The organism is Roseobacter sp. SK209-2-6 (assembly GCF_000169455.1).
GTDB lineage: Bacteria > Pseudomonadota > Alphaproteobacteria > Rhodobacterales > Rhodobacteraceae > Pseudophaeobacter.
This window is the reverse complement of sequence record NZ_AAYC01000008.1, coordinates 115,344-212,344: the sequence shown is the minus strand read 5'-3', so window position 1 is coordinate 212,344 and position 97,001 is coordinate 115,344. Positions and strand designations below refer to the sequence as shown.

The window sequence follows — 97,001 nt, the reverse complement described above, 5'->3', positions numbered from 1 at the left end:
CTCTCATGACTGGCGCGAATACCCTCGAAGCTATTTCGGGCAAAACGGCAGGCTAGATACAGTAGACAAATAGAGGTGGGTTAGGTTCCCGATTGTGATCGGTTCTAGTCAGGTCGGCGAACCAAATGGCGAACCTATTAGTTTCGCTGTCTTAGCTGTCACTTGAAAAAGCGCCGGGTAGGGCGCTTTCTTCTTTGTCACTTTTTCGGCTTGCCCTGCCAAATTCCAGTGCACCGATTTGACCTTAGCCTGGCATTGCGGAGAAAGAGCGGGCTTCTGCAGGATTGTCGCGAGGTGGGCGGCCAATTACATCCTTCAACTCTTCCAGCTCGATGAAGTTGTCAGCCTGACGGCGCAATTCATCAGAAATCATCGGAGGTTGACTGCGGATTGTCGACACAACAGAGACCCGAACGCCCTGGCGCTGCAAGCTGGCAATCAGAGGACGGAAATCTCCATCGCCTGAAAATAGGACGATGTGATCAACGCGCGGTGCAAGCTCCATTGCATCAACGGTCAGTTCAATGTCCATATTCCCTTTGACTTTTCGACGCCCCATGCTGTCAGTGTATTCCTTGGCGGGCTTGGTGACCATGGTGAAGCCATTATAATGCAGCCAGTCAACTAGGGGGCGGATAGGGGAGTACTCATCGTTCTCCAGAAGTGCTGTGTAATAGAAGGCTCGAAGAAGCTTCCCGCGGCGCATGAATTCTTGCCGTAAAAGCTTATAATCGATGTCGAACCCTAGCGATTTGGCCGCCGCATAGAGATTCGACCCATCTATGAACAGCGCAAGCCGTTCGTCTTTGTAAAACATTTAAATTGTCCTTCCGGTAAATCCGGTTTCGCCAATTGTTTCCGTGAGTGTGAGTGTGGATGCAGCGAAACAGGGTGGACTTATTCTAAGTACTTTGCCACCTGCTTCAAGTGTAGCTTTATCGTTAAATGGGGTCAAAAGTGACCAAAAACTGCAAAAATGTGATCATCGCGCTTGGCGGCAATCTGCCTTTGGGCGAAACGCCGTCAAAGGATATACTTGAGGCTGCATTCCTCGAACTCACTCTCCTATTCGGAGAGAGTAGCCAGAAATCTCGGCTTTTTCAAACCCCTTGTTTCCCCGCGGGAACAGGTCCGGACTATATAAACGCCGTATTTACATGTTTTTCAGAGCTTTCGCCCGAAGAAATTTTGCAGCATCTGCATGTTATCGAAGCAAAATTCTCACGTTCGCGCGAGCAGCGTTGGGGAATGCGTACCCTGGACCTGGATCTTGTTGCGGTAGATGATCAGGTTGAACCCGATCTGCCGACCTACCAGCAGTGGCTGGATTTGCCCCTGCAGGAGCAGAAAGTTCAAGCGCCCAAGCAACTGATTCTTCCGCACCCGCGGTTGCAGGAAAGAGCATTTGTTTTGGTCCCGTTGTGCGATGTTCAACCCAATTGGATGCACCCCGTTTTGGGGAAAAGGGCGGCTGAGCTTTGCGCAGAGTTGCCAAAAGACGAAATAGCTGCGGTAACACCGTTGAAATGACCTGTTTTGCGCTGTTTCAGCGCTTGTCAATATCGAGATTAGGGCGTAAAACTCGCCTTTCCGGACCCACTTTGATTTTGGAGAGTCGCCTATGGCCCGCGTGACGGTTGAAGACTGCGTAGACAAGGTACCCAACCGCTTTGAGCTGGTGATGCTGGCTGCACATCGCGCCCGAGAGATTTCGGCGGGTGCCGAGCTGACGGTTGAGCGTGACAATGACAAGAACCCTGTGGTGTCCCTTCGCGAGATTGCCGACGAAACGCAAAGCGCGGATGAGCTGCGCGAACGTCTCATCGAGAGCAATCAAACCCAGATTGAGGTGGATGAGCCCGAAGAAGATTCGATGGCCCTGCTGATGGGTGCGGAAAACGACAAGCCTGTCGAAGACGATATGTCTGAAGAAAAACTGCTGCGTGCTCTGATGGAGGCCCAGGGGCAAGGCTGATTTAGGCTGTGCCACGATCTGAGGCTGCGGACCGGATATGATTTCACCAGAAGACCTGATTGCTCTGGTCCGCAACTACAATCCGAAGTGCAACGCGGAACGCATCGCTGATGCCTATGCCTACGGCGAAGAAATGCACGAGGGGCAGTTCCGCCATTCTGGTGAGCCCTATTTTACGCATCCTGTTGCAGTTGCCGCAATACTGACCGAACAGCGCTTGGATGATGCAACGATCATCACTGCGCTGTTGCATGACACCATCGAAGACACCAAAGCATCTTATGAGGAGGTCGCGAGTCGCTTCGGTGATGAGGTGGCTGGCCTGGTGGACGGCGTCACTAAGCTGACTAACCTGCAACTTTCCAGCCGGGAAACCAAACAGGCAGAGAATTTCCGCAAGCTGTTCATGGCGATGTCCAAGGACCTGCGGGTGATTCTGGTGAAGCTGGCCGATCGTCTGCACAATATGCGCACCATCAAGGCGATGCGTCCCGAAAAGCAGGCGCAGAAGGCACGCGAAACCATGGATATCTATGCGCCGCTTGCGGGTCGCATGGGGATGCAGTGGATGCGCGAAGAGCTGGAAGATCTGGCCTTCAAGGTTCTGAATGCCGAGGGGCGCCAATCCATTATCCGCCGCTTTGTGACCCTGCAGCGCGAGACGGGGGATGTCATCCACCGGATCACGGGCGATATGCGAGCCGAGTTGGTGAAAGCCGGGATCGAAGCAGAGGTATTTGGCCGTGCCAAAAAACCCTATTCGATCTGGCGGAAAATGCAGGAGAAGGACCAGGGCTTCTCTCGCCTCTCTGACATTTACGGCTTTCGGGTCATTACAGCCTCCGAGGCAGACTGTTATGGAGCGCTCGGCGCGATCCACCAGCGTTGGCGGGCTGTTCCTGGCCGCTTCAAGGATTACATCAGTCAGCCAAAATCCAATGGTTATCGTTCGATCCATACCACCGTTTCTGGCCGTGATGGCAAGCGGGTGGAGGTACAGATCCGAACCCGGCAGATGCATGATGTTGCAGAAACCGGGGTTGCTGCGCATTGGTCCTATCGGGACGGTGTTCGGTCCGAAAACCCCTTTGCTGTGGATCCCGCCAAGTGGATCGCATCGCTGACAGAGCAATTTGACGCCGAAGATGATCACGATGAGTTTCTCGAAGCGGTTAAGCTTGAGATGTATTCGGACCAAGTCTTCTGCTTCACCCCCAAAGGCGAAGTGATCAAACTGCCCAAGGGTGCCACACCAATCGATTTCGCCTATGCGATCCATACCCGTATTGGCCATGCCTGTGTCGGGGCCAAGGTGGACGGCATCCGGGTCCCGCTTTGGACACGTATTCGCAATGGGCAATCGGTTGAGGTGATCACCGCAGAGGGTCAGACACCACAGGTCAGTTGGTTGGAAATCGCTACAACGGGTAAAGCACGCACCGCGATTCGCCGGGCGCTGCGTCAGGCTGATCGGGCGCGATTTGTGAAGCTGGGCCATGAGCTGGCGCGCTCCGCCTTTGAACATGTAGACCGCAAGGCAACTGATAAGGCACTGGAAACAGCGGCGCGTGGGTTGCGCCTCAGCTCGGTCGAAGAGCTTCTGGCGCGTCTCGGCTCTGCCGAGATTACCGCACATGATGTGGTGCAGGCTGTTTATCCAGAGCTGAGCTCGGACGAGGGAGACGCAGTATCACCTCGGCGTGCGGTGATTGGACTTGAGGCTGGGCAAGGATTTGAGCGCGCACCCTGCTGCCAGCCCCTGCCAGGTGAGCGGATCATTGGAATCACTTACCGGGGCCGTGGCGTGGTTGTGCATGCGGCGGATTGTGACCGGTTGAGTGAATTCGACGAACAGCCAGAGCGTTGGGTGGATGTGCATTGGCACAGCGGTACTCACCAGGCTGCCTATGGCACGACCCTGGAACTGACGATCGGCAATGATGCAGGGGTCCTGGGACGTATTTGCACATTGATTGGCGAGAAAAAGGCCAATATCTCAGACCTCGAATTTGTTGATCGGAAACCAGACTTTTACCGCCTCGTGATAAATGTTGAGCTTAGGGATGTGGAGCAGCTGCATTCCTTGATGCTTACATTAGAAGCCGAGAGCCATGTCGCCGAAGTAGCGCGTTTCCGGGAAAAGCCGGAAACCCGTTCCATCTTGGGGTAATTGCGCGGTTGGAACTGATAAGGACGCAGGACTTTGGTATTCAGGCGCCGGGATAGACGCCCAATCTTGCGCGCAGTCGCGGATTTCTTCTGGCCTCGTGGAGGCTGGGGGCGAGCTTTCCTGTATGTCAAACATCGCGTTCGCCGCTTGCCAGATTCGCCTGAGAGGATCGCCCGCGGGATTTGGGCCGGGGTTTTCACCACTTTCACGCCCTTTTACGCCTTCCATTTCATTGTCGCGGCACTGATCGCACGCATCATGAATGGGAATATTCTCGCCGCCCTCAGTGGGACCTTTTTTGGCAATCCGCTGACCTATGTGCCTATTGGCGTTGCCTCTTTGCAGACAGGTCATTGGCTGCTTGGGACTGAATATCAGGAAGTGGATAAATCCCTGGTTGGCAAGTTCTTTGATGCAGGCAAGGACCTGAAAGACAATCTTTTTGCGCTGTTCATGGATCAGCCAGCGGATTGGCAGGGACTTTACCTCTTTTATGACGAGGTCTTCTTTCCCTATATGGTGGGCGGCGTCATTCCCGGCGCGATCACGGCGACGGTCTGCTATGTGCTGAGCTTGCCAGTTATCCGGGCCTATCAGCAGCACCGCCGCACCCGTATCAAGGCCAAGTTTGAAGCTATTAAAAGGCGCGCGGAACTGGAGGCTGCCGGTGGCGAGACCCTAGAGACCAAACCCAAGCCCAAGGGAAAGCTGCCGCTTGGGCGGATTCGCCGCGCGAAATAGCGTTTGCGGGGTTGTCCTTGCGCGCTTTGCTACTAGTCTCTGCCCTAGATAAATTCCAATTCAGGACATGACACATGGCTCAGAACGCTTTGCGCTTGGGGGTTAACATAGATCACGTTGCGACGGTGCGTAATGCGCGGGGTGGTGACAACCCGGATCCCGTTCGTGCGGCGATTCTAGCGCAGAATGCAGGGGCGGATGGGATTACTGCCCATCTGCGCGAAGACCGCCGCCATATTATCGACAGCGACATTGATGGTTTGATGCAGGCTCTGCGTATCCCGCTGAATTTCGAAATGGCGGCAACCGAAGAGATGCAGAGTATTGCCTTGCGTCACAAGCCCCATGCGGTTTGCCTGGTGCCCGAAAAACGCGAAGAACGTACCACCGAAGGTGGGTTGGATGTGGCAGCCAATGACAACGCCTTGGCGGATTACATCTCCCCCCTACGCGATTCAGGTAGTCGAGTGTCCATGTTCATTGCTGCGGATAAGGCCCAGGTGGAAGCAAGCCATCGCATTGGTGCACCAGTGATTGAGCTTCATGCAGGGGCCTATGCCGATGCCTGGGCAGAAGGACGCTGGGAAGAGCGGGATCTTGAGTTGGCCAAGATCACCGAAATGGCGGCATTTGCCCATGATCTAGGTCTGGAAGTCCATGTCGGTCACGGCCTCACCTATGAGAGCGTTGGTCCCATTGCCGCCCTGCCACAAGTGAGAGAGTTGAATATCGGTCACTTCCTGATGGGCGAAGCCATGTTTGTTGGACTACCCGCAGCCCTGGCCGAGATGCGCCGCTGCATGGAACAGGCCCGCGCATGATTGGGCCGGAATGGGCAGCGCTCTGGGTGGCTTGGGTACTGGCTGGCGGCAGCCCTGGGCCAGCCACGCTGTCAATTGCGGGAACTTCGATGAACACCGGACGACGCGCGGGGGTGATTTTTGCACTGGGCATTCTGTTTGGATCTGCCTGTTGGGGATTGGCGGCGGCGGCTGGCCTAAGTGCTGTCATGCTGGCCAATGCCTGGATCTTTGAGATCTTGCGCTATTGCGGCGCGGGTTACCTGCTGTTTCTGGCGGCAAAATCCCTGCGTTCTGCACTGAAACCAGACGCGCCTCTTGCGCAGCGCGCTTATGGCGGTAGCGCTAGGCAGATCTTCAGCAAAGGCGCGCTGATCCACCTCACCAACCCCAAGGCAATCCTGTCCTGGGCTTCAATCTATTCTTTGGTTTTGCCCGCAGGATCGTCTCCTGCAGAGGTTTTTGGGTTGTTTGCCTTTTTGTACTCCGGCTCAATTGTGATTTTCATTGGCTATGCCTTCCTGTTTTCCACTCCAGGTGTGGTTGCGGGATATATGCGGATGAAGCGCGGTTTCGAATTGGTCTTTGCCGGGTTCTTTGGCTTTGCCAGCCTGAAAATCTTTACAGCCAAGCTCGAAGGCTAAGAGGATGATCCTGGGTATCGGAACCGATCTGGCCAATATTGACCGCATCCAAGGTACTTTGGATCGCTTTGGGGATCGGTTTCGAAATCGGGTCTTTACAGAGACAGAGCAGCGCAAAGCCGAACGCAGGCTTGATGTGGCGGGCACATACGCCAAGCGCTGGGCCGCTAAAGAAGCCTGTTCCAAGGCGCTTGGTACTGGGTTGCGCATGGGGATCGCCTGGAAAGACATGGCGGTCAGCAATCTTCGCACTGGTCAGCCTGTCATGCATGTAACCGGTTGGGCTGCCGACCGGCTTGCCAAGATGACGCCAAAGGGCCATCAGGCGATCATTCATGTGACCCTGACCGATGATCATCCCTGGGCACAGGCATTCGTGGTTATCGAAGCGCGCCCTATCGCCAGTGATGAGGCTGAAATCCCTGCAGAAGCTTGACTCACGGCAGTTGCGCCCTCATGTAGCGCCGGACCCTTTTTTCTTTTTATCCCGGAGAGCCTGATGACGGCCAAAATCTCAGCCGGACAATCGATCCTCGAAACGGTGAAGACTGTTGTTTATGCCCTGCTCATTGCGGGTGTTTTCCGTACCCTCTTTTTCCAACCCTTCTGGATCCCTTCGGGTTCCATGAAGGAAACTCTGCTGATTGGCGATTTCCTCTTTGTGAATAAGATGGCCTATGGCTATTCCTATGCGTCCTGCCCCAGCCTGCGCATTGCGAGCGTTGGGATTGATGTCGACGCCAAGGATATCTGCGGATTCTTGGATGGTGAAAACACCAGAATTCTAGGATCCGAACCCGAGCGCGGCGATGTCGTGGTGTTCCGTCACCCGGTTCAGGGAGCCGATTTCATCAAACGTGTCGTTGGTTTGCCAGGTGACAAGTTGCAGATGAAAGACGGTCTGCTCTTTATCAACGAAGAACCCGTCGGACGCGAAGATGCTGGCAATTTTGAAGAACTGATGGCGCGTCAGGGGCCGCAGGGCAGTCACCCGCGTTGTGAAAATGCGCCAGTCGGGCAGGGTGGATCCTGCCTGAAAAGCCGCCAGATCGAAACACTGCCCGGTGGCAGCAAACATGTCGTTCTGAACATCACCAATCAGGGTGTTGACCATACTGGCGTCTATCAGGTTCCGGCTGGTCACTACTTCTTTATGGGGGACAACCGCGACAACTCCAACGATAGCCGGATGCCGCAAACCGCTGGTGGCGTTGGCTTCGTGCCTTATGAGAACCTCATTGGGCGCGCGGATCGCATCATCTTTTCCTCTGCAGGCCGTTCGATGCTGTTCTTCTGGACCTGGCGCAGCGACCGTTACTTCAAGGCAGTCGAGTGAAACTTTCAAAAGATATGCGCGCATTCGAAGAGCGCATAGGTTATCGTTTTAAACGCGTTGACCTGCTTGTGCGTGCGTTGACCCATCCATCGGTTTCTTCACCGAACCGGAAAGACAATCAACGGCTGGAGTTCTTGGGGGACCGGGTTCTTGGTCTTGTTATGGCAACAGCCATGCTGGAGAGCGACAAGGAGGCCAGCGAAGGTCAGCTTGCGCCCCGCTTTAATGCGCTGGTGCGCAAAGAAACCTGTGCGGATGTAGCTCGCGAGATCGACCTTGGCGCTGTCCTGAAACTGGGCCGTTCTGAAATGATGTCAGGGGGGCGCCGAAAGCTGGCGCTGCTTGGGGATGGCATGGAGGCGGTGATTGCCGCGGTTTACAAAGATGCGGGCTTTGAAGTCGCCCAGGATATGATCCTGCGGCTGTGGGGGCAGCGAATTTTTCAGGTTGAAGAAGACGCGCGCGATCCCAAGACAGCCCTGCAGGAATATGTGCAAGCGCGCCGCCAACCTCCGCCTGCCTATGTGCAGGTTTCCCGGCAAGGCCCGGATCACGAACCAATCTTTACCATCGCAGTTCGATTGCAGGATGGAACTGAAGAACAGGCCAGCGCCGGCTCCAAACGCCTGGCAGAGCAGGCCGCAGCCAAAGCGCTACTGGCGCGACTGGAGCAAAAGACATGAGTACACGTGCCGGATTTGTTGCCCTGATCGGTGAACCCAACGCGGGCAAATCGACGCTTTTGAATCGTATGGTCGGGGCCAAAGTCTCGATCGTCACCCACAAGGTGCAAACCACCCGCGCGCGGGTTCGTGGTGTTGCCATGGAGGGTGACAGTCAGATCGTCTTTGTTGACACGCCGGGCCTGTTTCAGCCTCGCCGTCGCCTGGACCGCGCCATGGTTGCTGCCGCTTGGGGCGGCGCTGCGGATGCGGATATCATCCTCCTGCTGGTAGAGGCACATCGGGGCATCACCGAGGGTGTTGAGCGTATCCTCGAAGGTCTTGCGGATATCGGTGAGGGGCGCAGGGTGGCGCTGGCGATCAATAAGATCGACCGGGTGCAATCCGAGGTTCTCTTGGGCCTCACAAAGGACCTGAACGAAAAATTCGATTTTGCCGAAACCTTCCTGATCTCTGCCGAACGAGGCCATGGGGTCGAGGATCTGCGCGGCTGGATCGCAAGTGAACTTCCCGAGGGGCCCTGGCTCTATCCAGAAGATCAGATCGCCGATCTGCCGATGCGGATGATTGCCGCCGAGATGACCCGCGAAAAACTCACTCTGCGACTGCATCAGGAACTGCCCTACCAGATGACCGTGGAGACGGAGAAATGGGAAGAGCGCAAGGATGGTTCAGCCCGGATTGATCAGGTGATCTATGTGGTGCGCGATGGCCACAAGGGCATCGTACTGGGCAAGCGCGGCGAGACCATCAAAGCGGTTTCTCAGGCTGCGCGGGAAGAGCTGACCGAGTTTCTAGGCCGCAAGGTGCATCTGTTCTTGCAAGTGAAGGTCCGTCCGAATTGGCTGGAAGAGGCCGAGCGCTATTCGGAAATGGGTCTGGATTTCAAAGACGGCAATTGATCCGTCCTTTCCTCTTGCCAGATGTTCTTCATCTTTCCAGAAATATCCCCGCCGGAGGCCCCCTCCGCCTGCCAAGCCCTCCGCCCTGTCGGCCGAGGTCCCCACAGAGGCCAAGATGACCAGACTAACTGCGCGTTTTTGGGTTGATGCCTATCTCTCTCGCCTGCGGTTCCAGGAAATCCCGGCCTTTGTCACCGCCCATGGCGATGACACTGCAGGTGCTGTTCTGGTCAAACTCAACACACTCGACGGCGCGGCTCAGGCTTTCCACCGGTCCTATGATCTGATGACTGGTGCGCGCCAATGGGTGGAGCTGATCAGCGGTGCGGAGACGGATGTGGATGCCGCAATTCGCAAGCAACAGGAATTTGATCCCGACCTCTGGGTGATCGAGGTCGAAGATCGTCAAGGACGTCACCTGCTGGATGAACCAGGGTTGGAATAGTTCCTAACCAGAGGGTTTCTGCGCTTTGCGACAAGAGGGCTTGAGCTTCCGGTGATCATGGGCTCTGTTTGGGCCAGCGCAGACAGGAGTTGGGTCCAGTGGAATGGCGGGATCATGGCATTTTGCTTTCGGCGCGTCGTCACGGCGAAAGCTCCGCTATCATTGATGTCTTCACCGAGGAGCACGGCAGGCACGCGGGTGTTGTCCGTGGAGGAGCGAGCCGTAGGCTTGCCCCCATCCTGCAACCCGGTGCGCAATTGGATTTGCTGTGGCGCGCACGTCTGGAGGAGCATCTGGGAAGCTATCAGGCAGAGCCCCTGCGCAGCCGAGCGGTGGCCGCGATGTCGGGCCGTCTTGCTCTTTCCGGGTTGAATGCTGTCACGGCTCTTTTGGGGTTTTGCCTGCCGGAACGGGAGCCACATCCAGCGCTTTATGCGTCCAGCGAACGACTGCTGGATTTACTGGAGCAGGAGGAGCTTTGGCCGCTTGCCTACCTGCGCTGGGAGATGGAGCTCTTGGAGGAAATGGGGTTTGGATTGGACTTGCTGGCCTGCGCAGTCTCTGGTCGTAATGAAGAGCTGGCCTATGTTTCCCCCCGAACTGGCCGCGCAGTCTCTCGGCAGGAAGCTGGACCCTGGGTTGCGCGGTTGCTACCTCTGCCACCGGTTATGCTGGGTAAGGGTGAGGCACCTGATCATGAGATTGCCGAGGGTTTGAAAACCACAGGGTACTTTTTGGAGACGAGACTGGCGCCAGCTCTAGGAAACCGACCCCTTCCTGAAGCGCGTGGGCGGTTTCTGGATGCCTTCAGTCGCCGACTGTGAAGAGCATCTCCCCGCCGTTTTCATTCCTCAGGATCAGTACGGATCCGGAAACCTCAGCCTCACGCATCTCCGCCAAGGAGGTCAGAAATTGCATCTCTTGTTTCATTTCTGGGCAGGCCCGGCGCGTCGTGGCAATCTGTTCTACTTGAAACCAAGGGTAGGGGGCGCTCTGCTTGCCATGAAAGCTGTTGCAAGGAGCCTGACCAGCGATCTGTCCTTTGGCTGGAAATGTGAGTATCCCTTTGGCCGGGAAATCTACGCTATTTATCTGCTGAAGGGTCCAGACCCGGTCTGCGGCGCCATAGCCGGTCAAGGTTTCATCGCGCCAGCAAGCGGTTAGGGTGCTCGCCAGGCAGGTACTCAGGACTATTGGGCGGAACATAGGAATGCGGATTCTCATTTGGCCAGTCAATAGGATTTCAAAAGTTTGAATAGCCTCTTCGCGTGGATTCCGCTTCATGATGACCCTTAAGTGAAAACAACCCGGCAGAGTGCCGAACTGTTTCGCATTGAGTTTTGGGATAGACCTCAGGCCAAGAGGCGGCGCGCAATGACTTGGGCCTGGATTTCAGCGGCCCCCTCAAAGATGTTGAGGATCCGGGCATCGCAGAGCACGCGGGAGATCTTGTACTCCATGGCAAAACCGTTGCCACCATGGATCTGCAGCCCGTTGTCGGCCGCGGCCCAGGCAACGCGTGCGCCCAGCAGTTTCGCCATGCCAGCCTCCAGGTCGCAGCGATGCCCGTTGTCCTTTTCCCAGGCCGAGAAATAGGTCAGTTGGCGGGCGACCATGATCTCCACCGCCATCATCGCCAGTTTACCGGAGACGCGGGGAAAGTTGATCAGGCTTTTGCCAAATTGCTTGCGGTCCTGCGCGTATTGCATGCCAATATCCAGAGCGGATTGTGCCACGCCGATGGCGCGGGCTGCGGTCTGGATACGAGCAGACTCAAAGGTCTCCATAAGCTGTTTGAAGCCTTTGTTCTCTTCTCCACCCAGGAGGTTCTCTCCTTTTACGTGGAAGCCATCAAAGCCCAGCTCATATTCCTTCATGCCACGATAGCCGAGAACCTCGATTTCACCACCCGTCATACCTTCGGTGGGGAAGGGCTGCTCATCGGTTCCCGGTGCCTTTTCGGCCAGGAACATCGATAGGCCCCTGTGGTCGGTGGTTTCGGGATCGGTGCGCGCCAGCAGGGTCATCACATGGGTGCGTGCGGCATGGGTGATCCAGGTCTTGTTGCCGGTGATTTTATAGTCGCCGTTTTCATCCTTGACTGCACGGGTGCGTAAAGACCCCAGGTCAGAGCCGGTATTCGGTTCAGTGAAAACCGCTGTAGGCAGGATCTCTGCACTGGCGATCTTTGGCAGCCAATTGGCCTTTTGCTCTTCTGTGCCACCGCAGAGGATCAGTTCAGCGGCGATTTCAGAGCGGGTGCCAAGGGAGCCGACGCCGATATAGCCGCGCGACAGCTCTTCGGAGACAACCACCATCGAGGCTTTGGAGAGGCCAAAGCCGCCGTATTCCTCGGGGATGGTCAGGCCAAAGACGCCCATCTCGGCCAGCTCTTCAATTACCTCCATCGGGATGAGTTCATCCTTCAGGTGCCAGTCATGCGCATGGGGTTCGACCTTTTCTGCGGCATAGCGGCGGAACTGGTCGCGGATCATCTCCAGCTCTTCCTCAAGGCCGGAGGCGCCAAACATGGTCGAGCCGCTCTGCTCCTGCATCAGTTCGACCAAACGGGTGCGGGCAGACTGGGTATTGCCGCCTTGGGTCAGGGTCATAACCGCAGGGGCCATCAATTCGCGCATGTCACCCTGTGAAAGCCCCAGGTCCTGCAGTCGCAGAATTTCCCCCTGGTTCATCTGGATGCCGCCATAGACCTGCCAAAGGTACTCACCAAAGGCGATCTGGTGGATCAGCTGCTCAAGTTCGCCAAAACCACCGCTTTCATTCAGACGATCGGCCCAGACCTGCATTTGCCGCAGGCTGTAAACATATGTCGCCAACCAAGAGAGCCCATGTGCGGCGGTCTGGTTCTCTTCAATCAGCTGGCCGGAAACGCGGCCCTCCTGCGAAACCATGTCGCGCACTGATTGGCGCGCCTTTTCCAGAATGGCCTCCAGCGGAGGCAGAGCCGCTGCGGTGAGTGTCAGCAGTTCGGGGAGCACAATCTGTTTCATCTGCAGGTCCTGTCCGTCATGGGCCATGAATCACGTCCTTCTTCCATCGCTTGGTGGTAAATCACTTTGCAGGTGCAGCGCAACAAAAATACGCCGCAATGCGGCAATTTGATAAAATATTGCGTGACAAAATTCTGCATGCTCTCTGTTTCTTCTGTGATAGAGCAGAAGTATGGAGCACTTTACTTCGCTGATTTCACCCGGGATTTCATCCTTTGACCTGTATCTTGCCTTTGCTGTCGCCCTGCTTGCAGGGACAGTGAAAGGCGTTGTTGGCTTTGCACTTCCGATGATCCTGGTTTCAGGTCTTAGCTTGTTTCTGGCACCAGAGCTCGCTTTGGCTGGGTTGATACTGCCCACCCTAGTTACCAATTGGATGCAAGCTCTGCGTCAAGGGTTGGGCGCTGCCTTTGCCTCGCTCAAGCGGTTCAAGGTTTTTCTTCTGACCGGTCTTGTTTTTCTGTTGCTCTCGGCGCAGCTGGTTCGGATTTTGTCGCAACAGGTGATGTTCCTGATGATTGGCGGGCCTGTGGTTCTATTTGTGCTGCTGCAACTGCTGGGCATACCCCTCCGGATTGCAAAGCCCACGCGTCTTGTCGAAATGGCGATTGGCGGGTTTGCAGGTTTCATCGGTGGGGTCTCCGGGGTTTGGGGGCCGCCAACCGTGGCCTATTTGACCGCGTTAGAAACCGAAAAGAGCGAGCAGGTCCGGGTCCAGGGGGTGATCTATGGGATGGGGGCGATTGCCCTGCTTTTTGCGCATATCGGCTCAGGCGTGGTACGTGCGGAAACCCTGCCCTTTTCGATCGTTCTGATTGCACCAGCGGTCTGTGGCATGTGGATAGGGGGGCGTCTCCATGATCGTGTGGATCAGAAGATGTTCCGTCGCGCCACATTGATTGTGCTGCTGTTGGCGGGCGCGAACCTATTACGCAGAGGCTTTTTCGTGTAACACCCTTCTTCAGGGGTTCTCGGAGAAGGCAGGTCTATGAGGCAGTGGAACGCGGAACAGCTGGCACTTGGCTCCATCTTGGTAGCATTGCTGGTGTTGGCGCTGAAACTTGCCGCCTGGTGGATGACAGACTCTGTCGCGCTGCTCTCGGATGCTTTGGAGACCCTGGTGAATGTGACTGGCGCGTTGCTGGCTTGGATGGCGGTGCATATCGCCAAACGCCCACCTGATACAGGGCATCCTTTTGGTCACTACAAGGCAGAGTATTTCTCGGCGGTGGCAGAAGGCATCATGATCATCATTGCAGCCCTGTTGATCGTGCAGCAATCGGTGCAGGCGTTGACCTCGCTTGGATCAACCGAAGACTGGAACCGCTTGGGGCTGGTGATCAACGCCTTGGCGATGTGTCTGAACCTGTTCTGGGCGCGACTTTTGATCTCGCGAGGCTCTGTGCTCAGCTCACCCGCCATTGCGGCGAGCGGCAGACATCTGATGAGCGATGTCTGGACTTCGGCAGGTGTCTTGATTGGGCTGGGACTGGCTCTGCTCACCGGGTGGGTGATCCTGGATCCGATCATTGCATTTTTTGTTGCGATCCACATCCTGCGTGAAGGCTTTGAAGTGGTGATTTCTTCGGTCAATGGCTTGATGGATTCTGCCGCACCAGAGGAAGAGCGCATCAGGATCGAAGAGATCCTGCATCAAAGCGCTGGCGGTGCTCTGCAGATGCATGGGTTGAAAACCCGCCGGGCTGGACCCGCACTTTTTGTAGAGTTCCACATGGTCGTGGACGGCCAAATGACTGTGCTGGCCTCGCATGAGATTTGCGACAGAATAGAAGACGCCGTCAAAGCCGAATTTCCGGACGCCCAGGTCATCATTCACGTTGAGCCCGAGAGCAAAATGGAACCAGCAGGAATAGCTCCGGCTTAATCCGAGGAAGCGATTGCATTCCGCCAGCGCTCCCGGCTAATGCAAGAAAAACGGGCACCGGCAGCAAAGGACAGGCACAATGGCGATGGAATGGGAACAACTGCTGAACCCGGGGCGCCTGTGCCGTCCTGACTATCCTGAGGCTCCGGGCCGCCCGGCGCATCTGCAGGACTATGACCGGATCCTGTTTTCCGAACCCTTTCGCAGGCTGGCGCAAAAGACCCAGGTGCATCCGCTATATGAGCATGACCATGTACACCACCGGATGATCCATAGTCTGGAGACTGCGAGTGTAGGCCGCTCTCTGGGGGTGTTGGCTGGCCAGAAGATGATGGAGCAGGGGCTTGTTGATGCCTCTCAGCGAGATGTGATCGCGGGCGTGGTCTCCTCTGCCTGTCTGCTGCATGATATTGGAAACCCGCCCTTTGGGCACTCCGGTGAGGATAGCATCGGCGCCTGGTTTGCTATACAGTTCCGCCTTGGGACCGGAGTTTCTGCAAATGTTCCTACTGATTTACAGGCTGAATTCGAAGAGTTTGAGGGCAATGCCCAGGGTTTCCGTATTGCCGCACAACTCGAGATGGGGCGGCGCGAAGGGGGGATGCGGCTATCCTATGCGACCCTGGGCGCCTTTATGAAATACCCCTGTACCGCTGAGGCCCGCCGACTTTCCCACGGAGGGTATGTTGGCCTGAAGAAATTCGGCGTGTTCCAGAGTGAAGCTGCGCTGTTTGAGGAATGCGCTGAAGCGCTGGGCCTTCGATCAGAGGGAACTGACGCAGCCCGGACCTGGCGCCGCCATCCATTGGCCTTTCTTGTCGAAGCTGCGGATGATCTTTGCTACCGTATTCTGGACCTGGAAGATGCGGCAACTGTGGGTGATCTGTCGACGCAGCAGGTGCTGACCTATCTGGAGGAGATTGGCGGCAAGCCGAACAGGGCGGATGACCCGATGATGTCTACACGGGAGATCATCGCCATGCGCCGCGCTGTTGCGATCAACAATTCCATTGAAAGCGCGGTCGAAGCCTTCATGACCAACTATGATGCCATCATGGCCGGGGAGTTCAGCGATGGTTTGATGGAGGTCTCCTCCAAAGCCGGGGCATTTGCGGGTATGAAAGAGATTTCAAACGAGCGGATCTTTACCGCCCGCCGCAAGACCGAACTGGAGATCGCGGGCCGCCGTGTGCTGCATGATGTGCTGGATCATTTCCATGGTCTTTATCAGGATTTGCAAGATTGTGGCTGGGATGCAGAGCATCTTCTGTCGCGTGATAGCTATTGGGCCAAACTGGTGCGCGCGGTGGATCTCGATCTGCGTGGAGTGAGTGACCCTTATAGCGCCATGCACAGCCTTGGTGATTTTGTCTCGGGGATGACGGATCGCTATGCTTTAAAGGTGAGAGACATGGTTGTGGGGCGGATCTAATCCAAAAGGTCAGTATTTGTACAATATCGCCCCGGTCGAGGTCGTGCCCTGACAAATTGAAGCGCAAAAAAAGAGCCCCAGCTTTGCTAGGGCTCTCTCTTTTTTGAAAAGGCCTGGGCAATTTTAGCCGATTGCAGAGGCTTTCACATCGTCGTCAATGTAGGGCAGGTACTGCTCAAAGTTGTCCGAGAACATCTGAACCAGTTTGGCGGCCTGTTTGTCATAGGCGGCCTGGTCGTCCCAGGTGCGGCGCGGGTCCAACAAAACTTCTGCAACACCAGGCACGGTGACGGGAACGTCAAAGCCGAAGTTGCTGTCCTTGCGGAACTCGGCCTCGGCCAGGGAGCCGTCTAGGGCTGCCGTCAGCAGTGCACGGGTTGCACGGATCGGCATACGCGAGCCAACGCCATAGGCGCCACCGGTCCAGCCGGTGTTGACCAGCCAGCAAGTTGCACCATGCTGGGCAATCTTGTCACGCAGCAGGTTGCCATAGACCTCTGGGCGACGCGGCATGAAGGGCGCGCCAAAGCAGGTTGAAAAGGTGGGCTCCGGCTCGGTCACGCCGCGCTCTGTTCCGGCCACCTTGGAAGTGAAGCCCGAGAGGAAGTGGTACATTGCCTGGGCAGGTGTCAGACGTGCGATGGGAGGCAGTACACCAAAGGCATCACAAGTCAGCATGATGATGTTCTTGGGGTGGCCGCCGATGGCAGTCTCGGAGGCATTGCCGATATAGTGCAGCGGATAGGCGCAGCGCATATTTGCGGTCAGGCTGTCGTCCTTGAAGTCCAGCTCTTTGGTGTCCTCGTCGAACACCATGTTTTCGATCACGGTACCGAATTTGGAGGTGGTGGCGTAGATCTCTGGTTCTGCTTCGGCGTTCAGGTTGATCGTCTTGGCATAACAGCCGCCTTCAAAGTTGAAGGTGCCGGTGTCGGCCCAGCCGTGCTCATCATCGCCGATCAAAACGCGGTCAGGATCAGCAGAGAGCGTGGTCTTGCCGGTGCCGGAGAGGCCAAAGAAGACTGCGGTGTCGACCGGGTTGCCCTTGGCGTGGTTGGCCGAGCAGTGCATTGGCATGATGCCTTTTTCAGGCAGGAGGTAGTTCAGCAGGGTGAAGACAGACTTCTTGTTCTCGCCCGCATATTCGGTGCCACCAATCAGGATCATCTTGCGATCGAAATTCATCGCGATGACAGTTTCCGAGCGGCAATCGTGACGCTTGGGGTCGGCCTGGAAGCTGGGGCAGTTGATAACGGTGAAATCCGCAACAAAATCATCCAGGTCTTCGCGGTCAGGGCGACGCAGCATGGTGCGGATGAAAAGGCCGTGCCAAGCCAGCTCTGTCACCACGCGAACGTTGATCGAGTGTTTCGGGTCGGCGCCACCAACCAGATCCTGTACCTGGTAGTCGCCACCTTTCATGTGCTCCAGCATGTCGACATAGAGATTGTCGAAACCTTCCGGCGTCATGGCGGCGTTGTTTTCCCACCAGATGGTGTCTTTTACACTGTCGGATTTGACGACGTGCTTGTCTTTGGGAGAGCGGCCAGTGAACTTGCCGGTGGTGACAAGAAAGGCGCCGCCATTGCCCAGGGTGCCTTCGTTGCGCTTTAAGGCCGCCTCAATCAGAGCAGGTTCCATGAGGTTGTATTGGACATTTCCAAGTCCCTCGATACCTTGGTCTTCGAGGCGGAAATTTGGATTTACCCGTCCAGTTGCCATGTGTTCTCTCTCCTGTGGCGGCAAAAGCCGCTTCAATAGTAGATGTGCGCCCGAATATTGCGGGAGCTGAAACGTGCCGGTAGCGACACCGGTTGCCGGGGTCTTAGCATGACGCTTCTATGACTGAACAGGACGGTTTGGCGCAGTTAGCGCCATCAAGGCGGAGTTTAGCGCAACCATGTTTTGTGAGCGCTGCTCAAACGCGTTTCTTCAGGCGATAATAAGACATTTTTGCCCTAATTGTGTCGAAAGAGCGCCGTGATTCGCCAATGGGGATTGATTCGCTAGCCCATAAGAGCGATTAAGGTTCGTAAAAACAGGCTATAACAGAGCAGATTTAGGGGCAAATCCAATGTCGAAGATTGCTTTGGTGGATGATGACCGCAATATTTTGACCTCAGTGGCGATGACACTCGAGGCCGAAGGATTTGAGGTCGAAACCTACAATGATGGGCAGGCCGCACTGGATGCCTTTAACAAGAAACTGCCGGATATGGCTGTGCTGGACATTAAGATGCCCCGCATGGACGGCATGGATCTTTTGCAGCGGCTGCGTCAAAAGACGCAGATGCCAGTGATTTTCCTCACCTCCAAGGATGACGAAATCGATGAGGTGCTGGGGCTGCGCATGGGGGCTGACGATTACGTCAAGAAACCCTTCTCACAGCGCTTGCTGGTGGAGCGGATCCGGGCCCTGCTGAGGCGCCAGGAAGCAATCAGCAACGATGAGGAAGGCGGGACCGCCACTGCGGAAACCAAGGTCATGGAACGGGGCCAACTTCGGATGGATCCACTGCGCCACGCGGTTAGCTGGAAGGGTAAAGATGTTTCCCTGACGGTCACTGAGTTTCTGTTGTTGCAGGCTTTGGCGCAGCGCCCGGGTTTTGTCAAAAGCCGAGATCAGCTGATGGATGTGGCCTATGATGATCAGGTCTATGTTGATGACCGCACTATCGACAGCCATATTAAACGGCTGCGCAAGAAAATGCGTACCGCTGATTCGGATTTTGCGGCGATCGAAACGCTTTATGGTATCGGTTACCGATACAATGAAGAATAAGCTCTGCACCCTGGTTAAGGGAGGGCCGCACAGATGCGCGATACGGGTCTGAAGCACAATTCAAGCGATGGTGATGTGGTTCTGGGAGATGATTGGGTCGCCCCGGACAAAACCGTTGGATCCGAAATGCAAGCCAAGCGCGCGCGCCGTGGCTTGCTATCGCTCAAGGGCTCGCCGCTGACGCGCAAGATTATCACGTTCAACCTGATCGCGCTGATCATCTTGGTCGCGGGGATCCTGTATCTCAATTCCACACGCCAGAGCCTGGTAAAGCAGCGCGCGGGCGCTCTGGTCGCCGAAGTTGCTTTGATCGCGGATGTCTTTGAGGCGGTATTGCCTTCGGCAGGGGCGGTTAACCTCTCCACCAATGATGGCATTGATACAGCGGCTACACTGCAGGGATTGACCCTGCGCGGCGGTGTTGAAGCTTTTGTTTTTGATCCTTCGGGTCATCTTGTGGCCCAGGTCACCGGTGTTAACCGCTCGGATCAGTTGAACGCATTGAACACCGGCAAAGAGCAACCCACGCTGATTTCGGATGGGTTGTCTGCACTTTGGTCAAAAGTTGGTGGCCTGTTCCAAGCGCAGGATGCTGATGTGGGGACCATCAAGCCGGTTGAGGAGCAGCTGCGCGAAATCACCCAGCGTTTCATCAATGGCACCGCTGGCATCGATGTCATTGTGGACACGAGCGGCGGCACCGTTATTTCAGCTGTAGCGCCTATTCTGAATGATGGCCGACCCATCGGGGCGGTCGCTTTGACCTCGCCTGCGGGGGAGATTGACACCCTGGTGCGCGGGGAGCGGGAACAGGTTCTGCAGATGTTTGTGGTAGCTTTGCTGGTTTCGGTGGGGCTCAGCCTGGTGCTTGCCTCGACCATCGCAAACCCGCTGGCTGATTTGGCCGAAGCTGCAGAGTTGGGCCGGGACAGAGATGCACGAAAGGCCCAGCAACCTGGGCGTATTCGCATTCCTGATCTCTCTGCACGACCGGATGAGATCGGCCGCCTTAGTCGTGCCCTGCGCGGGATGGTCAAAGCACTATACAGCCGTATCGACAGCAACGAGCAGTTCGCTGCGGATGTGGCCCATGAAATCAAAAACCCACTGGCAAGCCTGCAATCCGCGGTGGGAACTCTGCGTATGGTCAAACGAGATGATCAGCGTGAGAAGCTCATGGATGTGATTGAGCACGACGTGCGTCGCCTCGATCGTTTGGTGAGCGATATTTCGAATGCCTCGCGTTTGGATGCGGAACTGGTCAAAGAGGAAGAGGAAGAGTTCAACCTCATTCAGATGCTGAGTAACCTGAACCAGTATCTCGGAGAGGATGCCCGTGCGAAGGAAATTGACTATATCACCGACCTGCCGCAGCGGTCGGTCATGATCCATGGTCTCGAAGCACGTCTTGCTCAGGTCTTTGTCAACTTGATCACCAATGCCATTTCCTTTTGCGAAGAAGGAGATGCAATCAGAGTTTGGGCACGCCGCCGGGAAAACAGGGTTCTCGTGGTTGTCGAAGATACTGGCCCCGGGATTCCCGAGCAGGCGCTGTCAAAGATCTTCAAGCGATTCTATTCGCAGCGACCTGTTGAGCATTTCGGCAATAATTCCGGCCTGGGTCTGGCGATTTCCCAGCAAATCGTAGAGGCGCACGGAGGGGTCATCTGGGCGGAAAACATTCGACCAACTGAGGCGGATGTGACGTCAGAGCCTCTTGGCGCGCGCTTTGTGGTGGGGTTACCGGTCTGATCTGACATGCCTGCAGCTCCCGCCTCTCGCAATATTCTGCACGCAACCTGCGTGGCCTGTGAGGCGCGCGGGCTGCTCATCCTTGGTGCCTCTGGTAGCGGGAAGTCATCTCTGGCATTGCAGCTTTTGGCCTATGGGGCGGAACTGGTCGCGGATGATCGTGTAGAACTCTGGCGCGAGGGGCCATCGGTGATTGCTGCAGCCCCCGCTGCGATCAAAGGGCTGATCGAGGCGCGTGGATTGGGGCTTTTGAATGCGGTTGCAAGCGGTCCGATCGAAGTCGCAATTGTGGTGGATCTGGACCAACTTGAAAGTGATCGGCTCCCTGCACAGATTGAGATAGACTTAATGGGGCTTCAGCTTCCTTTGTTCAAGCGAGTCGATGCCCCTCATTTTGCACCAGCCCTGTTGCAGCTATTGAAAAACGGAGCCTTGGATCCAGATGCCAAATCATAGTGGCAAAGCCCCCCCTATCGTTCTGGTGACCGGGCCTTCCGGGGCGGGGCGCACAACCGCCATCAATGTGCTGGAAGACCTTGGCTTTGAGGCAATCGACAACCTGCCGCTACGGCTTTTGTCTGGACTAGTGGAAGCTGCCGGCAGCCAGCGCCCGATGGCACTTGGGTTAGACAGCCGCAATAGAGATTTCTCCCCTGATGCACTGCTTGAGGTGATCGAGATGCTCGCCTCGAGAGAGGAAATGGAACTTACGGTTTTATACCTTGAGGCGAGACGAGATGTATTGCTGCGTCGCTACTCGGAAACCCGTCGTCGGCACCCGATGGCGCCCGCAGAAACCCCTGAGGTTGGCGTAGCGCGCGAGCTGCGCCTGATGGAACCGATCAGGGAACAGGCGAGTCTCCTCCTCGATACCTCCGAGATGAATGTTCACCAGCTGAAAGCCGAAATCGAGCACCTCTTTGCGCCAACGGGGCGGAGCCTGGCCATTTCCGTACAGAGTTTTTCCTACAAACGCGGCGTACCGCGCACCGTTGACCTGATCTTTGATTGCCGCTTTTTGAACAACCCCTACTGGCAAGAGGATCTGCGGCAGCTTGACGGTCGGTCAGAGGCGGTTCAGGAGCATGTAAAAGGGGATGCCCGCTATGACGGGTTCTTTGAGAGGGTCCTGGATCTGACCAGGTTTCTTCTTCCGGCCTATAGAGATGAAGGCAAGGCTCACCTCTCGGTTGCATTTGGCTGTACCGGTGGTCAGCACCGTTCGGTAACGCTTGCGGAATCCCTTGCAAAAGCCCTTGCGGAAGAGGGGCAGCAGGTGTCAATTAGGCACCGCGAGCTGCAAAGCTAGCGAAGAGATTGAGAGGCGACAGGGTTGATTGGGATCGTAATCGTTGCGCATGGTGGGCTGGCAAAGGAATACCTGGCTGCGGTGGAGCATGTCGTGGGTCCACAGCCGAACCTCTCGGCCATTGCGATTGCACCCGAAGATGACCGCGAAAACAAGCGCTGCGAAATCTGCGAAGCCGCAGACCAGGTCGATAGTGGTGATGGGGTTGTGGTCGTCACGGATCTTTTTGGAGGATCTCCCTCCAACCTCAGTCTACGTGCCTGTGCCCCTGCCAATAGGCGAATCCTATATGGTGCGAACCTTCCAATGCTGATCAAGCTGGCCAAATCTCGTCACCTCGCGGTGGGGGAGGCCGTGCGTCAGGCAATGGAAGCCGGGCGTAAGTATATCAATTCTCAGAATGTGAATCCCGATTCAGAACAGGCTTCCTAAATGGCATTTAAGACCTTGAAAATTGTCAATGAAAAGGGCTTGCACGCCCGTGCTTCGGCCAAGTTGGTAGAAGTCGTCGAGAGCTTTGATGCATCAGCGGAGGTTTCCAAGGACGGGATGTCAGCCTCCGGTGATAGCATTATGGGGCTTTTGATGTTGGCAGCGTCGAAAGGAACGACTATTGACGTCGAGACTTCGGGGCCGGACGACAGCGCGCTTGCAGAGGCGTTGGAAGCTCTTGTGGCGGATAAGTTCGGGGAAGGGTTCTGAAGAACCGGAATAGCGTTTTACGGGAATGGCACTTTGGCGGATACCGCACATGAGCAAGAGAGCGGCCACCAGACTGAGGCGGCTCAGGATGGAAGCACTGGCGAAGTCTATGATCGCCGGACACTGACCTACGCCAACTCCTTTGACGACCGCTGGACCTCGACGGCTATCAAAACCATTGAATGGTTGACGGGTAAGTTGCGCATCCTGCGCATGGTCAACAAGTTCGAAAAGCAGAACGCGGATTATCGCGGTCAAAAGTTCTGGCGTGGGGCTCTCAACATCATGGGGATTGATTTGCTCACCCCCAAAGAGCAGATCGCCAATATCCCGGCAGAGGGTCCGGTGGTCATTGTCGCCAACCACCCGCATGGCATGGTGGACGGGATGATCTTTGCGGATCTGATTGGGCAGGTTCGACAGGACTACCGCATCTTGACCCGCTCCGTTCTGACGGGCCTTGATGAGGCTGCCACCTCTTTCATGATCCCGGTGCCCTTTCCGCATGATCCGGAAGCGCAGAAAAAGATGGTGGAGATGCGGGCCAAAACCATGTCTCATCTGAAGGCGGGGGGTGTGGTTGCTCTATTTCCATCTGGGGTCGTGATGTCTTCTGAAACCTGGTTCGGGCCGGCGATCGAGCAGGAGTGGAATGTCTTCACTGCTCAATTGATCCGTCGATCAGGCGCGCGAGTTGTGCCAATCTTCTTTCCAGGCTCAAACTCACGTTGGTATCAGATTGCCAACAGGGTCTCGCCAATCCTGCGTCAGGGCCTTTTGCTGCATGAGATTGTGCGGTCTTGCAATAAGCCGCAGGCACCTGTGGTCGGTAAGCCTCTGACGGATGCGGAGATGGAGCCACTGCAGAGTGATCCCCGCGGCTTTATGGCCTGGTTGCGAGAGCATACCCTCAGCCTTGGTAAAAATAGCTAGCCTGATCCGTCTCTTCATAAGCCCGGAAATTTCCCGGGGGTGATTTAGTCTTTGACCAAGAGGGGGCTGGCCCCCTCCAGAACCCTTGCCAATCAGCGTGTCGGTACCGGAACCTCTCCGCGATAGTCGTAAAAGCCTCGCTGGGTTTTGCGGCCCAACCAACCGGCTTCAACATATTTGGTCAACAATGGGCAGGGGCGGTATTTGGTATCGGCTAGGCCGTCATGCAGCACGTTCATGATCGCAAGACATGTATCCAGCCCGATGAAATCCGCCAGCTCCAGGGGGCCCATGGGATGATTGGCCCCGAGTTTCATTGATTCATCAATGGACTTCACCGAACCCACCCCTTCATAGAGTGTATAAACGGCTTCGTTGATCATCGGCATCAGGATGCGGTTGACGATGAAAGCAGGAAAATCTTCGGCACTGGCCGAGGTCTTGCCAAGACGTGCTACAACTTCCTGACAGGCTTTGAAGGTAGGCTCATCCGTCGCAATGCCACGGATCAGCTCCACCAGCTGCATCACGGGCACAGGGTTCATGAAGTGGAACCCCATAAAGCGCTCAGGACGATCAGTGCGGCTGGCCAGGCGGGTGATCGAGATCGAGGATGTATTAGAGGTGAGAATCGTATGCGGCTGCAGATGCGGAAGCAGATCTTCAAAGATGGCCTGCTTAACGGTTTCACGCTCTGTGGCTGCTTCGATCACCAGATCGGTCGCACCAACATCAGCGAGGGTCAGCGTGGTCGAAATACGCGACAGGGTGGCATCAACATCGGCTTCCGCAATCTTGCCGCGACCAGCCTGGCGGGCCAGGTTTTTGTGGATGGCGGCCAGCGCTGCATCTAGCGACTGTTGGTTGATGTCATTCAAAACAACATCATAGCCAGCCAAGGCCATAACATGTGCGATCCCGTTGCCCATTTGACCCGCGCCTATGACGCCGATTTTCTTGATATCCATGCTCTTGGCTCCCGCTTTGCCTGCGAGGCCGATCTTATCGGCGCGCTTGGGGCAGGCACAAGCCTAGGCAGGTGGAATTTTAAGTGAATTTTCACTTTAGGGAATTTGCAATCTTTCGGCGTCAGATTGATTCTGGGTGAAAAATTTGGTGGGAGCTATGAGCTACGAACTCAAAAGCGCTGCGGCGCTTGCGGGGGGGACGTGCTGCTATGCCGGGTCTCGGCTGCAGGTGCGTGGTCCCAAGCGCGATTTGAATTCTCCGTATATCGCGTTTCTAGGCGGTTCCGAAGTCTTTGGTCGTTTTGTTGAGAGGCCCTTTGCCTCTGTTACAGAATCTTTGTTGCAATTTCCTTGCTTAAACCTGGGGGGTACTAACGCCGGGCTTGATACCTTTGTGACGGATGATGGCCTTGTTGGGGTTGCACAGGAAGCGGAGCTGGCGGTGGTTCAGCTACTTGGGGCGCAGAATATTTCCAACCGGTTCTACCGGGTGCATCCGCGTCGCAATGATCGGTTCTTGCAGGCGCATCCGGCGCTAAAGGAGTTGTACCCCGAGGTCGATTACACGGAGTTCCATTTCAACAAGCATCTTCTGACTACGCTGCAAGCCCTCTCAAAAGAGCGGTTTGAAGAAGTGAAGGGACATCTGCAACAAACCTGGATGACCCGGATGCTGGAGCTTATTTCACAGCTGGGAGGGCAAGTGGTTCTTCTGTGGCTGGACTATGATCTGGATTGCCGCTCTTCCTTTAGTCAGGAGCCGGTTCTTGTTGATCGTTCCATGGTCATTGAGTTGGAAGGTCAAGTCCTAGGATTGCTGGAGCTTTCAGTTGCGACAGCTGGCCAGGCAAGAGATTTTGAGAACATGAGCATGGGAGAGCTGGACTACCCCGCAGCGCAGCATGTGCTGGGCCCCAAGGAGCACAAGCGGATCGGTTGTGCTTTGGCCGAGCTGCTGCAGGAATTTGCCAGAGGCGATTGATACCGTCCCGACAAGCGTTTTTCTGGTAAACTAACGGGGCCAGCGGTTTTGCCGCGGCCCCGTTTCTTTTGTGATGCGGGTTCCAAAGCAAAAGGCCCGCCAGATGGCGGGCCTTCGCAAATTGAGTTTCAGTGGCGAACTTAGCCAAGCTTTTCGGTCAGTGCAGGCACTGCTTCAAAGAGGTCGGCAACCAGACCAAAGTCAGCAACCTGGAAGATCGGCGCTTCTTCGTCTTTGTTGATCGCAACGATAACCTTGGAGTCCTTCATACCAGCAAGGTGCTGGATCGCGCCGGAGATGCCGACAGCGACGTAAAGCTCAGGGGCAACAACCTTACCGGTCTGACCCACCTGCCAGTCGTTTGGAGCATAGCCGGAGTCAACCGCCGCACGGGAGGCGCCAACAGCAGCACCCAGTTTGTCGGCCAGAGCTTCAATCAGTTTGAAGTCTTCTTCGGAGCCAACACCGCGGCCACCGGAAACAACAACACCAGCCGAGGTCAGCTCGGGGCGGTCGCTTGCGGCGACTTTGTCTTCAACCCATTCGGACAGGCCGGGGTTGTCGGCAGCAGAGATGGTTTCCACGGAAGCAGAGCCACCTTCGCCAGCCGCATCAAAGGATGCGGTACGAATGGAGACGACTTTCTTGGTGTCGTTCGACTTCACGGTCTGGATCGCATTGCCTGCATAGATCGGACGCTCAAAGGTGTTGCCATCGACGACACCGGAAACGTCGGAGATCACCATCACGTCCAGGAGGGCCGCAACCCGCGGCAGGACGTTTTTGGCGTCGGTGGTGGCCGGAGCAACGATGTGCTCATAGTCGGATGCCAGACCAGCGATCAGGGCTGCGGTCGGCTCCGCCAGGCGGTGGCCCAGAGAAGCGTCTTCGGCAACCAGAACCTTGGCAACGCCTGCGATCTTGGCGGCTTCAGCACCAGCAGTGGCAGCGGCAGCGCCAGCGGCCAGAACTGTCACGTCACCCAGCGGAGCTGCTGCGGCAACGGCTTTTGCGGTTGCGTCCAGCGCCAAGGCGCCATCGGTCACTTCAGCAAGGAGAAGAACAGCCATTACACAGCCCCCGCTTCTTTGAGTTTCTCAACCAGCTCATCGACAGAACCAACCACGATGCCAGCGGCGCGGGCCGGGGGCTCTTCGGTCTTGACGATCTCGAGGCGTGGGGTGACGTCGACGCCGTAGTCCGCTGCGGTTTTCTCATCCAGAGGCTTTTTCTTTGCCTTCATGATGTTTGGCAGCGACGCATAACGCGGCTCGTTCAGGCGCAGGTCCACGGTGATGATGGCTGGCATCTTCACGGAAATGGTCTGCAGACCGCCGTCAACCTCACGGGTGACTTTTGCGGATTCGCCTTCGATGTCCAGCTCAGAGGCAAAGGTGCCCTGGGACCAACCCAGAAGAGCAGAGAGCATCTGACCGGTGGCGTTCATGTCGTTGTCGATCGCCTGCTTGCCACAGAGCACAACGCCGGGCTGCTCTTCCTCGACTACTTTGGCCAGGATTTTTGCAACGGCCAGGGGCTCGATGTCGGTGTGGACGTCGTCAGCAGCGACAACCAGGATCGCGCGGTCCGCACCCATGGCGAGAGCGGTACGCAGGGTTTCCTGAGCCTGCTTCACGCCAATCGAAACCGCAACCACCTCATCAGCCTTGCCGGCTTCTTTCAAGCGGATGGCTTCTTCGACAGCGATTTCGTCGAAGGGGTTCATCGACATTTTAACATTGGCGAGATCGACACCCGATCCGTCCGCTTTGACGCGAACTTTCACGTTGTAGTCAATCACGCGTTTGACAGGCACGAGTACCTTCATTTGCGTTCTCTCCTTAACAAATGGCGCACCACCGGAGCGGCTGCCGCTATGCTCTCGCGCCGTTGATACCGGCTCTCAGTCTGGTGCAACAGGGAAAAATCGTCACGTTTTGTGTCGCGGACGTCGCGTTTGACAAATTGGCACGACTTTATCGCAAGAATGTTTCTTGAGGGCTGCTGGGGTTTCGTATTCGCCCGTCAAAGCATCCGTAAAACTACGTGCCTCGCCGAATTAATGAGAGTAGCCCCGCGAATCGCAGGACAATACTCAATAGCGGGGCGCGGAGTGGTCACTTAGCGGTTTGCGCCAGGGACCCATAGCACATCGTTCAGCCCACCGGCATTGGCCTGGCGCGCCGCGACAAAGAACCAGTCTGACAAGCGATTCAGGTATTTCGCCGCTGCTGGATTGATCTCTTCCAATGTTGCCAGCTCTGTAGCCAGACGCTCCGCGCGGCGGGCGACCGTACGGCAGACATGCAGCTGGGCTGCAAGGCGGCTGCCTCCGGGCAAGATAAAGCTGCGCAGGGGCTGTAGCTCTTTGTTCATTAGGTCGATTTCTGTCTCCAACCGATCGATCTGCGATTGGGCGATGCGCAGGGGCGGATATTCGGCCTCTGCGTCCTTTTCCATATCTGGGCGGCAAAGGTCGGCGCCCAGATCAAACAGATCATTCTGAATGCGCGAGAGAGCCTTATCCATATCGCCCTCTGCCTCCAAACGGGCAACGCCGATGAAGGCGTTCAGCTCATCAGAGGTGCCATATGCATTGACACGGGCATCGTGCTTGGCGACGCGGTCGCCATTGCCCAGTGCGGTATCACCTTTGTCGCCGGTGCGGGTGTAGATCTTGTTCAGAACGACCATGATCACTGCCCTCCTTGGGTGCGAAGGTAGACATAGGCGAGGATTAGAACCACCGCGACGAACTGAAGCAAAAGCCGCAGGCGCATCAGTTTGTTCGAGTATTTGCGGCTGGTCTCACCGCCTTTGCCATAGCTTCCCAGGCCAAGTAGCAGCGCAACAACCACAGCAGCCATGGCAGCAACTGCCAGGATAAAGAGCGGGTCACCCATTATGTTTTCCTTCGCGTTTTCCTGCCGCATGGATAGCCATTGCTGCAGCGATTGGCGACAGTAAATAGGCTAGCGTAGCCGCATGAGGATGCGGTCAATTGCCCGAGTGGAGAGAATTCGTTTGAGAATACCAGCGACTCGGGTCGGTGTGGTCACATAGTAGCGCGGTCTTGGGCGTAGTGATTCGCTGGCGTGGATTAGTTTTGCGGTCACCGCCGAGGCGGGCAGTTCAAAATGATCCGGTCCTTTGTTTTCCGCATAGAGGCGTTTGAGCAAGGTTTTCTCATAAAGTGGCCTTAGAGCGGAAGATTTCCAGTCGATGTAGCGCTCAAAATGGGGGATTGCATTTTCTCTGAACTTGGAGGTGATCGGGCCAGGTTCAATCAGCACCACCTTGATATCCGTATCTCCCAGCTCCACCCGCAGAGTATCAGAAAGGCCTTCCAGAGCAAATTTGGTCGCCACATAGGCACCGCGCCAAGGAAAGGAGACAAATCCTAGGATAGATGAGTTCTGAATGATCCTTCCATGCCCCTGGGCCCGCATCACCGGCACCACCTGGCGGGTCAAATCATGCCAACCAAAGAGATTGCTTTCAAAGATTGCACGCAACCCATCTGTTGCCAGGTCTTCCACGGCACCCGGCAGGCCTATGGCGCCATTGTTGAAAAGGACGTCCAAGGTGCCGCCCGTGGCCTTCAGAACTTCGGTCAGGCCTGTGGTGATGCTCTCTGTGTCGCAATAGTCTATTCGGGGGCTCTCAAAACCCTCCTTGTGGAGGCGCTCACAGTCCTTTTGTTGACGGCAAGAGGCAAAGACACGCCAGCCCCGGGCCTTCATGGCACGCGCCGCATCTAGGCCAATCCCCGAGGAGCAGCCTGTAATCAGAATGGATTTTTGCATAGAAAAGGCCCCTGTTTCAGATCATTGGGGCCCTGCGCCCAATGACCTTATGAGCTTTTCCGGCTCACGAGGGAAGCGGCAACCCAACCGATTTTATCACCCTTGCGGGCGCGCAGGTGCAGCCAACCGGTACCGCTGTCATCAATGACCTGAACTTCGTCCCCGTTGAGCAGTCGGGCAATAACGGGGTAAATGGTTCCCGGACCCTGCCGCATGTTGACCCGGCTTGCACGGATGCGTCGGATATCAAGGGCTTCTTCCGCTGCCAGGTCGGCAGTTTCTGCTTCGGTGGAAGCGACCTCTATATGATCAGCCCTTTGTTGGGTTTCCCGTTCGTTTTCCAGCTGAGCAGTGATCGCAACCAGACCACCAGAGATGAAGTCCGCTTGATTTGATCCTTGGGCGCTACTGGTAGTGCCTGTCGCAGCAAAGGCGCTGGCGCTTGAACCAAGATCGCCCCCTGCCGATACAATTTGCGAGAGGGCAACGGCCTGCCTCCGTTGCGGGTCGGCTGCGGGGCGTTCTATGCGCGGAGAAGGGGGGCGAGGTTGCAAAACCGTGGGTGCAACCAAGGAGGCGGCCCTTTGACGAGCGGCCTGTTGTAAACGTTCTGTCTGAACCTGTGCTGGTGGCTGGACCTTGTCGGAGGACACTTGATTGCCTGTGTTTTGCGCCAATGTGTCATTTGGCCGATTTGGTGGCGCAAAGCTGCTTCCGCCGCTGAGCTCGTAAAAGCCCCACCCCAGAAAAGCAAAAGACAAAAAGATGAAACGTGACATGGCAGGTCCCCCCAGACCCATGACTATAACTGTCTTCGGTAAAGATCTTCTGAAATGGAATTTGTTCGATATCCGCGCGTTTGAACTCTTTTTTAGGCGAATTGGGGAAGTGAAGGAAAGGGGAGAAAGCCCCTTTGCCTCCCCCGGGGGCTAAGGTTGTGCCAGGGGATCTGGCACACTCAGGGCAAGGATGAGGTGAAAGGAGGTGTCCGAGAACCTGCATGGAAGAGCTGCTGCGGAAAAATGCTCCCGCCGTTTTGGGTCAGCGCTTTACCGCAGGGGATAGGAACAGTATCACCAGTTTATGAACGACCTCATCGATGATCCCGACAGCGTCAAGCCACAAGATGGCGAAATCCTAGAACCGTTGCGCCGCGCCATTGGCGAGCGCTACCTGACCTATGCGCTCAGCACGATCATGCATCGGGCTCTGCCGGATGCGCGCGACGGGCTGAAGCCGGTTCATCGGCGAATCCTTTATGCGATGAACCGGTTGCGGCTGTCGTCAAATGGCGGTTTTTTGAAATCAGCCAAGATTTCTGGTGATACCATGGGGGATTTCCACCCCCACGGTGATGCCGCGATCTATGATGCCATGGCGCGTCTGGCGCAGGACTTTAACGTCCGCTATCCGCTGGTCGACGGTCAGGGTAACTTTGGCAATATCGATGGCGATAATCCGGCGGCCTCGCGCTATACAGAAGCGCGGATGACCTTTGTTGCAGAGGCAATGCTCGAAGGCCTCAGCGAGGATGCGGTTGATTTTCGCGACAATTACGATGGCCGCCTAACCGAACCAGCGGTTCTGCCCGCGACTTTTCCAAATATTTTGGCCAATGGCGCGGCCGGTATTGCGGTGGGCATGGCCACCAATATCCCGCCCCATAATATCGCCGAGCTGATAGATGCCTGTGTCCATCTGATCAAGACGCCGGATGCGCGTGATGATACGCTGTTGAACTATGTACCGGGCCCGGATTTCCCAACCGGCGGTATCATTGTCGAACCCAAAGAGAATATCGCCAAAGCCTATAGCACGGGTCGTGGTTCCTTCCGTTTGCGCGCCAAGCACGAGGTCGAGGACCTGGGCCGGGGACAGTGGCAAATCGTTGTCACAGAGATCCCCTATCAGGTTCAGAAGTCCAAGCTCATTGAGAAGATCGCGGAACTGATCCAGACCAAGAAGGTACCAATTCTCGCAGATGTTCGCGATGAAAGCGCCGAAGACATCCGCATCATCCTGGAGCCCAAATCCAAAAACGTCGATCCCGATGTTCTGATGAACATGATGTTCCGCAACTCGGATCTGGAAACCCGCTTTAGCCTCAATATGAATGTATTGATCGACGGTGTGACGCCCAAGGTCTGCTCGATGAAAGAGGTGCTGCGTGCCTTCCTCGATCATCGCCGCGATGTCTTGCAGCGCCGTTCGCGCCACCGCATGGCCAAGATCGACCATCGGTTAGAAGTGCTTGAAGGCTTTATCATTGCCTTCCTCAATTTGGACCGGGTGATCGATATTATCCGTTATGATGAGGATCCCAAAGCCGCCTTGATGCGAGAGGACTGGGGGCAGGATCATCCCCGTGCTTTCAGTGAGGCTGAGTATGTCTCTCCGGCCAAAGGCACAGGTGAGCTGTCAGAGGTCCAGGCCGAAGCCATCCTCAACATGCGCCTGCGGTCCTTGCGCAAGCTGGAAGAGATCGAACTGACCCGCGAACGCGATGCCCTGCGTGAAGAGCGCGCTGGGCTGGTCGAGCTATTGGGTTCCGAAGAGTTGCAATGGACCCGCATCACCGAACAGCTGCGTGAGACTAAGAAGCAATTTGGCAAGGATTACGAAGGGGGCGCCCGCCGCACCCTCTTTGCCGAGGCGGGTGAGGTCGAAGAGGTGCCACTGGAGGCGATGATCGACAAGGAACCGATCACAGTGGTCTGCAGTCAGATGGGCTGGGTCCGCGCCATGACCGGCCATATCGATCTGAGCCGCGAGTTGAAGTTCAAGGACGGTGACGGCCCCCGCTTTATCTTCCATGCGGAGACTACGGACCGATTGTTGGTCTTCGGCTCAAATGGTCGCTTTTACACCCTGTCTGCGGCTAACCTGCCGGGCGGTCGTGGCATGGGAGAACCGGTGCGGCTGATGGTAGACCTACCGAATGAGGCTGAAATCGTGGATCTGCTGATCCACAACCCCGAAGGCCGTCTGCTGGTTGCCTCTGATGCGGGTAATGGCTTTATTTGCGCGGAGAAAGAAATCGTCGCCCAGACCCGGAGCGGTAAGCAGGTGCTGAACGTCAAAGACGATGATCGCGCCAAAATCTGTATTCCGGTGCAGGGTGACCATGTGGCCGTAGTCTCTGAGAATGGCAAGTTTCTGGTTTTCTCGGTGGAAGAGATGCCAGAGCTTTCCCGAGGCAAGGGCGTGCGTCTACAAAAATACAATATGGCGCGCGGCAAACAGGGGTCTCTGGAATTGGATGGCGGCCTCAGCGATGTTACTACCTTCAACTGGGATGATGGTCTCACCTGGGAAATGGGCGGTGGTAAAACCCGCCATGAAACCGATCTGGGCCAGTGGTTGGGCAAACGTGCAGGCGTTGGTAAGCGACCGCCCTATGGCTTCCCTCGCAATTACAAATTCACATAAGGATTTGCGGCAGTTTTCAGCTGCAACCTGTGACCCCTGCGCCACCGATGTGCGCAGGGCTGCGCTCTGACCGGTTTACCGCTAGCAATTCTCCTGTCTATTTGGACCGCAAATCATTTTGCTTACGAGGTCTCTTATGAAACGAATCTTTGCTCTTCTGACCTCTTTGGTCCTGCTGGTCTCCTGTGGCGAAACCCAGCTCAATGAGGCGCCAGAAGATCTGGGTGATTTCAATATGCGTGTCTCCTTTGTCTATACCGACAAGGCACGGCAATGGCCGCTTTCCCGCGATGCGGAAACTTCCGAATGGAATGCGCCAATTGAAAAGGCTCTGGAGGCGCGACTCGGTCGCTACAAAGGGGAGGGGCAATATGACGTGGCCGTCACCCTTGAGGGCTTTCTCCTGGCGACCGGCGGCATTCCCGTTTTGGTCAACCCCAAGAGCGCAGCCGTGGTGAATGTCTTTGTCTATGACGTAAGCACCAAAAGCTACCTTGTCAAAAAGCACCAGATGGAAATTTTCGAAAGCACCACCGGTGAGAGCGCGTTGCTTGGCTCTGGCTATAGCCGCACCAAGGAAGAGCAGATCGACGGGTTGGCACTGAACATTGTAGATGCGCTGGAAGAGTATATGGCTGAACAGCACAAGGAAAATGGCTGGTTCGATAACGCGGCAAAGGCTGAGGCTTCGGAAGCTGTAGCTGAGTAGAAAAAGCCTCATTGCTATGGCGAATTCAGCGCGGTGACTTCAGGAACGGCTTGATTTTCATCTTCAAACCAAATATGCCGCGCGCGCAGAGGAAACTTGGGCCGGGTGACGGTCCTCTATTTCAAAAGGGCGCCTAGAGAATGGCTAAGGAAAAGTTTGAACGCACGAAGCCGCACGTCAACATCGGCACCATCGGCCACGTTGACCACGGTAAAACCACGCTGACCGCAGCGATCACCAAGTACTTTGGTGACTTCAAAGCCTACGACCAGATCGACGGCGCGCCTGAAGAGAAAGCCCGCGGCATCACCATCTCGACCGCACACGTCGAGTATGAAACCGAAGGCCGTCACTACGCACACGTTGACTGCCCCGGCCACGCCGACTACGTGAAAAACATGATCACCGGTGCTGCTCAGATGGACGGCGCGATCCTGGTTGTGAACGCCGCTGACGGCCCAATGCCTCAGACCCGTGAGCACATCCTCTTGGGCCGCCAGGTTGGCATCCCGAAGATGGTCGTCTTCATGAACAAAGTTGACCAGGTTGACGACGAAGAGCTGCTGGAACTCGTTGAGATGGAAATCCGCGAGCTGCTGTCTTCCTACGACTACCCCGGCGACGATATCCCAATCGTTGCAGGTTCCGCTCTGGCGGCGATGGAAGGCAACAAGCCAGAAATCGGCGAAGAGAAGATCAAAGAGCTGATGGCGGCTGTTGACGAGTACATCGACACCCCTGAGCGCGCTGTTGACCAGCCCTTCCTGATGCCGATCGAAGACGTGTTCTCGATCTCCGGCCGTGGTACTGTTGTGACCGGTCGTGTTGAGCGCGGCGTGATCAACGTTGGCGACTCGATCGAAATCGTTGGTATCCGTGACACCTCCACCACCACCTGCACCGGTGTGGAAATGTTCCGCAAGCTGCTGGACCGCGGTGAAGCGGGCGACAACATCGGCGCCCTGCTGCGCGGTGTTGACCGTGACGGCGTTGAGCGTGGCCAGGTTCTGTGTAAGCCAGGTTCCGTGAAGCCGCACACCAAGTTCGAAGCTGAGGCCTATATCCTCACCAAAGAAGAAGGTGGTCGTCACACCCCGTTCTTCGCGAACTACCGTCCGCAGTTCTACTTCCGCACCACCGACGTCACCGGCACCGTTGAGCTGCCTGCTGGCACCGAGATGGTGATGCCTGGCGACAACCTGAAGTTCAACGTTGAACTGATTGCCCCGATCGCCATGGAGCAGGGCCTGCGCTTCGCGATCCGCGAAGGTGGCCGCACCGTCGGCGCCGGTGTTGTGTCGAAGATCACCGAGTAATTCGCACGCGCGAATGATCAGACGGAAAGGGCGCCCCTCGGGCGCCCTTTTTTGTTTGAATTCAGTGATCCCGAGACGCACGCACAAAAAATTTGCCCAAAATCACTGAGTAAGACGGCTTTGCCGCCCGGTGATCTTCTGCGAAAGGGCCTCCCCCGGGAGGCCCTTTTTCTATGGCGCCAAAGAAAGTTGGGTTCAATTCTGTTCACCTGGCTGCCGCGCCAGCGGCAGGCACGCGCCTGCCCGCCCCACGGCGGGAGCGTTCCGCCCCCGCCCGGGTAGCCGCTCACCGTCTAAAGCCGGCGGAGACGAATAGTTTCAAACACGCAAGAGACCGAAAGGAGCAGCAATCGGCCAGGGGTCGGAGGCCGTCTCGTAAAAGTTCCAGTGGAGCTTTTGAGGCCGCAGGGAGCGATAGCTCCGGGTGCGATGTTTATCGCGCCCGCCCGTATTACCGGAGGCAAACCTTTGGCTTGATGCTGGCCGGGCGCGGCCCGAACGCCGAGCGCCCGGGCGGGAAGAAAATCAAAATCCTTTGCGTAGTCGAGCAGGTGTTGAAGGCCCCCAGGAGGGGGCCGCTATAATAACTTTACGCGCACCGGATTTTGAGTAGTTTAGCTTTCGGTTTCACTTCCTGTTTTGGCTTGAGGCAATGAGCAGATCAAAAACACTGGAACAGCTTGAAGGCTGCAATTGGCCTGATCCTGAGTTCGCTTCTCACCTCGTTCTGACGTGCCACCGGCTGAAAAAGAAACCGCTAAACGACTTCACGGTCGAAGACTTGAGGATCATGATCAGTCAGAAGTTCAGTTTGGAGTTTCTCTTGCCCATCGCCCTGGAACGCCTGAAGGAGAACCCGCTGTGCAGTGGCGATTTCTTCGAAGGTGATTTACTTCAGGCGGTGCTGAAAGTGCCTGCTGATGAGAGTGCAAAGCTTGCATTTGGGGATGCATTTTCTCAGGTTGTTTGTTCCGCCAGGCAACGCTCAGATGAACTTACTCCTGAACTTCAAAAACTCCTTGAGGCTTATTCGGATCAGCCGCCTCAAGAACTTTTGTAGAGCTCACCGCTTTGGTGCGGGCAGTCACCAAAGACCTAAACCCGCCGCTCTCCCCAAAGGCAACCGTTTCGGTGCGAAACCCCTTGTCACATGGGTGTTTCAGGCGTATAGGGCGCGAGTTCGCTGTTGCGAATGGAGGCGGGGTGATTCCCGCCTTTTGGGTTCGATGAGGGTTCGCGGTGGTCGCTGGCCCTCCTCTCAACCTCAACGCCTAGATAAAGGCTGACTGATGCAAAGCCAAAATATCCGTATTCGGCTGAAGGCATTTGACTATCGTGTACTGGACGCCAGCACACAAGAGATCGTCAACACTGCCAAACGGACCGGTGCTACCGTACGTGGCCCGATCCCGCTGCCCAACAAAATCGAGAAATTCACCGTTCTGCGTGGCCCCCACGTTGACAAGAAATCTCGTGACCAGTTCGAGATCCGTACGCACAAGCGTATGCTCGACATCGTTGATCCGACCCCCCAGACCGTTGACGCGCTGATGAAGCTCGACCTCGCGGCTGGCGTGGACGTCGAGATCAAGCTGCAGTCATAAGATCGGAGGGTATTGATTATGCGCTCTGGTATTATCGCAAAAAAAGTCGGCATGACCCGTCTGTTCATGGAAGATGGTCAACAGATCCCTGTGACCGTTCTTCACCTGGATGGCCTGCAGGTCGTGTCTCAGCGCACCGAAGACAAGGACGGCTACACCGCTGTTCAGCTGGGTGCAGGCTCCGCCAAGGTTAAGCGCGTCTCCAAGGCGATGCGTGGTCACTTTGCGGCCTCCAAAGTAGAGCCCAAGCGTAAGCTCGTGGAATTCCGCGTGCCTGCCGACGCTCTGATCGAAGTGGGCGCGGAAATCTCCGCCGAGCACTTCCTAGAAGGCCAGAAAGTGGACGTGACCGGCACCTCCATCGGTAAAGGTTTTGCCGGTGCGATGAAGCGTCACAACTTCGGTGGTCTGCGCGCTTCTCACGGTGTTTCGATCTCGCACCGTTCGCACGGTTCGACCGGTCAGTGTCAGGATCCCGGCAAGGTTTTCAAAGGCAAGAAAATGGCCGGTCACATGGGTGCTGCCCGTGTAACCACCCAGAACCTGGAAGTGGTGAAAACCGACGCCGAGCGCGGCCTGGTCTTCATCAAAGGCGCCGTTCCCGGCCCGAAATCCGGTTGGGTTACCGTCAAGGATGCCGTGAAAAAGAAAGCCCCTGAGGGTCTGCCTTTCCCGGCCGCTCTGAAAACTGCGGAAGCTTCCGCGGAAGGTGGTGAAGCATGAAACTTGACGTGATCAAACTCGACGGCGGCAAGGCTGGCGACATCGAGCTCAGCGAAGACCTCTTTGGTCTGGAGCCCCGTGCCGACATCCTGCACCGCTTGGTCCGCTGGCAGCGCAACAACGCGCAGGCTGGTACCCACAAGGTCAAGACCCGTTCGGAAACCTCCTATTCGACCAAGAAGATCTATCGCCAAAAAGGCACCGGTGGCGCACGTCACGGTGACCGTAACGCGCCGATCTTCCGTAAAGGTGGTATCTACAAGGGCCCGACCCCTCGTTCGCACGGCCACGATCTGACCAAGAAATTCCGCAAGCTGGGTCTGCGCCATGCGCTGTCCGCCAAAGCCAAAGCGGGTGAACTGGTTGTGATCGAGGATGCAGCATCCGAAGGCAAGACCGCAGCTCTGGCAAAACAGGTCAAGGACCTGGGCTGGAAACGCGCGCTGGTCATCGACGGTGCTTCCGTGAACGAAGACTTCCTGAAAGCGTCGCGCAACATTGAAGGTCTGGATATCCTGCCGACAATGGGTGCAAACGTTTATGACATCCTCAAGCGTGACACCCTGGTGATCACCAAAGCAGGTGTCGAAGCACTGGAGGCTCGCCTGAAATGAGCGCGAAAGCTGAACACTACGATGTGATCCGCAAGCCGATCATCACCGAGAAAACCACCATGGCGTCCGAAAACGGCGCGGTGGTGTTCGAAGTGGCGATCGACAGCAACAAACCCCAGATCAAAGAAGCCGTTGAGAGCCTCTTTGGTGTGAAGGTCAAAGCGGTCAACACCACCATCACCAAGGGTAAGGTCAAGCGTTTCCGCGGCCAGATGGGCAAGCGTAAAGACGTGAAAAAAGCCTATGTCACCCTGGAAGAAGGCAACACCATCGACGTGTCCACCGGACTCTGAGATCAGCCTTTTTGACAAGACTGAGAGGCCCTCGCTGCAAAGCGGGGGCCTTTTTCGTTGTGGTAGCGCTTGTATCCTAAGGGTGGTGCCCGACACCTGGGTGGGCGTGAAGAATCACCCCATGGGGGGAGGCTTGGCTGCGACCAACTGCGTCGGCGCCGTCCCGCCCCATGGAGCGGCGCATTGTTGCAGTTGTTCCCAGCGGTCGATTTGCTGGTCTCACTGCTTGCTCAGGACGAAGTAATAGTTTCCGAATATGGGGCTCACCTCGTATAAGCTAAGTTGCAGAGAATGGCCGTTGTAAACAATCTCTGCGACCTGATCTGAGATTGGGACCGCTGCAAAAGCCGAATAGAGCGCTTGGCGAATTTCTTCTGGTTTCAGCCGACTGTCCAAATCAGCAGAGATTGCAAATTCGAACGAGTGTTCGGTCTCGCGATTGAGTTGAATATCTACAAGTGACAAGTCCTCGGAATAAAGACTGTATCCCCCTTCGAAATGAGACTCCACCTCGAAGCCATTGTTTTCGGCATTTTCGATTATTGCCTTTGCATCCGGTGCGTATGCTAACCCAATCGCTTCCAGTGCTTCAATGAGTGTGCCGAACTTGGATTGCGGACCCAATAGGGCAGCTCGTTCTTGAGCCGAGAGTGAGTCTTCGAGGCTCAGGTTGCGTTCGACGTATAGCGCGACCATCGGGGTATCGCGTGCGAGGCGGTGAAGTGACGAAAAAAGGCTGAGATTCATCCCTGTTGCTCCGTATTCTTTGGAGTTCCAGAACTGTCCTTCCGCCAAATTTGCCGCGATCTCATTGGGCGCGAGTGATAGGTATGAAAGTGCCTCTTTAGTTACATCTTTAAGGTTGGGGCGTTCGTTGACAACTGAAATAAGCAATGCACGTGTTTCTGTCGTGTCTGGTAGCAAGAGCGCACAGTTTTGGACCGTACCAAACTCGTCTATCTGGTAGCTATAAGCGTAGGCTGTCTCGGGTTTTGCCATCAACGTTTCCTGCATCCCGCTTTCGTCGGAAAAGACGATGTTGTTGGATGCGATAAAGCCGAGTTCCTTCAGCGCTGCAGGAGCGGTTCGTAGGGCATCTATGTTTTCCAGGCAATGAGTTGTGAAAATTTCGACAGCGGGATCGAAAGACATATTTGTGTCTGCTCTCGTTACTGATGGTTGAAAAACTAGTATTGCGCAAAAAGTCGTAATGAGAAATTTCATTTAGGTTCACTCCAAAGCTGGTTTTCGAATTTGGATTTAGCAATGATGCTGATGCGACTATAGGGGAGCTCGACTTCAGGAAAAGGCCTTTGGTTGTGTTTAATGACAAGCATTCGCTCGATGAAAAGGAAAATACTTTTGGAGTAACAGACCCCCCATTGCCACCTCCCCCCGACTCTGCTACACGCCATCCATCCTGTAGACCCCGGATTCGCTCCGGGGTCGTTACGTTTGTCAGGATGTATCACTTGGGGACCTTCGGGGCCCTATATCCCAGGCACCTACGGGGGCCTTAAACATAGCTGGGCCAAAGACAACAACCTAAGGCTCGGCACGCTAAACGGAAGACAGAAAGCATGGCACTTAAGTCGTATAAGCCGACGACGCCGGGCCAGCGTGGGCTGGTTCTGATCGACCGTTCGGAGCTTTGGAAAGGGCGTCCGGTCAAATCTCTCACTGAGGGTCTGACCAAATCGGGCGGCCGGAACAACACCGGACGGATCACTTCTCGCCGCCGTGGTGGTGGCGCAAAGCGTCTTTACCGGATCGTTGACTTCAAACGGAATAAATTTGATGTCGCCGCGACCGTCGAGCGCATTGAATATGACCCTAACCGGACTGCCTTCATCGCCTTGGTGAAGTACGAGGACGGCGAGCAGGCCTATATCCTGGCCCCTCAGCGTCTGGCAGTTGGTGACAAGGTCATCGCCTCCGCAAAGGCAGACATCAAACCTGGTAACGCAATGCCCTTCTCCGGCATGCCGATCGGTACCATCGTTCACAACATCGAAATGAAGCCAGGCAAAGGCGGCCAAATCGCCCGTGCAGCTGGTACCTATGCTCAGTTCGTTGGTCGTGATGGTGGCTACGCTCAGATCCGCCTCTCCTCGGGCGAATTGCGTTTGGTTCGTCAGGAATGCATGGCCACCGTTGGTGCCGTCAGCAACCCCGACAACTCCAACCAGAACTACGGTAAAGCAGGCCGCATGCGCCACAAGGGCAAACGTCCTTCGGTTCGTGGTGTGGTTATGAACCCGATCGATCACCCCCACGGCGGTGGTGAAGGCCGGACCTCCGGTGGTCGTCACCCGGTGACACCATGGGGTAAGCCGACCAAGGGTAAGCGGACCCGCAACACCAACAAAGCGTCGCAGAAGCTGATCATCCGCTCGCGCCACGCCAAGAAGAAGGGACGTTAATTCATGTCTCGCTCTGTATGGAAAGGCCCTTTTGTCGACAGCTATGTGCTTAAGAAAGCCGAAGCTGCGCGCGAATCCGGCCGCAATGAAGTGATCAAGATCTGGTCGCGCCGTTCCACCATTCTGCCCCAGTTTGTGGGTCTGACTTTTGGTGTGTACAACGGTCACAAACACATCCCCGTCAACGTCTCGGAAGACATGATTGGTCAGAAGTTTGGTGAATACTCGCCAACTCGTACCTATTATGGTCACGCCGCTGACAAAAAAGCGAAGCGGAAGTAAGTCATGGGTAAGGTACAAAATCCCCGCCGCGTGGCAGACAACGAAGCAATGGCGAAAACGCGCATGCTCCGGACCTCCCCGCAGAAGCTGAACCTGGTTGCGCAAATGATCCGCGGCAAGAAAGTTGAGAAGGCTCTGACCGACCTGACTTTCTCCAACAAGCGTATCGCGCAGGACGTGAAGAAATGCCTTCAGTCCGCAATTGCCAATGCCGAAAACAACCACAACCTGGACGTCGACGAGCTGATCGTTGCCGAAGCCTGGGTTGGCAAGAACATGACCATGAAGCGCGGTCGCCCGCGTGCCCGTGGTCGTTTCGGCAAAATCCTGAAGCCGTTCGCTGAGATCACCATCAAGGTGCGTCAAGTTGAGGAGCAAGCCTAATGGGACATAAAGTCAATCCGGTCGGCATGCGCCTGCAGGTGAACCGCACCTGGGACAGCCGTTGGTACGCAGACACCAAGGATTTCGGTGACCTTCTTCTGGAAGACATCCGTATCCGCGACTTCATCAAGACCGAGTGCAAGCAGGCTGGCGTTGCCCGCGTGATCATTGAGCGTCCTCACAAGAAATGCCGTGTGACCATTCACACTGCACGTCCGGGCGTGATCATCGGCAAGAAAGGCGCTGACATCGAAGTTCTGCGCAAGAAACTGGCGGCAATGACCGACAGCGAATTGCATCTGAACATCGTTGAAGTGCGCAAGCCAGAGCTCGACGCTCAGCTGGTTGGCGAGTCGATCGCTCAGCAGCTGGAACGCCGTGTTTCCTTCCGTCGCGCGATGAAGCGTGCCGTTCAGAACGCTATGCGCATGGGCGCCCTGGGTATCCGGGTGAACGTTGCAGGCCGTCTGGGTGGCGCTGAAATCGCCCGTACCGAATGGTACCGCGAAGGTCGTGTGCCTCTGCACACTCTGCGCGCCGACATCGATTACGCTCACTCCGAAGCGATGACTCCCTATGGGATCATCGGGATCAAAACCTGGATCTTCAAAGGCGAGATCATGGAACACGATCCTCAGGCACGTGACCGTAAAGCACAGGAACTCCAGGACGGCCCTGCACCTCGTGGTGCTGGTGGCGGTCGTCGCTAAGGAGAGAGTGATATGCTTCAGCCAAAGCGTACTAAATTCCGCAAGATGCACAAAGGCCGGATCAAGGGCGAAGCCAAAGGCGGCTCTGATCTGAACTTTGGCACCTACGGCCTCAAAGCAACTACCCCTGAGCGCGTCACCGCGCGTCAGATCGAAGCTGCCCGCCGTGCCATGACCCGTCACATGAAGCGTCAAGGCCGTGTTTGGATCCGCATCTTCCCTGACACCCCGGTGACCTCCAAGCCCGTCGAAGTTCGTATGGGTAAAGGTAAGGGGTCCGTGGACTACTGGGCCTGCAAAGTGAAGCCTGGCCGCGTTATGTTCGAAATCGACGGCGTCAATGACGACATCGCCCGCGAGGCCCTGCGTCTGGCCGCGATGAAGCTGCCGGTCAAGACCCGCGTTGTGGTGCGCGAAGACTGGTAAGTCTTTCGACCCTTTGAAATCTGAAACCCCCGCCTTGTGAAGGGCGGGGGTTTTCTTTTGAGCGGGTCTGCTTTCAACTTTAACTTTGATTGCAGTAAGTTTTTTTTGGGGCCGCGCAATACGTTTCAGCCCCCAATCACAAAGCGGTTTCTTCGTATACGTTTCTTAAACTGCTTGCGGCCATAGCCCGCAGATTGATCCTCGTCGTAGATGGCTATCAGACGCTTACCCACTTTGCCACGGAAGGGTTCCTGTACCACTATATGATAGTTGGCCTCGCGCCCCATCCACTGGGTTAGCTTTTCATAATCTATTGGATCATGGATGTGATCGTCTGCCGCTGACTTTGGCCAATTGTATGGAACACTGACTATGATTGTCTTCCCAAGACTGAGCAGTTTACGCGAAAACTCAACGGGCTCGGGGATATGTTCAAGAACCTGTAGGCAGGTGACGATATCATATGAGGCAGATCCAAAATCGTGATCAAGAAAATCACCTTGGATGCCGGTGACCGTTTTTGATTGATAAGGCTGGACCATGTCAAAGGAGGTGCGATTGGGGATCCAGTCGAACCATTCCAGATAGGGGCATTGGGCAGTGCCGATATCGATCAGCGAGCCAGCGTCCCGCCCAAGTGTTCGGACAATGTAATCCAAGTAGGAGCAATACATGAGGTCCATGCGGTTTTGCCAATACTTGCCCGATTTGTAATGGTTTACGATTTTTGCATCTAATTTGTCGGAGCTTCTCATGGTGACTATGGAATTCCTTGGGGGCAAATAGAAAGGACAGAATATACGAGAGTGTAGTGACCCAAAAGCGCGCAGGAGTTTTGGACGCGTGTTGGGGGGGGATGTGGTGAATATGCCAGAGGGCGGTCAACTTGTTGGACGGCCCTCCGTCGGCACAGCTTCATGCTGTTTACCGGATCTCCACAGATTGTTTCCGGTAGGGATCCAGTGTTTGTTTTGAGGCGGAGTAAATAGTGATGAGAGGACTGCTGCCAATATCTGTCCTGACTTTGTTGACCGCCTGCGGCGGTGTTGAAATGGGCCGGGGGGATTTGTCATCCATGTATGGCCGACCACAAACTACAAAACCCCGGTAGTGCAGAGGCAAAGAGACACTGGCCCGCATACACAGGCAAATGTCTCAGTCAGCGGAAATGCTGCCCATTGGACCTCTGCGGAGGGCTGCACCTGTTTCCGCACTCACGGGGCGGCTGGCGAGACTGTTTGGTATCTGGTGCAGAACCCGCATCATGTGGGGATGTCCAATGCCCATGCCGGGTGTGCGATGACGGTGATCGGCGGCTAGGGGTTGCGGTTAGCGATACTTTGCGGCGGTGATGAATTCGCCGAAGGCTTCGCACCAGATCACAACGCTGTTGTAGTTGCGGATATCGACGCCTTCCGGCACTTCCAGGATCAGCCCGTTGAACATCTTGACGTCACCGATGCGGGCAGAGATGTCTTTGACGGCCAGGAAACTCGCCTCATCCTCGACGAATTCGGGCGTCAGGTAGAGCTTGTAATCCGGGCCAGGTGCCAGCTCTCCGATATGGGTGATCCGCTCTGGTGATAGGCTGATGCTGCCGGTCCCCCAGTGCAGGAAATCGCTTCCCGCCAGATCTCTGGTAAAAGCGCCCATGAACTCTGCCCCTTCAGCGCCTGCTTCCAAGGTTGCCTGGTTAGGGCCTTCGGGTTCGGTGAGGATGGGCAGCAGATAGATGCCCAGTGCAAAACCGATTGCCAATGCCGCCCCGTGGGTCACAAGCCGCAAAATCCACCGCATGCTCTGCTCCTTTGCATTTTGATCCATCCTATGGATCATGTACCGCCGTGAAAACCCTGCAGATGAACCCTCTCGCCAGCCCGCTTGGGATCGGGTAAACCGCAGCCATGGCCCAGATAGAATCCCTCTTTGTGACCCGTCTTTACCGCGCTGAACTCTCCGAATTCGGACCCAAGATTGATGCGCAGGAACTGGAAAACTCTTGCATTGTCATCGCTGAGGATGATGAGGCCGGACAGGATTGGTGTGAGGAGAACGGTTATCCCGGCTATACTTCCTATGCGTCTCTGACCGATCTGCCCTGGCGCTTTCCGGTCTTTGCGGATCTGGTGAAATCTCTGGATGAGCATGTGATGAGCTTTGCCAAGGATCTGGAGTTTGATCTCGATGGCCGCAAGCTGGTGCTTGAGGATCTCTGGATCAATATCCTGCCCGAAGGCGGCATGCATTCCTCGCATCTGCATCCCCATTCAGTGATCTCCGGTACAACCTATGTGTCAATGCCGGAAGGTGCGAGCGCGCTGAAACTGGAAGATCCGCGCTCTGGCCGGATGATGGCAGCTCCCACCCGCACCAAGGAAGCGCGGCGCGAGCTGCAGCCGTTCATCTACATGAAGCCTACCGTGGGCGATGTGCTGTTGTGGGAGAGTTGGCTGCGCCATGAGGTGCCAATGAACATGGCCGAGGATGAGCGCATTTCCGTCAGCTTCAACTATCGTTGGGAGTAGGCCTTCAGCGTTTGGCCTAGTTGTAATTTCCCTCTCACCTAGAGGAGGCGCTGGGTTTGGAACTTCTTCTTCACGTGCTCCTTATCATTGTTGGACTTGGGGTCGTTGTACTTTTGCTCTATACAATGGTGAACGGCTTCAGACTTGCGGTTTGGCTTGTTAAGTGGGGCATGCTTATCCAACTGAAGGTACTCGTAGTTTGCCTGCCTCTCTTTGCATTATCCACGACTCTCGAGCGTGAACTGGGCTTCGATACGAATTTTTCAGAACGAGTTTTTCCAGTACTGCTTTTAGCTGCTAGTATTCTGGCGGGGATGGTTACCTACAGCAATCAGCAAAAGAAGCGCCGTGACGAAAGAGAGCGTAAAGACGCTTGATCAATCGAACTATACGTTCCGTTTAGCTTCCTGGTTGTTTTGGTTTGACTGAAGGTTGAAAAGGGCAGTGCCTGACCCTGGGTGGGTGCGATAGCGCCCTCCCGTGGGGAGGGTCGGGCGCGGCCCGGGCTTTTTGCCCGTGTCCGACTTCCGACTTGGGATTGTGATGTGGTGAAGCGCCAAATCGCGAAATGTAGGTGTGATCCCAAAAGGGGGGGGGTTCCGTTGAAAAAGATGCGTGTCAGCTACCATTCGGGCGCGAATTTCCCCAAGTTTGGGCGGCGTATGGTGCCCATTTCGACTGGAACATTGAAACCAGATATGTATGGCGCGTCCAAAGATGGATGGTTTTCACGCCCTACTTCCCATCTGATTTCTCACTTAGTTTTTTCTGAGATGGAGGCAGGTAGGGCAAAATGGGCTCAGCTATGTGTTCAGATTTCTGAGCATGAGCTCTATTTTTGGACACCGTCAGAGCTGGATCATGTTTGCGCTGTTTTTGCAGAGAACCCTTTTCCTACGGCACGGACACTCGTTAGGCGTGATGGGGCGGATAGCGCTCTCAACATGCATTGGCTTAGTCGGCTACCCAAGGCCATGAAGGCCGAAAAGTTTCGTCAGAAGTTTCTCAAATTTGTCGCATCAAACCCTGAAGAGCTTCGCCTGTTTCGCGAATTCTATTCAACGGCCTGAGCGAGCCGAAGTACAAAAGGGGCTAGGCTACTAATAGCTTTTACGAAGGTTGGAGCCTCCGCCCTTGCCCTCACTCCCCATCTCCCTTATAGGGGCACATCGCTTGTGCCATTCGTGGCGCCAGTGATTCTTTTTTGCCGTCCTTTTAGGGCGGTTGATACATAACCCACCAGGTTACAAGGTGACCCATCTCCGGGGCCTTCTGGTGCTTAGGACAAGGAACAAAGGCGATGAACGCCAATGATCTGCGCGATAAGACCGTGGATGAACTCCGCGATCTGCTCGCTTCCATGAAAAAAGAGAGCTTCAACCTGCGCTTTCAGCAGGCAACCGGTCAGCTGGAAAACACAGCAGGCATCAAAGCGGCGCGCCGCAATGCTGCCCGTGTGAAAACCATCCTGAACGAAAAAGCCGCTGCTGCGGCTGAATAAGGAGCACCTCGAATGCCTAAACGTATCCTGTCCGGCGTCGTGACCTCCGACGCAAACGCACAGACCGTCACCGTTTCCGTAGAGCGTCGCTTTACGCATCCGGTTCTGAAGAAAACCATCCGTAAGTCCAAGAAGTACCGGGCTCACGATGAACAGAACGCTTTCAAGGTCGGCGACACCGTACGCATCATCGAATGCGCGCCGAAATCGAAAACGAAACGCTGGGAAGTTCTGACCGCTTAAGAGACCGCAAGGTCCCATAAGCGGCAGACTTTTTAGTTTGTCGAAACCCTGGGGGCAACGCCATGCATCGGCGCCCCAAAGGTCGGGAGAAACCACATGATCCAGATGCAAACAAACCTGGATGTTGCTGACAACTCCGGCGCTCGCCGAGTTCAGTGCATCAAGGTTCTGGGTGGTTCCAAGCGTAAATACGCATCCGTTGGCGACATCATCGTCGTCTCGGTTAAGGAAGCCATCCCACGCGGCCGCGTGAAAAAAGGTGACGTCCGCAAGGCCGTTGTCGTTCGCACCGCAAAAGAAGTACGTCGCGCTGACGGTACTGCGATCCGCTTTGATCGCAACGCTGCCGTTATCCTGAACAACAACAACGAGCCAGTCGGCACCCGTATCTTCGGGCCAGTTGTTCGTGAGCTGCGTGCCAAGAACTTCATGAAAATCATCTCGCTCGCTCCGGAGGTGCTGTAATCATGGCTGCGAAACTCCGCAAAGGCGACAAGGTTGTCGTTCTCGCTGGTAAGGACAAAGGCAAAGAAGGCGCTATCGCCTCCATTGACCCCAAAGCCGGCAAAGCCGTTGTAGATGGTGTGAACGTTGCAATCCGCCACACCCGTCAGACCCAGACTAGCCAAGGTGGCCGCCTGCCAAAGGCCCTGCCTGTTGACCTGTCGAACCTGGCTCTGCTGGACAGCAATGGTAAAGCAACCCGCGTTGGCTTCCGTGAGGAAGACGGCAAGAAGGTGCGCTTTGCAAAAACCACCGGGGAGACTGTCTGATGCTTGACTCTGCAACCTACACCCCGCGCCTGAAAGCTCTTTACAAGGACAGCATCCGCGCGTCCCTGAAAGAAGAGTTCGGTTACAAGAACGACATGCAGCTTCCAAAGCTGGAAAAAATCGTTCTGAACATCGGCTGTGGCCGCGCTGCTGTCAAAGACAGCAAGAAAGCCAAATCCGCTCAGGCAGACCTCACCCTCATCGCGGGTCAGAAAGCTCTGACCACCGTGGCGAAGAACTCCATCGCTGGCTTCCGCGTTCGTGAAGGCATGCCGATGGGCGCAAAGGTTACTCTGCGCGGCGACCGGATGTTTGAATTCCTGGATCGTCTGATCACCATCGCGATGCCCCGTATCCGCGACTTCCGCGGCGTATCGGGCAACTCTTTCGACGGCCGCGGCAACTACGCCATGGGTCTGAAAGAACACCTCGTCTTCCCCGAGATCGACTTCGACAAGATCGATGAGAACTGGGGTATGGACATCGTGATTGGCACCACCGCGAACACCGACGCGGAAGCAAAGGCGCTGTTGAAAGCTTTCAACATGCCCTTCAACAGCTGAAGCGCGGGAAGGAAAAGACATGGCTAAAAAAGCAATGATCGAACGCGAGAAAAAGCGCGAGCGTCTGGTGGCACAATATGCCGCGAAACGCGCCGAGCTGAAAGAAATCGCGAATGACGAGAGCCGCCCAATGGAAGAGCGTTTCAAAGCGCGTCTGAAACTGGCGAAACTGCCGCGGAACTCCTCGGCAACCCGTCTACACAACCGCTGCCAGCTGACCGGCCGTCCTCACGCTTACTACCGTAAGCTTAAGGTAAGCCGTATTGCTCTGCGGGAACTGGGCTCCAATGGCCAGATCCCCGGCATGGTGAAATCGAGCTGGTAAGGGAGAGACAGATATGAACGATCCTATCGGCGATATGCTCACCCGTATTCGTAACTCTCAGCTGCGCGGCAAGTCCACCGTAAGCTCCCCTGCGTCGAAACTGCGCGCATGGGTTCTGGATGTGCTGGCAGACGAGGGCTACATCCGCGGCTATGAGAAAACCACTGGTTCCGATGGCCACCCGGCTCTGGAAATCAGCCTCAAGTACTTCGATGGCGAGCCTGTCATTCGCGAAGTGAAGCGGGTCTCCAAGCCTGGCCGTCGCGTTTACATGGGCGTCAATGACATCCCACAGGTCCGTCAGGGTCTGGGTGTGTCGATTGTCTCCACCCCTAAGGGTGTGATGTCGGATGCAAACGCACGCGCAGCCAATGTTGGCGGCGAAGTGCTCTGCACCGTCTTCTAAGGAGGCTTATTGATGTCCCGTATTGGTAAAAAACCGGTCGAACTGCCCAGCGGTGTTACCGCGAGCGTCTCCGGCCAGACCGTCGAAGTCAAAGGTCCCAAAGGCACCCGCAGCTTCACAGCCACCGATGATGTGACCCTCTCTGTTGAGGACAACGCTGTTGCGGTAACCCCGCGTGGCATGTCCAAGCGTGCGCGCCAGCAGTGGGGCATGTCCCGCACCCAGGTTGCCAACTTGGTGACAGGCGTGACCCAGGGCTTCAAAAAAGAACTGGAGATCCAGGGTGTGGGTTACCGGGCTCAGATGCAGGGTAACACCCTGAAGCTGAACCTGGGCTACTCGCATGATGTAGATTTCGAAGCTCCGGAAGGTATCACCATTACCGCTCCGAAGCAGACTGAAATCGTTGTGGAAGGTATCGACCAGCAGCAGGTGGGCGAAGTCGCGGCGAAAATCCGCGAATGGCGCCGTCCCGAGCCCTACAAAGGCAAAGGCATCCGCTACAAGGGCGAATTCATCTTCCGCAAGGAAGGCAAGAAGAAGTAAGGACCAGCACAATGGCAAACAGCAAACGTACCCTGTTTCTGAAGCGTCGCCTGCGCGTCCGGAACAAACTTCGCAAGGTCAACGCCGGCCGTCTGCGTCTTTCCGTACATCGTTCGAACAAGAACCTTTCGGTTCAGCTGATCGACGACGTACAGGGCAAGACCCTGGCAGCGGCTTCGACCCTGGAAAAAGATCTTGGCTTCGTTGGCAAGAACAACGTCGAAGCAGCCACCAAAGTGGGTTCGGTTATCGCCGAGCGCGCCAAGGCGGCAGGCGTGGAAGAAGCTTACTTCGACCGCGGCGGTTTCCTCTTCCACGGCAAAGTGAAGGCTCTGGCCGACGCTGCGCGTGAAGGTGGTCTGAAGATCTAAGACCTGCGGGCGGCGGTGACGCCGCCCCGATGATCCGGGAGGGGCCTTCTCGAGGCCCTTCACCAGGATTGGAATAATCGGCGCCTAGCGCCAGTCAGAAAGGAATGCCTGATGGCAGAACGTGAAAATCGCCGTGGCCGTGGCCGCCGTGAAGAAGAAACACCGGAATTCGCAGACCGCCTGGTCGCGATCAACCGCGTCTCCAAAACCGTAAAAGGCGGTAAGCGCTTTGGTTTTGCTGCCCTGGTTGTTGTTGGCGATCAGAAAGGCCGCGTCGGCTTTGGCAAAGGTAAAGCGAAAGAAGTACCTGAGGCCATCCGCAAGGCGACTGAGCAAGCCAAGCGTCAAATGGTTCGTGTACCTCTGAAAGAGGGCCGCACTCTGCACCACGACATCGATGGTCGTCACGGCGCCGGCAAGGTTGTCATGCGGACCGCACCTGAAGGTACCGGTATCATCGCCGGTGGTCCAATGCGTGCAGTTTTCGAGATGCTCGGCGTGAAAGACGTTGTCTCTAAGTCGATCGGCTCGCAGAACCCCTACAACATGATCCGCGCAACCATCAACGGCCTGACCAAAGAAGCCAGCCCCCGTTCGGTTGCTCAGCGTCGTGGCAAGAAAGTTGCTGACATCCTGCCCAAGCGGGAAGAAGCACCTGCCGCTGAAGCTGCAGAAGCGTAAGGAGACGAACTCATGGCAAAAACCATCGTCGTTAAGCAGATCGGTTCCCCGATCCGTCGCCCCGCCGAACAGCGCGCAACCCTGGTTGGCCTGGGCCTGAACAAGATGCACAAGACCCGCGAGCTGGAAGATACCCCTTCCGTGCGCGGCATGGTCAACAAGATCCCGCATCTGGTAGAGATCATCGAAGAGCGCGGCTAAGCCTCGTTTGATATTCTTGGAAAACGCCTCTGGGAAACCGGGGGCGTTTTTTTGTGTTTTCGAAGCCTGGATTCTGCTACTTTGAGGAGAGTTTTAGAGGGGATAATTATGTTGAAGTGGATTTTAACCGTTGTCTTTTTACTAACTCCCCTCTCTTTGCTGGCCGGGAGCAAAGATTGCCACCCCTGGCTGAAGTGTCAGCCTGATCGTGCCTTTCACCCCGTTCGCCCCGGCGTTCCTTTCTTTGAGGAACGGCAGATGTATTCGAACCTCTACGGTTGGAGCTTTAGCGACCAACGAGATAAAGATCACAAACGCCCACTCAGTTTTAGCCACGGATGGCTGGAGTTTTCCGACGCGGGGCGGCTGCATGATCCTGCGCAATTGAGCGAGGCTCTAAAAAGAATCGAGCAGGTGAAGCGTACGGGCAGACGCGTCTATGTGGTTGCTTTTGTGCATGGGCATCATCAGGGTTCCGAGACGCCGTTCACCAGCAATGACGTTGTCGATGATCCGGTCAAATTCAAGTTTCTTTTGGCACGGCAAGTGGAGCATTTGCGGAGGCAGATGGAACTACGCGGCGAAACAGATATCCCTGAAGTTATTGGCGTCTTTGTCGGTTGGCGCGGTGACACGATCCTGACGCGTCCATTCAAAACCTTTACGCTGAATAATAGGTCACACAAGGCGGACTACCTGGGGAAACTGCGCAGTAAGAATTCGGTTTTCTATTCCTTCAAGCAGATTTCCAGCAGATTGAATCCGCAGCGGGGGGACAAGATGTTGATCTTGTCCCATTCGCTCGGCGCCAGGCTGGTCAGCAGGTTTTTCATTGAGGATTATTCACCCAAGAACCGGTTCCCTTTTGGCGAACATGTCCTAACTGTCGGCTTGCAGCCGGCGATTAACTCCTCCTGCTTCGATGGAATTTTCGGACCCAAGGTGAGGAAGGTTTCGCAAAGCGCAGAGCCACCTGGGCTGCTGTTGATTTCTAGCAAGGATGATTTCGCGCTGAACACCGCCTTCCGATTGGGGCGTATAGGCGGCGCGGTGGATGTCTGCGACCGTGCAAGGCGGCGTTCGATTCACCCCATAGGGCTTCGCAGGGCTTATCAGACCCACGTTCTGAGATTTGAGCATGAGGGGAGTGACCAAACAGCATCTGGAGCTCGCGGTTGCCGGGATGATCTTGAAAACAGCCATGTGCCTTTAAACATAATTGCTCCCGTACGGTCGGGAGAGAGCAAATCAGCCATTCTTTATCCATACTACGCGCCGGGCGAAAGTTGCTACAATCAGGATTACAATGAATATAGCATTGATCTTTCGCAGCGACCGGTCATGGCCCAGTACGGTATCATTTGGAATATTCAAACTAACAAAAACACCATAGATTATGCAAAAAGCAGTTCGAAGCGGTTTCCAACGCACAACGGCATAATTTCGACCAACCTTAGTCGTTTCCTTGTTGAGTGGCAATTCGCGGCGCTTTGAAGCACTCCCATGCGCTGAGTGCATAGCGGGTTGACCGAAGCGGTGGTTGTTAGCGCCAAAAGAAATCCTTTATTTCAGCTGTACCTAAAAGGTCACTGAAAAGGACTGGGGAATGGGTCCCGGTCAGAGAAAAAGGAAAATCGAATATGGCTTTTGTCCAGAACACCGCCGCAGAATTCACCCTCTTTGCGCGCCTGCGCGCCTTTGCTGCACAGGTAGGGGTCAATTGGGCCCGCAGCCGTGAGTACAAGCGTACTTATGCGGAACTGTCGCGGCTGACCAACCGTGAGTTGGCAGATATCGGTCTGCGCCGCTGTGACATCGCCGAGATCGCGTATAAGCACGTTTACCACGGCTAATTTGCTGTTTGGTCAGGGCTTCGTACCTGTAGACACAGTAAAACGTCTAAACACCTCTGCAGAATGCAGGGGTGTTTCGCGTTTCAGGGGCGGGAGGGGATGGAATTCCCCGGATCTGGCTGGCTAAATCCATTCCACTCCCTTTACCCGCAGAAGCGCGCGCGATAGTCATGTCTGGTGCTGCGATAAAGGGAAGAACCATGGCCGACGATCTTTTCAACAGCTTTATGAACGGGCCGGATGAGCAGGGGCGTTTTGGCATCTTTGGTGGACGTTTTGTCTCCGAGACGCTGATGCCGCTGATCCTGAGCCTGGAAGAAGAGTACAATAAGGCAAAGGATGATCCCTCTTTCTGGGCCGAAATGGATTCGCTGTGGAAGCACTATGTCGGCCGCCCAAGCCCGCTTTATCACGCGGAACGGCTAAGCGCCCATCTTGGTGGTGCAAAGGTCTATATGAAGCGCGATGAGCTGAACCACACGGGCGCCCATAAGGTGAACAACGTGTTGGGTCAGATCTTGCTGGCGCGCCGCATGGGCAAGACCAGGATCATTGCGGAAACCGGTGCCGGGCAACATGGGGTCGCGACCGCCACTGTTTGCGCGAAATTCGGATTGAAATGTGTGGTCTACATGGGCGCGCATGACGTTAAGCGCCAGGCTCCGAATGTTTTCCGTATGCGCTTGTTGGGGGCTGAGGTCATTCCCGTGACGTCCGGGCGTGGAACGCTCAAAGATGCCATGAACGACGCCCTGCGCGACTGGGTGACCAATGTGCGCGACACTTTCTATTGCATCGGTACCGCCGCAGGTCCGCATCCCTATCCGGCGCTTGTTCGCGACTTCCAATCCATCATCGGCAAAGAGGTGCGTTGGCAACTAGCAGAGCAAGAGGGTGAAGGCCGTCTGCCCGACACCGTGATTGCTGCGATTGGTGGTGGCTCCAATGCGATTGGCCTGTTTCACCCCTTCCTCGATGATTCCAGCGTGAAAATTATCGGAGTCGAGGCCGGTGGCAAAGGCGTTGATGATCGTATGCAGCACTGCGCCTCGCTGACCGGTGGGCGCCCAGGTGTGCTGCATGGCAACCGCACCTATCTGCTGCAGGACGAAGATGGCCAGATTCAAGAGGGCTTCTCGATCTCTGCCGGGCTGGATTATCCAGGAATTGGGCCCGAGCACTCCTGGCTGCATGAAACCGGCCGCGCTGAATATGTCTCTATCACGGATAAGGAAGCGCTGGAGGCCTTCCAGCTGTGTTGCGCCATGGAAGGCATCATTCCGGCATTGGAACCAAGCCACGCATTGGCCCATGTGATGAAGATCGCTCCTGAACTGCCAAATGACCATATCATTGTGATGAACATGTGTGGCCGCGGCGACAAGGATGTCTTTACAGTTGCCCGCCATCTTGGGTTCGACATGTCGGACACTGAAGAGGGGCGCAACCTAGAGGACTAGTGCTGATTTGTGAAAACGCTTAGCTAAGTCGCAGAAACACCGCCTTGTATTAGGTGGTGTTTCTTTCGTTTTAGGGGAGAGCGGCGAATAAATCCCCTAAAAGCTGGATATTCACTATGTCTTATGAACTTCTGAGTAGCTTAGCCCGGTAACTGTTTTTTGTGCCGAGGTTTCAATGCAAAGTCCCGCCCTTGACGAGGTGTTTGCAACACTTGATCAACTTCAAGTTTCAAGCAACCACACTTGGACACTTATCGCCGCTGCTTTGGTTCTCATCATGCAGGCAGGATTTCTGCTGATAGAAGCCGGAATGTCGCGATCCAAGAATAGCATTAACGTTGCTCAGAAAAACGTTATCGATTTTCTCGTCTCTGTCTCCGCATTCTATTTGCTTGGCTTTGGGCTGATGTTTGGGACTTCCTGGGCTGGGCTGATCGGCACCGATACCTTTGCCTTTGATGGTGTGGAAGACTGGCAATACACCTTCTTTGTGTTCCAGGCGGTCTTTGCCGGAACAGTTGCAACCATCATGTCGGGATCTGTTGCCGAGCGTATGAAGTTCCATGCCTACTGGATAGCCGCGGTCTTCATCGTGCTTGTTGTCTATCCGGTCAGCGGCCACTGGGCCTGGGGCAATCTGCTCAATGGCGATAATCCAGCCTATCTGGCCGACAAGGGTTTTATCGACTTTGCAGGCTCTACGGTTGTTCACTCTGTGGGCGGCTGGGTCGCCCTGGCTGCCATCATCATTCTGGGCGCGCGAATTGGCAAGTTCTCGGAGAATGGCGAGGTCAATCAGATCCAGGGGCACAGCTATGTTCTGGCTACAGCCGGGGCAATTGCGCTCTGGGTTGGCTGGATTGGCTTCAATGGCGGGTCCACCACAGCCTCTGATCCGGCTATTGCCCATATCATCTTTAACACTCTTGTTGCGGCCTGTTTTGGCGGTTTGGGTGGGCTTGTGCTTGGCATCATGATTGATGGCTACAAGGTCGCCCATCGCCCAATCAACGGCAGCCTAGGGGGCTTGGTCGCGATCACAGCAGGCTGTGATGCGGTCGGGGCACATGGCGCGCTCGTCATTGGCCTGAGTGCTGGTGTTCTGGTCGTTTTGTCCGAGCGTTTCATTGAGCGTGTGCTCAAGCTGGATGACGTTGTTGGAGCGGTATCTGTCCATGGCGTTTGCGGCGCTTGGGGCACGGTCCTGTTGGCCTTCTTCGCTCTGCCGGACAAATTGGTCGCGGCCTCTGCCTGGGAACAGGCGCTGGTACAGCTAGAAGGCGTTGGAATTACCTTTGTCTGGGCCTTTGGCGTCAGCCTGGTTTTCTTCAAGCTCGTGGACATGACACTTGGGATCCGGGTGACTGCAGAGGCGGAGATCACAGGTCTCAATGTAACGGAGCATGGCGCTTCGCTGGGGACCGGTGCCTTGCAAGAAAGCCTCATCGAGATGACCAGAGGTCAGGTGAACCTTAGCCGCCGTTTTGATGAAACTTCGGGTGATGAGGCGGCGGAACTCGCAACGCTTTTTAACCCTTTCATTGCTCAGGTACATTCGATGGTGCTGGGGATCCGGGATCATGCGGAGCAGATGCAGAAATCCTCCGCCGGGTTGGAGCGTCTCTCCAGCCAATTTCGCCGCGAAGCACAGGGCACCAGCACATTGTCGGTAGAGGTGAAGGATCACGCTTCTGCAATGGGTGAGAATGCCAGAGACAACCGCGAGACGGCCACTGAGATCCTGAAAGAGGTCACCCTGATTACCGATAGTGCAGATGGTATGTCAGGGGAGGTTGCCTCTGTGACAGAGGCAATCAGCGGGTTGATGTTGGCCATCAAGGAAATCTCTCAAAACACCGATTCTACCAGCGAAGTAACGCAACAAGCGAACACCCTCTCGAATGAGGCAGTCGCAACAATGGGGGCTCTGTCGGACGCTTCCCGTGAAATCGAGACCGTGATCGAGCTGATCCAGAAGATCACTCTTCAGACCAATATGCTTGCAATCAATGCCTCCATCGAGGCCGCCCGCGCAGGCGAATCCGGTAAAGGCTTCGCGATTGTGGCTGCGCAGGTACGGAGCTTGGCGATTGAAACGGGGAACGCAGCAGAGGAAATCAAAAACCGGATCGGACGCATGCGTAACCAATCCGACGATGCCTCTTCGATCATTGGGCAAATTACCGGATTGATGACCACGATTCATGGCGCTGTAGAGAGCATCACAACAGCTGTGAACTCCCAACGTGAAGTGACTGACGATATCTCCAACCGGATGGAGCGCGCTTCCAAGAGTGCCTCAACCGTGGCGCGTTCTATTCAGCATGTGCAGGGGCAGGCCGCGGTGGTTTTGGAAAGAACCAAAGAAAACGAAGCGAAGCTGGGGGAGAGTATCGAAGTCGCTCTGAGCCTGCAAAACAGTGCCGAGTCCAGTGCAGAGGATGCAGAGAATCTCACCAAAGAGGCGGAGTCCGTTGCCGATCTTTCCAATGCCCTCTCGGGTTCCATGCAGGGTTTCATTCTAGATAATGAAGAAACTCAGCAAGATCGCGACTGGCAAGAGCAGGAGCAACATAGCTCCAACGCAGAAAATACCGAAGACTCAACGGATGAGACATCTGCCCGCAAGGCTACGGGGTCTTAGGGGGAGCCAGAGCCCGAACAAGGGCTGCCATGAAATTCATGGCAGCCCTATTCTTTGGAAAGGTGTCTTTGACTTTCCTCTACCAGTCACGCCTCGTGCAAGACGGTCTCAAAGCCTTCAAATTGTGGATGACCTAGGATCGGACTCTCACCTTCACGCTTACCGGCGTTGCGATGGGAGGCGCGGAATTGCTCAGATTTGGTCCAGGCCTCAAAATCTTCGCGGCTGTCCCAGATGACATGGCTGGAATAGAGCTGAAATTCCTCTGTCGCGGGGCCTTTTAGGAGGCGGAACTCGCGAAAGCCTGCCAGTTCGTTCAAGCGGGATTCCCGCTCTTTCCAGATGTTTTCAAAATCGGTTTCGCGGCCTGGGCGGATCTTAAACCGGTTCATGGCGATATAGCTCATGACTGTCTCCTGTCTATCTTCATGAAAGGGAGCTGGCATGAGCGGACCGAGGAGGTAGCGGGGCTGGTGATAAAGCAGCCATAGCGGCTTTGGGGAAGAAAGGTCAATGACCCGTCTTTTCCTGTAATTTTACGCAGCCCCTCCAGTGGCCGCATGTGCTTCCAATATGGTCAAGGGAACGATGTCCAGGGCGCGCTGATGTGTAGCCTCCAGATTGACTTTGGGTGCGCAGCCTTCTTCCGCCGCCTGCAAAAACCGCGAGGCACAAAGGCACCAGTGATCGCCTGGGTTCAGGCCTAGGAAGCCAAACGCGGGCTGCGGTGTCGAGAGATCGTTTCCGACATATTTTGAATAGGCCAGGAACTCTGCTGTCATGATAGCACAAACAGTATGGCTTCCGTGATCCTCGGTGCAGGTGTTGCAGGAGCCATCGCGGAAAAAGCCGGTCAAGGGTTCGGTGGAGCAGGGTGCGAGCACCCCGCCAAGGACATTGATGCTTGGATCTGGTTTCATAGGGGCAGGTTACAGCATTCCTGCTATCTTGCGGAAGATTTCGATATTCATCCGATTGATCCCCTTTTCGCGGAATTTGCGATCCGCGGCGGTGGAAACAATCACGACATCCAATGGTTGGTTTATGTAAATATACTGACCATAGACACCGCGAGCCAAGAACTCCCCTTCCGTGGCGCCAATGGGGATCCACCATTGATACCCGTAACCGATTTTGCCGGGTTTGGTCGGCGCGGTTGCGGCGGTTGAGGCTTTGATCCAGTCGCTGGGCACGATTTGTTTGCCCCCAAACTGGCCATCTTGTTCGATCATCTGGCCAAATCTAGCATAGTCACGGGTTGTGATGTTGAGGCCGCCAAGCACAAAGGCAACCCCCTCCCCATCAGTGACGTAGTAAAGGTCACGTTCCAATCCCAGTGGCGCGATGATCTTCTCTTGCATCAGATCTGCGATATTCTGCCCGGTGGCACCCCGGATCACCATACCAATCACATGCGTGTCGATAGAGACATATTGCCAGGTCTCACCTGGCGTTGCGAAACTCTCGTTCAAGGCGGCAGAGAACTGATCTAGAGTGCCGCCCAGGGCGATTTCGCGACCCATGCGGTTGATGTCTGAATCATAGTCGAGGTAGTCCTCATCAAAGGTGACACCGCTGGCCATGTTCAGCACATTGCGAATGCTGGCCCCCTCATAGGCGCTGCCTTTCAGAAGGGGGGCGTATTTGGTGACCGGGTCATCAATCGATGCGATTTTGCCCTCCTCCAGAAGAACGCCGAATAAAGCGGAAAGATAGCTCTTGGCGACGGACCAGGAAATGCGCCGATCGCTTGCCTTTGTGCCCAAGTGGTAACTCTCATGGCGGATCTCTCCGGCTTTCAGAACCAAGAGAGAGGTCACCGATCGCTCTTCGATCCAGTCAGAAACCTCGGTGGGCAACTCCATTTCAGCGCCGTTTGGTAGCTCGCTGACAGCGGCATCTCCCCGCGAAATCGGTGTTGTTAGGAACGCGCCTTCCATATTGGAGAAATTGGCAACGATCTTTTCTTCTGAGAACAGAGAGTTAACCGCAAGTAGGCGCTGAATTTCGTCCCATTTCCAAAATGCCAGCGCTGCCACGACGACGGCCCCAGCCAAAAGACCGCGAAGAAGAAGTTTGAAAAACTGTCGCATATCGATCCCTCCCGTAGGTTTCAGGCATAGTCCCTGTCAGCCGTTGGGGCAAAGACGACGCCACGGAAGGTTGCGATCAGCGGAATTTGTCAACCAAGCGTTCAAGTGGGGAGCGGGCATCTTCTTGAGGGGAAGGGCCCCCCGTTGTTTCGGTGGAAGAGGGAGCCGATTTCGCTTTCTCGGGTTTCTGAGACCCAGAGCTGCGGGGAGGTGCCACCCTAAGAGCGACCGCATTCATGAATTTACCGCTATCTCCTGCGGCCAGCTGTGCAGCCCCGTCGGAGATCCCCCGCAAGAGGTCATCCAGCCAATTGGCGTCGGCTTTTGGGAAGTCGCGCAATACATAGCCCGAGACCGCATCTTTGTGACCGGGATGCCCGATCCCCAGGCGCACTCGGGCATAGTCGGCTCCGATATGCGAATGGATTGAACGCAGCCCATTGTGCCCAGCATGGCCACCGCCCTGCTTGAAACGACACTTGCCCGGCGCAAGATCCAATTCGTCGTGAAACACCACCACATCAGCCGTGGTGAGTTTGTAAAAGCGTATGGCTTCACCCACGGCCTGCCCTGAGAGGTTCATGAAGGTTTGTGGTTTCAGCGAAAGGACCTTGTTACCGGTAAGATTGCCTTCGCAGATTTCGCCTTGGAATTTGGACTTCCACGGCGAAAACCCATGATCCGATGCAATCTGATCCAGGGCCATGAAACCGATGTTGTGTCGGTTCTGAGCATATTTCTGGCCCGGATTTCCAAGCCCGACAAAGAGTTTCATTTGATGCCTCACCAATCAGATTTGAGCGGGGGGACTTGCCCGGCCCGCTCTGGCCATATGGCCTTTATGACGGAGAAAATCCAGCCATGCTCTGTTGTGCGCTTGAAAATAGAGGCGGCTAGGCCAGTGATGGCCTGGCGTAGTCAGCCGGTTTCAAGAAATGACGTTTCTTGTACTGTTCTGTTTCAGCCGTCATGAGCTGGCGCGGAATGGCATCTGAAATCGCTTCGCTCTGAAAACGTGGCGCGTCAAAGTTAAAGCCTTTGAGGAGACGCAGCAGCAGCTTTCGACGCAGCTTGGCCTCTTCCTTATCCAATTGGTTCAACATGAAAACACCCCCCGGTTAATTCATCATGCGAAACCGAGCTTTGCCGAGAAATGACAAACGAATGGTAACCAGAGATGAGAGAAGTAACTAAGGGTTAAATCAAAATCCTACCTGTCTACTGCCTGTCTAGGCGGCACCCAGTCCCGCGATCTATGGTCAAGAAGCCACTTTTAGCTTTGGGAAAAGAAAAACGGAGCCCAATGGGCTCCGTTCCATCACATCCTCCAGGAGGAGGACTGATCTTATGCTTCTGCAGCTTCTGCTTCGGCTTCTTCACCGTCTTCGTCATCGGAAGAAGAAAGACCGCCAGGTGCCGCGATGTTGGCAACAACAAAGTCACGGTCGATGGTTGGCTTGGAGCCACCGGGCAGATCGATCGAAGAGATGGTGATCACGTCGCCGATAGCCTTGTCAGCCAGGTCAACTACGATCTTCTCAGGGATGTCGCCAGCGGTCACAACCAGCTCAACCTCAGGGCGGACAACAGTCAGCATGCCGCCTTTTTTGATGCCTGGGCAGGTGTCTTCGTTCAGGAATTCAACCGGGATGAACAGGTTGATTTTCGAGGTGCGGCGCAGGCGCATCAGATCGAGGTGCGTTGGCAGATCTTTGACAACATCACGCTGTACGTCACGGCAGATCACGCGCACGTCTTCTTGACCTTCAACCTTCAGGTTCCACAGTGTGGATTTGAACTGGCCAGCTTTCAGCTTTTTCAGCAGTTCGTTGAAGGGAATCTGGATCGCTTGGGGCTCAACGTCGCCACCATAAACAACACCAGGAACCATGCCAGCGCGACGCGCTGCGCGAGCGGCGCCCTTGCCCGTCCCCGCGCGTGCCTGGGCTACGAGATCAGGAATCTCTTTTGCCATTTGAATTCTCCAATTTTCTAGGGCAGGGTGCCTCCAAGGCTGTCACCCCGCGTGAAGTCGTGCGCGTAGCCTAGTGTCGTTCAAAAAGCAAGTGCCTGGTCAGGAATATCTGCCAAAGTCACAGATTTTGCTGGTGGAGATACCCGCCACTGTCTCGCAACCGCTGATAAAGCTCAAATTCCTTTGCCCGAACCTGTCGCAGGCGCGCCTCGATTTCCGGCGAAAGTGGGGCCTGTTTGGCAGGCGAAACATTCTGTGGGCGGAATTCAAGCTGTTGGTCAAAGCGTTGGCAGAGAAACTTTCGGAACTGATTTTGGTTTTCATAAGCAAAAAGATGGTGAACGGGCAGGCGGCCGTCGCGCAGGGTCAGAAAGTGATGCTGGCTCCCGATTTGTGCAAAGAGTGGCGGATCATCTTGTAAAACCGCTTCTACAAAGGCGTCAAAAGAGATGCCTGCGGTGCCGTGGCCCGCATTGGCGAGGCGACTGCGGTATCTGTACCAACTGCGCAACTGTTCTAAGGGATTGCGCATGACCGCTAGAACCTCGGGGCTGATCCCATAAAGCCGCCTGAGGAATTTGGAAGTTTTGTTGTGATACTGACCCGCTGTCATGTGTTTGCGCCCCTTGGCAAAGACTATGTCCGCATGGGGGCGAAGGGTGCGTTCATAAGCAGTAGTTCCGGTCTTTGGAACGGCCAGAATAGCCAGGTTTTCTTTGAAAAAGATCTGCACGTTGCTGCCCGATATCTGTTTGCGGGCACTATTGCGTAGCCCATTCCACCTGTCAAAGCGATGGGGCGCGCGCCAGGGCAATTGTGCTCTGGCGTTGTTGTTAGGTGGCATGTGTTCTTTCGCTAGGCCGTTTTGACAGTCGCGCCGCTATTGCGAAGAGAAAGGAGGTGGCTATTCCTGCCACTGGCCCTCAAAATCGTCAGGGATCAAAAGATTGTGACGTCCAAGGTTGCCTAGCTCACGCTCCCCACAAAGGGCCATTGTGGTGTCCAGCTCTTTGTGGATCACGTTCAGGGCTTCGGTTACCCCCTGTTGTCCCATCGCGCCCAGGCCATAGACAAAGGCGCGGCCGATCATGGTGCCTTTTGCCCCCATCGCAAGGGCCTTCAAGACGTCCTGACCGGAGCGAATGCCGCTGTCGAGGTGTACTTCGACATCATCGCCAACAGCGTCCAAAATTTGGGGCAACATCCGGATCGAGCTGAGCGCGCCGTCCAATTGGCGTCCGCCGTGGTTGGACACGACAATGGCATCTGCTCCTAGTTTGGCAGCCATCTTTGCGTCTTCGGCGTCCAGAATGCCCTTTAGGATGACCTTGCCGCCCCACATCTCCATCAGCTTTTCGACCTTACCCCAATCCAGTGAGGGGTCGAATTGCTCTGCCGTCCAAGCCCCCAGCTGTGAAGTATCTGAAACCCCATGCACATGGCCGACGATATTGCCGAAGTTGCGCCTCTTGGCGCCCAGCATCTGCAGGCCCCAGGTCCATTTGGTCATCAGATTGGCAACGGTAGAGGGGGTCAATTTCGGCGGGGCGGAGAGACCATTTTTTAGATCTTTGTGCCGTTGTCCCAGGATCTGCAGGTCCAGGGTGATCACCAGGGCGGAGCATTTAGCATCCTTAGCGCGCTGCATCAGGCGCCGGATATAGTCTTCGTCCTTCATGGTGTAGAGTTGGAACCAGAAGGGTTTACTGGTGGCCTCTGCGACTTCTTCGATCGAATTGATCGACATGGTGGAAAGCGTAAAGGGAACGCCGAACTCTTCTGCCGCCTTAGCGGCTTTGATCTCACCATCGGCATGTTGCATTCCCGTCAAGCCCACAGGAGCGAGGGCAACAGGCATGGCGACATCCTGACCAATCATCTGGCTTTGGGTGCTGCGCCCTGACATATCGACGGCGACCCGCTGGCGTAGACGGATCTTTTCAAAGTCGGATGTGTTTTCCCGGAATGTCTGTTCGGTCCAGCTGCCACTTTCAGCATAGTCGTAGAACATCCGCGGGACGCGGCGCTGATAAATGCGTTTTAAGTCCTCGATATTTGTGATCACCGGCACTGGTTTGTCCTCGACTCGTTGCGTGGTAAATTTTTCTTACCAATTTAGATGTGCTGGTGCAATGGTTCTATTGCCGCAGGCGTTGCAACAAGAAAAAGGCCTCCGGGAAGATCTCCGCAGGCCTTGGTGTTTAGAAGTTGCTTTGTGCTGGTTTCGGCCAGATCAGGCCGAATGGGCGCCATCAGCAAGGGCGCGGACAAACTCCAGTACCTCTGGAAGAGGTTTTCCAGAAGCGACCTGGCTCACGATGGCGCTGCCAACAACTGCGCCATCCGAAATGGAGGCAATGTTCTGCGCCTTTTCAGGCGTGTTGATGCCGAACCCAACGATGACGGGCAGATCGGTTGCAGATTTGATGCGTGCCACTTCGGGGCCAACGTCGCCTGCCTGTGCTTCGGCAGCTCCGGTAATGCCGGTAACAGACACATAGTATACAAACCCAGAGGTGTTCTGCAGTACGGTTGGCAGGCGTTTATCGTCTGTTGTAGGGGTCGCAAGACGGATAAAGTTCAAGCCAGCTTTTTGAGCGGGGATGCAGAGCTCTTCGTCTTCTTCTGGTGGTAGGTCCACCACGATCAAACCATCAATCCCAGCCGCTTTTGCATCACTCAGGAAATTCTCTACGCCGCGATTATAGATCGGGTTGTAGTATCCCATCAGAACAATAGGGGTCGTGTCGTCTTCCTTGCGAAACTCAGTCGCAAGTTCAAGAGTCTTGGCCAGGGTCATGCCCGCATCAAGTGCTCGCTGACCAGCCAGCTGAATTGTGGGGCCATCCGCCATCGGATCGGTAAAGGGCAGGCCGAGTTCGATGATATCAACCCCTGCAGCGGGCAATCCTTTTACCAGTTCCAGCGAGGTCTCATAATCCGGGTCCCCGGCCATGACATAGGACACAAAGGCCTTTTTACCGGCGGCTTTGAGTTCAGCGAATGTTGCATCAATACGGGTCATGATCGGGCCTCTCGAAACTTACTGCACCGGTGTGCCGGAAGGTGCGCGGGAAATCAATCCCGCGCTGAGGGGCGAATTTACTTTGTCGGGTGTTAAAGCGGCTTGTGCCAGCGCAGCGACAGGACGTTCACGCCCGGATTAAGGCTGGCAGTCGAAGCGTTGGATTTGTGGCTCAGGGCTAGGGACAGAGCCGTACCATTGCGCAGGCGTTTGCCCAAAGCGATTTGACTGCGGATTTCAAAGGTTGATCCGAGGTCATTGAGCGGAGCGTTCTCGAAATAGGCGCCGGGCATGACACTGGTTTCGACAAACCAATCATTGTTCAGGTCAAGGTTGCCGCTGAGACCGACGCCAACAAAAGCGTCGCCGGTGGAGACCAGCTCTAGTACGCCGCCGAAACGGGCCGAAAAGCGACTATGTTCGTGAAAGGGGCTATGCAGATACTCGACCGAGAAAACAGCCCCGTCTTCAGCACCGGCCAAAGAGTAATCGCTATATCCTGCCCCAAAAATTATTTCCTGACTCATAGCCGGGGCAGCGGTAGCAAGGGCGATTGCTGCAGCAGAAAGTAGTCTTCGCATTTTTTTCAATCCTGAGGCTTTTGGTAAGATCGCAATATGAAATAGGTGCATGTGAGCCTAAATAAACCTCTTCACACGCAGTTGCGATAGTTTGAGATGTTTTATTACATTTTTTTGGTTGTCGGGGAATTTGTTGTCAGGCTGCAGCTCACCTTGCGCCAAAGGCAATTGCTGCATAGAAGCAGCTTCCAAATGGCATCAGGAGGCCGTCATGGGCTTTAAAATGGGAATCGTGGGTCTGCCGAATGTTGGCAAGTCGACCCTGTTCAACGCTTTGACCAAAACCGCCTCTGCGCAGGCGGCGAATTTTCCGTTCTGCACGATTGAGCCCAATGTGGGGGAAGTCGGCGTGCCGGATGAGCGTCTGGATAAACTGGCGGCAATTGCCAGCTCCAAACAGATCATTCCAACGCGGATGACCTTTGTCGATATTGCCGGTCTGGTAAAGGGGGCTTCAAAGGGCGAAGGCCTGGGCAATCAGTTCCTTGCCAATATCCGTGAAACTGACGCGATCGCCCATGTGCTGCGCTGTTTTGAGGATGGCGACGTCACCCATGTGGATGGGCGTGTCGATCCGGTGGCCGATGCTGAAACTATCGAAACAGAGCTGATGCTGGCCGACCTTGAAAGTATCGAGAAGCGTCGCGCCAATCTGGTGCGCAAGCTGAAAGGCAACGACAAAGAAGCGCAGCAGCAGGATCGCCTCCTGGCCGAGGCGCAGGCTATGCTGGAAGACGGCAAGCCCGCGCGCCTGGTTGAGGTGGATGCAGAGGACGCCAAAGCCTGGAAAATGCTGCAGCTCCTTTCGACCAAGCCCGTTCTTTATGTCTGCAACGTGGGAGAGGCCGAGGCCGCTGAAGGCAACGATTTCTCTGCCAAGGTTGCGGAGATGGCTGCGGCGCAGGGCAACTCCCATGTGGTGATCTCCGCTCAGATCGAAGAAGAGATCAGCCAGCTTGAGGCTGAAGAAGCCCAGATGTTCCTGGAGGAAATGGGATTGGAGGAGGCGGGCCTCGACCGTCTGATCCGCGCAGGCTATGAGCTGTTGCATCTGGAAACCTATTTCACTGTTGGCCCCAAAGAGGCCCGCGCCTGGACCATCAAGTCCGGCACCGCCGCACCGCAGGCAGCTGGGGTTATCCATGGCGATTTTGAAAAAGGCTTCATTCGAGCCGAAACCATCGCTTATGACGACTACATCGCCAGCAATGGTGAGCAAGGCGCCAAGGAAGCGGGCAAGATGCGGGCTGAAGGGAAAAGCTATATCGTCAAGGATGGCGATGTAATGCATTTCCTGTTCAATAACTGATCAAACCATCTTTCCTAACACGAGGCGCGCCCTGCTCAGGGGCGCGTCTTTCGTTTTTTCAAGAGGCTGCTTCTTGCTTGCGTTGGCGCTAACGGAAGTATAGGCATCATCCCTTACCAATGTGGAGACCGGTATGACCAAGCTAATTATCGACACGGATCCCGGCATCGACGATGCTATGGCGATTTTCTATGCGGCAGCAGCGCCGGATATCGAATTGCTGGGGCTAACGACGATTTTTGGCAATGTCACCACCAAGACCGCTACCCGCAACGCGTTGCGCCTGCTGGAAAAGGCAGGGTTGGATTTGCCTGTAGCCAAAGGGGCTGATGTGCCCTTGATGCTGCCGCCTTTTACGCCCTCTGCACATGTGCATGGGGAAGAGGGCTTTGGCGACATCCCGGCTGAGGCGCCCAAAGGGCAGGCGATTACAGAGGACGCGGCGGATTTTCTGATCCGCATGGCGCGCGAGCATAAGGGAGAGCTGGTGGTCTGTCCGATTGGCCCGCTGACCAATATCGCCCATGCAATCCAGCGTGATCCAGAGTTTGTCAAAAACGTAAAGCGCATTGTGATCATGGGCGGCTCTTTGGAAGAGGGGGGGAATATCACCCCCTATGCCGAAGCCAATATCTACCATGATCCCCACGGAGCAGATGTGGTCTTTGGCTCTGGTGGCAATATCGTAATGGTTGGGCTGGATGTGACCCATCGGATCCTCTGCACCAAAGAGGATTTTACCTCCATCGCAGGTCAATCACCCGATCTGGGCGGCATGCTGCAGGAGATGTCAAAATTCTACCTGCATTTCTACGAAACCGTTGGCAAGTTCGATGGATGCTCGCTGCACGATCCTGCTGCGGTTATCGCCTGCACTCACCCCGAGCTGTTCGAAACCCGTTCAGTCCCACTCACGGTGACCTGCGAGGGAGAGGAGAGCGGCGCTACCGTTGTTGATCCCGAAAGCCTTCGCGCTGGGACAGCTGTTTGCATGGGTGTGCAGTCTGAGAAGGTGAAGAACCTGTTTTTGCAACGTTTGGCGCTGCTACCCTAAAACCTGGAGGCTATCCCAGGAGTTCTTCGTTTCGGCCGGTGCCTTGCAGGGTGTCGGCCGAAGTGCTTTTTGACTAGCGCAGGTTGCTCAGATTCTGCAGCAGGCTCTCTCTGGCGCCAGTAATATGCTGGCGGGTTCTTTCGGCTGCCAGTTCAGCGTTCCCATCCATGCAGGCCTGCCAAATCCCCATGTGTTCCTCGTTGGCGCGCTCCATCCCATTTGAAAGCACAAGTTGCGCCCGCAAATAGCGGTCGATCCGGTCCATGGCATTGTCAATAATGTCGAGGTGGTATTGCAGCCCGCTGGCCTGATAGAGCACCGAATGAAAATCCCGGTTCAACTCCCCCCAGGTCATAGGGTCGTCCGCCTCCGAAAAAGCTGCCCAGGAGTCGCGTGCCTGAGCCAGGGTTTCCTGTGACATCTGCGGCACCGCGCGTCGGATGACTTCGGGTTCGACCAGGGCGCGAAAGTCGAAAATCTCCTCGGCCTCTGTCACGGACAGGCCTGAAACGACGGCCCCTTTATAGCGCTGTGTCTTGACCAGACCATGTTCCTCAAGGCGTGAGATTGCCTCACGCACAGGGATTCGACTGGTGTTGAAAAGTCGTGCGATTTCATCCTGTCGCAGAGGTTCGCCTTCGGTCAGATCCCCCTCAATGATCGCCCTGCGCAGCGCTTCGAAAACAATCGAAGAGGCCGAGGCGGTCTTGGAAATATCAACAGATTTCAACTTCATACAGGGGTTCCTCCTGCAACCTCTGTAACCTGAATTTCACGCCGTGAAAAGCTGACAGAGAATATATATTGTAAATTGGATCCAATATGAAATATAACATGATTCACCAAATTGGCAGATAGGGAGGAAATCATGCTGAAGAAACTTGCGGCCTTGGGGCTGGCTATTGGACTGAGCAGCACAGGGGCAGCTGTTGCGGATACCTTGGATAACGTGGTGGATCGCGGAACTCTACGCTGCGGCGTCGTTCTGGATTTTCCGCCCATTGGCTACCGGGATGCCAACAATGAACCAGCTGGCTTTGACGTGGAATACTGCGCCGATCTGGCCGCAGCGTTGGAGGTGGATTATGAAATCCTGCCGGTCACTTGGGCAGAGCGCCTGCCGGTGATCGTTACCGGTCGCGCTGACGTGGTCTTTGGCGGCACATCGGACTCGCTGGCCCGGGCTCGCACCGTTGGCTTCACCATTCCCTATGCGATTTACTATGCCCAGGGCGTGGTAAATGCAGAGAGCGGCATCAAGAGTTTTGATGATGTTCGCGGCAAGCGCGTGGCCGGCGCGGTGGGGACCGTGCCAGAGCAGGAGTGGCTCAAGATTGCAGGCGAATGGGGGGAAGAGCACCTTTATCAGGGCTACCAATCTGAAAACGAAGTCTTCCTGGCGGTTGCCCAGGGTAAGGCAGATATTGGCCTCACAACCAACACGGCGGTTAAGCCAGTGACCGGGCAATACGACAATGTCGAAGCGGGTCCGCGGATGCCCTGGACCACAGATTACACCTCGGTTGTCGGTCCACGTCTGGATGTGACCTGGCTCAACTATCTGAACCTCTTTGTAACTCATCAGGTGCGCTCGGGACGCTATGAGGAGCTTTGGGGGAAATATGTCGGTGGTTCTGCACCTGAGCTGCGCATTCCAGGCGTGATGTACTGATCCTCTGTTGCCCCTTCCTGTCATCGGGGCAGGGAGGGGCGCTGCGAAAGCTTCTTTGATGTTTGACTACAACTTCCATTGGCGACCGGTCATGCGGGATCTGCCCGATCTGATAGAGGCGGGCCTGCTCACCCTACAGGTTGCGTCCTTAGCAATGATCCTGGGCATCTTGATCGCATTGGGGCTGGCTTTGATACGCTTGAACATGCGGGGACCACTCAACTGGATTGCAACGACTTGGGTAGAGTTTGCACGCAATACCCCCGCCTTGTTTCAGCTCTTCTTCTTTGGCTTTGGGCTGGGCGCCTTTGGGCTGCATCTGTCGCCTTATGCCATCGTGCTGGCTGGGTTGACGTTCAACTGCGCCGGTTACCTGGCAGAGAATTTCCGGGGTGGCTTTCAGGCAATACCTGAAACGCAGATGCGCGCGGCGCGTTCCTTGGGGATGACGGCGACGCAGGCCTATCTGCGCATTGTCATCCCGCAGGTGCTGCGCATCGTTTATCACCCGGTGACCAATCAGATGGTCTGGGCTGTGCTGATGTCCTCGCTGGGCATGCTGGTTGGCTTTCGTGAACTCTCTGGTGAGACCCAGTTCTTTGCCTCTCGTACCTTCCGCATCTTTGAATACTTCGCGGTCACAGCAGTGATCTACTACGTGATCGTCAAGATCATCCTCGGGGCCTCGCGTCTGCTCGCCAGCCGCCTGTTCCGTTACTGAGGAGTTTGAATATGTCCCAACCCATCAGTTTTTTCAGCGGCTTTCAGCCTTCGGACCTCCTGTTTCTGGCAGAAGCGGCCTGGCGAACCCTGTTGATCTCGGGCCTGGCCATTTCTATCGGTACCTTTTTCGGTATCATCTTTGGCTGGCTTTTGTACGAAGGCCGGATCTGGGCGTCCCTTACGCTGGCGCCGGTGCTAGATATCTTTCGCTCTGTTCCCCTAATCATCCAGCTGGTGCTGTTTTACAATTTTGCACCCATCCTGGGCCTCAATCTGGATCCCTTTGCCTCTGGTGTGGTGATCCTGGCGATTTACACAGCTGCACTCGTCGCCAATGTCGCGCGAGGTGGCATCGAAGCAGTGGGCCAGCCCATGCGTCGGGCCGCGCGAAGCTTGGGGATGAGTTACTGGCAGGATCTGCGTTATGTGGCGCTGCCCATCGGTGGACGCGCCGTCTTTCCGGCCTGGGTTGGCGTTGCCCTCGGGGTTATGAAGGACAGCGCATTGGTTTCGGTGCTGGGCTATGTCGAACTGCTGAAGGCCAGCCAGATCCTGATCACCCGGACCCAGGAACCCTTTCTCATTCTCTCAATCGCTGGCGCGTTTTATTTCGCGCTCTCCTATCCGATCTCGCGCTATGCGGCGCGGCTTGAACAAAGGTGGGCTCACGCATGATCGAAATTCGTGGACTTCAGAAGTATTTTGGCGCGTTGCATGTCCTGAAAGGCATCGACCTGGATGTCGAAAAAGGGGAGGTGCTCTCGGTGATCGGGGCCTCCGGGTCCGGCAAGTCAACGCTGCTTTACTGTATCAACGGGTTGGAGGAGATCCAGGGCGGGCAAGTGGAGGTTGATGGCCAGAATGTTCACGCCAAGGGCGCTGACCTCAACAAACTGCGCCAGAAATTGGGCATGGTCTTTCAGCAGTGGAACAGCTTTCCGCATCTGACGGTCCAAGAGAATGTAGCACTGGCGCCCCGGATTGTGCGTGGCCTTGACCGCAAGGCAGCGGATGAAATCGCCGAACGGCAGCTGGCGCATGTGGGCCTTGGGGATAAGCTCAGGGTCTATCCGGGTGCGCTCTCTGGTGGGCAACAGCAGCGCCTGGCCATCGCCCGCGCTCTGGCGATGGAGCCCGACTATATGCTCTTTGATGAGGCGACCTCAGCCCTTGACCCCGAACTGGTGGGCGAGGTGCTGGAGACCATGCGGATGCTTGCTGAAGAGGGAATGACCATGATCTGCGTCACCCATGAGATGGGCTTTGCACGCGATGTTTCTGATCGGGTCGCCTTCTTTCACCAGGGCGTGATGGAAGAGATCGGTCCACCATCGCAGATCTTTGGTGAGGCACAGTCCCCTCATACACGAGGTTTCCTTGCCAACGTGCGCTAGCACTGCAAGCCGACCCTCAGTTCAAAAATTACGAATGAAAACAAAACCTCCGGCCTAATCCCCGGAGCGTCAACAAAGGATATATGACATGAACCAGGATATCTTCACCGGTTGCATCCCCGCACTGATGACTCCTTGCAAGGCGGATCGCAGCCCGGATTTCGACGCCCTTGTGCGCAAAGGGCAAGAGCTGATCGCCGCAGGTATGTCGGCGGTTGTCTATTGTGGCTCCATGGGAGACTGGCCGCTCCTGACTGATGCTGAGCGCATGGAAGGCGTTGCCCGTCTTGTATCGGCTGGCGTGCCCACCATCGTTGGCACCGGTGCGGTGAACAGCAAGATTGCAGCCACCCATGCGGCCCATGCTGCAGAAGTTGGGGCGCAGGGCCTGATGGTGATCCCACGCGTTCTGTCGCGCGGGCCTTCGGTGGCGGCTCAGAAAGCGCACTTCAAGGCAATCCTGGCGGCGGCACCGGATCTGCCTGCGGTGATCTACAACAGCCCTTACTATGGCTTTGCAACCCGGGCAGATCTGTTCTTTGAGATGCGCGCCGAGCATCCCAATCTGATTGGCTTTAAGGAGTTCGGTGGCGCTGATGACATGCGTTACGCGGCGGAGAACATTACCTCGCAGGATGAGGCGGTCACCCTGATGATCGGCGTTGATACCACTGTCTTCCATGGCTATGTGAACTGCGGCGCCACAGGCGCGATCACCGGTATCGGCAATGCGCTGCCCGGCGAAGTGCTACATCTCGTGCGTCTCTGCAAAGCGGCAGCTGCCGGCGATGCGTTGGCCCGGATCCGCGCGGGTGAGTTGGAGGCAGCACTGGGCGTCTTGTCCTCCTTCGATGAAGGCCCTGATTTGGTCCTCTATTACAAGCATCTGATGGTTCTCAACGGTGAGCCAGAATATGAGTTGCATTTCAATGAAACCGATCAGCTTTCAGCCAGCCAAAAGAACTATGTCGAGGCGCAATACAGCCTGTTTCGCAATTGGTACGCGGATTGGGCTAAACTTCCCGGCGCAGAAAGCTGATGATGCGTGTAATCGACAGCCATACCGGGGGAGAGCCCACGCGGGTGATCCTGGAGGGAGGGCCGGATCTGGGATCCGGTTCTCTGGCTGAACGGGCGGAACGGTTGCAAGCGGAACATGCTGATTTCTGCGCCGCTGTCTTGCTGGAACCCCGCGGGCGGGAGGCCATGGTCGGCGCCCTGTTTCTACCTCCCGAGAATCCCAAAAGTTTGACCGCTGTTGTCTACTTCAACGCGGCTGGAAATCTAGGAATGTGCGGCCATGCGACCATTGGCCTGGCCGTCACCCTTTCTTATCTGGGGCGGGCAGATCCGGGCGTGCATATCATCGAAACGCCCGTTGGTCCGGTTCAGGTTGAAATCCGATTTGGAAACCGCGTTGTGGTGCAAAACGTTCCGAGTTTTCGCTACAAAAAGGACCTCTCACTGGAAGTGCCTGGCCTGGGAGCAATCAAGGGAGATATCGCCTGGGGTGGGAATTGGTTTTTCCTTACCCCGGATGCGCCCACCCCATTGGACTTGACCCACAAGGATGAGTTGACACGCGCGGCATTGGCAGTTCAGCGACACCTTAGCCTTGCGGGAATAACCGGTACTGACGGGGCAGAGATTGATCATATTGAGTTTATGGGAGCCCCCAAGGGAACTGATGCGCATGGGCGCAATTTCGTGCTCTGCCCGGATGGGGCCTATGACCGCTCTCCCTGTGGCACCGGAAGCTCTGCCAAACTGGCCTGTCTGGCCGAAGATGGGCTGCTCCCTCCTGGTCAGATCTGGGTCCAGGAAAGCGTGATCGGCAGCAGTTACCGGTTGCATTACCAGCGCGGCGTGAAGGGAGAGATCATTCCGATCATTGAAGGTGAAGCCCATGTGATGGCCGAGGCCACACTCCTCTTTGCTGAAAACGACCCCTACCGCACAGGCATACGGGCTGAAGCCTAAACAAAACGAATGGGACAAGAACATGAACTATAAGAACTTTATCGCTGGCAGCTGGGAAGAGACTTCTGATAGCTGCGCTAATGTAAACCCGTCTGACATCAGCGATGTGTTGGGACATGCAGCACAAAGCGGTACCGCAGAAATGGACCGGGCTATTGCCGCAGCAAAGTCAGCCGCACCAGACTGGGCCGCGGCAACGCCGCAACAGCGTTTTGACGTCCTTGATTTCATCGGTAGCGAAATCCTGGCACGCCGGGAAGAACTGGGGCAATTCCTGTCGCGCGAAGAGGGCAAAACCTTGCCGGAGGGCATAGGAGAGGCTGCTCGCGCAGGCCAGATCTTTAAGTTCTTTGCGGGCGAATGCCTGCGCCAGAACGGCGACAAACTGGCCTCCGTCCGCCCCGGAGTGGATGTGGAGGTAACCCGGTCTCCGATTGGTGTGGTCGGCTTGATTACACCATGGAATTTCCCCATTGCCATTCCAGCCTGGAAGATCGCGCCGGCACTGGCCTATGGCAATGCGGTGGTGCTGAAACCGGCCGAGCTGACACCGGCCTGCGCCTGGCTCCTGGCAGATATCATCTCGCGTTCTGGCCTGCCCGAAGGGGTCTTTAACCTGGTCTTTGGTCGAGGCTCGGTTATTGGCCAGCATTTGGTGGACCACCCGGATGTGGCAGCGATCTCTTTCACTGGTTCTGTTTCGACGGGGCGTGGGATTGCAGTCGCCTGCGCCAAAGGCATGAAGAAGGTTCAGCTGGAGATGGGGGGCAAGAATCCCATGGTGGTTCTGGATGACGCCGATCTGGATCTTGCGGTTGAAGCCTGCCTCAACGGAGCATTCTACTCCACTGGCCAGCGCTGCACGGCCTCTTCCAGGTTGATCGTGACCGAAGGCATCCACGACCGTTTTGTGACTGCTCTCGGCTCTGCAATGCAGGCGCTCAAAGTGGGGCATGCACTGGAAGCGGGGATGCAAATGGGGCCGGCGGTGGATGGACGGCAACTCGATCAGAACCTCTCCTATGTGGATATCGCAGCCAAAGAAGGGGGCAAGGTGCTGGGCGGGCATCGTTTGTCGCTGCAGCAAGAGGGCTTTTACATGGCGCCGGCTCTGGTGACCGAAACCCGCAACGACATGTGCATCAATCGCGAAGAGGTCTTTGGCCCTGTTGCCTCGGTCATGCGAGCGCGGGACTATGAGGAAGCTCTGGTTCTGGCGAATAGCACGCAGTTCGGGCTAAGTGCCGGGATCTGTACCGGGTCGCTGAAATATGCCAGCCACTTCAAGGCAAATGCCGAAGCGGGGATGGTCATGGTCAACCTGCCGACCGCTGGTGTGGATTATCATGTGCCTTTTGGAGGCACCAAAGGCTCCAGCTACGGCGCGCGTGAACAGGGGCGTTATGCAGCGGAGTTCTATACCCGCGTGAAAACGGCTTATACATTGCCCTGAAAACTGAGGATGCAAACTCCGGGGGCGATATCGCCCCCGGAGTAGTTTTGAAGAAGAGGCAAGAGATGCAGGACAGGGCAAACAAAGACATTGCGGTTGTTGGGGGCGGCATCATTGGGGTGAGCATCGCACTTAAACTGCAGAGCCTCGGATATGATGTCGCGATCTATGACCGCAAAGGCATTGCCGCAGAGGCCTCTCAGGGAAATGCAGGCGCCTTTGCCTTTTCAGAGATTGTTCCTCTGGCGACGCCAGGTATCCTGACAAAAGCCCCAAAATGGCTCTTGGACCCCATGGGGCCGCTTTCAATTCCCCCGGCCTATGCGCTGCAACTTGCGCCCTGGATGCTGCGGTTTTGGCGGGCCAGCTGGAAAGACCGTTATCACGCTTCCATGGCGGCCCAGGCAGAGCTTATGTCGCTCTCGCGTCAGGCGCTGGAGCGTCAGATTGAGGCAACACAAGGGGAGCGGCTGATGCAGCGCGACGGGCAGTTGCAGCTGTTCGAGGGAGAGAAGGAGTTTCGGGCCAGCCTTCCGGTCTGGGAGACGCGCCGGGCCCACGGCATTCGATTTGAACTGCTGAGTTCCGCCGAAGAGATTGCAGAAATACAGCCTGGTTTGGATCACCGCTTCACCCATGCGGGCTTCACCCCGGATTGGACAAATACGCTGGACCCCAAAGCCTGGTGTCAGCATCTTGCGGATAGGTTTTGCGCGCTGGGCGGTAAGGTTGAGCTGCAGGAGGTGACGGGGGTGAGCCTGGAGGGAGGAAAACCCAAATTGCGGCTTGGTGGGGCTGTTCATCACCCAGATAAAGTCGTTCTGGCGGCAGGGGCCTGGTCTCATCATCTGGCCCGCCAACTCGGAGAGAAGATACCTCTGGAAACGGAGCGTGGGTACAATACGACCCTGCCAAAGGGCGCCTTTGATCTGCGCACGCATGTGACCTTTGGCAGTCATGGGTTTGTCGCCAGCCGGATCAATGGCGGGGTGCGGATCGGCGGGGCAGTAGAGTTGGGCGGCCTAAAGCGGGCGCCAAACTACCGACGCGCTGATGTCCTGTTGAAAAAAGCGCAGCGTTTTATGCCTGGCCTTCAGACAGAAGGCGGGCAGCAATGGATGGGTTTCAGACCTTCGATGCCGGACAGCCTGCCGGTCATTGGCTGCGCTTCAGCCTCTCCTTCGGTGATCTTTGCCTTTGGTCACGGACATCTGGGGCTCACCCAATCCGCCGCGACGGCAGAGTTAGTTGTGTCCTTGATCACTGGGGCGAGAGAAAGCCAACTTCTAAGGGCCTTCGCGCCGCAACGCTTTTCGTAGAGCAAATTGTGAGGCACGGGGTGACATTTTGAAAAATGAAACTTGGGTAGTGAGTATGGCGCAAATCGTCCATTGATGGCGCGATTTTACGCTGTTTTTCGCGGATCAACCATTTATCAGGTTTTTTCCTTCATTGCTGTGAATGGCCGCTGCGATATCTGAGGATGACGCGGCCTCTCAGAGGCGTGAAGGGACTACTTGATGTTCAAAATTTCGAAACTGCCGCTCAAGGCGAAACTACCATTGGTCATGGTGGCGCTGACAGGGACATTTCTGATCACGGTTGCATTTTTAGTGTACACGGTTGCGGAAAAAAGTATCCGCAAGAACGTCTATGCTGCCCATGAAATTGAGGCCAAAGCCGGCGCCCAGGCCTTGGAGTTTCTGATCTCATCCGCGCAATCGAACTTGGCCAACCAAGCGGCTCAGCCTACCGTCTTTCGTGCGATCAGCAATTTCAGCCGTGTCATTGGCATGATCGAAGAAGATGACCCCATCGCCTATCTAAAGCGCACATTTGCCCAAGAGAACCCGCATCCGGTGGATCAGCGTGACCAACTGACCGATCCTGGGGATGAGACCTATTATACGCAATCCCATGTCAGCTATCATCCGACCTTTCAGCGCGCGGTTGAGTTGAACGGCTATGAGGATCTCTACCTTTTTGATGCCGAAGGCCTCTTGATCTACTCTGTAAAAAAGCAGGACGATTTTGCCAATAGTTTTGCCGACGGCGAGCTGGCAGCGACCAGTCTCGGACAGTTACTTGCAGAGGCTATGGCGGCTGAAGCCGGACAGGTGGTACTTTCGGATTTCTCAATCTATGGACCCGCAGGGGGGGCGCCTTCGGCCTTTTTTGCAACGCCGGTTTTGAACAAACGTAAGCAGGTTGTTGGTGTTATTGCTGCGCGCCTGGGCACAGCCGGTGTCCTGCAAGCGCTGACCAAGAACCTGGAAGACAGCTCTCACCAAAATATTTATTTGGTTAGCGGTGATGGCCTGGCTCGAAGCCCCTCTTCGATTGGGGGGCATTTCAATGTCCTGGACCGTTTGCCTGAGGTGCCACAGACGCTGGCTGCACGCAATCGTGAGGGCGGGCATTTAGACGGTGTGGCTGCTCTTGCGGGTGGACAAGAAGCCACGGCGCTGGTGATGCCGCTTAACCTGCCGGGATTTGACTGGACCCTGGTCCTAGAGACGGATTCCTCCACTGCATTCGCGGGGCTGCACCAGATTCGCATGATTGCTTTTGGTCTGATTGCCGGGGCTGTGGCAATTGCGATTCTGGTCTCGCTTCTGGCGGCCCGTCGGGTGACGACCCCGATCCAAGCTCTGCGGGAGGTGACGAATGCTCTGGCAGAGAATGACTATGAAGTGGCGATCACCGGCAAGTCGCGAGGTGATGAACTGGGGGATCTTGCCCGCAGTCTAGATAGTTTTCGCGACAAGCTGAAGCAGGCGGATGAAGCGGCGGAACGTGAAATTCAAGCGGCGCGCCAAACCAATGCAGTTGTCGAAGAGATGAGCGGTGCACTGGCTCAGTTGCAAAGCGGCAATCTGGCCTGCGATATCGAGCAACCCTTCGCGGATCACTATGAGACCCTGCGCGAGAACTTTAATCACAGCCTCGTCAATCTGCGTAATTCCATGGGTGAGGTCATTGGTGCTTCCGAGCATGTGGGGCGTTTTTCTGATGAGCAGAAATCGGCTGCGGATGAAATGGCACATCGAACAGAAAGCCAAGCCAATACGCTGGAAGAGACGGTCAACGCATTGCGTGATCTGACAACAGGTATTCGTGCCACCGCAGATAGTGCTGCCCGCATGGATAGTGTCATGCGCCAAACGCGAGACGAAGCGGAGGGGAATACGGAGGTTGTTGAAACAGCGGTTGGCGCCATGGACCAGATCCAGGAAACCTCCAGTGAGATTTCGAAAATCATCAACCTGATTGATGACATTGCTTTCCAGACCAATCTGCTGGCCCTGAACGCGGGTGTTGAAGCAGCGCGGGCTGGTTCTGCGGGTGCAGGATTTGCCGTGGTCGCCTCCGAGGTTCGGGCCTTGGCGCAGCGAACCTCTACTGCGGCGGGGCAGATCCAGGAATTGACCTCTGCAAGTGAGAACCACGTGGCCCATGGTGTCTCGATGGTGGGCAAAGCGGGGGATGCCCTATCAAGCATCATTTCACAGGTAAGTGAAGTTTCTGGCCTTGTGAGCGAGATTGCAAATGGGGTGCAAAAGCAGTCCGGCGGTCTGGAGAATATCAACACCGCTCTTGGCGCTTTGGATAGTGTGACCCAGCGCAATGCGGCCATGGCCGAAGAGGCCTCTGCCTCCAGCCAGATGCTCCAGCATGAGGCGCAGACACTTTCCGGAATTGTCTCGCGTTTCCAGCTCGGTGGCGGGACCACTGCAGTAGAAAGCGAGGAGTGGGAAAGCGAATCCGAAGATTGGAGCAAAGAAGCCTATCTCTAATGGATCTCACCCAGTCGAGTGCTAAGGGGCAACCCTTTCCTTGCAGATCAATTGAACTTCCAACGAACGAAAACAGCCGCCCTCACGGGCGGCTGTTTCGCTTGGGATAATGCTCGGTATTATTGTGAAGAACTGGGAAGGAAGCTGCCCTGAAGAATGCTGACCGCATCCACTGCGGGGCCCGCGCTGCTACGTTCGGCCATGCGTTCCAGATTTACGATTGTCGACAGCATGAGGCGATCGTGGCTCCAGTCACCAGGGCGCTGCATCAGCATGGCCGTTGCAATGATCATCAGGATCAAGAGACCAGAAATTGCGGCCCAGCTGGCTGGGGCCTGTTCCTCTGGTATCTCGCTGGTTAGAGCTACAATACGCTGGTGCAGATTGGATCCGTTTCGGGTTTCACGGCGATCAACCAATGCAACGGTCGGGCTACGGCGGACAAAATAAACAGGCTCCTGTGCGGCCAGGCCGCAGGCACGGATCAAGCATTCACAATAGGCACGCAGATCCAAGCCTGTACGCTGAGACAGCGCTTGGTCACAAGCGAACTCTCGCAGTTTGCGGATTTCCCGGCGCCACAGATAGTAGGCAGGATTCCAGAAGAGCAAAGGCCGCAGAAATTCGATCAGAAACTCGCATTCGATATCACGTTGGCGGAAATGCTGCATCTCATGGGCCAGTGTAAGCTGCAGGTCTTTTGGGGACTGCAAAAGAGCGGCAGGCAGGACGACATAGCGACGCCAGAGATCACGTGTCGAATAGGCAACGCGAGTCTCATCTGAGATAAGGATTTGAACACCATTGATGCTTTTCCACAGATGCGCCCGACGCAAGACCAAGGCTAGCCGCCAGACAGAGAGCAGCAGATGTAGTGTGACGATCAGGGCTCCTAAAGCGAGCGTCGCAGCCAAAGCTTTCGTCCAGAGCGCTTGTTGGGTTGCAAGCTGGCGAACAGTGTCTTCGCGCAGTCCCAAGAGGGTTTCAAAGCTTGCGGCACTCATATTGACGTTGCCCTGCAGGTATTGCGCCACAAGAAGGTCTGACAGATTGGGTGGATGCGCCATCACATAGCGGGTGAAGGCAATCATCAAAAAGGGTGATAACACCAGCAGAATGGTCAGAAAATTCATCAACCGCAATTGAGCCCGATAGGCATGGGCCAGCCGAGTTCGGGACAAGAGTTTACGAGTTGAAAGCCAGAGCAGCGTGCCCGCCAGAACCAGCAGGTTCAGATCGATATAGCTATTCAGAAACGCGTCAGCTGTCATTGTCCCCCAGCCTTTCGTTCAGCAAGGCTCGCATCTCGACGAGCATATCCTCGGTGATGTCTTCATCATCAACGAGCCGCGCCACGAGGGCGGCAGGGGCATCGTTGAAAAGCTTGCTCGAAAGGTTTTTTAGCGAAGTCTTCTGGTACTCAGCTTTGGGAACGGCGGGGCGGTAAATCAGGGAGCGCTCTTTGCGCTCGCTGGTTAGAAAACCCTTTTGCTCCATGATCTTCAAAACGGTGGCAACCGAGGTATAGGCGCGTTCCTGCACCTTGTTCAGTTCTGCCAGGATCTCTTTGACGGTGCCACCACCGGTCGCCCAGACAACGGTCATGAACTCGAGTTCAACCTCAGTCAGAAGCGATTTGTCCTGTTTCTTTCGCATATGCGTTGATGCCCGGTCCATTTTTGCCTCCAAGAGATGCTACTGGATGAGAGGAGGATTTGAAAACTATTTTTTTAGATGATGCGTGGTCGGAGGGCTGTCGTTGTCAAATTGTGCGCTGCCGCGCGCACCCTTCAGTTCTGCCGCAAGGCGATATACCTTCCTTAAAGTACTGCCTTCAGACCCGTTGAAGGCTTGCTGAGAAGGCCTTGAAGGGCAGGCATGCCTTCAAGGCCGAATTCCAGTGTGTGCAGGATTGCGCGTCAAGGCCAAGCCGCTGCGCGGGGCCTACGGCCGCCTTGACCCGCCCTTTCCCGCGCAGACCGTATCAGACCTTCCAGAAGCAGAAGGCAGCCCAGGCGAGGGACAGGGCCAGGGGCCACCAAAGCGGCATGCCCACGAGGCCGAGCCAGGCAAGGAAGATGTAGCTGGTGCCCAGGAGGCTGATGAACAGCCTGTCACCGCGGGTTGTTGTTAGCCCCAGAACGCCTTTGCGGGTATCACCGCCGGGGGTGCGGATCTCCAGCAGGATAAGTACCCCAATAGCGGAGAAAATCCCAATGAAAACCATTGCGGTGGGCCAGGTCCAGGCCATCCAGCTCAGCATGTCAAACCCTCCCCATCGCGAAGCCCTTCGCGATGTAGTTGCGGACGAAATAGATCACGATGGCACCCGGAATGATGGTCAGGGTGCCGGCGGCGGCCAGAAGGCCCAATTCATAGCCTGCGGAAGAGGCGGTCTTGGTCATGGTTGCGGCGATGGGTTTTGCGGCGACGGCGGTCAGTGTCTTGGCCAGCAGCAGTTCGACCCAGGAGAACATGAAGCAGAAGAAGGCAGCCACGCCGACCCCAGCTTTGATCGAGGGGATGAAGATGGTGGCAAAGAAACGTGGGAAGGAATAGCCGTCGACAAAGGCGGTTTCGTCCAGTTCCTTTGGGACGCCCCCCATGAAGCCCTCGAGGATCCAGACTGAAAGCGGGATGTTGAACAGGCAATGAGCCAGGGCCACGGCCCAATAGGTGTCAAAGAGTTCTACCGCCGAATAGAGCTGAAAGAAGGGCAGGGCAAAGACCGCCGCCGGCGCCATCCGATTGGTCAGGAGCCAGAAGAACAGCTGCTTGTCACCAAGGAAACGATAGCGCGAGAAGGCATAGGCGGCAGGCAGCGCCACGGTGATGGAGATCACCGTATTGATCGTCACATAGGCGATCGAGTTGATATAGCCCCAGTACCAGCTTGGATCGGTGAAGATGACCTTATAGTTTTCCAGCGTAAAGGTCTGCGGGAACAGGGAGAAACCGGCAAGGATTTCATTGGTCGTCTTAAAGCTCATCGCCACCAGCCAGTAGATCGGCAGCATGAGAAACAGGATATAGATGATGGGGACGATGGATCGTTTCTGCATGTGTCCCTCCTTTAGTTCAGGTCGTCCTTGGTCATCAGGGTGTAAAACAGCCAGGAGACAAGGAGTGTGATTGCGAAATAGATGAGCGACATGGCGGCAGCGGGGCCGAGGTCAAACTGCCCAAGGGCGATTTTCACCAGATCGATCGAGAGCATGGTGGTGGAGTTGCCGGGTCCGCCGCCCGTGAGCACGAAGGGCTCGGTATAGATGTTGAAACTGTCCATAAAGCGCAGGAGGATGGCGATGGTCAGGACGGTTTTCATCTTCGGGAGCTGGATAAAGCGGAACACTGACCAGTTCGAAGCGCCGTCGATCTTGGCGGCCTGATAATAGGCATCCGGGATCGAGACCAGGCCAGCATAGCTGAGCAACACGACAAGTGAGGTCCAGTGCCAGACATCCATGGTGATGATGGTCACCCAGGCCGCCAGTGGATCCTGCGTCATGTCGTAGTTGATGCCCAGCACGTGGTTGAGGAAATAGCCCAGAAGGCCGATGTCGGGCAGGGTGAAGATATTCCACATGGCGCCCACCACGTTCCAAGGGATCAGCATTGGCAGGGCCATCAGCACCAGACAGACCGGCACCCAAAGCCCCTTGCGCGGCATAGACAGGGCGATGGCGATCCCCAGTGGAACCTCAATGATCAAGATTAGGAAGGTAAAGAGGAACTGGCGGCCTAGGGCGGCGTGAAAGCGCTCGGAGCGCAGGATCTGCTGGAACCAATCCAGCCCCTGCCAGAAGAAGACATTGTCACCAAAGGTCTCTTGGACTGAATAGTTGACCACCGTCATCATTGGAATGAGGGCATTGAAGGCCACCAGCAAGAGAACCGGCAGCACAAAGAACCAGGCTTTTTGATTTTCGGTTTTCATTCTGCTGCCTCCAGGCTGGTTTCCGGCGTGCTTGCCAGCCAGCCATCAATGTAAAGACGGGTCATGTCCTGACGGAAGGAGAGATGAACCGCCGTGCCTTTTTCGGGGGCGCGGCCTTCGACTACCGCGCTGATGCGGGTGCCGTTTGCCTCACATTCCACAACGATATGACGTCCCACGTCGGAGACCTTGGTGACCACTGCGGGCAGCCCCTGATCAGAGAGAGAGACAAACTCTGGCCGGATGCCAATCTCGGTCTTGCCCAGGGCTTCCCCATGTATGGGGCCCTCCAGTGCGATGTTGTGATCTGCGAAACGAGCGGCGCCATTTAGCAGCGTGCAGGGCAGGATATTCATGCCAGGAGAGCCGATGAAATGGCCGACAAAAGTATGCGCGGGGCGTTCGAAGAGTTCTATCGGCGTGCCGATCTGCACCACTTCGCCCAGCTGCATTACCACCACCTGATCGGCAAAGGTCAGCGCCTCAGTCTGGTCATGGGTCACATAGATCATGGTGGCTTTGACACGCTGATGCAGCTCTTTCAGTTTTGAGCGCAGCTTCCACTTCAGATGCGGGTCGATCACTGTAAGGGGCTCATCGAACATGACGACATTGACGTCTTCGCGCACCAGTCCCCGGCCCATGGAGATCTTCTGCTTGTTGTCTGGGCTGAGGCCTGCCGCCTTCTGGTCCAGCATATCGGTGACTTCGAGCATCTCGGCAATGGCCATGACGCGCTCGCGCACGGTGTTTTCGTCCCGGCCGCGGTTGCGCAGCGGGAAGGCCAGATTGTCATAAACACTCATGGTGTCGTAGATCACCGGGAACTGAAACACCTGCGCGATGTTGCGCTGATCAGGTGGCAGTTTGGTGACGTCCTGACCGTCGAACAGGATCTGGCCTTCGGAAGGCACCAGCAGGCCGGAGATGATGTTGAGCAAAGTGGATTTGCCGCAGCCTGATGGCCCCAGCAACGCATAGGCGCCACCATCGCTCCAGTCGAGGTCGATTTCCTTCAGCGCATAGTCCGAGGGGGATTTCGGGTTCGGAAAGTAGCTGTGCCGTAGCTTGGAAAGTGTAATCTTAGCCATGTCGCGCCTCACGCCACGCGGGAGCCATCGGGTGCAAAGACATAGCACGCGGATGGGTCCATATAGAATTCATGCAATTCGCCCACCTCGTAGGGGTGGACACCTGCGGAAAGGGAGACCCAGCTGCCGCTGCCCATCTCAAAATGGGCGCTGCTTTCAGAGCCTGACAGCTCGGTCACCTGCACCTGTCCGGTGAGCTTAACGGTGCCGGCCTTGCCGTTCACGGGTAGGACGTGATGCGGACGGATGGCGATATTGTATTCGCCGTCTGACAGCCCGGCTGCTGCGCCCGTAAGCTCCCAGCTGACACCGGCGTTGAGCATCGCCAGGTTGCCCTGTTTGACGATGGGGGCGGTGTTGATCGGCGGGTCCGAGAAAACCCGTGCTGCATCCAAGTTGCCTGGCTCACGGTAGATCTCAGCCGTCGGCCCGAATTGGGTCACACGCCCGTCATCCATCAGGGCAACGCGCCCGCCGAGCAGCAGCGCCTCCTCGGGTTCTGATGTGGCGTAGACCACCACGGCTCCGCGTCCGGCGAAGAGCTCCGGCAGCTGGTCGCGCAGCTCTTCGCGCAGCTTGTAATCGAGGTTAGCCAGGGGCTCATCCAGGAAAACGGCGCGGCTTTCTTTGGCGATGGCGCGGGCAAGCGCACAGCGCTGCTGCTGCCCGCCAGAGAGCTCATGCGGGCGGCGGTGCAGCATCGGGGTCAGCTGCAGGATCTTCGCCGCCTCTTCGACCCGGCCCGCGATTTCCGACTTCGCCATCCCGGCGACCTTCAGCGGGGAGGCGATATTCTCATAAACCGTCATATGCGGGTAGTTGATAAAGAACTGGTGCACCAGGCTGATGTTGCGTTTCTGAGTGCTGAGGCGGGAGACATCCTGCCCCTCCATCAGCACCTGACCGCTGGCAAGCGGATCTAGCCCGGCCATCAGCTTGATAAGAGAGGTCTTTCCCGACCCGGTGGCGCCCAGAAGGACGTTGAAGTGACCGCTTTCCAGCTTCAGGGAGGTGTCCTTGATATGCTCGATGGCGCCCATGCGCTTGGTCACATTTCTGAGTTCGACTGTCATCTTGGTTCGGCTTTCCGGCAGCTTACCTCACAGCGATTGCTGTCAGGTGCTCGGCGCGCTGCGGCGCGACTGTATTCAGGTCCCCAAAAAGGGGAAGGAGGAGAGAAAAGCCCCGGAGTGTTCGTTGAAACGCTCCGGGGCAAGGCCAGACCGGACCTGAAGCAGGGTGACCTGTTAATCGGGTCCGGTCCGACGGGGATGCAGGATTACTGCGAGGCCCAGCGGGCGACCAACTCGTCGTAGTTGACGGTCTGACCGGCAGGCTTCTCATTTTCCAGCTTCGGCTTGGCGCCGCCATTGGCGAACCACCACTCTGCGGATTTCTCCTCGTTCAGGCGTGGGCCGCAACCGCCATAGATTTCAGCCTGCTCGTCTGCACGCTGCATCCGGGCCATGGTGATATCCATTTCCTCGGCTAGGCGGTCCATGGCTTCCTGCGGGGTGAAGGCGCCGGAGTTGACGTCACCGATCTGCTGCCACCAGATCTGGGCCAGCTTCGGATAGTCAGGCACGTTCACGCCGGTCGGGGACCAGGCCACACGGTCTGGCGAGCGGTAGAATTCCACCAGCCCGCCCAGGTTGCCGGCACGCTCGGTGAAGCTCTCGTGGTTGATCGAGCTGTCACGAATGAAGGTCAGGCCAACGTGGCTTTTCTTCACGTCCACAGTCTTGGAGACCACGAACTGTGCATAGAGCCATGCCGCCTGGGCACGATCAATTGGGGTGGACTTCAGGAAGGTCCAGGAACCCACGTCCTGATAGCCAACCTTCTGGCCTTCTTCCCAGTAAGGACCATGCGGGGAGGGAGCCATGCGCCACAGTGGCGTGCCGCTCTCGTCCACGGTGTTGTTGCCTTCGGACTGCGGTTTTACCATGTCGGCGGTAAAGGCGGTGTACCAGAAGATCTGTTGGGCCACATTGCCCTGCGCCAGGGCAGGAAGCGACTGGTAGAAGTCATAGGACGCCGCACCTGGAGGCGCATAGTTACGCAGCCATTCGTCCCATTTGCGGATCGCGTAGACCGCTGCTGGGCCGTTGGCGGCACCGCCACGGGTCACGCTGGCGCCCTGCGGGTTGCAGGTGCCTGCTTCCATGCGGATGCCCCATTCGTCGATCGGCAGACCGTTTGGTTCACCCTTGGAGCCTGCACCGGCCATCGACAGCCAGGCATCGGTCATGCGCCAGCCCAGGTCAGGCGCGCGCTTGCCGTAATCCATATGGCCGTAGATCGCGGTGCCGTCGATTTCTTTCACGTCATTCGAGAAGAATTCGGCGATGTCCTCATAGGCTGACCAGTTGACCGGGACACCCAGGTCGTAGCCATATTTTTCCTTGAAGGCCGCTTGCAGATCCTCACGGTCGAACCAGTCCTTACGGAACCAGTAGAGGTTGGCAAACTGCTGATCGGGCAGCTGATAAAGATCGCCATCCGGGCCGGTGGTGAACTGGGTGCCCATGAAGTCACCAAGGTCGAGACCAGGGTTGGTCACATCCTTGAACTCACCTGCCATCATGTCGGTCAGGTTATAGGCCAGTTGCAGACGGGAATGGGTGCCGATCAGGTCGGAGTCATTGACGTAGCCGTCATAGAGGTTCCGCTTGGTTTGCATCTGGGTCTGCACGGCCTGAACCACTTCACCCTCGCCGAGGATCTGGTGGTTCACCTTGATGCCGGTGATTTCCTCAAAGGCTTTGGTCAGCACTTCGCTTTCGTAGCTGTGCGTCGGAATGCCCTCGGAGAGAACATTGATCTCCATGCCCTTGTAGGGCTCTGCGGCGGTGATGAACCACTGCATTTCGTTCAGCTGCTCGTCCTTGGTCAGGACCGAAGGCTGAAACTCTTCGTCAATCCATTTGCGAGCAGCTGCCTCATCGGCATAGCCTGCTTGCCCCGCAACCACGGCACATACCGCTGCTGCGGACAAAAGATACCTGCGCATCTTTTTCCTCCCTATTGGTCTGTAAGGCCAGCAATGCGTCCAGCGCATCTGACTGACATAGAGCTTTCATAGAGCTGCTTCCGTTGTCAAACTAAAAATTTAGTAATGATTTATCTGTTTGAAAATAAACATTTTAAACTCTAGCCGCCTATGACTTTTCGCGATGAATTGCCGACTCTGTGTTCCCAATCATGTCGTAATCACATGGGGGCTGTCAAAGAAACGCAACGGCATTTAGCCATCGCAGCAGCCATCAAAGCCGGGTAAGAGAGCAATATGAGCGAGATAGAGACATTCGAGATTTTCCTGACCGTGGCGCCGGGGCTAGAGGCTGCGTTGCTTTCGGAAGTACGCGCGGCAGGGTTTCAACAGCCAAAATCCGTGCCCGGCGGGGTGACCATTCAAGGCGGCTGGGCGGATGTCTGGCGCGCCAATCTGCAGCTTCGCGGTGCTGCGCGGGTGCTGGCACGGATCGGATCTTTCCGGGCCTTTCATCTGGCGCAGCTGGACAAACGCGCACGTAAATTCCCCTGGGGGGATGTGCTACGCAAAGACGTGCCGCTGCGCGTCGAGACGGTGACCAACAAGAAGTCCAAAATCTATCACGCCGGCGCTGCAACCCAGCGCGTGGAAAAAGCTCTGGTGGAGAGCTTTGGCGCCACGCTATCCAAAGAGGCTTCCCTGGTGCTGAAGCTGCGCATTGATGACAATAATTGCCAGTTCAGTGTCGATACCTCAGGCGAGGGGTTGCACAAGCGGGGTCATAAATCCGCCGTCGGCAAGGCGCCGATGCGAGAGACACTGGCCGCCCTGTTCCTGCGGGAATGCGGTTATGACGGCACAGAACCGGTGGTCGACCCCATGTGCGGCTCGGGCACCTTTGTGATTGAAGCAGCAGAGATCGCACAGGGGCTATTAGCGGGGCGCAGCCGCAGCTTTGCCTTTGAGGATCTGGCAAATTTTGATGCCGAGGCCTTCAACGCGCTCAGGCTGGAATTGGATCAATCCGGAGGTCTTGCTGCAGGGCCCCGCTTTTATGGATCTGATCGCAATGCAGGCGCCGTCGAGATGGCTGCGGCAAATGCGGAACGCGCGGGAGTTCAAGAAGTTACCTCCTTCGTGCAGCGGGCTGTGAGCGATCTGGAAAGGCCTGAAGGTCCGCCAGGGCTGGTAATAGTGAACCCGCCCTACGGGGCCCGGATTGGCAACAAGAAGCTGCTCTTTGCCCTTTACGGTGCTTTGGGACAGGTTCTGAGAGAACGGTTTTCGGGATGGCGCGTGGGCATTGTGACCAGCGACAACGCATTGGCAAAGGCAACGGCTTTGCCCTTTTTACCTGTTGGGGCACCGGTGGCCCACGGGGGGCTAAAGATCAGGTTGTTTAAAACCGACCCTTTGCCCTAGAGACTGGCAAGGCCGCAGGAATAAGTCATGAAAAAGGGCGCCAATCGGGCGCCCTGATTTGTTTTTCACTGTCAGAAGTTGATCCTGGCTTTGGTCAGAAACAATGCTCCAGATCGCTGCCATGGGTGCCACTACCGCAGGCCTCGTCTTCTTCGTCTACAGGCTGGGTCATCAGCGCAAAAACGTCTGCTTCGCTTGGGGTGCTGCTGCTTTCACCGCTGTCTCCAGTGGCCAAATTGGCGCTGTACCACGCATCCAGCCCATCGTCGGAGACGCCACCATTTGAATAGCTGCTGCTATCAGAGGCTGCGGTTGCGGGGTCATAGCCGCCTTCCAAGACATCCTGTGTCCCGTCAGGTCGTGTCACGACCAAAGACATGGATGACAGGTCTAGATCCGCGAGCGAAAGCGGCCCATTGTCACTCCAGAGGGTGAAATTCGCGTTGTTTACCGTGCCATCGGTACTGTCGGGTGCCTGACCAAACTGAACCATGCCATCGAAGTTTTCTGGAACGGTCGTGCCGTCATCCAAAGAGTTAACGCCATTGGCTGCCGCCGCATGGCCGGTCACAGGAAGCGCGTTTTCATCGGGGAAGAAATTCAGCCCCTGAACCGTTGCGTCATCGTTGAAGTTAAAGAAGAGCCCGTCGATATCCGCGACTTCTCCGTCAAAGGAAGTCGGGGTCAGATTGACGAAAAGCTGTCCGCCTGTGTTCTCGACGACCTCAACGGTTACGCTGGGCTGGCCGTTGCCACCGATTTCAAAAGTAACAGAGGGTTTGTCGCTACCCCCTCCATTTCCGCCGCCTCCGCCATTGCCACCGCCGGAGCCACTCGTCCCAGAGCCAGTAGACCCGGTCCCATTGGTGCCAGAACCATTTGTGCCGGACCCATTGGTTCCAGAGCCACCGGTGCCGGACCCGCGTGAACCAGATCCACCTGTTCCTGAACCTCCAGTGCCGGAAGAACCACCGGTGCCTGATCCTCCAGTTCCAGAACCACGGGTGCCGCCTGTACCAGACCCACCGGTTCCGGATCCGCCGCTACCGGAACCATTGTTGTCTTCGTCGCGATCTTCCCACCATTTTTTCTTTTTGCCCCAGCGACCACGGCCCCCGCCTGATCCAAGGGTGCCACCAGAGCCCGATCCACAGGTTCCGGAACCGCGGGACCCGGATCCGCCCTTGCCAGACCCACCTTTGCCTGATCCATCCGTCCCAGAGCCGCCGGTACCGGACCCTGCTGTTCCAGATCCCGTGCCGTTACGATCATCGTCCTTGCGGTCTTCCCACCACTTTTTCTTTTTGCCCCAACGGCCACGGCCCCCGCCTGATCCTCCGCTGCCGCCGGTGCCGGATCCCGTTCCGCGATCATCGTCGTCACGTTGCCAATGTTTACGACCGCCTCGGCCGCCATAATGGTTGGAGAGCCTATCACTATACCATTTTTCAAACCCGCCCCCTCGGACGCCGCCGTCATGATAGCTTTTGCTTTGGCAGGCATTCTTGCCCCCCCAAGAGGAGCGACCACCACCCCAGCTATGAAATCTTCCCCAACCCATTTTGAAATCCTTCCAGCACTAAAAAGGTGGCAGACCTCTATCCAAAGGAGTGATCTGCTATCGGGTTGGATCATAAAAACATGGACAATGGGTGCCAAACTTTCGTCCAATTTTAGTGTTTATTTCAACATATTGTCGGCAAAAGCGGAAACAGAGGCTGAGCGAAATTTTGATTGTTTCCAGTGCTTCATGTGGCAGAACCCCGTTGAGTGTGCTGCGATGCGAATCAATCAGAGCGGGCCATCTCTCGTCATTCTCTGTCCCGAAAAACGCCATCTTCCTTGCGTATCCGGTAACAATTAGAGATTCGAGCAGGCGGGAACGCGGGGTCCGAAGCCGGAAAAGGGAGCCAAGGGTGGCAGACGGAAATTTTGATGACCGCATGGCCTATATTTCGGCCAAGGCCCAGGATGTTTTGGGTGAGGTGCCAGAGCAGATCACGACACCCGGTGGCAAGTCGCGTTCCTCGATCCGGCTTCATTTCAAGGATTGGTCGGCGATCGCCACACTGCGCGAGAACTTTCGGCGCACGCATCTTGAAGCCTATGTGCTTGAGCAACTTGCGCCCCATTGTGATGATATTCCCAAGGTTCTTGGGGTCAGTGATGATGTGCTGTTTCAGTCCGACACCGGCGATATTCGCCTTAGCGAAGAAGTCCTGGTGCATGAGGAAGCGGATCAGGTAGAGCTGGCCGCCGAAGCCTGTGCGGGCCTGTTCCGCATTCATGCCGCCGCGCGTAAAACCGATCTTGCCGAAATGATGCCGCATCTCGGATCGAACAGAGACTGGATCATCAACTTGGTTGGTTCAGTTGATGCTTTGCAGGCCTATTCAATGGGACTTTCCAAAGATTTCGACTTTGTGGCGGTTGCTGAACGCATGGATCAGCCAGGGCGTCAGTTTCTGAAATGGGACTGCCGATCCGGCAATGCTGCAATCGGATATGATGGCTATGTGCGTTGGTTTGATTTTGAATACGCAGGTGTGCGTCACGGAGCAGAGGATTTTGCCTGGCTGATTGCTGATGAGACATGGCCTGTGGCACCCGACAAGATGGCGGATGTGATGATCGATACCTTTGATCATAGTTCGGGTTATGAAATCGAAGACTATCTGGACTACTTGTCAGTCTATGTGACGCTTCATTCCGTTCAGCGATTGAAGCTGATCCAGAAAGAGGTGAAGAAACGCGGATGGCTGAGCAAGGACCGGGTGATCCGCTATGATGACGCAGGTGTTCACCCAGATTATGCTGCTCAGCTTTGTCGGGTTGGGGCGTATTTCTCCGCTCAGTCAAATCTAACCGCCCCACTGACCCGCAATTTCGAATCTGCTGGCCGGGCCTTTAGGGCGATTGCAGAAGGCTAATGGCAATGGAATGGGGGTGGTTACAGCCCCATCTGACGCACCGCGAGGTCGCGCATGATTTCCTCTGACCCGCCCCCGATGGCCATGACCTTGACCTCTCGGTAGATGCGTTCAACTCGGTTGCCCCGTAGGTAGCCAGCCCCGCCAAGGATCTGCATCGCCTCTGAGGCACAGAACTCACAGGCTTTGGTCGCAAAGAACTTGGCCTTGCTGAGTTCCGCCACCGGCATCTCACCTTCGTTCACCTGCCAGCAGATCATCCGCAATAGCGCCTCAACCGCATCGATACGCGCAGACATCTCTGCGATTTTGTGCCGGATGACCTGATGCTCGATGAGCTTCTGACCAAAGGTCTCGCGGTCTTGTGCCCATGCAATACTGTCTTCCAGGCAGGCTTTCATCATACCCAGAACTGCAGCGATCAGGTTGAGGCGTTCCATATTGAAGTTGTTCATGATGGCCAGAAAACCGGTGCCCTCTTCACCCATCATATGGCTGGCCGGGACGCGAACCTCATCTAGGTAGAGCGTGGCTTGATCAGAACACCACCAGCCCATTTTCCGGGGGAGGGGGCTGCGGGAAAAACCTGCTGTGTCAGCCTCGACAAAGAACAGGGAAATTCCCGCCAGGCCTTTGCCGCCGGTGCGGGCGGGAATGACAAAATAGTCTGAGGTCATCCCACCGGTAATGAAGGTCTTGGAGCCGTTCAGAACCCAGTGGTTCCCGTCACGTCGCGCTGTGGTCTTGAGGTTTGCCACATCTGAGCCGCCTCCCGGTTCTGTAACGCCTAGCGAAGAGCCTTTCTCGCCCGAGAGGATCTCTGGCAGAACCCTCTCGCGGATCTCGTCGCAGGCAAGCCGGGCGATGGGCTCAACCGATATGGTTCGCCCCGCCATGGCCGCGGTTACCCCGCCAGCGCCACAACGCGCCATTTCCTCGCTATAGGCGGCGCGCAAAAAGCAGTCGTCAAAGCCAAGCCCGCCAAACTTTTCGTCGATGCCAAAGCCCCAGACACCAAAGTCACCAACCTTCTGGTGCAACTCCCAGGGGATTTCTCCGGCCTCGTCCCAGTCGTCGCAATAGGGTTGAATTTCCTTCTCAACAAAGGAGCGGATGCTCTTGCGGAAGGCGCTTCTTTCTTCTGTCTCAAAGGGGTTCTTCATTGTGACCTTCCTGTTGTCCAAGTGTTTCCTGAGCCCTCGCAGAAAGGTGCGGAGCCATGATTTGACCAAAGAGATCAACCATTTTGGTTATGATTTCGGGATCCCGCTCATAAGGCGCCTGTGTGTGCAGGCCGCGCATGAAACTGCGGCAGATCGACCAAAGCAAAGACAGTTGTTCTGGCTGCCCGGAAGTTGCTTGATAGATATGGGCGATATTGCGATTGAACTCGTCGTTATAGGCCCAAAGGGATGGGGAAATCCGCGCGCTGAGTGCAGCATCGGTGCGTGAAGCAACCAGAATTTCCATCAAGGCCCGGCCTTCGCGTGTATTGATGACGCGTGCCCATAGCCTGTGCAGCTCTTCCTGTAGATTGCTGCCCTTGGCCTGGCTCAACAGGTTGGCTTCCTCCCCCGGACGAGAGGGGCCACGCACTGGGGCCAGCAAATGCTCAAGTGTTTTGACCATCATTTCTTCTCGCGAGGGAAAGTGATGGGTCAGTGCGCCGCGTGAGACACCTGCGCGGGTCTGAACGCGATTGATTGAGCACTCGGCATAGCCCAGATCATCTAGGCAAGAAATGACCGCCGCAAAAATACGACCACGGGTGCGCGCAACCCGTGCCGGATTTCCTTTGAGCCCTTTGTCACTTTGGTCGATAACCCTTTGATCAATGCTGCTTGGCCCAGAGCCACTCCGTTCTGGGTCACTCTGATCCGTGACGTTCGGTTGGTCTTCGGTTCTCTTGCGCATCAGCTTATCCTCACGGTCGAATCGTAAAACAGAACACTCGGTCTGTTCAATTGCATGGATGCAGACCGGACGCAGCGGCATTTAGGCCGGGAAGGGGAGAGCGCAATGCAGCAAGCAGAGGATTTTCGAGCAGAGAGCCGGGCCTTAGCTGGCATCCTTGAGGATTTGCCAGAAGCCGACCTTCACCGAGTGACCCAGTTCAAAGACTGGACCATTGATCATGTCCTGGGTCACCTGCATCTGTTTAACACGGCGGCAGAGATCTCGTTGAAAGGTGAGGCTGAGTTTTCCACATTCATCACTCCTATTGTCCAAGAGATGCAGCGTGGGAAATCTATCTTAGAGGTTCAGTTCCCATGGCTCGACGGGCTTTCTGGAAAAACTCTGTTTGACGCTTGGCGCCAAGGGGCGGAGAGTTGCGCTGACGCTTTTGCACAGGCGGATCCCAAGGCGCGGGTGACATGGGTTGGTCCCGAGATGAGTGCGCTTAGCTCGATCACCGCACGCCAAATGGAGACATGGGCCCATGGGCAAGAGGTTTTTGATCTGCTGGGGCTGGAGCGTAAAGAAGAGGATCGCATCCGCAATATTGCGCATTTGGGCGTCTCTACCTTTGGTTGGACCTTTATCAACAGAAAAGAACCCGTACCGACCCCTGCACCCTTTGTGGAACTAACAGGACCGTCCGGAGAGATATGGCAGTGGAACGATGTTCAGGCAGAGAACAGCGTGAAAGGGCCAGCCGTGGAGTTTTGCAGGGTGGTCACGCAGGTGCGTAACTTTGCGGATACAGAGCTTGCGGTGCGCGGGGAGGTTGCCAAGCGCTGGATGGAGATTGCGCAGTGTTTTGCTGGTCCCGCAAATGCGCCACCAGCGCCAGGCAGCCGTCACAAGGCTTGATCCCGGGCATTGGCCTGAAGGCATGACCAAAGGCGCGCAGCTATTGTACGGAAAACCGGGGTGATGATACCGGGCCAATGCCACGTTCCAGCCAAGCGGCGATTGCATGGCAGGAGCATGTCAATTCTGATCATCTTCTTTCCGGAGATTGCGCCTGATAGCTGTGAGCCCGGCCAATGCCATGGCCTCTGGTGCGCATCGCGTGACCGGTAGACCCTGTGCCGCAAAGGCCGCTTCATAGGGGGCGGCAAGATCATCGTGTGCAATCAAGGCGAGGTTTTGCCCAAGCCAATAGGGGCGCGCCGCAGCGAGCTCTGCCCCAATAAGATAGCCCCATAACCGCCCCTGAGCCTCAAGCGGATCGGTTTTGTCGCGTATCGCGCTGACCTCCAGTTCAGCGAGACGCGCGGCGAGACGCTCTGGTTTGGACATGATGTCCTCCACAGCTTCGCAAAGCGCGCTCTGAGACCAAGCTGTCTGAGGGCGAATTTGTTGCCCGAGAACACGGTGTGAAAACTCCTGTTGAAGTGTGCCGGTTATGAAACTCTGTACACTGACAACTTCAGATGCGCTGCTAAGCACCCAGTGGCTGCGAGAGCCCGGCAAGCAGATCACCCCGTCCCAGCGTGGGTTGAGGGTCTGAAAGCCCGCCACGTGGCACAGAGAACCTGCAAGCTGAGCTGGAGGGGTTGCCTGGTCAAGGACAGGTAATAAGGCAAGATCTCGATTTGCGAGCTTTTCTAGCGTGGGAGCCAGCTCAAGAGGTTTTGCCGGAATGGCAGCGCTGGGCGCGGCGGGAAATCCGCAGGCCAAGATCGGAAGACTTGCTAGACCAGCCTCGCGAAGTGCATGGGTCAGCGCCTGCCTTGGCTCGGAGGTGGCTGGCAGAACCTCTTTACTAGACAACTTGTCTTCCGACATGACCCAGAGAAACATTTCCTGATCCAGGACTGCCGCGGCAATCCAGCGGGTGTTTGTCCAATCTGGTGCGGGGGATGAGCTGTGCATGAGATCTCCGGATATTGGCAGGGGGAGCTACGACAATGCAGCACTAAAAACCCGACATTCATAAACAGCAGTGAAGCGGAATTCAAACCTGCTAGCGGTCCAGAATACCGCTTTCATGCCTTAATCAGAGATTAACGAGGGTGGCTTTTTAGAGGCATTGATTCCCGCCAATTAGCGTAGTGAAGGGATAGTTCCCCCCCTAAAGGAGTGATTGTTTCTACTTTTGAGTGGGAAATAGGCTAAATTGGGGCTCTCGATAGCCTTTTATTACAATTCTTGGCAAATTGCGTAAGTAGGTGTTGAGCCGCGATGCGCTAGTATTGGATCGAACGCATCGCCAATCAAAAATAGCAAGGGACCATCATGTGGGGGCATGCTGGATGTTTCCTTCAGTTAGTAATTGACCCGGATAGTGCTGTTCCGGGCTGTTAGAAAATTAAGCACCGACTGGTGACTGGACCGGATCGTGTGGCCGCGTGCGAAGGGGAGTGGAGATGAAGGATTTCTTGGCAGAGGGTTCTGCAGCAATTTCACATGGAGAAATCCGGTTGCCGTCCAAAGAAAACGAGGCTTCCGCCATTGTCTTCCCGATGTCATCGGACGGGCAAACGCCACCGAAAGCGGCGAATGTGAATGCCAAGTTGGCCAATAATCGGCCCCTGGCGCACCCAGTAAGCGAAGTTGCAGGTCGTAAAAACGCCCTCTACCGGAGCCTTGGAAAACGCAGCCTGGATCTGCTGTTGGTGATTTTGGCGCTGCCTATTGCTTTACCACTGATCCTGCTGCCTGCTTTGGCGCTGTGGATGGAGGGGGGATCCCCCTTCTACACCCAGGAACGTCTGGGCCGGAACGGCAAGCGTTTCAGGATCTACAAACTCCGTACAATGGTACGCAATGCCGATTGTCTTTTGGCCGAGTGTTTGAAAAACAACCCAGAAATGCGCCGAGAGTGGAATGAAACGCAAAAGCTTAAAGCGGATCCGCGCATCACACCTGTGGGTCGGTTCCTGCGGATGACCTCTTTGGATGAACTGCCTCAGCTCTGGAACGTTTTCACTGGTGAGATGAGCCTTGTAGGCCCGCGCCCAATGATGCCAGAGCAACTGCCACTCTATGGGGATGCCACTGCCTATTTTGCGGTTCAGCCCGGGATTACCGGTTTGTGGCAAGTCTCGACCCGCAATGAGAGCAGCTTTGCATTCCGTGCCCAGGCAGATGCGGATTACCTGCGTGCCTTTGGCCTTAAACAGGATATCTCCCTGATTTGGCGCACTGTGGGTGTCGTTCTCCGTGGCACTGGATATTAACCTCTCTGGGTTTGACTAAGGTGTGCCGCTAGGCGGGTGCCGCAGACCATGTTAAGTTCGACAGGAGATCGCGCGTGAAGCATGTTTCTTTTTCTGGCACGGCTTCCAGCTTGCTTCCCGGTCTGTCCGGCACCTCAACAGTGGATCCTCTGTGCGAGGGCTACGTAGCCGAAACGAATGTTGGCCAGGATATGATGCAAGAGGGTTTCAAGAAATTCCGCCGTCGTGCACGGCGCGCTGCTTCCAGTGATGAAGGCGCTGCAATCATCTCTGATGACGAGCTGCGGCCGCTGGACGAAACCCAGGTGGAGATCGCAGCCCCGTTGCCGCGGAAGCAGCAAGTGCAAAGTCGCCTGCCCATGCGAGTTGAGCCCTGGCATCAACTGCCCCAAATACCGTTTGATTTCAAAGGGGAGCAAAGGACGCGTTTGCCTTTGGTCAGCGCGTTTCGTCGGTCGCCAACTGCACGGGCCTTTGATCTATTGCGCACCCGTATGCTGCATAGCCTCAAGGCACATGGTTGGAAGCGGGTCGCTGTCACCAGCGCCACAAGCGGAGCGGGAACCACCTTTTGTGCGGTGAACCTCGCGCTGAGTCTTGCTCGTGTACCTGGAAGCCGGACGATTCTGATGGATTTGAACTTCCACACGCCCAGTTTGGCGCAGGCACTGGGAATTGCTCCTCATGGTGATATGGCGCGATTGCTGACTGAGGAGGAGCTGCCAAGTCAGCACCTCCAGCGCCTATCGGAAACCCTAGCCGTTGCCACGAACCGCAACCCTGACAGTGATGCCTCTGACTTGTTGCACGACAGTCGAACGGCTGACGTCCTGGCATTGCTGATTGAGGAGATGGCCGCAGATACGGTGATCTTCGATTTGCCGCCCCTGTTGGAACACGATGATGCGACCGCATTTCTGCCTCAGGTGGACGGGGTTCTGCTGATCTCTGATGGAGAGAAAACCACCGCAGCGCAGCTGGCGGCATGTGAAAAGATGCTGGCGGGGCATGCGCCTTTGCTGGGTGTCGTGCTGAACCGGGCGCAGCAAACAGACCGGTCGCAAGTCACAGCTTAACCTAGCGAAAATCGGTGACCATTTTCACTTACACGGTGCTTTTCCATCGCGTCGACACAGTTTTGCCGCGTTGCTGTGGTCAGAGTTTTGGCAAAGAGAACCGCTGTGAAGCGAAAAACGGTGATCTAGCCAGACCGAGATCAAAGCAGAAGAACAGAGAGCAGTAGCATGGGGCCGATTTATTCGCTCAGAGATTTTTGGGATATGCTGCGGCGGCGAGCATCCGTAATCCTGCTTGTCGCGATGATCGGTTCAGTCTTCTCTGTTTGGGGCGCCTTGCAGCAACAGCATATGTACCACAGCGCTGAAGTCTTGCAGGTTGTGCGTCCAACCATCGCCGATGATCTAGCGAAATCAACAGTGGAAGGCTCCTCTGCCAGGCGTATCCAGTTGATTGAGCAACGTCTCATGGCACGTGGCACTCTCTTGGAGATCATCGACAAGTTTGGTCTTTATACTGATCTCACCCAGATGACGCCGACGGAAAAAGTGGTAATGCTGCGTGAGTCCATCAGCATTACGGGCGTTGCCGCTGCTCGCGAAGGCTTCACTGATGATGGTACGATCTCGGTTGTGACCATCACCGCCCTGCTACCTTCTGCAGAACAAGCACGCGATGTTGCAAGTGAGTTTGGTCGCCGAACGATCGAGTTGAGCATCAACACTAGGATTGAGCAGGCCCGTGAAACGCTGGGTTTCTTTGCGGAGAAGGAGTCGGCGGTTGCAGCTCAGGTTGCCGAGCTGGAGAGTGAAATTGCAGCATTCTACGCAGAAAATGATGTGGCACAGCCTGGTACGATAGAGTTTCGCCGCAACGAAATCGCGGCAATCAACGAGAGCCTCCTGGATATTGCACGTGAGCAAATTCAGGTGCGCCGGGCCGCAGACCAGGTGAGCGCCAATGAACGCCCCGCAACGGCACGGCGTATGCTGGCGGAGTATGAAGAACAGCTGGCCACACTGGATGCCCAGCGTGAATTGCTTCAGCAGCGCAAAGAAGAGCTTGAAGCCGCCCTGCAGACTACACCGGAGGTACAGCGTCAGTTGGGCGCCTATGAACGCCGGATGGAGACCCTGCAAGCGGAGTTTTCCATGATTTCAG

Annotated in this window: 110 protein-coding genes (1 of these 110 only partly in view); 73 read left to right on the top strand and 37 right to left on the bottom strand. The window is 56.0% G+C overall.

Going from position 1 to position 97,001, the window contains the following annotated elements:
- Nucleotides 1-244: 244 nt before the first annotated feature.
- Nucleotides 245-817 (bottom strand): LabA-like NYN domain-containing protein, encoded by a 573-nt coding sequence (locus RSK20926_RS13875; RefSeq protein WP_008207618.1) that lies wholly within the window; start codon nt 815-817, stop codon nt 245-247.
- Nucleotides 818-945: 128 nt separating this feature from the next.
- Here RSK20926_RS13875 and folK point away from each other — a divergent pair, with 128 nt between their 5' ends.
- The 12 genes from folK to recO all read left to right on the top strand — a co-directional run bounded on the left by folK (nt 946) and on the right by recO (nt 10,520).
- The gene (gene folK / locus RSK20926_RS13870) at nt 946-1,530 is read left to right on the top strand and encodes a 2-amino-4-hydroxy-6-hydroxymethyldihydropteridine diphosphokinase (RefSeq protein ID WP_008207617.1); all 585 of its coding nucleotides are present in this window, start codon (nt 946-948) and stop codon (nt 1,528-1,530) included.
- A gap of 91 nt (nt 1,531-1,621) precedes the next feature.
- Nucleotides 1,622-1,975, top strand: a complete 354-nt coding sequence (gene rpoZ / locus RSK20926_RS13865) for a DNA-directed RNA polymerase subunit omega (RefSeq protein WP_008207615.1) — start codon at nt 1,622-1,624, stop codon at nt 1,973-1,975.
- Between the two features lie 37 nt (nt 1,976-2,012).
- The gene (locus RSK20926_RS13860; protein ID WP_008207613.1) at nt 2,013-4,145 is read left to right on the top strand and encodes a RelA/SpoT family protein; all 2,133 of its coding nucleotides are present in this window, start codon (nt 2,013-2,015) and stop codon (nt 4,143-4,145) included.
- A 33-nt stretch (nt 4,146-4,178) separates the two neighbouring features.
- The gene (locus RSK20926_RS13855; protein ID WP_083805795.1) at nt 4,179-4,886 is read left to right on the top strand and encodes a DUF2062 domain-containing protein; all 708 of its coding nucleotides are present in this window, start codon (nt 4,179-4,181) and stop codon (nt 4,884-4,886) included.
- 74 nt (nt 4,887-4,960) lie between these two features.
- On the top strand, nt 4,961-5,707 hold the full coding sequence (locus RSK20926_RS13850) for a pyridoxine 5'-phosphate synthase (protein ID WP_008207610.1): 747 nt from the start codon (nt 4,961-4,963) through the stop codon (nt 5,705-5,707).
- The gene (locus tag RSK20926_RS13845) at nt 5,704-6,330 is read left to right on the top strand and encodes a LysE family translocator (protein WP_008207608.1); all 627 of its coding nucleotides are present in this window, start codon (nt 5,704-5,706) and stop codon (nt 6,328-6,330) included. Before RSK20926_RS13850 ends, RSK20926_RS13845 begins: the two co-directional genes overlap by 4 nt.
- A gap of 4 nt (nt 6,331-6,334) precedes the next feature.
- Nucleotides 6,335-6,766 (top strand): holo-ACP synthase, encoded by a 432-nt coding sequence (gene acpS, locus RSK20926_RS13840; protein WP_008207607.1) that lies wholly within the window; start codon nt 6,335-6,337, stop codon nt 6,764-6,766.
- Nucleotides 6,767-6,829: 63 nt separating this feature from the next.
- The gene (gene lepB, locus RSK20926_RS13835) at nt 6,830-7,666 is read left to right on the top strand and encodes a signal peptidase I (RefSeq protein WP_008207605.1); all 837 of its coding nucleotides are present in this window, start codon (nt 6,830-6,832) and stop codon (nt 7,664-7,666) included.
- Nucleotides 7,663-8,349 (top strand): ribonuclease III, encoded by a 687-nt coding sequence (gene rnc / locus RSK20926_RS13830; RefSeq protein WP_008207603.1) that lies wholly within the window; start codon nt 7,663-7,665, stop codon nt 8,347-8,349. Before lepB ends, rnc begins: the two co-directional genes overlap by 4 nt.
- Nucleotides 8,346-9,251 (top strand): GTPase Era, encoded by a 906-nt coding sequence (gene era / locus RSK20926_RS13825; protein WP_008207601.1) that lies wholly within the window; start codon nt 8,346-8,348, stop codon nt 9,249-9,251. The genes rnc and era overlap by 4 nt, the downstream gene beginning before the upstream one ends.
- 115 nt (nt 9,252-9,366) lie before the next feature.
- Nucleotides 9,367-9,696, top strand: coding sequence for a DUF1491 family protein (locus RSK20926_RS13820; protein ID WP_008207599.1), 330 nt, complete (start codon nt 9,367-9,369; stop codon nt 9,694-9,696).
- Between the two features lie 98 nt (nt 9,697-9,794).
- Nucleotides 9,795-10,520 (top strand): DNA repair protein RecO, encoded by a 726-nt coding sequence (gene recO, locus RSK20926_RS13815; RefSeq protein ID WP_037255201.1) that lies wholly within the window; start codon nt 9,795-9,797, stop codon nt 10,518-10,520.
- Here recO and RSK20926_RS23195 read toward each other — a convergent pair.
- On the bottom strand, nt 10,504-10,758 hold the full coding sequence (locus RSK20926_RS23195) for an META domain-containing protein (protein ID WP_232281905.1): 255 nt from the start codon (nt 10,756-10,758) through the stop codon (nt 10,504-10,506). The two genes, recO and RSK20926_RS23195, sit on opposite strands and share 17 nt — an antisense overlap.
- Between RSK20926_RS23195 and RSK20926_RS23190 the strand changes: the two genes are divergently transcribed.
- Complete coding sequence (locus tag RSK20926_RS23190; protein ID WP_232281906.1) at nt 10,699-10,860, top strand: hypothetical protein; 162 nt, start codon at nt 10,699-10,701, stop codon at nt 10,858-10,860. The genes RSK20926_RS23195 and RSK20926_RS23190 overlap by 60 nt on opposite strands.
- 188 nt (nt 10,861-11,048) lie before the next feature.
- On the opposite strand, the gene RSK20926_RS13805 is transcribed toward RSK20926_RS23190, so the two are convergent.
- Nucleotides 11,049-12,734 (bottom strand): acyl-CoA dehydrogenase family protein, encoded by a 1,686-nt coding sequence (locus tag RSK20926_RS13805; RefSeq protein ID WP_008207594.1) that lies wholly within the window; start codon nt 12,732-12,734, stop codon nt 11,049-11,051.
- Nucleotides 12,735-12,879: 145 nt separating this feature from the next.
- Between RSK20926_RS13805 and RSK20926_RS13800 the strand changes: the two genes are divergently transcribed.
- The 3 genes from RSK20926_RS13800 to dgt all read left to right on the top strand — a co-directional run bounded on the left by RSK20926_RS13800 (nt 12,880) and on the right by dgt (nt 16,024).
- Nucleotides 12,880-13,659 (top strand): sulfite exporter TauE/SafE family protein, encoded by a 780-nt coding sequence (locus RSK20926_RS13800; protein ID WP_008207592.1) that lies wholly within the window; start codon nt 12,880-12,882, stop codon nt 13,657-13,659.
- Nucleotides 13,660-13,695: 36 nt separating this feature from the next.
- Entirely contained in the window at nt 13,696-14,592 is an 897-nt protein-coding gene (locus RSK20926_RS13795; protein ID WP_008207591.1) for a cation diffusion facilitator family transporter, read from the top strand.
- Between the two features lie 79 nt (nt 14,593-14,671).
- Nucleotides 14,672-16,024 (top strand): dGTP triphosphohydrolase, encoded by a 1,353-nt coding sequence (gene dgt / locus RSK20926_RS13790; protein WP_008207590.1) that lies wholly within the window; start codon nt 14,672-14,674, stop codon nt 16,022-16,024.
- 123 nt (nt 16,025-16,147) lie between these two features.
- On the opposite strand, the gene RSK20926_RS13785 is transcribed toward dgt, so the two are convergent.
- On the bottom strand, nt 16,148-17,746 hold the full coding sequence (locus tag RSK20926_RS13785; RefSeq protein ID WP_008207589.1) for a phosphoenolpyruvate carboxykinase: 1,599 nt from the start codon (nt 17,744-17,746) through the stop codon (nt 16,148-16,150).
- A 352-nt stretch (nt 17,747-18,098) separates the two neighbouring features.
- On the opposite strand from RSK20926_RS13785, the gene RSK20926_RS13780 reads away from it, so the two are divergent.
- The 7 genes from RSK20926_RS13780 to RSK20926_RS13750 are packed head-to-tail and all read left to right on the top strand — an operon-like array spanning nt 18,099 to nt 23,502.
- A complete protein-coding gene (locus tag RSK20926_RS13780; protein ID WP_008207588.1) occupies nt 18,099-18,806 on the top strand; it encodes a response regulator transcription factor in 708 nt (235 codons plus the stop codon).
- A gap of 33 nt (nt 18,807-18,839) precedes the next feature.
- Entirely contained in the window at nt 18,840-20,558 is a 1,719-nt protein-coding gene (locus RSK20926_RS13775; RefSeq protein WP_008207587.1) for a sensor histidine kinase, read from the top strand.
- Nucleotides 20,559-20,564: 6 nt separating this feature from the next.
- Nucleotides 20,565-21,014 (top strand): HPr kinase/phosphorylase, encoded by a 450-nt coding sequence (locus tag RSK20926_RS13770; RefSeq protein WP_008207586.1) that lies wholly within the window; start codon nt 20,565-20,567, stop codon nt 21,012-21,014.
- Nucleotides 21,001-21,867, top strand: coding sequence for an RNase adapter RapZ (rapZ, locus tag RSK20926_RS13765; RefSeq protein WP_008207585.1), 867 nt, complete (start codon nt 21,001-21,003; stop codon nt 21,865-21,867). Before RSK20926_RS13770 ends, rapZ begins: the two co-directional genes overlap by 14 nt.
- A gap of 24 nt (nt 21,868-21,891) precedes the next feature.
- Nucleotides 21,892-22,299: a PTS sugar transporter subunit IIA gene (locus RSK20926_RS13760; RefSeq protein ID WP_008207583.1), complete on the top strand. Its 408-nt coding sequence runs from the start codon at nt 21,892-21,894 to the stop codon at nt 22,297-22,299.
- Nucleotides 22,300-22,569 carry an HPr family phosphocarrier protein gene (locus RSK20926_RS13755; protein WP_008207581.1) on the top strand — a complete coding sequence of 90 codons (270 nt, stop codon included), beginning with the start codon at nt 22,300-22,302 and terminating at the stop codon, nt 22,567-22,569.
- A gap of 33 nt (nt 22,570-22,602) precedes the next feature.
- Nucleotides 22,603-23,502, top strand: coding sequence for a lysophospholipid acyltransferase family protein (locus RSK20926_RS13750; RefSeq protein WP_008207579.1), 900 nt, complete (start codon nt 22,603-22,605; stop codon nt 23,500-23,502).
- Between the two features lie 92 nt (nt 23,503-23,594).
- On the opposite strand, the gene RSK20926_RS13745 is transcribed toward RSK20926_RS13750, so the two are convergent.
- Nucleotides 23,595-24,470 carry a 3-hydroxybutyryl-CoA dehydrogenase gene (locus tag RSK20926_RS13745; RefSeq protein ID WP_008207577.1) on the bottom strand — a complete coding sequence of 292 codons (876 nt, stop codon included), beginning with the start codon at nt 24,468-24,470 and terminating at the stop codon, nt 23,595-23,597.
- 157 nt (nt 24,471-24,627) lie between these two features.
- On the opposite strand from RSK20926_RS13745, the gene RSK20926_RS13740 reads away from it, so the two are divergent.
- Nucleotides 24,628-25,452, top strand: a complete 825-nt coding sequence (locus RSK20926_RS13740; protein WP_008207575.1) for a DUF6473 family protein — start codon at nt 24,628-24,630, stop codon at nt 25,450-25,452.
- Nucleotides 25,453-25,592: 140 nt separating this feature from the next.
- Here RSK20926_RS13740 and RSK20926_RS13735 read toward each other — a convergent pair whose 3' ends face one another.
- The 6 genes from RSK20926_RS13735 to RSK20926_RS13710 all read right to left on the bottom strand — a co-directional run bounded on the left by RSK20926_RS13735 (nt 25,593) and on the right by RSK20926_RS13710 (nt 30,037).
- On the bottom strand, nt 25,593-26,522 hold the full coding sequence (locus RSK20926_RS13735) for an electron transfer flavoprotein subunit alpha/FixB family protein (RefSeq protein WP_008207574.1): 930 nt from the start codon (nt 26,520-26,522) through the stop codon (nt 25,593-25,595).
- Entirely contained in the window at nt 26,522-27,280 is a 759-nt protein-coding gene (locus tag RSK20926_RS13730; protein WP_008207572.1) for an electron transfer flavoprotein subunit beta/FixA family protein, read from the bottom strand. The genes RSK20926_RS13735 and RSK20926_RS13730 overlap by 1 nt, the downstream gene beginning before the upstream one ends.
- A 293-nt stretch (nt 27,281-27,573) precedes the next feature.
- Nucleotides 27,574-28,146, bottom strand: a complete 573-nt coding sequence (locus RSK20926_RS13725) for a cob(I)yrinic acid a,c-diamide adenosyltransferase (RefSeq protein WP_037255157.1) — start codon at nt 28,144-28,146, stop codon at nt 27,574-27,576.
- A 2-nt stretch (nt 28,147-28,148) separates the two neighbouring features.
- Nucleotides 28,149-28,355, bottom strand: a complete 207-nt coding sequence (locus tag RSK20926_RS13720; RefSeq protein ID WP_037255155.1) for a twin transmembrane helix small protein — start codon at nt 28,353-28,355, stop codon at nt 28,149-28,151.
- A 69-nt stretch (nt 28,356-28,424) separates the two neighbouring features.
- Nucleotides 28,425-29,258 carry an SDR family NAD(P)-dependent oxidoreductase gene (locus tag RSK20926_RS13715; protein ID WP_008207566.1) on the bottom strand — a complete coding sequence of 278 codons (834 nt, stop codon included), beginning with the start codon at nt 29,256-29,258 and terminating at the stop codon, nt 28,425-28,427.
- A gap of 47 nt (nt 29,259-29,305) precedes the next feature.
- On the bottom strand, nt 29,306-30,037 hold the full coding sequence (locus RSK20926_RS13710) for an SH3 domain-containing protein (RefSeq protein WP_037255197.1): 732 nt from the start codon (nt 30,035-30,037) through the stop codon (nt 29,306-29,308).
- A gap of 304 nt (nt 30,038-30,341) precedes the next feature.
- On the opposite strand from RSK20926_RS13710, the gene RSK20926_RS13705 reads away from it, so the two are divergent.
- The 8 genes from RSK20926_RS13705 to RSK20926_RS13665 all read left to right on the top strand — a co-directional run bounded on the left by RSK20926_RS13705 (nt 30,342) and on the right by RSK20926_RS13665 (nt 37,946).
- On the top strand, nt 30,342-32,687 hold the full coding sequence (locus RSK20926_RS13705; protein ID WP_008207562.1) for a DNA topoisomerase IV subunit A: 2,346 nt from the start codon (nt 30,342-30,344) through the stop codon (nt 32,685-32,687).
- A 136-nt stretch (nt 32,688-32,823) separates the two neighbouring features.
- The gene (locus RSK20926_RS13700) at nt 32,824-33,396 is read left to right on the top strand and encodes a hypothetical protein (RefSeq protein WP_008207560.1); all 573 of its coding nucleotides are present in this window, start codon (nt 32,824-32,826) and stop codon (nt 33,394-33,396) included.
- Nucleotides 33,397-33,536: 140 nt separating this feature from the next.
- Nucleotides 33,537-34,712: an elongation factor Tu gene (gene tuf / locus RSK20926_RS13695; RefSeq protein WP_008204012.1), complete on the top strand. Its 1,176-nt coding sequence runs from the start codon at nt 33,537-33,539 to the stop codon at nt 34,710-34,712.
- Between the two features lie 652 nt (nt 34,713-35,364).
- Nucleotides 35,365-35,772, top strand: a complete 408-nt coding sequence (locus RSK20926_RS13685; RefSeq protein WP_008207556.1) for a contact-dependent growth inhibition system immunity protein — start codon at nt 35,365-35,367, stop codon at nt 35,770-35,772.
- Nucleotides 35,773-36,001: 229 nt separating this feature from the next.
- Nucleotides 36,002-36,316: a 30S ribosomal protein S10 gene (gene rpsJ, locus RSK20926_RS13680; protein WP_008207555.1), complete on the top strand. Its 315-nt coding sequence runs from the start codon at nt 36,002-36,004 to the stop codon at nt 36,314-36,316.
- 18 nt (nt 36,317-36,334) lie between these two features.
- A complete protein-coding gene (rplC, locus tag RSK20926_RS13675; RefSeq protein WP_008207553.1) occupies nt 36,335-37,039 on the top strand; it encodes a 50S ribosomal protein L3 in 705 nt (234 codons plus the stop codon).
- Nucleotides 37,036-37,653 (top strand): 50S ribosomal protein L4, encoded by a 618-nt coding sequence (gene rplD, locus RSK20926_RS13670; RefSeq protein ID WP_008207552.1) that lies wholly within the window; start codon nt 37,036-37,038, stop codon nt 37,651-37,653. Before rplC ends, rplD begins: the two co-directional genes overlap by 4 nt.
- Entirely contained in the window at nt 37,650-37,946 is a 297-nt protein-coding gene (locus RSK20926_RS13665) for a 50S ribosomal protein L23 (RefSeq protein ID WP_008207551.1), read from the top strand. Before rplD ends, RSK20926_RS13665 begins: the two co-directional genes overlap by 4 nt.
- 219 nt (nt 37,947-38,165) lie before the next feature.
- Here RSK20926_RS13665 and RSK20926_RS13660 read toward each other — a convergent pair whose 3' ends face one another.
- Nucleotides 38,166-39,170 carry a hypothetical protein gene (locus RSK20926_RS13660; RefSeq protein WP_232281903.1) on the bottom strand — a complete coding sequence of 335 codons (1,005 nt, stop codon included), beginning with the start codon at nt 39,168-39,170 and terminating at the stop codon, nt 38,166-38,168.
- Between the two features lie 356 nt (nt 39,171-39,526).
- Here RSK20926_RS13660 and rplB point away from each other — a divergent pair, with 356 nt between their 5' ends.
- From rplB to rplP, 5 genes are read left to right on the top strand one after another with little or no spacing between them, the layout of a single operon-like run.
- The gene (gene rplB, locus RSK20926_RS13655) at nt 39,527-40,369 is read left to right on the top strand and encodes a 50S ribosomal protein L2 (protein ID WP_008207548.1); all 843 of its coding nucleotides are present in this window, start codon (nt 39,527-39,529) and stop codon (nt 40,367-40,369) included.
- 3 nt (nt 40,370-40,372) lie between these two features.
- Nucleotides 40,373-40,651, top strand: a complete 279-nt coding sequence (rpsS, locus tag RSK20926_RS13650) for a 30S ribosomal protein S19 (RefSeq protein WP_008207545.1) — start codon at nt 40,373-40,375, stop codon at nt 40,649-40,651.
- Between the two features lie 3 nt (nt 40,652-40,654).
- The gene (gene rplV / locus RSK20926_RS13645) at nt 40,655-41,035 is read left to right on the top strand and encodes a 50S ribosomal protein L22 (RefSeq protein ID WP_008207544.1); all 381 of its coding nucleotides are present in this window, start codon (nt 40,655-40,657) and stop codon (nt 41,033-41,035) included.
- Complete coding sequence (gene rpsC, locus RSK20926_RS13640; RefSeq protein WP_008207543.1) at nt 41,035-41,745, top strand: 30S ribosomal protein S3; 711 nt, start codon at nt 41,035-41,037, stop codon at nt 41,743-41,745. The genes rplV and rpsC overlap by 1 nt, the downstream gene beginning before the upstream one ends.
- A 12-nt stretch (nt 41,746-41,757) precedes the next feature.
- Nucleotides 41,758-42,171, top strand: coding sequence for a 50S ribosomal protein L16 (gene rplP / locus RSK20926_RS13635; RefSeq protein WP_008207541.1), 414 nt, complete (start codon nt 41,758-41,760; stop codon nt 42,169-42,171).
- Nucleotides 42,172-42,296: 125 nt separating this feature from the next.
- On the opposite strand, the gene RSK20926_RS13630 is transcribed toward rplP, so the two are convergent.
- The gene (locus RSK20926_RS13630; protein WP_232281902.1) at nt 42,297-42,854 is read right to left on the bottom strand and encodes a class I SAM-dependent methyltransferase; all 558 of its coding nucleotides are present in this window, start codon (nt 42,852-42,854) and stop codon (nt 42,297-42,299) included.
- Between the two features lie 427 nt (nt 42,855-43,281).
- On the opposite strand from RSK20926_RS13630, the gene RSK20926_RS22880 reads away from it, so the two are divergent.
- Nucleotides 43,282-43,491, top strand: a complete 210-nt coding sequence (locus tag RSK20926_RS22880; RefSeq protein ID WP_157133130.1) for a hypothetical protein — start codon at nt 43,282-43,284, stop codon at nt 43,489-43,491.
- A 9-nt stretch (nt 43,492-43,500) separates the two neighbouring features.
- Here RSK20926_RS22880 and RSK20926_RS13625 read toward each other — a convergent pair whose 3' ends face one another.
- Complete coding sequence (locus RSK20926_RS13625) at nt 43,501-43,968, bottom strand: DM13 domain-containing protein (protein ID WP_037255194.1); 468 nt, start codon at nt 43,966-43,968, stop codon at nt 43,501-43,503.
- A gap of 107 nt (nt 43,969-44,075) precedes the next feature.
- Between RSK20926_RS13625 and RSK20926_RS13620 the strand changes: the two genes are divergently transcribed.
- From RSK20926_RS13620 to amt, 18 genes are all read left to right on the top strand, one after another.
- Nucleotides 44,076-44,696, top strand: coding sequence for a 2OG-Fe(II) oxygenase family protein (locus RSK20926_RS13620; RefSeq protein ID WP_008207536.1), 621 nt, complete (start codon nt 44,076-44,078; stop codon nt 44,694-44,696).
- Between the two features lie 56 nt (nt 44,697-44,752).
- On the top strand, nt 44,753-45,073 hold the full coding sequence (locus tag RSK20926_RS13615) for a hypothetical protein (protein ID WP_008207535.1): 321 nt from the start codon (nt 44,753-44,755) through the stop codon (nt 45,071-45,073).
- A 225-nt stretch (nt 45,074-45,298) separates the two neighbouring features.
- On the top strand, nt 45,299-45,766 hold the full coding sequence (locus RSK20926_RS22150; protein ID WP_157133129.1) for a hypothetical protein: 468 nt from the start codon (nt 45,299-45,301) through the stop codon (nt 45,764-45,766).
- A gap of 230 nt (nt 45,767-45,996) precedes the next feature.
- On the top strand, nt 45,997-46,197 hold the full coding sequence (gene rpmC / locus RSK20926_RS13605) for a 50S ribosomal protein L29 (protein ID WP_008207532.1): 201 nt from the start codon (nt 45,997-45,999) through the stop codon (nt 46,195-46,197).
- A gap of 12 nt (nt 46,198-46,209) precedes the next feature.
- Entirely contained in the window at nt 46,210-46,440 is a 231-nt protein-coding gene (gene rpsQ / locus RSK20926_RS13600) for a 30S ribosomal protein S17 (protein WP_008207530.1), read from the top strand.
- Nucleotides 46,441-46,536: 96 nt separating this feature from the next.
- Nucleotides 46,537-46,905 (top strand): 50S ribosomal protein L14, encoded by a 369-nt coding sequence (gene rplN, locus RSK20926_RS13595; RefSeq protein WP_008207529.1) that lies wholly within the window; start codon nt 46,537-46,539, stop codon nt 46,903-46,905.
- Between the two features lie 2 nt (nt 46,906-46,907).
- Nucleotides 46,908-47,213: a 50S ribosomal protein L24 gene (gene rplX, locus RSK20926_RS13590; protein ID WP_008207527.1), complete on the top strand. Its 306-nt coding sequence runs from the start codon at nt 46,908-46,910 to the stop codon at nt 47,211-47,213.
- A complete protein-coding gene (gene rplE, locus RSK20926_RS13585; protein ID WP_008207525.1) occupies nt 47,213-47,776 on the top strand; it encodes a 50S ribosomal protein L5 in 564 nt (187 codons plus the stop codon). Before rplX ends, rplE begins: the two co-directional genes overlap by 1 nt.
- Nucleotides 47,777-47,795: 19 nt before the next feature.
- Entirely contained in the window at nt 47,796-48,101 is a 306-nt protein-coding gene (rpsN, locus tag RSK20926_RS13580; RefSeq protein ID WP_008207523.1) for a 30S ribosomal protein S14, read from the top strand.
- 13 nt (nt 48,102-48,114) lie between these two features.
- Entirely contained in the window at nt 48,115-48,507 is a 393-nt protein-coding gene (gene rpsH, locus RSK20926_RS13575) for a 30S ribosomal protein S8 (protein ID WP_008207521.1), read from the top strand.
- A 12-nt stretch (nt 48,508-48,519) separates the two neighbouring features.
- A complete protein-coding gene (rplF, locus tag RSK20926_RS13570) occupies nt 48,520-49,053 on the top strand; it encodes a 50S ribosomal protein L6 (RefSeq protein ID WP_008207519.1) in 534 nt (177 codons plus the stop codon).
- A gap of 11 nt (nt 49,054-49,064) precedes the next feature.
- Nucleotides 49,065-49,424: a 50S ribosomal protein L18 gene (gene rplR / locus RSK20926_RS13565; RefSeq protein WP_008207518.1), complete on the top strand. Its 360-nt coding sequence runs from the start codon at nt 49,065-49,067 to the stop codon at nt 49,422-49,424.
- Between the two features lie 111 nt (nt 49,425-49,535).
- Nucleotides 49,536-50,105, top strand: a complete 570-nt coding sequence (rpsE, locus tag RSK20926_RS13560) for a 30S ribosomal protein S5 (protein WP_008207516.1) — start codon at nt 49,536-49,538, stop codon at nt 50,103-50,105.
- A 12-nt stretch (nt 50,106-50,117) separates the two neighbouring features.
- Nucleotides 50,118-50,306, top strand: a complete 189-nt coding sequence (gene rpmD, locus RSK20926_RS13555; protein WP_008207515.1) for a 50S ribosomal protein L30 — start codon at nt 50,118-50,120, stop codon at nt 50,304-50,306.
- A 108-nt stretch (nt 50,307-50,414) separates the two neighbouring features.
- Nucleotides 50,415-51,800 (top strand): hypothetical protein, encoded by a 1,386-nt coding sequence (locus RSK20926_RS13550; RefSeq protein ID WP_037255152.1) that lies wholly within the window; start codon nt 50,415-50,417, stop codon nt 51,798-51,800.
- Between the two features lie 146 nt (nt 51,801-51,946).
- Nucleotides 51,947-52,159 carry a DUF1127 domain-containing protein gene (locus RSK20926_RS13545; RefSeq protein ID WP_008207509.1) on the top strand — a complete coding sequence of 71 codons (213 nt, stop codon included), beginning with the start codon at nt 51,947-51,949 and terminating at the stop codon, nt 52,157-52,159.
- 200 nt (nt 52,160-52,359) lie between these two features.
- Nucleotides 52,360-53,619: a tryptophan synthase subunit beta gene (gene trpB, locus RSK20926_RS13540; protein ID WP_037255148.1), complete on the top strand. Its 1,260-nt coding sequence runs from the start codon at nt 52,360-52,362 to the stop codon at nt 53,617-53,619.
- A 175-nt stretch (nt 53,620-53,794) separates the two neighbouring features.
- Nucleotides 53,795-56,263 carry an ammonium transporter gene (amt, locus tag RSK20926_RS13535; protein ID WP_008207505.1) on the top strand — a complete coding sequence of 823 codons (2,469 nt, stop codon included), beginning with the start codon at nt 53,795-53,797 and terminating at the stop codon, nt 56,261-56,263.
- 86 nt (nt 56,264-56,349) lie between these two features.
- On the opposite strand, the gene RSK20926_RS13530 is transcribed toward amt, so the two are convergent.
- The 10 genes from RSK20926_RS13530 to RSK20926_RS13485 form a co-directional block, all read right to left on the bottom strand.
- A complete protein-coding gene (locus tag RSK20926_RS13530) occupies nt 56,350-56,670 on the bottom strand; it encodes an antibiotic biosynthesis monooxygenase family protein (RefSeq protein ID WP_008207503.1) in 321 nt (106 codons plus the stop codon).
- 129 nt (nt 56,671-56,799) lie between these two features.
- Nucleotides 56,800-57,183, bottom strand: coding sequence for a DUF2237 family protein (locus tag RSK20926_RS13525; RefSeq protein WP_008207501.1), 384 nt, complete (start codon nt 57,181-57,183; stop codon nt 56,800-56,802).
- A 9-nt stretch (nt 57,184-57,192) separates the two neighbouring features.
- Complete coding sequence (locus tag RSK20926_RS13520) at nt 57,193-58,356, bottom strand: serine hydrolase domain-containing protein (protein ID WP_008207500.1); 1,164 nt, start codon at nt 58,354-58,356, stop codon at nt 57,193-57,195.
- A 76-nt stretch (nt 58,357-58,432) separates the two neighbouring features.
- Nucleotides 58,433-59,131 carry an aminoacyl-tRNA hydrolase gene (gene pth, locus RSK20926_RS13515; protein ID WP_008207498.1) on the bottom strand — a complete coding sequence of 233 codons (699 nt, stop codon included), beginning with the start codon at nt 59,129-59,131 and terminating at the stop codon, nt 58,433-58,435.
- A 118-nt stretch (nt 59,132-59,249) separates the two neighbouring features.
- Entirely contained in the window at nt 59,250-59,459 is a 210-nt protein-coding gene (locus tag RSK20926_RS23035) for a hypothetical protein (RefSeq protein WP_008207496.1), read from the bottom strand.
- Nucleotides 59,460-59,701: 242 nt separating this feature from the next.
- The gene (locus RSK20926_RS13505) at nt 59,702-60,331 is read right to left on the bottom strand and encodes a 50S ribosomal protein L25/general stress protein Ctc (protein ID WP_008207494.1); all 630 of its coding nucleotides are present in this window, start codon (nt 60,329-60,331) and stop codon (nt 59,702-59,704) included.
- A 118-nt stretch (nt 60,332-60,449) separates the two neighbouring features.
- On the bottom strand, nt 60,450-61,175 hold the full coding sequence (locus RSK20926_RS13500) for a hypothetical protein (RefSeq protein ID WP_008207493.1): 726 nt from the start codon (nt 61,173-61,175) through the stop codon (nt 60,450-60,452).
- Nucleotides 61,176-61,235: 60 nt separating this feature from the next.
- The gene (locus RSK20926_RS13495; RefSeq protein ID WP_008207490.1) at nt 61,236-62,402 is read right to left on the bottom strand and encodes an alpha-hydroxy acid oxidase; all 1,167 of its coding nucleotides are present in this window, start codon (nt 62,400-62,402) and stop codon (nt 61,236-61,238) included.
- Between the two features lie 162 nt (nt 62,403-62,564).
- Nucleotides 62,565-63,356, bottom strand: coding sequence for a tryptophan synthase subunit alpha (trpA, locus tag RSK20926_RS13490; RefSeq protein WP_008207487.1), 792 nt, complete (start codon nt 63,354-63,356; stop codon nt 62,565-62,567).
- Between the two features lie 92 nt (nt 63,357-63,448).
- Nucleotides 63,449-63,937: an acyloxyacyl hydrolase gene (locus RSK20926_RS13485; protein ID WP_037255192.1), complete on the bottom strand. Its 489-nt coding sequence runs from the start codon at nt 63,935-63,937 to the stop codon at nt 63,449-63,451.
- 211 nt (nt 63,938-64,148) lie between these two features.
- Between RSK20926_RS13485 and ychF the strand changes: the two genes are divergently transcribed.
- Both ychF and RSK20926_RS13475 read left to right on the top strand, forming a co-directional pair.
- Nucleotides 64,149-65,246 (top strand): redox-regulated ATPase YchF, encoded by a 1,098-nt coding sequence (ychF, locus tag RSK20926_RS13480; protein WP_008207484.1) that lies wholly within the window; start codon nt 64,149-64,151, stop codon nt 65,244-65,246.
- 133 nt (nt 65,247-65,379) lie between these two features.
- The gene (locus RSK20926_RS13475) at nt 65,380-66,300 is read left to right on the top strand and encodes a nucleoside hydrolase (protein ID WP_037255146.1); all 921 of its coding nucleotides are present in this window, start codon (nt 65,380-65,382) and stop codon (nt 66,298-66,300) included.
- A gap of 73 nt (nt 66,301-66,373) precedes the next feature.
- Here RSK20926_RS13475 and RSK20926_RS13470 read toward each other — a convergent pair whose 3' ends face one another.
- The gene (locus RSK20926_RS13470; RefSeq protein WP_008207482.1) at nt 66,374-67,036 is read right to left on the bottom strand and encodes a GntR family transcriptional regulator; all 663 of its coding nucleotides are present in this window, start codon (nt 67,034-67,036) and stop codon (nt 66,374-66,376) included.
- 132 nt (nt 67,037-67,168) lie between these two features.
- Here RSK20926_RS13470 and RSK20926_RS13465 point away from each other — a divergent pair, with 132 nt between their 5' ends.
- The 9 genes from RSK20926_RS13465 to RSK20926_RS13425 all read left to right on the top strand — a co-directional run bounded on the left by RSK20926_RS13465 (nt 67,169) and on the right by RSK20926_RS13425 (nt 77,319).
- Nucleotides 67,169-67,972: a transporter substrate-binding domain-containing protein gene (locus RSK20926_RS13465; RefSeq protein ID WP_008207481.1), complete on the top strand. Its 804-nt coding sequence runs from the start codon at nt 67,169-67,171 to the stop codon at nt 67,970-67,972.
- 58 nt (nt 67,973-68,030) lie between these two features.
- Nucleotides 68,031-68,693, top strand: coding sequence for an amino acid ABC transporter permease (locus RSK20926_RS13460; protein WP_037255143.1), 663 nt, complete (start codon nt 68,031-68,033; stop codon nt 68,691-68,693).
- Nucleotides 68,694-68,704: 11 nt separating this feature from the next.
- On the top strand, nt 68,705-69,370 hold the full coding sequence (locus tag RSK20926_RS13455; protein ID WP_008207479.1) for an amino acid ABC transporter permease: 666 nt from the start codon (nt 68,705-68,707) through the stop codon (nt 69,368-69,370).
- The gene (locus RSK20926_RS13450) at nt 69,367-70,089 is read left to right on the top strand and encodes an amino acid ABC transporter ATP-binding protein (RefSeq protein WP_008207478.1); all 723 of its coding nucleotides are present in this window, start codon (nt 69,367-69,369) and stop codon (nt 70,087-70,089) included. The genes RSK20926_RS13455 and RSK20926_RS13450 overlap by 4 nt, the downstream gene beginning before the upstream one ends.
- An 88-nt stretch (nt 70,090-70,177) precedes the next feature.
- Complete coding sequence (locus RSK20926_RS13445; RefSeq protein ID WP_008207477.1) at nt 70,178-71,128, top strand: dihydrodipicolinate synthase family protein; 951 nt, start codon at nt 70,178-70,180, stop codon at nt 71,126-71,128.
- Nucleotides 71,129-71,130: 2 nt separating this feature from the next.
- Nucleotides 71,131-72,069 carry a 4-hydroxyproline epimerase gene (locus RSK20926_RS13440; protein WP_037255191.1) on the top strand — a complete coding sequence of 313 codons (939 nt, stop codon included), beginning with the start codon at nt 71,131-71,133 and terminating at the stop codon, nt 72,067-72,069.
- 22 nt (nt 72,070-72,091) lie between these two features.
- The gene (locus RSK20926_RS13435) at nt 72,092-73,522 is read left to right on the top strand and encodes an aldehyde dehydrogenase family protein (protein ID WP_008207475.1); all 1,431 of its coding nucleotides are present in this window, start codon (nt 72,092-72,094) and stop codon (nt 73,520-73,522) included.
- A gap of 65 nt (nt 73,523-73,587) precedes the next feature.
- Nucleotides 73,588-74,841 carry an NAD(P)/FAD-dependent oxidoreductase gene (locus RSK20926_RS13430; protein WP_008207474.1) on the top strand — a complete coding sequence of 418 codons (1,254 nt, stop codon included), beginning with the start codon at nt 73,588-73,590 and terminating at the stop codon, nt 74,839-74,841.
- Nucleotides 74,842-75,042: 201 nt separating this feature from the next.
- On the top strand, nt 75,043-77,319 hold the full coding sequence (locus RSK20926_RS13425) for a methyl-accepting chemotaxis protein (protein ID WP_008207470.1): 2,277 nt from the start codon (nt 75,043-75,045) through the stop codon (nt 77,317-77,319).
- Nucleotides 77,320-77,438: 119 nt separating this feature from the next.
- Here RSK20926_RS13425 and RSK20926_RS13420 read toward each other — a convergent pair whose 3' ends face one another.
- The 8 genes from RSK20926_RS13420 to RSK20926_RS13385 all read right to left on the bottom strand — a co-directional run bounded on the left by RSK20926_RS13420 (nt 77,439) and on the right by RSK20926_RS13385 (nt 85,360).
- Entirely contained in the window at nt 77,439-78,590 is a 1,152-nt protein-coding gene (locus RSK20926_RS13420) for a M56 family metallopeptidase (protein WP_008207468.1), read from the bottom strand.
- Nucleotides 78,580-78,975 carry a BlaI/MecI/CopY family transcriptional regulator gene (locus RSK20926_RS13415; protein ID WP_037255141.1) on the bottom strand — a complete coding sequence of 132 codons (396 nt, stop codon included), beginning with the start codon at nt 78,973-78,975 and terminating at the stop codon, nt 78,580-78,582. Before RSK20926_RS13415 ends, RSK20926_RS13420 begins: the two co-directional genes overlap by 11 nt.
- Nucleotides 78,976-79,303: 328 nt before the next feature.
- The gene (locus RSK20926_RS13410) at nt 79,304-79,582 is read right to left on the bottom strand and encodes a DUF2160 domain-containing protein (RefSeq protein ID WP_008207464.1); all 279 of its coding nucleotides are present in this window, start codon (nt 79,580-79,582) and stop codon (nt 79,304-79,306) included.
- Nucleotide 79,583: 1 nt separating this feature from the next.
- Nucleotides 79,584-80,381: a carbohydrate ABC transporter permease gene (locus RSK20926_RS13405; RefSeq protein ID WP_008207463.1), complete on the bottom strand. Its 798-nt coding sequence runs from the start codon at nt 80,379-80,381 to the stop codon at nt 79,584-79,586.
- Between the two features lie 11 nt (nt 80,382-80,392).
- Complete coding sequence (locus RSK20926_RS13400; protein WP_008207461.1) at nt 80,393-81,256, bottom strand: carbohydrate ABC transporter permease; 864 nt, start codon at nt 81,254-81,256, stop codon at nt 80,393-80,395.
- Entirely contained in the window at nt 81,253-82,347 is a 1,095-nt protein-coding gene (locus tag RSK20926_RS13395; protein WP_008207460.1) for an ABC transporter ATP-binding protein, read from the bottom strand. Before RSK20926_RS13395 ends, RSK20926_RS13400 begins: the two co-directional genes overlap by 4 nt.
- A gap of 8 nt (nt 82,348-82,355) precedes the next feature.
- Nucleotides 82,356-83,420: an ABC transporter ATP-binding protein gene (locus tag RSK20926_RS13390; protein WP_008207458.1), complete on the bottom strand. Its 1,065-nt coding sequence runs from the start codon at nt 83,418-83,420 to the stop codon at nt 82,356-82,358.
- A gap of 206 nt (nt 83,421-83,626) precedes the next feature.
- Nucleotides 83,627-85,360: an ABC transporter substrate-binding protein gene (locus tag RSK20926_RS13385; protein ID WP_037255135.1), complete on the bottom strand. Its 1,734-nt coding sequence runs from the start codon at nt 85,358-85,360 to the stop codon at nt 83,627-83,629.
- Nucleotides 85,361-85,636: 276 nt separating this feature from the next.
- On the opposite strand from RSK20926_RS13385, the gene RSK20926_RS13380 reads away from it, so the two are divergent.
- A complete protein-coding gene (locus tag RSK20926_RS13380) occupies nt 85,637-86,764 on the top strand; it encodes a THUMP domain-containing class I SAM-dependent RNA methyltransferase (protein WP_008207454.1) in 1,128 nt (375 codons plus the stop codon).
- Between the two features lie 94 nt (nt 86,765-86,858).
- Here the strand turns inward: RSK20926_RS13380 and RSK20926_RS22870 are convergent, their stop codons facing one another.
- Nucleotides 86,859-88,325 carry a hypothetical protein gene (locus RSK20926_RS22870; RefSeq protein WP_157133128.1) on the bottom strand — a complete coding sequence of 489 codons (1,467 nt, stop codon included), beginning with the start codon at nt 88,323-88,325 and terminating at the stop codon, nt 86,859-86,861.
- Between the two features lie 355 nt (nt 88,326-88,680).
- On the opposite strand from RSK20926_RS22870, the gene RSK20926_RS13370 reads away from it, so the two are divergent.
- A complete protein-coding gene (locus RSK20926_RS13370; RefSeq protein WP_157133127.1) occupies nt 88,681-89,694 on the top strand; it encodes a hypothetical protein in 1,014 nt (337 codons plus the stop codon).
- Nucleotides 89,695-89,714: 20 nt separating this feature from the next.
- On the opposite strand, the gene RSK20926_RS13365 is transcribed toward RSK20926_RS13370, so the two are convergent.
- Together RSK20926_RS13365 and RSK20926_RS13360 are read right to left on the bottom strand one after the other, a co-directional pair.
- Nucleotides 89,715-90,857: an acyl-CoA dehydrogenase family protein gene (locus RSK20926_RS13365; protein WP_008207446.1), complete on the bottom strand. Its 1,143-nt coding sequence runs from the start codon at nt 90,855-90,857 to the stop codon at nt 89,715-89,717.
- On the bottom strand, nt 90,841-91,608 hold the full coding sequence (locus tag RSK20926_RS13360; RefSeq protein ID WP_157133126.1) for a TetR/AcrR family transcriptional regulator: 768 nt from the start codon (nt 91,606-91,608) through the stop codon (nt 90,841-90,843). Before RSK20926_RS13360 ends, RSK20926_RS13365 begins: the two co-directional genes overlap by 17 nt.
- 105 nt (nt 91,609-91,713) lie before the next feature.
- Between RSK20926_RS13360 and RSK20926_RS13355 the strand changes: the two genes are divergently transcribed.
- On the top strand, nt 91,714-92,508 hold the full coding sequence (locus tag RSK20926_RS13355) for a TIGR03084 family metal-binding protein (RefSeq protein ID WP_008207443.1): 795 nt from the start codon (nt 91,714-91,716) through the stop codon (nt 92,506-92,508).
- 120 nt (nt 92,509-92,628) lie between these two features.
- On the opposite strand, the gene RSK20926_RS13350 is transcribed toward RSK20926_RS13355, so the two are convergent.
- On the bottom strand, nt 92,629-93,429 hold the full coding sequence (locus tag RSK20926_RS13350; protein ID WP_232281904.1) for a 2-dehydro-3-deoxygalactonokinase: 801 nt from the start codon (nt 93,427-93,429) through the stop codon (nt 92,629-92,631).
- Between the two features lie 581 nt (nt 93,430-94,010).
- On the opposite strand from RSK20926_RS13350, the gene RSK20926_RS13345 reads away from it, so the two are divergent.
- The 3 genes from RSK20926_RS13345 to RSK20926_RS13335 all read left to right on the top strand — a co-directional run.
- Nucleotides 94,011-94,823: a sugar transferase gene (locus tag RSK20926_RS13345; RefSeq protein WP_008207438.1), complete on the top strand. Its 813-nt coding sequence runs from the start codon at nt 94,011-94,013 to the stop codon at nt 94,821-94,823.
- A gap of 74 nt (nt 94,824-94,897) precedes the next feature.
- Nucleotides 94,898-95,899: a CpsD/CapB family tyrosine-protein kinase gene (locus tag RSK20926_RS13340; RefSeq protein WP_083805793.1), complete on the top strand. Its 1,002-nt coding sequence runs from the start codon at nt 94,898-94,900 to the stop codon at nt 95,897-95,899.
- 168 nt (nt 95,900-96,067) lie between these two features.
- Nucleotides 96,068-97,001, top strand: partial view of a chain-length determining protein gene (locus RSK20926_RS13335; protein ID WP_050773086.1) — the 5' portion only. Its footprint extends 332 nt past the window's final position; the window shows 934 of its 1,266 coding nt (coding positions 1-934); it begins with the start codon at nt 96,068-96,070; its stop codon lies beyond the right edge, outside the window.

Bases quoted from the DNA above. Each gene is read 5' to 3' on its own strand.
- RSK20926_RS13875 (WP_008207618.1), bottom strand. From the start codon at position 817: ATGTTTTACAAAGACGAACGGCTTGCGCTGTTCATAGATGGGTCGAAT.
- folK (WP_008207617.1), top strand. From the start codon at position 946: ATGGGGTCAAAAGTGACCAAAAACTGCAAAAATGTGATCATCGCGCTT.
- rpoZ (WP_008207615.1), top strand. From the start codon at position 1,622: ATGGCCCGCGTGACGGTTGAAGACTGCGTAGACAAGGTACCCAACCGC.
- RSK20926_RS13860 (WP_008207613.1), top strand. From the start codon at position 2,013: ATGATTTCACCAGAAGACCTGATTGCTCTGGTCCGCAACTACAATCCG.
- RSK20926_RS13850 (WP_008207610.1), top strand. From the start codon at position 4,961: ATGGCTCAGAACGCTTTGCGCTTGGGGGTTAACATAGATCACGTTGCG.
- RSK20926_RS13845 (WP_008207608.1), top strand. From the start codon at position 5,704: ATGATTGGGCCGGAATGGGCAGCGCTCTGGGTGGCTTGGGTACTGGCT.
- acpS (WP_008207607.1), top strand. From the start codon at position 6,335: ATGATCCTGGGTATCGGAACCGATCTGGCCAATATTGACCGCATCCAA.
- lepB (WP_008207605.1), top strand. From the start codon at position 6,830: ATGACGGCCAAAATCTCAGCCGGACAATCGATCCTCGAAACGGTGAAG.
- era (WP_008207601.1), top strand. From the start codon at position 8,346: ATGAGTACACGTGCCGGATTTGTTGCCCTGATCGGTGAACCCAACGCG.
- RSK20926_RS13820 (WP_008207599.1), top strand. From the start codon at position 9,367: ATGACCAGACTAACTGCGCGTTTTTGGGTTGATGCCTATCTCTCTCGC.
- RSK20926_RS23190 (WP_232281906.1), top strand. From the start codon at position 10,699: ATGAAAGCTGTTGCAAGGAGCCTGACCAGCGATCTGTCCTTTGGCTGG.
- RSK20926_RS13805 (WP_008207594.1), bottom strand. From the start codon at position 12,734: ATGGCCCATGACGGACAGGACCTGCAGATGAAACAGATTGTGCTCCCC.
- RSK20926_RS13800 (WP_008207592.1), top strand. From the start codon at position 12,880: ATGGAGCACTTTACTTCGCTGATTTCACCCGGGATTTCATCCTTTGAC.
- RSK20926_RS13795 (WP_008207591.1), top strand. From the start codon at position 13,696: ATGAGGCAGTGGAACGCGGAACAGCTGGCACTTGGCTCCATCTTGGTA.
- dgt (WP_008207590.1), top strand. From the start codon at position 14,672: ATGGCGATGGAATGGGAACAACTGCTGAACCCGGGGCGCCTGTGCCGT.
- RSK20926_RS13785 (WP_008207589.1), bottom strand. From the start codon at position 17,746: ATGGCAACTGGACGGGTAAATCCAAATTTCCGCCTCGAAGACCAAGGT.
- RSK20926_RS13780 (WP_008207588.1), top strand. From the start codon at position 18,099: ATGTCGAAGATTGCTTTGGTGGATGATGACCGCAATATTTTGACCTCA.
- RSK20926_RS13775 (WP_008207587.1), top strand. From the start codon at position 18,840: ATGCGCGATACGGGTCTGAAGCACAATTCAAGCGATGGTGATGTGGTT.
- RSK20926_RS13770 (WP_008207586.1), top strand. From the start codon at position 20,565: ATGCCTGCAGCTCCCGCCTCTCGCAATATTCTGCACGCAACCTGCGTG.
- rapZ (WP_008207585.1), top strand. From the start codon at position 21,001: ATGCCAAATCATAGTGGCAAAGCCCCCCCTATCGTTCTGGTGACCGGG.
- RSK20926_RS13755 (WP_008207581.1), top strand. From the start codon at position 22,300: ATGGCATTTAAGACCTTGAAAATTGTCAATGAAAAGGGCTTGCACGCC.
- RSK20926_RS13745 (WP_008207577.1), bottom strand. From the start codon at position 24,470: ATGGATATCAAGAAAATCGGCGTCATAGGCGCGGGTCAAATGGGCAAC.
- RSK20926_RS13740 (WP_008207575.1), top strand. From the start codon at position 24,628: ATGAGCTACGAACTCAAAAGCGCTGCGGCGCTTGCGGGGGGGACGTGC.
- RSK20926_RS13735 (WP_008207574.1), bottom strand. From the start codon at position 26,522: ATGGCTGTTCTTCTCCTTGCTGAAGTGACCGATGGCGCCTTGGCGCTG.
- RSK20926_RS13730 (WP_008207572.1), bottom strand. From the start codon at position 27,280: ATGAAGGTACTCGTGCCTGTCAAACGCGTGATTGACTACAACGTGAAA.
- RSK20926_RS13725 (WP_037255157.1), bottom strand. From the start codon at position 28,146: ATGGTCGTTCTGAACAAGATCTACACCCGCACCGGCGACAAAGGTGAT.
- RSK20926_RS13720 (WP_037255155.1), bottom strand. From the start codon at position 28,355: ATGGGTGACCCGCTCTTTATCCTGGCAGTTGCTGCCATGGCTGCTGTG.
- RSK20926_RS13715 (WP_008207566.1), bottom strand. From the start codon at position 29,258: ATGCAAAAATCCATTCTGATTACAGGCTGCTCCTCGGGGATTGGCCTA.
- RSK20926_RS13710 (WP_037255197.1), bottom strand. From the start codon at position 30,037: ATGTCACGTTTCATCTTTTTGTCTTTTGCTTTTCTGGGGTGGGGCTTT.
- RSK20926_RS13705 (WP_008207562.1), top strand. From the start codon at position 30,342: ATGAACGACCTCATCGATGATCCCGACAGCGTCAAGCCACAAGATGGC.
- RSK20926_RS13700 (WP_008207560.1), top strand. From the start codon at position 32,824: ATGAAACGAATCTTTGCTCTTCTGACCTCTTTGGTCCTGCTGGTCTCC.
- tuf (WP_008204012.1), top strand. From the start codon at position 33,537: ATGGCTAAGGAAAAGTTTGAACGCACGAAGCCGCACGTCAACATCGGC.
- RSK20926_RS13685 (WP_008207556.1), top strand. From the start codon at position 35,365: ATGAGCAGATCAAAAACACTGGAACAGCTTGAAGGCTGCAATTGGCCT.
- rpsJ (WP_008207555.1), top strand. From the start codon at position 36,002: ATGCAAAGCCAAAATATCCGTATTCGGCTGAAGGCATTTGACTATCGT.
- rplC (WP_008207553.1), top strand. From the start codon at position 36,335: ATGCGCTCTGGTATTATCGCAAAAAAAGTCGGCATGACCCGTCTGTTC.
- rplD (WP_008207552.1), top strand. From the start codon at position 37,036: ATGAAACTTGACGTGATCAAACTCGACGGCGGCAAGGCTGGCGACATC.
- RSK20926_RS13665 (WP_008207551.1), top strand. From the start codon at position 37,650: ATGAGCGCGAAAGCTGAACACTACGATGTGATCCGCAAGCCGATCATC.
- RSK20926_RS13660 (WP_232281903.1), bottom strand. From the start codon at position 39,170: ATGAAATTTCTCATTACGACTTTTTGCGCAATACTAGTTTTTCAACCA.
- rplB (WP_008207548.1), top strand. From the start codon at position 39,527: ATGGCACTTAAGTCGTATAAGCCGACGACGCCGGGCCAGCGTGGGCTG.
- rpsS (WP_008207545.1), top strand. From the start codon at position 40,373: ATGTCTCGCTCTGTATGGAAAGGCCCTTTTGTCGACAGCTATGTGCTT.
- rplV (WP_008207544.1), top strand. From the start codon at position 40,655: ATGGGTAAGGTACAAAATCCCCGCCGCGTGGCAGACAACGAAGCAATG.
- rpsC (WP_008207543.1), top strand. From the start codon at position 41,035: ATGGGACATAAAGTCAATCCGGTCGGCATGCGCCTGCAGGTGAACCGC.
- rplP (WP_008207541.1), top strand. From the start codon at position 41,758: ATGCTTCAGCCAAAGCGTACTAAATTCCGCAAGATGCACAAAGGCCGG.
- RSK20926_RS13630 (WP_232281902.1), bottom strand. From the start codon at position 42,854: ATGGACCTCATGTATTGCTCCTACTTGGATTACATTGTCCGAACACTT.
- RSK20926_RS13625 (WP_037255194.1), bottom strand. From the start codon at position 43,968: ATGCGGTGGATTTTGCGGCTTGTGACCCACGGGGCGGCATTGGCAATC.
- RSK20926_RS13620 (WP_008207536.1), top strand. From the start codon at position 44,076: ATGGCCCAGATAGAATCCCTCTTTGTGACCCGTCTTTACCGCGCTGAA.
- rpmC (WP_008207532.1), top strand. From the start codon at position 45,997: ATGAACGCCAATGATCTGCGCGATAAGACCGTGGATGAACTCCGCGAT.
- rpsQ (WP_008207530.1), top strand. From the start codon at position 46,210: ATGCCTAAACGTATCCTGTCCGGCGTCGTGACCTCCGACGCAAACGCA.
- rplN (WP_008207529.1), top strand. From the start codon at position 46,537: ATGATCCAGATGCAAACAAACCTGGATGTTGCTGACAACTCCGGCGCT.
- rplX (WP_008207527.1), top strand. From the start codon at position 46,908: ATGGCTGCGAAACTCCGCAAAGGCGACAAGGTTGTCGTTCTCGCTGGT.
- rplE (WP_008207525.1), top strand. From the start codon at position 47,213: ATGCTTGACTCTGCAACCTACACCCCGCGCCTGAAAGCTCTTTACAAG.
- rpsN (WP_008207523.1), top strand. From the start codon at position 47,796: ATGGCTAAAAAAGCAATGATCGAACGCGAGAAAAAGCGCGAGCGTCTG.
- rpsH (WP_008207521.1), top strand. From the start codon at position 48,115: ATGAACGATCCTATCGGCGATATGCTCACCCGTATTCGTAACTCTCAG.
- rplF (WP_008207519.1), top strand. From the start codon at position 48,520: ATGTCCCGTATTGGTAAAAAACCGGTCGAACTGCCCAGCGGTGTTACC.
- rplR (WP_008207518.1), top strand. From the start codon at position 49,065: ATGGCAAACAGCAAACGTACCCTGTTTCTGAAGCGTCGCCTGCGCGTC.
- rpsE (WP_008207516.1), top strand. From the start codon at position 49,536: ATGGCAGAACGTGAAAATCGCCGTGGCCGTGGCCGCCGTGAAGAAGAA.
- rpmD (WP_008207515.1), top strand. From the start codon at position 50,118: ATGGCAAAAACCATCGTCGTTAAGCAGATCGGTTCCCCGATCCGTCGC.
- RSK20926_RS13550 (WP_037255152.1), top strand. From the start codon at position 50,415: ATGTTGAAGTGGATTTTAACCGTTGTCTTTTTACTAACTCCCCTCTCT.
- RSK20926_RS13545 (WP_008207509.1), top strand. From the start codon at position 51,947: ATGGCTTTTGTCCAGAACACCGCCGCAGAATTCACCCTCTTTGCGCGC.
- trpB (WP_037255148.1), top strand. From the start codon at position 52,360: ATGGCCGACGATCTTTTCAACAGCTTTATGAACGGGCCGGATGAGCAG.
- amt (WP_008207505.1), top strand. From the start codon at position 53,795: ATGCAAAGTCCCGCCCTTGACGAGGTGTTTGCAACACTTGATCAACTT.
- RSK20926_RS13530 (WP_008207503.1), bottom strand. From the start codon at position 56,670: ATGAGCTATATCGCCATGAACCGGTTTAAGATCCGCCCAGGCCGCGAA.
- RSK20926_RS13525 (WP_008207501.1), bottom strand. From the start codon at position 57,183: ATGAAACCAGATCCAAGCATCAATGTCCTTGGCGGGGTGCTCGCACCC.
- RSK20926_RS13520 (WP_008207500.1), bottom strand. From the start codon at position 58,356: ATGCGACAGTTTTTCAAACTTCTTCTTCGCGGTCTTTTGGCTGGGGCC.
- pth (WP_008207498.1), bottom strand. From the start codon at position 59,131: ATGAAACTCTTTGTCGGGCTTGGAAATCCGGGCCAGAAATATGCTCAG.
- RSK20926_RS23035 (WP_008207496.1), bottom strand. From the start codon at position 59,459: ATGTTGAACCAATTGGATAAGGAAGAGGCCAAGCTGCGTCGAAAGCTG.
- RSK20926_RS13505 (WP_008207494.1), bottom strand. From the start codon at position 60,331: ATGGCAAAAGAGATTCCTGATCTCGTAGCCCAGGCACGCGCGGGGACG.
- RSK20926_RS13500 (WP_008207493.1), bottom strand. From the start codon at position 61,175: ATGCCACCTAACAACAACGCCAGAGCACAATTGCCCTGGCGCGCGCCC.
- trpA (WP_008207487.1), bottom strand. From the start codon at position 63,356: ATGACCCGTATTGATGCAACATTCGCTGAACTCAAAGCCGCCGGTAAA.
- RSK20926_RS13485 (WP_037255192.1), bottom strand. From the start codon at position 63,937: ATGCGAAGACTACTTTCTGCTGCAGCAATCGCCCTTGCTACCGCTGCC.
- ychF (WP_008207484.1), top strand. From the start codon at position 64,149: ATGGGCTTTAAAATGGGAATCGTGGGTCTGCCGAATGTTGGCAAGTCG.
- RSK20926_RS13475 (WP_037255146.1), top strand. From the start codon at position 65,380: ATGACCAAGCTAATTATCGACACGGATCCCGGCATCGACGATGCTATG.
- RSK20926_RS13470 (WP_008207482.1), bottom strand. From the start codon at position 67,036: ATGAAGTTGAAATCTGTTGATATTTCCAAGACCGCCTCGGCCTCTTCG.
- RSK20926_RS13465 (WP_008207481.1), top strand. From the start codon at position 67,169: ATGCTGAAGAAACTTGCGGCCTTGGGGCTGGCTATTGGACTGAGCAGC.
- RSK20926_RS13460 (WP_037255143.1), top strand. From the start codon at position 68,031: ATGTTTGACTACAACTTCCATTGGCGACCGGTCATGCGGGATCTGCCC.
- RSK20926_RS13455 (WP_008207479.1), top strand. From the start codon at position 68,705: ATGTCCCAACCCATCAGTTTTTTCAGCGGCTTTCAGCCTTCGGACCTC.
- RSK20926_RS13450 (WP_008207478.1), top strand. From the start codon at position 69,367: ATGATCGAAATTCGTGGACTTCAGAAGTATTTTGGCGCGTTGCATGTC.
- RSK20926_RS13445 (WP_008207477.1), top strand. From the start codon at position 70,178: ATGAACCAGGATATCTTCACCGGTTGCATCCCCGCACTGATGACTCCT.
- RSK20926_RS13440 (WP_037255191.1), top strand. From the start codon at position 71,131: ATGCGTGTAATCGACAGCCATACCGGGGGAGAGCCCACGCGGGTGATC.
- RSK20926_RS13435 (WP_008207475.1), top strand. From the start codon at position 72,092: ATGAACTATAAGAACTTTATCGCTGGCAGCTGGGAAGAGACTTCTGAT.
- RSK20926_RS13430 (WP_008207474.1), top strand. From the start codon at position 73,588: ATGCAGGACAGGGCAAACAAAGACATTGCGGTTGTTGGGGGCGGCATC.
- RSK20926_RS13425 (WP_008207470.1), top strand. From the start codon at position 75,043: ATGTTCAAAATTTCGAAACTGCCGCTCAAGGCGAAACTACCATTGGTC.
- RSK20926_RS13420 (WP_008207468.1), bottom strand. From the start codon at position 78,590: ATGACAGCTGACGCGTTTCTGAATAGCTATATCGATCTGAACCTGCTG.
- RSK20926_RS13415 (WP_037255141.1), bottom strand. From the start codon at position 78,975: ATGCGAAAGAAACAGGACAAATCGCTTCTGACTGAGGTTGAACTCGAG.
- RSK20926_RS13410 (WP_008207464.1), bottom strand. From the start codon at position 79,582: ATGCTGAGCTGGATGGCCTGGACCTGGCCCACCGCAATGGTTTTCATT.
- RSK20926_RS13405 (WP_008207463.1), bottom strand. From the start codon at position 80,381: ATGCAGAAACGATCCATCGTCCCCATCATCTATATCCTGTTTCTCATG.
- RSK20926_RS13400 (WP_008207461.1), bottom strand. From the start codon at position 81,256: ATGAAAACCGAAAATCAAAAAGCCTGGTTCTTTGTGCTGCCGGTTCTC.
- RSK20926_RS13395 (WP_008207460.1), bottom strand. From the start codon at position 82,347: ATGGCTAAGATTACACTTTCCAAGCTACGGCACAGCTACTTTCCGAAC.
- RSK20926_RS13390 (WP_008207458.1), bottom strand. From the start codon at position 83,420: ATGACAGTCGAACTCAGAAATGTGACCAAGCGCATGGGCGCCATCGAG.
- RSK20926_RS13385 (WP_037255135.1), bottom strand. From the start codon at position 85,360: ATGCGCAGGTATCTTTTGTCCGCAGCAGCGGTATGTGCCGTGGTTGCG.
- RSK20926_RS13380 (WP_008207454.1), top strand. From the start codon at position 85,637: ATGAGCGAGATAGAGACATTCGAGATTTTCCTGACCGTGGCGCCGGGG.
- RSK20926_RS22870 (WP_157133128.1), bottom strand. From the start codon at position 88,325: ATGGGTTGGGGAAGATTTCATAGCTGGGGTGGTGGTCGCTCCTCTTGG.
- RSK20926_RS13365 (WP_008207446.1), bottom strand. From the start codon at position 90,857: ATGAAGAACCCCTTTGAGACAGAAGAAAGAAGCGCCTTCCGCAAGAGC.
- RSK20926_RS13360 (WP_157133126.1), bottom strand. From the start codon at position 91,608: ATGCGCAAGAGAACCGAAGACCAACCGAACGTCACGGATCAGAGTGAC.
- RSK20926_RS13355 (WP_008207443.1), top strand. From the start codon at position 91,714: ATGCAGCAAGCAGAGGATTTTCGAGCAGAGAGCCGGGCCTTAGCTGGC.
- RSK20926_RS13350 (WP_232281904.1), bottom strand. From the start codon at position 93,429: ATGTCGGAAGACAAGTTGTCTAGTAAAGAGGTTCTGCCAGCCACCTCC.
- RSK20926_RS13345 (WP_008207438.1), top strand. From the start codon at position 94,011: ATGAAGGATTTCTTGGCAGAGGGTTCTGCAGCAATTTCACATGGAGAA.